Below are 115,343 nucleotides of genomic sequence, written 5' to 3'. Positions count from 1 at the left end.
GTGCTTACTACATCGGCGGCTTGCGCCTGAATTGGAACTTGAGTGCGTGGTACACTGCCAAAAACGACAAGGCTATTTTGCAAAGCAATGCACAAGCTATTGAATTGCAACAATCAACTTTTTTGCTCAATACACAAGTCGTTGCCCAACAGCAATACAACGAAATTGTTAAGTACCAAAACCTCATTAATAGCGACCAAGAAGCCATTGATTTGCGCCAAAAAATAAAACAAACTGCCGCCGCACAATTAGAAAACGGCATCATCACTTCTTTAGATTATATCACCTACCTGAATGCGGAAGAGCAAGTTAAACAAAATTTGCTATTGCATCAAATTCAATTGTTAATGGCAATACAAAACCTTAAGAATACCAAAGGCGAATAACATTTTTTTAAAAAATACATCAATTTTATGAAAACAATATACCTTTTTTTGATGGCGTGCGCGATATTGCTCACCCAAGTTTCGTGTAAAAAAGAAAAAGCACAGTTTGATGCTTCGGGAACTTTTGAGGCAGATGAAATAATGGTAAGTGCCGAGCAAAGCGGTAAAATAATCGCCCTGAATATTGAAGAAGGACAAACGCTGCCTGCCGATACCATTATAGGAGCGATAGATGTGACGGGATTGCAGGTACAAAAAGAGCAAACCAAAGCTGCCGTCAATGCCATTAAAAACAAAACCAACCAAGCTGCCCCGCAAATTGCTGTGTTGGAATCGCAAATAGCTACGCAAAAGGCACAAATTGCTACTTTGAACCAACAATTGGCGGTGTTGGAAAAAGAAATCCGCCGCACCCAAAATTTGGTCAATGCCGATGCCGTGCCGCGCAAACAATTAGACGACCTCAACGGGCAGCAAGCGGTATTGCAAAAACAAATTGCGGCGGCGCAGGAGCAAATAAAAGTACTCAATACCCAAATTTCTGCCGCCAAAGACAATGTATCCTTACAAAATAGGGGAATTTTGAGCGAAATAGAGCCCACCGAAAAGAAAATCGCCGTCATTGATGAGCAAATCGGCAGAGGACTGATAAAAAATCCGCACGCCGGCACCGTGTTGGCACAATATGCCCGCTCCGGCGAATTTGCCACACTCGGCAAAGCACTCTATAAAATCGCCGACCTGTCCACGATAACCCTGCGGGCATACATCAGCGGCAGCCAGTTACCCACTGTACGCCTCCACCAAAAAGTAGAAGTACTCACAGACGATGGCAACGGCGGCTACAAAAGCACCGAAGGCATCATTACGTGGATAAGCAGCAAAGCCGAATTTACCCCAAAAACCATACAAACCAAAGAAGAACGCGCCAATTTGGTATATGCCGTGAAAATAGCCGTAAAAAATGACGGCTACTATAAAATAGGAATGTATGGCGAAATAAAACTGAAACAGGAATAAGAATGGCAAGCGATGTATTGTTGGAAAATATTTCCAAAACTTACCCCAAAAACCAAACGGCAGCCGTGCGCAACATCTCTTTTTCGGTAGAAAAAGGAGAATTGTTTGGGCTGATAGGACCTGACGGAGCAGGCAAAAGCACTTTGTTTCGCATACTCACCACTTTGCTGCTGCCGGATAGCGGTAAAGCCATCGTGAACGGCTCCGATGTGGTGAAAGATTATAAAGCCATACGCAAAAAAGTAGGGTATATGCCGGGCAAATTTTCTTTGTACCAAGATTTGACCGTGGAAGAAAATTTAAACTTCTTTGCCACTGTTTTCAATACGAGTGTAGAAAAAAACTACGACCTTATCCGCGATATTTATGTGCAGATAGAGCCTTTTAAAAAAAGAAAAGCTGGTAAATTGTCGGGCGGTATGAAACAAAAACTTGCCTTGTGTTGCGCCTTGATTCATCGCCCCGAAGTGCTGTTTTTAGACGAACCCACCACCGGTGTAGATACTGTAAGCCGCAAGGAATTTTGGGAAATGCTGCAACACATTCGGCAAGAGGGAATTACAACTTTGGTTTCTACACCTTATATGGACGAGGCGAGCTTGTGCGAGCGCATCGCTCTAATTCAAAGCGGCGATATTTTGAAAGTAAATACACCTGCCGCTATCGTAGCTGGTTTTTCTCGTCCTTTATTTGCTATCAAAAGCAAGGATATGAGTGCTTTGCTGAAGTATTTAAAAAGCAATCCCTCTATTTACAGTGCTTTTTCTTTCGGCGAACACCACCATATCACTTTTGCCGACTCTACCACGCCTCATCAACTATTGCAACTGTTAGAAAATGAAGGAATCCGAGAGGCTGAAATACAAGCCATATCTGCCGGCATTGAGGATTGTTTTATTGAGTTAATGCTCCATTCGCAAACATCTGATTTATAAATAATTATGAACACAGCATCTATCGTTATTCAAACGGAAAAACTCACCAAACAATTCGGTGATTTTATTGCCACCAACGAAATCACTTTTGAAGTATATGCGGGCGAAATTTTTGGTTTTTTGGGAGCGAATGGTGCAGGCAAAACCACCGCGATGAAGATGCTCTGCGGCTTGTCGAAGCCCACGCGCGGCAATGCCACTATTGCGGGCTTTGACATTTATACCCAAACCGAGCAGATTAAAAAAAATATTGGCTATATGAGTCAGAAGTTTTCTTTGTACGAAGATTTGACGGTATTAGAAAATATACAATTTTTCGGCGGCATTTACGGATTATCTGATGCGCAAATCAAAAGCAAAAGCCAAATGCTGATTGAAAAACTCAACTTGCAGCCGCACGCCAAAAAATTGGTGGGTTCGCTGCCCCTGGGCTGGAAACAAAAAATGGCTTTTTCGGTGGCTGTTTTGCACGACCCCGCCATTGTTTTTTTAGACGAACCTACCGGCGGTGTAGATCCCATCACACGCCGTCAGTTTTGGGATTTGATTTACGAAGCCGCCGACAATGGCATCACTATTTTTGTCACCACGCACTATATGGACGAAGCCGAATATTGTCATCGTATTTCTATGATGGTAGATGGTGAAATAAAAGCGTTGGATACACCCACACAACTCAAAAAACAGTTCAACGCCGCCACTATGGACGATGTGTTTTATCAGTTGGCACGCGGCGCAAAACGGGGAGAGTAGTATTTTTTTTCGCTAAAATACACCACCTGCATATTTTATTATTCATCATCAGCAAAAAAAACAACCACTTTTATGGCTGCTTCATCTTGGCTCAATCACCCTTTTTTCGCTTTTATCCGAAAAGAATTTTATCATGTATTTCGGGATAATAAAACGCTTTTGATGCTGTTTGGTATTCCGATAGTACAAATTGTGTTGTTCGGATTTGCTCTGACCAATGAAATAAAAAATTCAAAAATTGCCGTTTTTGATGCAGCAAAAGATGCCGCTTCTCAAAAAATTATCCATCGCTTGGAGGTGAACAAGAGTTTTGAGGTAGCGAGCTATTTGCACAGTGCCGCCGATATTGAACCTGCTTTCAAAACAGGAAAAATAAAAGTAGTGGTGGTTTTTCCAGACAATTTTAATAATGATCTTTTGTACCGGAATAAAGCACAAGTGCAGATTATCAGCGATGCTTCTGACCCCAACACCGCCAATACCTTGACCAATTACATCAACAATATCATTGCCGACTATCAGCGCGAATTGCAGGGGGCTGCTGTCGTTCCTTATCAAATACAGCCCGAAATCCGTATGCTCTACAATCCCGAACTCAAAGGGGCTACCAACTTTGTACCCGGTGTGATGACATTGGTGCTGCTGCTGATATGTGTGCTGATGACATCTGTTTCTATTGTACGCGAAAAAGAGTTGGGTACGATGGAAGTATTGTTAGTGTCGCCGATGCCTCCTTTGCTCATCATTATCGCCAAAGCTATTCCGTATTTTTTTCTGTCGCTTATCAACCTCACCGTTATTGTTTTGATGAGTATTTTTTTATTGGATATGCCATTCAACGGCTCTATGCCGCTTTTATATGCGGTGAGCAGCGTGTTGATTTTGTGTGCTTTGTCTTTGGGTTTGCTGATTTCCAACTCCACCGGCTCGCAGCAGGCAGCTATGCTCTTGTCGCTGATGGGTATGTTGTTGCCGGTTTTGTTGTTTACAGGCTTTTTGTTTCCTTTGGAAAATATGCCTTTGCCTTTGCAAATTGCGGCTAATATAGTTCCATCAAAATGGTATTATATCATCGTAAAATCGGTTATGATAAAAGGCTTGGGCATTGCTGCTATCTGGAAAGAAGTGGCAGTGTTGATAATAATGACTTTCTTTTTTTTAGCCTTGAGTTTGAAAAAATTTAATATCAGATTGCAATAATGAGAACTTTAAAGTTTATACTGATAAAAGAGTTTAAACAAATATTTCGCAATAAATCGCTGTTGCCGATGATATTTGTAATGCCCATAGTGCAGTTGTTGGTAATGCCGATGGCGGCAGATTTTGAGATAAAAAACATCAATATTTCGGTGGTAGATAAAGACCATTCCACTTATTCGCAGCAGTTGGTGTCCAATATTACGGCTTCGGGCTATTTTCGTTTGGTGAGTTTTGGCAACAGCTACGATGCTGCTTTGCAGGAGATAGAGTGCGATGCCGCTGATTTGATTATAGAAATACCTCCTGACTTCGAGGAGCATTTTATCAAAGAGCAAAAGTCGCAGTTGTTTGTAGCCGTAAATGCCATCAACGGCACCAAAGCCACCGTAGGGAGCAACTACTTAATGAGCATCATCGCCAACTTCAATGCCGACCTGCGCATCAAACTCCTGCCTACCGCCGTCAGCAGTTCTGTGTCCGTCATCACGCCGGTTTCCAACTTTTGGTACAATCTGTATCTCAACTACAAATTATTTATGGTGCAGGGAATTTTGGTTTCTTTGGTAACTATGGTGGGCGTGTATATGTGCTCGTTGAATATTGTAAAAGAAAAAGAAATAGGAACGATAGAGCAAATTAATGTAACTCCCATCAAAAACATCAATTTATCATCGGCAAACTGCTTCCTTTTTGGCTGATTGGTGTTTTTGTTTTTTCGGTGGGATTATTCGGGGTGGCTCGCTGGGTATATGGTATTGTGCCACAGGGCAATGTTGCGTTGTTGTACGGATTTTTGAGTATATTCCTGATAGCCTTGTTGGGTTTGGGGCTGCTCATTTCCACCATTTCTGCCACTCAGCAGCAAGCCATGAGCGTAGCTTTCTTTTTTATGATGATATTTATGCTGATGAGCGGATTATTTACGCCCTTAGACAGTATGCCCGATTGGGCAAAAACAATGGCGCAGTTCAATCCGGTTACACATTTTATACAGGTGATGCGTATGGTGGTGCTCAAAGGAAGCGGCTTTGCCGACATACAGCAACATTATATGGTAGTGACACTTATGGCAATATGCACCAATACGCTGGCAATCTGGAACTACAGAAAAACAAATTGATGCAAAAATCAATTCTTGTATTTTAATTGCAGATTCAACAGGACTGCGGTTTTCTATGTTGGTATCATAGAAAGAATATGTACTTTTGAGGCTCTTTTTATAAAAAAAACATTTCTTTTTTTTCAGTGCATATACATTTTCATCGTCATGTTTTATCCAATGGCTTGCGCCTGCTCATTCACGCCGATGCTACTACTCAAATGGTGGCTTTCAATGTATTGTACGATGTAGGCTCAAAAGACGAAAACCACGAGCGCACCGGCTTGGCGCACCTTTTGGAGCATCTGATGTTTGAAGGCAGCCGCCACATTCCCGATTTTGATACGCCACTCCAGCAAGCCGGCGGCGAAAACAATGCTTTTACCAACAGCGACTATACCAACTACTACGAAGTATTGCCCGCCAACAACCTCGAAACCGCCTTTTGGCTTGAAAGCGACCGCATGACGCAGTTGCACCTCAACGAAGAAGGTTTGGAAGTACAGAAAAAGGTAATATTGGAAGAATTTAACGAAGAATGTTTGCAAAAGCCCTATGGCGATGTATGGCATCATCTCAAAGCATTGGCATATCAGCAGCATCCTTACCGTTTTCCGGTCATTGGCAAAGAACCCGCTCACATTACCGCCATTCAGCTGCCCGAAGTGGAGGAATTTTATCGCCGCTATTATCAGCCTGCCAACGCCATTATTGTAGTGGCGGGCAATGTGCAACACGATGATGTGTTGCAGTTGGCAGAAAAATGGTTTGGCGATATACCTTCTGTGCCGCGCCCGCCGCGCACCTACCTGCCCGAGCCGCCCCAAAATGAATATCGCCTCAAAATATTGCCCGCGCCCACGCCCGTAGAAGTGATTTTTATGGCTTTTAAAACGCCGCCGCACCAGCACCCCGACTTTTTGGTATGCGACCTCCTCGCCGATATGCTCTGTGCTGGCAAATCTTCGCCTTTGCAGCAGCAGTTGGTGGAGCAGCAAGCCATTTTCAGCAGTTTGGATATTTATTTAAGCGATGAAGTAGAAGAGGGCTTGTGGATAATAGAAGGAAAAGTGCTGCCGCACCATACGGCGGTGGCAGCAGAGCAGGCGATATGGCGGGCTTTGGAGCAATGGAAACAACAAGGAATGAATGCTGCCGCCCTCGAAAAGACACTCAACCGAACCGAAGCACAAATTCATTTCACTGATGTCAGTATTTTGAGCCGTGCTACCAATTTAGCCTTTTACGAACTCTGTGGCGATGCCGCCGCCATCAACGAAGAAGTGGCACGCTACCGCAATATCAGCAGCGATGACCTTTTGCGCGTAGCTGCTGCCCTGTTGCAACCCACTCAATGCTCGGTGCTGCGCTATGAGCATACTCCGGCGGCGAACCAACCAAAGCGAAAAAAAATATCGGAAATATAGTATGAAAAAATATACACTTTATGGATAATTATACTATTTGCACGGAATGTTGTTGAGAAAATAAAATACCAAAAACTATTTTTTAAAATCAATTTTGATTGCTATCATACCTATGATGTATTAAATAGTCTCTTTTTAGCAAACTTGGCATAAATATTGGCAGATACAAGTGCAGCAAGTGAAAATAATGCAATATAAGGAGATACACTTTTAATGGATTAGTTTATAGAGTATGATTGGCAGGTAAGAGTAATCCCCTCATAGCTTTTTCTGACAGCCTTTCTACAAACATTTTTACTAAAGTACGAGTCGCTTCGCCGGAAGGTGTAGCGACTTTTTATTTTTTTGCGCTTAAAAAAATATAATTTTACCATTCATATAAAAACACAGCATGATGAAGATTGCTATTATCGCACACGACGGCAAAAAAGCACAAATGGTTTCTTTTTTAATGGAGCATCGCGAGTTGCTGCGCAATATAGAATTAGTGGCTACCGGCACTACGGGCGGCTATGTAGAGCGCGCCGGACTGAAAGTAGAAAAAATGTTGTCGGGTCCCTTGGGCGGCGATGCACAAATAGCGGCACTCACCGCCGAAAAGAAAATAGATATGGTTATTTTTTTTAGAGACCCCCTTGACCGCCACCCCCACGAGCCAGATGTACAAATGCTGATGCGCCTTTGTGATGTACACAATATCCCTTTGGCAACCAACCCCGCTACTGCCGAGTTGCTCATCAAAGGAAAATTATTTGAAACCCTCCACGAGAAGAAATAAAACCCCACCCAACTATACGACAGTTTTTTGAGGATAAGAAAAACAACACGACAACCTAAAAAAGCGCGAAAGTGCAAAGCTATTTCAGGATTTGGCTGTTTTTACCTGTTTTGTACCTAATTTTTGGGTCGGTAGTGTTTTTTGGGGTGAGGTGCGCTGCTCCGCCCAAAAACAGGCAGCTGCGAGTAGCTATTTTTTCAAAAATTCCTTATATATAAGGGCAATATAAATAACTCTAACTATATACATTTATTGTCTGAGGGGGTAGGCGAGGGGTAGGGGGGGGTACTTCCGAAGTACCCCCTACCTATAAGTACCCCCCCCTACCTATATAAGTACCCCCCCCTACCTCTGAACTCGGCTAACTCACCTCCGAACTCGGCTAACTGACCTCTGAACTCGGTTAACTTACCTCTGAACTCCGCTAACTTACTTCTGAACTCGGTTAACTTACTTCTGAACTCGGCTAACTCACCTCTGAACTCGGCTAACTCACCTCTGAACTCGGCTAACTTACTTCTGAACTCGGCTAACTTACTTCTGAACTCGGCTAACTTACTTCTGAACTCGGCTAACTTACTTCTGAACTCGGCTAACTTACTTCTGAACTCGGCTAACTTACTTCTGAACTCGGCTAACTTACTTCTGAACTCGGCTAACTTACTTCTGAACTCGGCTAACTTACTTCTGAACTCGGCTAACTTACTTCTGAACTCGGCTAACTTACTTCTGAACTCGGCTAACTGACCTCTGAACTCGGCTAACTGACCTCTGAACTCGGTTAACTTACTTCTGAACTCGGTTAACTTACTTCTGAACTCGGTTAGCTTATACCAAATATATGTACTAAATAGTCCAATCGAAATATTGAAAAACATAGTCAAAACTGCATATATTCTTAACCTCATTTGAAGTTAGATTTTGACAAGTTTTTGTAATAAAATCACTGACTTGATTTAAAGAACTGCATAAAATATTTGTAAATGATCGTTTAAATTTCCACCATACTTTTTCTGCAGGATTAAGTTCCGGCGAGTATGGAGGAAGAAAAATCATTCCTATATTTTCTGGAATATTTAGTTTTTTAGCCTTGTGAAAGGCAGCATTATCCAAGACTAAAATTTTATATTCCGATGGTCTATGTTTTGATAATTCATTCAGATAAACTTGAAAAGTTTGTGCATTGCATAAAGACATTTCCATCAAGAAATTATCCCCATCCAAAGGGGAAAATGAGCCAAAAAGATAGGTAGATTTAAAAACTTGATGGTAAGGACAGATAGGTTTTATTCCTTTTGAAGTAAGTATTTTCCCATTTCTTGTAAACATTCCAAATCTTGATTCATCTTGAAAATATAGATTCACTGTTTTGTATGGGAAACTTACTGAAAGTAAAAGGTTTATACACTTTTGATGGAAGTTTTTTTAAAAGCCTCCACTGCCTTTTCTTCTTTTTTGACATGACTTTTTCGGGCAACTTTTATTTTGGTATTAAAGTTTCGTTGTACATATTTTACCAAAGTAATATACTTCATATCTTTGTGTAATTCAGTATTTACCCAGTTTAGTAGTTCTGTATAACCTACAATTCCATTGCTGGGGTTGGTCAATAATTTTTCTAATTGCTCTCGTTCATTGTCCTTTATAATGGAAGGTTTAAAACCAATTCTTCCATGCTTTAAAAACGCATCTAAGCCTTCTTTTGCATAGATATTTCTCCATTTTAATACGGTGTTATGATTTATTCCTGTTAAATCAGAAACTTCTCTTTTTGAAATTCCGGTATGCTCATGCTTTTTTAACACAATAAGAATATTTATTCTTTTTGCAATAAGTGGAATACTACGCCTTTGTAAAGATTTAAGTTCTTTGATTTGAATAATTTTAGGAAAAGACATATATAAATATTTTATAGTTCAAAATTAATAAAAAATCCATTTCGCAAATATTGGACTATATCTGTTTTATAGATGGTATTACTTCTGAACTCGGTTAGCTTACTTCTGAACTCGGTTAGCTTACTTCTTTTAAACTTTGTCAAAGTGGTGGGCAACAAAAAAATCCTGCCCATCTTTTAATCCTAAAAATCAGGGTTCAGACAAAATAGAAGAGTAGTAAAAATTTTGATTTTTTGATGTTCGGATAAAAACTGTCGTATGATTTGAACCCCCAACTTAATGGCAATATAAATGATTTTTTTTAAAAACTATTTATAAAACCCCTATTGCCAAAAGCAGCGAAAAAAGTATCAACAATACTGCCTCAAGCGGTTGCAATAGATGAAGGCTCATCTTTTTTAAATAGTGATTTCCACAATAAGCACCGCCAAATGCTGCTATACGCGCCGTGAACAAATACATATAAGGTATATGATGATGATTGTCGAATACCCAACCGCTGTACGAAAGGAGGCGAGCCATATCAATACAGCAGGCAATGGCTACTCCGGTGGCAATAAAAGTTTCTTTGGAAAGTTGTAATTGCATCAGAAAAGCACTGCGCAAAGCCCCCTGCATACCCGATAAGCCGCCGAAAAAACCACTCAACAAACCGCCTGCGGGTAAGTAGCGAGCATTGAACTGCGGCGTATTGGGCAACATTTCCCACCATACAAAAAACAGCAGCACCGCCGCCACTACCAATTTTAAAAGAGTGACCGAAAAACGGCATCGCCCCAGTGGTAGCTATAAATCGGCGGCACAAACGACAATTTGCCCAGCAACCAAGCCCCTGCAAAAGAACCCACCACTGCCGTTATCCCAAAACGGCGCAACACTCCTGTATCAATGGCTTTGCCAACGAGAAAGAGTTTGAAAATATTGTTGAGAAAATGCACAATTGCAGTGACGGCGATGGCAATTTCGGCAGGAAAAAACAGTGTAAAAACAGGCAATAGCAGCGTACCCAAGCCAAACCCCGAAAAAAACGTAAGAGCTGAACCCGCAAACGCTGCTATTGCCAATATCAGATAAGAAGAGTAATCTGCCACTGCTTTGAGTGTTAGAAACCGATATAAAAACCTTTGTTTTGTTTAGCTAAATCTTTCATAAACTGCACCTCCGGTTTGGTGCTGCTCAAATTGCGGTAAGCTGCACCTACACCGATAGTATTGATTTTGCAGCGTCCGTTGTTCATCTTTTTTACGTCCATCAGGAGCGCATCGGTGGGGTCGGTGGGGCAATCTGTGCCTTTGCGGTAAGTGGGCAAACCATCGGATAGGAAAATGATGGTGTTGGCATTTTTGTAAGCATCGTGATTAAATACATGCTCGAATACAGCGCGCGGGGGCGTACAGTTGCGGGCGTAGAGCTTACTCACCTCATTATAAATGAGGTATTTATTTTCTTTATTAACCGATACCAATTTATTAAAGAAAGCTTGATAATCCTGTCCTTCGCCGGCTCCCTGCGGAAAAATCACAATATCCACATTAAAACTTTCGTCCATCGTAGCAATGAGCATTTTCAGTCCGGCTTTTACATTATCCAATTTTTCCGGCTCCGGCTCGTCGTCCATACTGCCTGATACATCAAGCATAATCACCAAATTTTTATCCAAGCTCAAACCCGCTGTTTTTTTCTTTTCCAATTGATTGATTTGGTCTTTCAAATCTAATATTTCTTCTTCCAAAGCAGAGGTGCTGGTAGGTGCGGGACTTGCCTGAATTTGATCCACTTTCTTTTTGAGGTCTTCGTTTTCTTTTTGGAGAATAGCGATGAGGTCGGTGGCAGATTTGTCGCCACTCACGCACTTTTTGAGTTGCTCCTCCAATTGTTTCACTTTTTCTTCGAGTTCTACGATTTGTTGGCGGAGGGGTTCGGTTTCGCGCCGCAGCTTTTCGCGCTCGGTTTCGCATTGGGCGAGTTGTTTTTGGTTTCCTCCATGTTTTATTCGTATCCTCCAACAACCTCAGCAAGCGCGAGCGTTCTTCTTCGCTTCGCTGCAATTGTATCTGCAACTCTTTGAGGCGTTTTTCCAATTCTTCCACCGCCAAATTGAGCGTTTGGGTGGTTTGGTCAAAATTATTAAATTTCTGCTTCAACTCTTCGTAGTCGTCTTTTGCTACGGTATTTTCTATTTTTTTTAAAGTTTCGTTCAGTTGCTTTTTTAATACATCAATATTCACCATTTGTGCTTTGAGGTTTTCCAATTCTTTCATCTTCAACAATTCATCGCGCAATTTGGTGTCTAATTTCGGAACGATAACAAACAATAAAATCATAGAACCCAACGTGCACGACAAAAAATCGAGCCACGAGATACTAAAAACTTGAATTTCACCTCTTCCCATGTGTTTCTTTACGATGTGTGTGTTTAATAAATTTTGGCTTCAAAAATCATGATTATTTTCAAATAAAAATAGCAAAGCGACTTTTATTTTACCAAAACGACAGAAAAACCCAAAAATTATAAAATGAAATAGCAGTTATCAGGTGTTTTTAGTACTTTCAGCCACACATAAAATACATACTATCCTGAGTGAGAATGTCCCAAAAACATTATTGCCTATCAATTGGTATTGGCTTGGTCTATTTCTTCTTCTTTAAAAGGGTGTCGCATCACCCAATCGTTGTTTTTAAGACGCTTAAATATGGCGGGCAAAAATGATAAATGAGCGGATTGACATACCAGGCGTAATTATTCATTGCTATCCCGTGCGCCCCCACCGAACTCTTCGGTTCCAATGCCGTTCTGCCAAAACCAATATGTTGCACTTGTCGTTCAATGGCTACGCGCACCACATCATACAATATATTTTGGTACAAAGCGTGGCTTTGGTTCATGCGCTCTTCAAAACCGATATAATGCGTTTCCAAAATGGTATCCGTAAAAAACATCGTGATAAAGCCCACTAATTGATTATCCAAAAAATAACCCCTTACTCCAAACACCGACCCCATTGCCCGCTTGAGTGTATAAAAATAGTGAGGCGGTACTGTTGCCAAATTAAACTCCGCTTTTTGGCTCACACTGTTGTACAAATCATATATTGCCTGCGCTTGCGCTTGCAGAAAGTCGGCATCTAAATCCCTGATTTCCAACGTTGCCCCTTTTTTAAGCAATTTTTTGGCACGCACCCTATACTTCGAACTCATCGCCCCCAAATAATCCTCAAACCGCTTCCAGCGTATATCCAACACCATAGAAGGGTCGGTTTCTACTTCTTTCAACTGAAAACGCTTCAATACCCGCGCATTTTCTTGGCTATGAGCATAAAAATCCTTCACCAAAATACCACTAAATGGCTGCTGTCGTTGAGCTTCTTGCCGTTGAATATGCCGAATTGCCTTGCCCAAAGCCTCATATCCCTGCTGCTCCAAAAGTTGTTCTCCGAAATAAAAACCATGCTCGCCCGTTGTCAAAGCATTACCGGCAATTAAAAAACGACCCGCATTTGCATTGAAATATTGTTTCATACGGCGTTTCCACACACAGTCCTGCTCATCTGTACGCAACGAATTGCGCAACATCAATATCTGAAAATAAGCCGCACCCGCAATTTTGCCGTTTTTATAAAAAATAACATACCGAAATTCCATGTCTTCGGCAGCAGCCCGCTCTATCGCCTCCAAATAAGTACCGCACAGCAACAATTGTCGTTGCCCCAACAAAGAATCCCATTGTTCTTTCACAGCCTCCAAACGCTCCGCCACTACCAAATCTATTTCTTTACATTTAACCCTTTCTGCTTTGGCTATATTTAAAGAACAACCTGATACAAAACCATTAATCAACATGTAAGTATATAATAGATAATCAACAAAACTCAATACTTCTTTATCTCACATCAACAGCCTATTGGCTTTTTGTTGCTGCACAAAAGTAAAAGTAATATAAAATCTGTGGAATATCAAATCACTGCTACCTGCCCTTCACTAATAAAAGTCCATTCCTCCGGCAATCAAAGCTATTGGAGATGATTATTGTAGAAAAAGAAAGTAAAAAAAGGAGTACATAAAACATTGAAAATCAGTCAAAAAAAAGTCATTTTAAAAAAACAATAAAAATAATTGCAAAAAAATTTGGAGAATAGAAAATAAGGTCATTATCTTTGCACTCGCTTTCAAGGAAAACAACGTTTCACAAAAAGGGCGTTGATAATAAAAAGGAAGCGAAAAGAGACCCCCTTCAGCGGAGCGGCGATGCGAGTTGCCCACCTCAGCGAGGAAGCGAAAAGAAGAATTGGGCTGCGAGATAAACAAGAGCAGTCGGGGTTGTGAAAAGTTCATTGACATACTGATAAAGGAAAACAAAGCAAAGGTTTTTAACTAGCGTAATTGTACGAATAACAAAAAGATTTTCGGTCAATTTTTTAATTATAAAAAGTAAAAAAAATATAAGAGCCACAGGACAGACGGAGAGGGTGCGAGAAGCACAACACCATTGCATTAAGATCTGAAAAATCAAAAGATGTAATGGACTTTTTTAGAATATTAAAATAGAAAAAGAAACATAAACAATGGAGAGTTTGATCCTGGCTCAGGATGAACGCTAGCGGCAGGCTTAATACATGCAAGTCAAGGGGGCAGCAATGCAACCGGCGTACGGGTGCGTAACGCGTACATAACCTACCTTTCAATGGGGGGATAGCGTTGGGAAACGACGGTAATACCGCATACGATTTTTCGGGCGAGTGCTTGGGAAATGAAAGACGAAAGTTGTTGAAAGATGGATGTGCGTCTGATTAGGTAGTTGGTGTGGTAACGGCACACCCAACCGACGATCAGTAGCGGGCGTGAGAGCGCGAACCGCCACACGGGCACTGAGACACGGGTCCGACTCCTACGGGAGGCAGCAGTAAGGAATATTGGTCAATGGAGGGAACTCTGAACCAGCCATGCCGCGTGAATGAAGAAGGCGCTATGCGTTGTAAAGTTCTTTTCTCAAAGAAGAAAAGTTTGGATTTATCCGAATCTGACGGTATCTGAGGAATAAGCACCGGGCTAACTCCGTGCCAGCAAGCCGCGGTAATACGGAGGGTGCAAGCGTTATCCGGAATTACTGGGTTTTAAAGGGTGCGCAGGCGGATAGATAAGTTAGTGGTGAAAACTTCGGGCTAAACCCGAGACCTGCCATTGATACTGTCTATCTTGAATGAAGTTGAAGCTGGCGGAATGTGTGGTGTAGCGGTGAAATGCATAGATATCACACAGAACACCGATTGCGAAGGCAGCTGGCTAAGCTTAAATTGACGCTCAGGCACGAAAGCGTGGGGATCAAACAGGATTAGATACCCTGGTAGTCCACGCCCTAAACGATGTTCACTCGCTGTTGGTAGCAGGCTTATCAGCGGCTAAGGGAAACCGATAAGTGAACCACCTGGGGAGTACGCGCAACGGTGAAACTCAAAGGAATTGACGGGGGTCCGCACAAGCGGAGGAACATGTGGTTTAATTCGATGATACGCGAGGAACCTTACCAGGAGAATGTGAGCGCAAGCATCTGAAAGGGTGCCCTCTCGCAAGAGACGCGAAACAAGGTGCTGCATGGTTGTCGTCAGCTCGTGCCGTGAGGTGTTGGGTTAAGTCCCGCAACGAGCGCAACCCCTATTTTCAGTTGCCAACAGGTAAAGCTGGGGACTCTGGAAAGACTGCCTATGTAAGTAGAGAGGAAGGAGGGGATGACGTCAAATCATCATAGCGCTATATCCGGGGCTACACACGTGCTACAATGACAACGACAGAGGGCTGCGAGACAGCGATGTGGAGCGAATCCCAAAACCGTTATCTCAGTTCGGATTGCAGGCTGCAACTCGCCTGCATGAAGCCGGAATCGCTGGTAATCGTAGATCAGCAATGCTACGGTGAATACGTTCCCCGGACCTTGTACACACCGCCCGTCAAGCCATGGAAGTCGGGTGCGCCTGAAGCCGATAACCGCAAGGAGTCGTCAAGGGTGAAACCGCAGCTGGGGCTAAGTCGTAACAAGGTAGCGGTACCTGGAAGGTGCCGCTGGAATACCTCCTTTTAGAGAGATGCAGGGCTATAGCGGTCTTGTATCAATAAAAAAAGAAATGAGGGAAAAACTTGTGGCGAATATGTTCGACAGGAGAAAAAAAGGTTAGCAGTACGATTAATACAAGTTAGCTTAAAGACATTTGACTTTGTTTCCTTATATCAGGAAAAAGATAAAGAAAGAAAAAGACGACAAAGCGAGGCGAGAGAGAAGCGGCGCAAGAGAAAAGGAGTCTCGTAGCTCAGTTGGTTAGAGCACTACACTGATAATGTAGGGGTCGGCGGTTCAAGTCCGCCCGAGACTACTACAAAAGAGGTGATAAACCGCTCGAAGACTTGCAAGGTCGAAAAAGACAAGATGCGAGAAAACGGAGAGAGGGGGATTAGCTCAGCTGGACAGAGCACCTGCTTTGCAAAGCAGGGGTCATCGGTTCGACTCCGATATCCTCCACAAAAAATAAGTTTTGCTGAAGCGGAAGGCGTGGCGCAAAACGAAAGAGTTGATTGACATATTGGCATTAAGTTGAAGAAGTACCAAAATAAAAAAGTAATTCGGCTCAACTTCAAGTTTCAGAAAAGTGGATTGTATTGTAAGATACAATTTATTAGAACGGAGCAAAAGGAAAGAGCAGAATACCGATAGTGGGAAACAACAACTACAATTTCTAAAAGAAAGCAAGTAGAGCAATTAGGAAATAGAAATAAAGAATATAGAAAGCGAACAAAGGGCGCAAGGGGATGCCTTGGCTCTCAGAGGCGAAGAAGGACGTGGCAAGCTGCGAAAAGTTACGGGGAGCTGCAAGCGAGCGAAGAACCGTAAATGTCCGAATGGGGCAACCCACCCGCAAGGGTATCCAGCAATGGAGGCAAACGTGGGGAACTGAAACATCTAAGTACCTACAGGAAAAGAAAACAAAAGTGATTCTGCGAGTAGTGGCGAGCGAAAGCGGAATAGCCCAAACCGTACAACAAAGTTATACGGGGTTGAAGGACTGCGAGATCAGGCGTTAATCGGAAGTAGAAAGGTCTGGGAAGGCTACGAAACAGGGGTGAGAGTCCCGTAGACGTAACGATGACAACTGTAGCAGTATCCTGAGTAAGGCGGGACCGGAGAAATCCTGTCTGAATCAGCCGGCACCATCCGGCAAGGCTAAATACTACTGAGAGACCGATAGTGAACCAGTACTGTGAAGGAAAGGTGAAAAGCACCGTGAGTAACGGAGTGAAATAGACCTGAAACCTTGCGCTTACAAGCGGTCGGAGCTGCCGAAAGGCAGTGACGGCGTGCCTTTTGCATAATGAGCCTACGAGTTGCAACTTACTAGCGAGGTTAAGTGTAAAGATACACGTAGCCGTAGCGAAAGCGAGTCTTAACAGGGCGCGATAGTTAGTAGGTGCAGACGCGAAACCTAAGTGATCTACCCTTGAGCAGGTTGAAGGTTGGGTAAAACCAACTGGAGGACCGAACTGGTAAACGTTGAAAAGTTTTCGGATGACTTGAGGGTAGGGGTGAAAGGCTAATCAAACTGGGAGATAGCTCGTACTCCCCGAAATGCATTTAGGTGCAGCCTTGCTTTACAAACTACTGCGGAGGTAGAGCTACTGATAGGGCTAGGGGCTTCACAGCCTACCAACCCCTGACAAACTCCGAATGCCGTAGTAGAAGAAGCAGGAGTGAGGGTGGGTGCTAAGGTCCGTATCCGAGAGGGAATAAACCCAGACTATCTGCTAAGGTCCCCAAGTGTGTGCTAAGTTGAAAAAACGTGGTGTGGTTGCATTGACAGCTAGGATGTTTGCTTGGAAGCAGCAATTCATTTAAAGAGTGCGTAACAGCTCACTAGTCGAGTGACGATGCGCGGAAAATAATCGGGCATAAAGCATAGTACCGAAGCTATGGATTCATAGAAATATGAGTGGTAGGGGAGCATTATAATCGCGGCGAATGTCATCTGTGAGGATGGCTGGAGCAATTATAAAAGCAAATGTAGGCATAAGTAACGATAATCCCAATGAGAATATGGGACACCGAAAGACTAAGGGTTCCTGATCAACGTTCGTCGGATCAGGGTTAGTCGGGACCTAAGGCGCACCCGCGAGGGGAAGCCGATGGAAAATCTGTTAATATTCAGATACCTGTTGTAACTGCGAAGGGGCGACGGAGAGGTAGAACGACTGCGCACTGACGGAATAGTGCGTTAAAGCTGGTAGGCGATGAATCAAGTAGGCAAATCCGCTTGAGGAGCAGAAAGGCGAAAGTACCGCAAATCTACGGAGGCGCGGATAATGTCGGGAAACGGACTTCCAAGAAAACCCTCTAAGCTATAGGTTACGACAGCTCGTACCGCAAACCGACACAGGTAGTCGAGGAGAGAATCCTAAGGTGCTCGAGTGAATCGTGGCTAAGGAACTAGGCAAAAAGGTCTCGTAACTTCGGGAGAAGAGACGCTTGCTGCAAGGCAAGCCGCAGTGAATAGACTTGGCGACTGTTTAACAAAAACACAGGACACTGCCAAGTTGAGAAATGAAGTATAGTGTCTGACACCTGCCCGGTGCTGGAAGGTTAAGGAAGGTGCTTAGCGCAAGCGAAGGCATTGACTGAAGCCCCAGTAAACGGCGCCGTAACTATAACGGTCCTAAGGTAGCGAAATTCCTTGTCGGGTAAGTTCCGACCTGCACGAATGGTGTAACGATCTGGGCACTGTCTCGGCCACGAGCTCGGTGAAATTGTAGTAGCGGTGAAGATGCCGCTTACCCGCATCGGGACGGAAAGACCCCGTGAACCTTCACTATAACTTAACATAGATTTTGAATTAACGATGTGTAGGATAGGTGGGACGCTATGAGATATGTACGCTAGTATGTATGGAGCGGCCCGTTGAAATACCACCCTTTGTTGATTTAGAATCTAACTCTCTGGAATAGAGAGGACGGTGTTTGGTGGGTAGTTTGACTGGGGTGGTCGCCTCCTAAAAAGTAACGGAGGCTCGCAAAGGTTCCCTCAGCGCGCTTGGCAACCGCGCAAAGAGCGTATTAGTACAAGGGAGCTTGACTGTGAGACAGACAAGTCGAGCAGGTGCGAAAGCAGGCTAAAGTGATCCGGTGGTTCCGCATGGAAGGGCCATCGCTCAAAGGATAAAAGGTACTCCGGGGATAACAGGCTGATCGCACCCAAGAGCTCATATCGACGGTGCGGTTTGGCACCTCGATGTCGGCTCGTCACATCCTGGGGCTGGAGAAGGTCCCAAGGGTTGGGCTGTTCGCCCATTAAAGTGGCACGCGAGCTGGGTTCAGAACGTCGCAAGACAGTTCGGTCCCTATCTGATGCGGGCGTAAGAGATTTGAGAAGGGCTATCATTAGTACGAGAGGACCGTGATGGACGCACCGCTAGTGAACCTGTTGTCACGCCAGTGGCACGGCAGGGTAGCTATGTGCGGAAGAGATAAGCGCTGAAAGCATCTAAGCGCGAAACTCGCTTCAAGATGAGATCTCTGATTAAGGGTCGTGGAAGAATACCACGTTGATAGGTAGTAGGTGTAAAGGTGGTGACATCAAAGCCGAGCTATACTAATAACCCGTAAGCTTTCAATAATTATTAAGGTATGTGGAAACTGAAGAGGCAGAAGCATACATTATAAATTTATGACTGAAAGCAACCTGAATAGCGAATTTGTAAGTTAATAATGAGCAGTATTTTAGAAATGAGAGCTGCGTTAGGAGTTAATAATTAATCAGATTCAACAGGAAATACTTGCCGAAATAGATTATCTAGTATAGAACACAGCTGAAAGGCTTAGGGATATATAGGTATAATTATAAGGATATAGTAGTTGTGAAAGACGCCAAATTAGAAGTGTTCTGCAAGCAAACTGAATGCGAAGAGCAGGAAGTGAGAAGTGAAGACGAAGAGCAGAAGAATATTTAGGTATAACAGAAAACTTAATGCCGATATAGTCAATAATTAACAAAAGAAATTATTTTGTGTTGCGGCATGTGTAAGAAACAGTTACACGACTGAACACAAGAGAAAAGAGCAACGGTGGCTATAGCGGAGGGGATCACCTCTTCCCATTCCGAACAGAGCAGTTAAGCCCTCCTGCGCCAATGGTACTGTACTAAACATACGGGAGAGTAGGTCGCCGCCGAAATATTTAAAATATAGAAGACACACCCCTTGTTTGCACAAGTATTGCGAGCAGGGGGTGTGTTACTTTTGCACAATACACATAGATACTCTTATCTTTATCTTCAAGGCATATCCTATTTATATTTGATTGCTGTATTTTACTATGCTAACTCCATCTTTGCTACATTTTACTCATTTATACGGACTTATTGGCTATCCATTATCTCATTCTTTTTCTAAACAATTTTTTAATACAAAATTTAAACAATTATCACTTTCTGCCACTCACCACTACGATGTTTTTCCTTTACACCAAATAGAGCATTTTGAAAAGATACATCAATATTACCCTAATTTGAAAGGCGTAAATGTTACTATTCCTTATAAACAAAGTATTTTTTCTTTTTTAACTGATATTGACTCCGTTGCACAAGCAGTGGGCGCAGTTAATTGTATTTATCTGTCGGATAACAATATCCGAAAAGGCTATAATACAGATGTATATGGATTCGAACAATCGCTTTTGCCTTTGTTGCCTTCGGTGCCTGTGCAGGCGTTGGTGTTGGGAAACGGCGGTTCTGCCAAAGCGGTAGTATATGTATTGAAAAAACTAAATATACCTTATCGAATTGTGTCGCGACAAGGGGCTGATGGCGGTGTTTTGAGTTATAATGATATAAATGAGGATATATTACAGGAATATCATTTGATTATTAATACTACGCCTTTGGGAATGTATCCGAATATTGTTGCTTGCCCGCCTTTGCCTTACGATGCGTTGGGGAAGCAGCATATTTTGTATGACCTTATTTATAATCCTTCCGAAACCTTATTTTTACAAAAAGGGGCTGAACAAGGGGCACGCATCAAATCGGGTTTGGATATGTTGTATTTACAAGCAGAAAAATCGTGGGAAATATGGCAAGGAAATGATACATTTGTTTAACTTTGCTTATACTTAAATATAGTAGCTTTGTCAGAATCATTACCTATTAAACAGCAAATTAAATTAGAACCCTCGTGGCTGAAAGTGTTGCAGGCGGAATTTGAGCAACCTTATTTTTTCGCTATCAAGCAGTTTTTGTTGCAAGAAAAACAAGCAGAACACACGGTATATCCACAAGGGAAGCTGATTTTTAATGCATTTGAGCAAACATCTTTTGAAAAAGTAAAAGTGGTGATTTTGGGGCAAGACCCCTATCACGGAGCCGGACAAGCACACGGTTTGTCGTTTTCTGTGCCGCTTGGCGTACCGCCGCCGCCTTCTTTGGTAAATATTTTTAAAGAAATCAAACAGGATACGGGTATTGAACCACCTACAAACGGCAATTTGGAGGCTTGGGCGCGACAGGGAGTGTTTTTACTGAATGCTATCCTGACAGTGCGTGCCAATACTGCGGCTTCGCATCAGCATATCGGGTGGCAAGATTTTACAGATGCCGTTATCCGCCGTTTGTCGGAGCAGCGCGAAGGGATAGTTTTTATGTTGTGGGGAAAATTTGCACAAAATAAAAAAAGCCTCATAGATGCTTCCAAACACTATATTTTGCAGGCGGCGCACCCTTCGCCATTGTCGGCGTTGAGTGGATTTTTTGGTTGCAAACATTTTTCAAAATGCAACGAATTGCTACAAGCCGCCGGAAAAAATCCGATAGACTGGCATTTATAATTCGTAAAAAAATGTTTTTTATTCCGATAAATCATCATTGAGGCGGTCAATTTGTCGGCGGTCGCGCTTGGTGGGTCGCCCTTCGCCGCGCTTGCGGTAAGCGTTGGGGAGTGCTACAAAAGCAGAATCCAACACAGGTGGCGGCGGTGGCGAAATATCTTCGTAATGAGGAGCAGCCAACTCCGCCGATACTCTTTTTTCAATCAGCCCGACTACTTTATAAATGAGCATCATTTGCGGCGACCTACGAATATGAACCGTTTCTCCTATTTTTAACTGATAAGAAGGCTTTACACTATTGCCGTTGATTTTTATTTTTCCGGCATCGCAGGCTTCAGTGGCGAGGGTACGAGTTTTAAAAACACGCACCGCCCACAACCATTTATCAATTCGTATTTTATTCGCTTCTGCCATTATATTTTTTTTAAAAGTTTATTTTTTTTGTGATTAATCTTATCAATAAAAAAAAAGTCCAAAGGTTCAAAAATACTCGTTCAACAAAAATCTTTAATTATATCACATCTTATGCAAGTTTTATTTCAAAAAATTGTTTTTACCTTTTTGTTTATATGCTTGGCGCAGGTAGCAGTAAATGCTCAGGCTACTTTGCCCGATTTTAAATTTCAGGATTTGAAAGGAAAGGTAATAGGAAAATCACAAGTGCCGTATCAGCAATATTTAACGGTGGTATATTTTGACCCTACCTGTGAGCATTGCATTGAACTGACGGAGCAAATTGTGAAAAATATTGCCAAATTCAAAAAAACGCACCTGCTGTGGGTATCCATCGCCGATGCCGAACCAATTGCGGAGTTTCAACGCACTTATTTTCCAAATGTAAAAAATATGACTTTTGTGCGCGATGCTAAAATGAAGGTATATGATTATTTTGAAAATTTAGATGATACGCCCACTTTCGTAGTGTTTGATAAAAACGGAAAACGTATTTCTACATTGACTTTACCTAAAGTGGAACAATTATATACTTTGTATAAATAAAGCAATTTAATTTTATTTTTTTTTAAAAAAAGAATGATAACCTCCTGTAAAGAATCTGAACTTTGCAGGGAGGTTGTTTTTTTTGCTGTAAAATTTTTATCATTTTGTGTAAAAAAAGTAGTGTAGAACAGAATGTTGCAAAAAATATAATTGTTATTGCTACACACAATTGTTTGTAGCTTTGGGTTTTAAAAAAAATGATATATTCTCGTGTGCCGCTTGCATTTTTGGCATCGTTTTCAAAAAAGTAAATTATTTGCTTTTTTATTTCCGCCTTCGTTTCGCTATTTATGGTATGGTATGGGAATAGCGGCGGTGTTTTTTTTGCTGCTCCATATTTTATTCCCGTTGCGTCCTCATATTTCACATTCTGTGAGTGTGGCTGCCGCTGATGGTGTTCCTTTGTACGCTTTTTTGTCTGATGACGACAAATGGCGGCTGAAAACCGAACTTTCGGAAATCAGCACTACGCTGCGCAAAGCTCTTATCCACAAAGAAGACAAATATTTTTATTATCATTTCGGCATCAATCCGGTGGCGATACTGCGTGCCGCTTTTAATAATATGCTTTTGGGCAAACGAAGTTCGGGAGCTTCCACGATTACTATGCAGGTGGCGCGTTTGCTCGAACCCAAACAGCGCACTTATACCAACAAATTGCGCGAGGTGTTTCGGGCTTTACAATTAGAAATTCTTTATTCCAAAGACGAAATTTTACAATTTTATATCAATTTAGTGCCTTACGGTTCAAATATTGAAGGTATAAAATCGGCGGCGGCTTTGTATTTTGGCAAATCTCCTGCTTTGCTGAGTATTGCAGAAATTACTACACTTGCCATCATTCCCAACCGACCGAGTTCCTTGCGGTTAGGCGACAACAATGCTTATATCGTACAGGAGCGGAATCGCTGGCTGCGCCGTTTTGCCGCCGAAGGCGTATTTACTGCTGCCGCCATTGAAACGGCACTCGCCGAACCCCTCAACGCCCGCCGCCAAAGTATGCCGCGCCAAGCACCGCACTACAGCCGCCGTATGAAAGAGGCTTTTCCGCAAATGGTGAATATACACGGCTCGCTGCGGGCAGAGCAGCAGCGCAAAGCCGAGCAAATTGTACAAAATTTTGTGCGCCGCACCAAGCGTATGCACATCAATAATGCCGCCGCTATCGTTATTAACAACCGCAACAAAGCCGTAGAAGTATATGTGGGTTCGGGCGATTTTTTTGATACCATTGACGGCGGTCAGGTAGATGGCGTAAAAGCGGTGCGCTCGCCGGGCAGCACACTCAAACCGTTTTTGTACGGCTTGGCTTTTGATAAGGGCATCATCACACCAAAAACCATTATCAGCGATGTGCCCGTCAATTATAGTGGTTATATGCCTGCCAATTTTGATAAACAATACAATGGCTATGTGAGTGTGGAAAAAGCTTTGGCTTTGTCTTTAAATATTCCGGCGGTAAAAGTGCTGAATGAAGTGCAATTAAATGATTTTATAGATTTGTTAGTCAATGGTCAGTGCCGTCAGATTGAGCGCGACCGCAAAAAAATGGGTTTGTCTTTGGCTTTGGGCGGCTGTGGTGTGCGCTTGGAAGAATTGAGCAATTTGTACGCCGCCTTAGCGCGTGGGGGACAGTTTAGCCGCTTGAAGTGGTTGCAGGGCGACAGCATCAGCCGCGAAGTGCCTTTGTTGTCGGCATCGGCTACTTATATGCTCACGCGCATTATGACACAGCTCCAACGCCCCGACCTTCCGGCGGCTTTGGCGAGTAGCAGCACTGTGCCGCGTATTGCCTGGAAAACGGGTACTTCTTATGGGCGGCGCGATGCGTGGAGTATCGGCTACAACAAAAACTATACTATCGGCGTGTGGGCGGGTAACTTTTCGGGCGAAGGTGTTGCCGAACTCACAGGAGCAGATATAGCTACGCCTTTGCTGTTTGAATTATTTAATGCGATAGATAAAGCCTCTTTGGATAATAAATGGTTGGCGGCTCCGCTGGAGTTGGACGAAAGGTGGGTGTGCGCGCAAAGCGGCGATATACCGAATGATTTTTGCGAACAGCGCGTGTTGGATTATTATATTCCGGCAGTGAGCCATGTGCGCACTTGCAGGCATCGTGAGTATGTGTGGGTATCTGCTGACGAAAAAATAACCTACTGCACCTCCTGTATGCCCGCCGAAGGAGCAAAACGCATACTCTACGACCGGCATACCCCCGAAATGATTCGTTATTTTGAAGAAAATCATATCAATTATCAGCAATTACCGCCACACAACCCCGATTGTGGCAGATTACTCGCCAATCAACTTCCTTCTATCACCTCCTTACAAAATCATTCAGAATATTTATTAGATAGCAACGACCTGCAAGATTTGATGCTTTCGTGTACGGTTGCCAATGATGTAGAGCGTATTTTTTGGTTCATAGATGATAAATTTTATAAAGCCGTTGCGCCGCAGGTTTCTGTTTCTTTTACGCCTCATGCAGGCAATATCAAAATATCGTGTGCCGATGATAAAGGCAGAAACAGCGATATTGTAATTAAGGTGCAGTTTTTTTAATATAAAATAGACTATTTTTGCACTTGTTTTTTATGAATCATACAAAAGTTGCTTTATATACGTTGGGTTGCAAGCTCAATTATGCGGAAACATCAGCCATTGGCAGACGTTTGGAAGCGGAAGGGTACGAAACGGTTGATTTTGAAGATACAGCCGATGTGTATGTAATTAATACCTGCTCCGTGACCGAAAATGCCGACAAAAAATGCCGTGATATTATCAGACGCGCTTTGCGCCGTAGTCCTGCCGCAAAAGTAGCAGTGGTGGGTTGTTATGCGCAGTTGCAGCCCCGCGAAATTGCCGCTATTGAGGGTGTGGATTTGGTGTTGGGAGCAGCAGAAAAATTTAAGTTGGCACAGCATTTACAACCCATTTTACACAGTCCCAAAGCAGCTGTCGGCGAGTGGGTGTCTTGTGCCATTGATGAAGTAGATACTTTTGAAAGTTCCTATTCGGCAGGAGAGCGCACGCGAGCCTTTTTGAAGGTGCAGGACGGCTGCGATTATTCCTGTTCTTTTTGTACTATACCCTTGGCGCGGGGCAGCAGCCGCAGCGACCGTATTGCAAATATTGTGCAGTCGGCGGAAGAAATAGCAACTTTGGGTATCAAAGAAATTGTGCTGACAGGCGTGAATATCGGCGATTTTGGTAAGTCGGCAGCCATAGGTGGGCGCGAAGAGCGTTTTTTGGAGCTGATACAAACCTTGGACAAAGTGGAGGGCATTGAACGTTTCCGAATTTCGTCTATTGAGCCGAATTTGTTGAGCAACGATATTATTCAGTTTGTTGCCGCTTCGCAGCGATTTGTTCCGCATTTTCATATACCACTCCAATCGGGTAACAACCGCCTCTTGGGGCTGATGCGCCGCCGCTATCGCCGCGAGTTGTATGCCGAGCGCGTAGCGGCTATCAAAAATGCCCTTCCGCAAGCCTGTATCGGTGTAGATGTAATTGTGGGATTCCCGAGCGAAAGCGAAGATGATTTTTTGGATACTTACCATTTTCTTCACCATTTGGATATTTCGTATTTGCATGTGTTCACCTACTCCGAGCGCGAGCAAACCAAAGCCTTAGACCTCAGCCCCGTTGTGCCGATGCAGGAACGCTACCGCCGCAATAAAATGCTGCGGATTTTGTCGGAGAAAAAACGCCACTTTTTTTATGAGCAACACATTGGCAAGAGCTATACTGTATTGTGGGAACACGAAATGCAGGAAGACGGCACGATGCAGGGATTTACGGAAAATTATATAAAAGTGAGTGCGCCCTATCAGGCGGCTTGTGTCAATACTTTGCAGCGCGTACAACTCGCGCATTGGCAAGATGACGGCACAATAGCGGCAATTTTGGTGTAGCAGATATAGAAATAAAAAGTGTTTTTCAGAAAGCGAAAAAAACACAACAGTATTTTTTTTCAAAAAAAAATCTATATTTTCGGCTGCCGCAACAATAAAATTGAAACGGCTGCTGAATTTTTTTTGTTATCCTCATTTTAATTTTCTCTGCTACCTTATGATTATTGTAAGTGCTTGGTTTTTGAATTTCTTTACGCGTCGTTTTGCGCACGCCATCACTTTATATCCTTTCATTATCCTCAAACAACAGCAACTGCGACAGCATAAAGTATTACTCAATCATGAGCGTATCCATCTGCGGCAGCAGCTCGAATTGCTCATTATAGGTTTTTATATTTGGTATGTAGCGGAGTATTTGGTGGGGCGCTTGCGGGGAAAAAGCCATTTTATTGCTTATCGCGGCATTTCTTTTGAGCGCGAAGCCTATGCCTGTGAGGAGGATTTGAAATATCTGCAACGCCGAAAATTCTGGGGCTTTTTGAAATATTTTTGAACGGAGTAGTTTAGGTGGTTCGTTTCAGTAAAAACAGATTTTATAGATAAAAAAATACACCATCATTCACAAAATCCACCGCTCCATATTGCCGTTTTTAGCTATCTTTCAAGCGAAAATATTTTTTATACGCTTGCATCTCTTTGTTATATGAATCGGCAACCCCTCAACCAAAGTAGCGTGCTCAATGCTTGGGCGATGTACGACTGGGCAAACTCTGTATTTGCGCTCACCATTCGCACCGCCATTTTTCCTATCTATTATCAGGCTGTCACCAAAGCCGCTGCCCTTGCCAAAGGAGCAACACAAGCTCCCTATTATGTAGAAATCGCCGGTATGCGCTTTGATAATTCGGTGGTTTTTTCGTACAACACTTCATTGGCGTTTTTGATAGTGGTATTGCTTGCTCCGGTGTTGTCGGGTATTGCCGATTACGGCGGCTTAAAAAAACGTCTGCTCCAACTGCATTGCTGGGTAGGAGCTTTGGCGTGTATGGGATTGTATTTTTTTACGCAGAATACTATTCATTTAGGGCTGCTTTTGTTGCTTATTTCCACAGTGGCTTGGAATGGGAGTTTAGTGTTTTATAATGCTTTTTTGCCCGAAATTGCCACACCCGACCGCTACGACGAACTCAGTGCCAAAGGTTTTGCACTCGGCTATGTGGGTAGTGTGTTGTTGTTGATTATCAATTTGGCAGTAATTCAAATGCCGGAGGTGTTTTTTGATGTAGCCGCCAAAGCACAGGCATTGCTGCACGAAAATCCCGCCTTGACCGCCGATTCTGCTGCACAGGCGGCAACAGCTTACTACCAAAGCTACGCTTCGCGGCTGGCATTTTTGACGGTGGGGGTGTGGTGGCTTGTTTTTTCCCTCATACCTTTTTATTATTTGCCCAAAGAACACAAAAAAGGAAAAATTGAGTCGCATATTTTGTGGAATGGTTTTCGGGAGCTGAAAAAGGTTTGGAACGAAGTGCGCCACAATACAATTTTATACCGCTATTTGTGGGCGTTTTTTTGGTCGAGCGTGGGTTTGCAAACTACGATGAATCTGGCGAGTTTGTTTGGAGCCAAAGAGCTGCACCTGCCCGATGCACAATTGATTATGGTGTTGCTCATTATTCAGTTGGTGGCAATAGCAGGGGCTTATATTTTTGCCAAAGCCGCTCAACACTGGGGTAATGTGGGGGTGCTGCTGCCGGCACTTTTTTTGTGGATAGTGGTATGCTGGTCGGCGTATTTTGTTACCACAGCCGCACAATTTTATGTATTGGCGATGGTAGTGGGGCTTATTATGGGCGGCACACAATCGTTGATGCGTTCCACTTATGCCAAACTCATTCCGCAGCATACCCACAACTACGCTTCTTATTTTTCCTTTTATGATGTAGCCGAAAAACTGTCGGTAGTGATTGGAGCTTTTGTATTCGGTTTTTTTGACCAAATTACCGGCTCGATGCGCAATTCGGCATTGGCACTTTCTGTTTTTTTTATTGCAGGCTGTTGGATAATGTTTACTTTGCCCAAACGCTTACAAACACATTAGATTTAGTTTTTTCGTTTTGTAAAACAGGCTAATTTTTTTTGAAAAGAAGTATGCCCTCTACACCATTTTTACTAAATATGGAAATACTTCAAGGAAAAAAATTTATGCACAAGAAATATGGCTTGTGTGGATAAAAAATACCCTTCGGATGGGTAAAGTTGTGTGCAGAATGGCTAAACTTGCACCGTGCATTTACAGCTATCGGCAATACAGGTATATTGTGTTTTAATTACAATGATATATTCAATTATTTAGCTGTTGTGTATAAAAATTTTTTCGCCCGATTCTTTTAATAAAAGATTTTATTATCCTGTATTGCTGCAATTATATTTTTATAATATATTGATATTTAATTATTTAAATAAAAACATAACATATATTGACCATATTGGTACAACGCTATAACAACTTGTATTTATCTTGTAAAATACTGATTAAAAAGTTGAAAAATCGCTTTTAAATCCCTTTGCAAGGCTCATACAAGTGTGGTTAGGTGTGTGCTATTTTTATCACCTCTCTTATCCCCAAAACCTCATGTACGTTATCAAAAGAAACGGTAGCCGCGAAGCCGTCAAATTCGACAAAATTACTGCTCGTATTGTAAAACTCTGCTATGGCTTAGATACAAAATACATAGAGCCTTTCGACATCGCCAAGCGCGTTATTCAGGGCTTGTACGATGGCGTAAGTACGACAGAACTCGACAATCTGGCTGCGGAAACTGCTGCTTCGCTGGCTACTCAGCACCCCGACTACTCTATTTTGGCGGCGCGTATTGCGGTGAGCAATTTGCACAAAAACACGCTTAAATCATTTAGTGCTACCATACGCGAGCTTTATGAATATCGCGATCCCAAAACCGATGAAAGAGCCGGCTTGATTTCTGAAAAAACCTACCAGATTATACGCCGCCACGCCGCCGAATTGGATTCTGCCATTATTTACGACCGCGATTATCATTTTGATTATTTCGGTTTTAAAACCTTGGAACGCTCTTATTTGCTGCGCCTGCACGGTAAAACGGTAGAGCGTCCGCAGCACTTGTTTATGCGTGTGGCAGTAGGTATTCATGGTGAAGATATCGCCGCCGCTTTGGAAACCTACGAACTGATGAGCGAGCGTTGGTTTATTCATGCCACTCCTACGCTTTTCAATGCAGGCACGCCGAAGCCGCAATTATCTTCGTGTTTTTTGCTCAGTATGCAAGATGATTCTATCGAAGGTATTTTTAATACTTTATCACAATGTGCCAAAATATCGCAAAGTGCGGGCGGTATCGGCGTGAGCGTGCATAATATACGCGCAAAAGGTAGCTATATCAAAGGTACGGGTGGTCATTCTAACGGCTTAGTGCCGATGTTGCGCGTATTTAACGATACTGCCCGCTATGTGGATCAGGGCGGCAACAAACGCAAAGGTGCTTTTGCCATTTATGTAGAGCCTTGGCACAGCGATATTTTTGATTTTTTGGAAATGAAAAAAAATCACGGTAAAGAAGAAATGCGTGCCCGCGATTTGTTTTATGCCCTTTGGATTCCCGACCTGTTTATGAAGCGTGTAGAAGCCAACGCCGACTGGTCTTTGTTTTGTCCGAATGAAGCTCCCAATTTATACGATTGCTACGGCGAAGCATTTGAACGCCTCTACGAACAATATGAAGCCGAAGGCAAAGCCCGAAAAGTGGTAAAAGCACAGGAATTATGGTTTAAAATATTGGATTCGCAGATAGAAACAGGCACACCTTATATGTTGTATAAAGATGCTGCTAACCAAAAATCCAACCAAAAGAATTTGGGTACTATCCGAAGTTCCAATTTATGCACGGAAATTATTGAATACACTTCGCCCGAAGAAGTTGCTGTGTGTAATTTGGGTTCTATTGCATTGCCGCGCTTTGTGAACGAGGGTGTGTTTGATCATCAAAAATTATTTGAAATTACAAAAGTTCTCACGCGCAACCTCAATCGTATCATCGATATCAATTACTATCCGGTTGCCGAAGCCAAACATTCCAACTTACGCCACCGCCCTATTGGTATTGGTGTGCAGGGTTTGGCTGATGCTTTTATTTTGCTGCGTTTGCCTTTTGAAAGTGCCGAAGCCCAGCAGCTCAACCGCGAAATTTTTGAAACGATTTATTTTGCTGCGCTCACCGCCTCCAACGAACTGGCGCAACAGCACGGAGCTTATGAGTCTTTTGCAGGCTCACCCGCCAGCGAGGGCATTTTGCAATATGATATGTGGGGCGCAGAGCCTTCGGCGCGTTGGGATTGGACTACACTCAAAGCCAATATCAAAGCAAGCGGTTTGTACAACAGCCTTTTGTTGGCACCGATGCCCACAGCATCTACTTCTCAGATTTTAGGCAACAACGAATGTTTTGAACCTTATACCTCCAATATTTACACGCGCCGCGTATTGTCGGGCGAATTTATTGTGGTGAATAAACACTTACTCAAAGACCTCATTGCTTTGGGTATGTGGAATGATGATTTGCGCACGGCACTCATCGCCAACAACGGCTCGGTACAATCCATAGAAGGGCTGCCGCAATCTATCAAAGATTTGTACAAAACAGCTTGGGAAATCAGCCAAAAAACAATTTTGGATATGGCTGCGGAGCGCGGTGTTTTTATTTGCCAAAGCCAAAGTATGAATGTGTTTATGCAAGATGTGAATTATAAAAAATTGACTTCTATGCACTTTCATGCGTGGAAAATCGGCTTGAAAACGGGCATGTATTATTTGCGCACGCGCCCCAGTGCCGAGCCTATCAAATTTACTTTAGATGCTGAATATTTGAAAAAACAACGCGATTTGACGAAGAACAACGGTGTGAAAGTAGCAGCTGTATCAAAAGTGATGGCAGAGGAAGAAACAATAACTGCTTTTGCAAATAAAGAATCTTCTTTTTATGAAATTTCGGAAGATGAGCGTGAGCAAGTAAAAGCCTGTTCTTTAGACGATCCCGATTGTTTGAGTTGCAGTGCTTAAAATTTTTAAAAAATAAATACCAACGCCTCCTTTGTCTGTCATCAACGAAGGAGGCGTTTTTTTTATATTTCAGAGGTGCCGTATCTTTCTTTTTTTAAAAAAACTAAGCATCTACTTCGCGCTCTAATTGGGTGCGTTTCAATGAGTTAGCGTGCATGGCATCGTAGCTGCGGCGGTTGTTTACAATGTCAATGGCTTCAAAAACAGCCTGCCGGAAAGAGTCGTGTTTGGCAATGCCTTTGCCTGCAATATCGTAGGCAGTGCCGTGGTCGGGTGAGGTGCGTACAAAAGGCAATCCTGCCGTATAATTTACGCCAAATCCGAAAGAAAGCAATTTAAAAGGAATAAGCCCCTGGTCGTGGTACATCGCCAACACTGCATCAAATTCTTTGTAAATGCCCGTGCCGAAAAACCCATCGGCGGCATAAGGACCAAACGCCAGCATACCCGCTTGTTTTGCCTGCTCCAATGCCGGACGCAGCACAGTGTCGTCTTCTTTGCCAATCAGCCCGTCGTCGCCGGCGTGCGGATTGAGTGCCAATACCGCAATTTTGGGGCGTTCTATCAAAAAGTCGCGGCGCAGAGCTTCATTGATGAGGTTTATTTTTTGAATTACTTTTTCTTTGCTTATCTGAGCCGCTATTTCGCTGACAGGCACATGGTTGGTTACTAATCCCACCTTCATGCGCTCGCTCACCAAAAACATCAGATTTTGGGTGTGGTTGCATTTTTTTGCAAAAAACTCCGTTTGTCCCAAAAACGGCTCTTGCGGCGTATCCAGCACACTTTTGTTCACCGGAGCAGTAATAACGGCATCAATATGTTGTTGTATTGCATCGTCGGCTACGGCGTGCAGGGCTTTTAGCACATAGCTGCCACTATTTTTGTCGGCAGTGCCGATATTAATATTTATCGTTTCCTGCCAGCAGTTGATGATATTGAGCGTTTTTTCCTGCGCTTGGTCGGCGGAGGTAATGAGGTTAAATTTAAAATCTGGTTCTTTAAGAATATTTTTATGATAAGAAATAGCCTTTGATGAGCCATAGATAATAGGCGTACAAATATCATACATACGCTCATCGCGAAATGTTTTTAATATTACTTCTATACTGATACCGTTGAGATCGCCAATACTGATACCAATGAGGGGTTTATTCATAAAGTTTAATTATTCCTTGAATATGAAATTGTTTTTTTAAAACGAAATCGCTGAATTTTAATTTTTTATTTGTAAAAATGTCTTTTTTTTGAAAAATCAAGATAAAAAGTTCATTTTTTTAATAAAATAAAGCTAATATCCTTATTTTCAATACGATATAGCCTATATCGTTCACTTTTTTTGAAATCAGACTACAACCCGCTGTACCGCACATCTAAGCTAAACAATTCGGGGTGCTTGCCTTTGCCATGGGTGCGATAGAAATCCATAATTTTGCGCATATCGGCATCAATGTCTCCGGTAGGCATAACAAATTGTTTAATGCCGCACAGTTTTTTTTCATAATCAATATACGATAATGCGATAGGAACTTGTGCGCCCAATGCCACATAATAAAATCCTGTTTTCCATTCGGTGCGGAGGCTGCGTGTGCCTTCGGCAGTTACAATCATCGCCAGACGGTCGTGTTTTTTAAATAAATCAATCATCGCCTCCGTCATACTCGGTCTTTCTTCTCCTGCCTGACGCGGGCGGCGGTTGATACCCAAAGCACCCAAAGGGCGGATAAACATTCCCAAAGGAAAGCGCAATATCTCATCTTTGATAGTAAAACGCAAAGGCACTTTCATTATATCCATTGCCGCCATAGCTATTACAAAATCCCAATTGCTTGTATGCGGTGCTGCCACCAACACACAACGCTGATATTCGGGCTGCAATACGCCGTCTATTTTCCAGCCGGGCGAGTTTAAAATAAAATCTGAAAAGGGCTTTGAGCATGATAATCAGAAGAAAACGCTTATTTGGTTTCGCTGCCTTTTGCTCTTGTAGCCAAAAAATCGTAGAGCAGACGCACGCCTACACCCGAGGCGTTTTTGCCGCGATAGCCATAAGGACTGTGCAAATAAGCTACGCCGGCAATATCCAAATGAATCCAAGGATAAGCGGTGAAATGCTCCAAAAATTTGGCGGCGGTAATATGCCCCGCTAAGGGACCTCCGATATTTTTCATATCTGCTATATCCGACTTCATCATATCGCCGTATTCTTTCCAGAGCGGAAATTCAATCATACGCTCATATACTTCAAAGCCGCTGTTGATAAAATCTTTATTTACTTGCGTATCGGCATTGCTCAACATTGCAATAGCATAAATGCCTAGCGCGCGTGCGGCGGCACCAGTGAGCGTAGCCAAATCTATTACTAATTCGGGATTGTATTGTTTGGCGTAGGCGAGGGCATCTGCCAAAATCAAACGCCCTTCGGCATCGGTATTGAGCACTTCTATCGTAGTACCGTCATATTGTGTAATTACATCGCCGGGGACATAAGCGTCTTCGCCCGGGCGGTTGTCGGTAGCCGGAATTAAGCCTATAATATGCAAGGGCAACTGATTGTCGGCGGCGGCACACAAAGTACCCAAAACGGCGGCAGCACCTGCCATATCGCATTTCATATAGTCCATACTGTCGGGGGTGGGTTTGAGGCTCAAGCCGCCTGTATCAAATACCACTCCTTTGCCTACCAACACGATAGGTGCTGTATTGACGGCTTTGGCGGGTTTCCACTCCAAGATATTAAAGCGGGGCGGCACGTTGCTACCTTTGTTTACTGACAGCAAGCCGCCCATTCCCATTTCTTCTATTTGTTTTTTCTTAAAAACCGTCACCTCAAAGCCTTTCTTTTTACCCAAATGCTCTATTTCTTCGCTAAACTGCGGGGCGGTGAGGTAGCTGAGGGGTTCGTTTACCAAATTGCGGCAGATGTAAACAGCTTCTGTTAGTTTCTCCAATTCTTCCACTTTTTCGCGCGAAACGTCATATATTTGAATGTTTTCGAGGCTGTTGCGTTCTTTTTCGGCATTTTTTCTGTATTTCAGAAACTGATAATTTCCCAGAGCAGCACCTTCAGCGGCGTATAGGGCAGCATTTGAAATTTCGGAGGAGATATTGACAAAACTCAGACTTTTGAATTTGTGTGTGTTGGCGTATTCGGCGGTTTTATGCCCCAAATTGCGAAGGGTTTCGCAGCGTATATAGGTTGGGTCTTTTTCTTCGTTGTTGCATACCGCTAATACAATGCTGTATTCGGAGCGATGGAAAGTAATGAGCGTTTGAGTACTGTCTTTGAGCAAACGCTGTGCTGCTGCAAGCTCGTCGGCAGTAAGTGATTTTGCTGTAAAATTATTGGCTTTTAAATCTGTATTTTTATCAATGATATAAACAATGCTCTCGTTGGCAGGAATTTTTTTTATGGCTTTGAGGGAAAGTGTATTCATATTTTTTATTTGATGATTTTTTTTTACAAAACAATATCAAAGGCGAAATTAAGCTAAAATACTGATTTTTCTTTGTATAAGTTTGAATTTACGGCAAAAGCACATTTTTAATTATGCTTTTTTAATAAATTTGGAAATATAACAGATATAACCTGATTAATTTTAAAAAACGAAAATTACCTTTGCACCGTTATATTTATATTTTAGTATGAAACGAATGTTTTTCTTTTTGGTGATAGTGGCGGCTCTTGCTTGGGCTTATATGAAATATCGCAGTGCCGCAGTTCCTCAATTCCAAAGGGTTGAGAATATGTCGCTGTCGGGAGTATCGCTCAGTAAAATTACGCTCAAAGGTGATGCTATTTTTAAAAACGACAACAATGTAGGTTGCACGATGAGTGGTATAGATTTGGACGTATTTGCCAACGGCGTAAAAGTAGGTAAAATAGAAAATAAAGATGCGGTTACTATTAGCGGTAACAGTGAGTTTGATATTCCCTTGTATGTATCTTTTAGTCCGGCTTCTTTTTTGAAAGAAAAAAATATTTTGAGCAATATACTTTCTGCTTATGAAAACAAAAAAGTAGAGGTATATTTAAAAGGCAATATCAACGTGTTGCTGGCGGGTGTCAGTGTGCCGATACCTATGGCATACAAAGATTCGGTTGCGATAGGCGGCTTATAAAAAATGGTACTGTTTTTTCTTAAAATTAGGCAGTTGGATTTAAAATCTCTTTCATCGCAATTTTGATTTGTTCCGTTAGGCGTTTGGCACTCACTTCTGAGTGGCTTTCGGCGTAGATTCGGATAATGGGTTCGGTATTGGATTGGCGCAGATGTACCCAATCTTGGTCAAACTCCAATTTTAAGCCGTCTTCGGTATTGGCGGGATATTTGGCAAAACGCTGCCGCACTTTTTCCAACAGCAAGTTCATATCCAATTGTGGTGGCAGCACTATTTTGTCTTTTACCATATAATAATTAGGATAAGCAGCACGCAACAAAGAGCAGTATTTGTTGGAGCTTGCCAAATGCGACAAAAACAAGGCGATACCCACCAAAGCATCGCGTCCATAATGCAAAGGCGGATAAATAATGCCGCCGTTGCCTTCGCCGCCGATAACGGCATCAACGGCTTTCATTTTTTCTACTACATGCACTTCACCTACGGCGGCGGCGAAATAATTGCAGCCCGCTTTTTCGGTGACATCGCGCAGGGCACGGCTCGACGACAAATTGGATACCGTGCTGCCTTTGTGGTGCTTGAGTATGTAGTCCGCTACAGCTACCAAAGTATATTCTTCGCCAAACATATCGCCGTCTTCGCACACCACGGCAAGGCGGTCGGCATCGGGATCTACCGCAAAACCCAAATGCGCCTTTAAAGAGCGCACTCGCTCGGCAAGATTGGTGAGGTGCTCGGGCAAGGGTTCGGGGTTGTGAGCAAATTTTCCGTCTGGTGTAGCATTTAAAACGATGGTTTCCTGAACACCCAAAGCCTGCAACAAAGCGGGTACGGCAATAGCTCCCACCGAATTAATACCATCTATTACTATCTTATAGTTTTTGGAACGAATGGCTTCCACATTTACCAAAGGCAATGCCACAATCTGGTCAATATGATATTGTAAAAAGCTGTCGTTGCGCTCGTAGTTGCCCAATTTGTCCACTTCGGTAAAAACAAATGCTTCGTTCTGTGCAATTTGGAGCAGCTGGGCACCGGCGGTGGCACTGATAAATTCGCCTTTATGGTTGAGGAGTTTGAGGGCGTTCCATTCTTTGGGATTGTGGCTGGCACTCAAAATAATGCCGCCCGCCGCTTGTGTGGCTATCACTGCCATTTCTACGGTGGGTGTAGTAGCTAATCCGGTATCAACAACATGAATACCCAGAGCCTGTAAAGTAGCCGCCACCAAGCGGCGCACTATATCGCCGGATATACGGGCATCTCTACCAACCACCACTGTGAGTGGCGAGAGGTTGGCAACTTCTTGCTGTTGCTGTTGGAGCAACATCGTGCCGTATGCGGCGGTGTATTTCACAATGTCTATTGGTGTTAAGTTGCTACCAACAGAACCGCCGATAGTGCCGCGTATGCCTGATACAGATGTAATGAGTGTCAAGGTTGAATTTTATTTTGGGCGAAGTTAAGCAAGATACTTCAATTACATAGAACGGCAACGATGTTTATTTTTTTGGATAGCGTAAATAAACAGGTAGATATGGAGTATTTGGATTTCCGTTATATGGAATTTTGCTGCTTAAAAAACTTCAATAAAACAAATATGTATTCATTCCAATTTTATTTTATTGCTTAATTTTTAACGGAGAGTAAATATTAAAAGTGTAGCTTTTTTTGTACAATTATTTTTTAATATTTACATAAGTATAGTTTGTTTTTTTATTTTGATTAAATTTTTTTTAGTATGCTGAAGGCGAGTAAATAAAATTTTGACCCACAAAAAGATTTGTTTTTCTAATAGGAATATTGTTTTTTTTAAATAGAAAAAATTTTTAAAAAAAATTATACAGATTAAAATTTTATACATAACTTTTCGCCGCTTTTGGATTGTTAAATTAATTTATAAAAATTGGCATATTTTTTGACACCGCCTTGAATTGATTTTATCATCTTTCTTATTTAATCGTGATATAATTTTTATTTATATAATAACTTAACTTCCCCAAACAAATTTAAAAAAAATGAAAAGAATCTCTGCCCTTCTTCTTGCAATTTTGGCTGCTTCTACTGCTATGTTTGCGCAACAACAACGCAACTGCGGCTCTATGGACGTATTAGACCGTTTGAAACAGGAAGACCCTGCTTTGGAGCAAAAAATGCAAAACATTGAAACATTTACACAAAATTATGTGGCAAAGCACGAACACGAAAATGAGCGTGTGGTTTATACCATTCCGGTAGTATTCCATGTAGTTTATAAAACGACTACCGAAAACATCAGCGATGCGCAGATAATGTCGCAATTGACTGTATTGAACAACGACTTTCGTAAATTGAACAGTGACGCAGGCAGCGTGCCTTCAGCTTTTGCCGGACTTGCTGCCGATGCCGAAATTAATTTCTGTTTGGCGCAAACCACACCGACCGGTGCAGCTACTACGGGTATCACGCGCACTTATGCCAATGTGAGTTCTTGGGGTACAAACGACAACGTAAAAAAAGCAACACAGGGCGGTGTAAATCCTTGGGACGCTACTAAATATTTAAACATTTGGATATGTAATATCGGCGGCGGCATTTTGGGTTATGCCCAATTCCCTGGCGGCTCTACCGCTACTGATGGCGTAGTGATTGACTATCGCTATTTGGGTACAACAGGTACAGCTACTGCTCCTTTCAATAAAGGACGTACTGCCACACACGAAGTAGGACACTACCTCAATTTGCGCCATATCTGGGGCGATGCCACTTGCGGCAGCGACTTGGTAAGTGATACACCTACACACAATACTTCTAACTATGGTTGTCCTTCGCAGCCGCATTACAGCACTTGCAGCGGCAGCCCGCGAGAAATGACAATGAACTATATGGATTATACCGATGATGCTTGTATGTATATGTTCAGCAGTGGTCAAAAAACCCGTATGCAAGCTGTATTGGCTTCGGGCGGTACACGCGCCAGTTTGGCTACTTCTACTGCCTGCAATGCTCCTTCGGGCGGCGGCGGTACCACCACTTGCGGCACACCTTCTTCTTTGTCGGCATCTGCTGTTACTTCAAGCAGTGCTACTTTGAGTTGGGCGGCAGTAAGCGGTGCTACTTCTTACAATGTTCAGTACAAAACTTCAAGTGCCACTACCTGGACTACCACCACATCTACTACCAACTCAAAAAGTTTGAGTGGTTTGGCGGCATCTACTACTTATAATTTCCAAGTACAAGCCGTATGTTCTACTACCGGTTCTTATTCTGCTGCTGCCAGCTTTACTACCTCTGCTGCTACCAGCACTTCCTGCACAGATAATTACGAAAGCAACAACTCTTTTTCATCTGCTAAAACTATTGCGGTGAACAGTGCCATTACTGCAAAAATCGGCAGCAGCACTGATGTGGACTGGTTCAAATTCTCTAATACCAGCACCAAAAAGAATATTTTGGTAGAATTATATAATTTGCCGCTTGACTATGATTTACAATTATATAAGTCTAATGGTACTTTATTGGCTACTTCTGAAAATGCCAATACCGATGCCGAAAGTATCATTTATAATAATGCTACTACAGCTACTTATTATGTAAAAGTATATGGCTACGGCGGTGCTTACAGTAGTTCATCTTGCTACAACCTCAAAGCGAGCATCAGTTCTACTGCTTTTCGTAATGACGGCAGCAACAATTTGGAGGCGTTGGAAAGCGCACCTGCTTTTGAAAGCTTGAGCATTTTCCCTAATCCGGTACAAGATGTATTGACTATTGATTTCAACACTTTTGAAATCAGCGATGCCAATGTAACTGTATATGATATGTACGGAAAAGAAATGTTGCGTTTGCCGGTTTCTGTCAATAAAGGCTCTAACCGTGTTGAGTTGAATATGGGCGGTATTGCCAATGGCGTATATATCGTAAATGTTCAGCAAGGCAAAGAAATACGCACACAAAAAGTAGTGGTAAATCACTAATATATTGTTATTCATTCGGATAAAAAAAGAGAAAGGACTGCTCACAAGCAGTCCTTTCTCTTTTTATTTTTTGATAATCGCAGGTGAATATTGTAGCTTTGCACGCCAAACTGATTTTTAAATATTAGTGTATATCTGAATATTTTCCTGAAATGAAAGTTACCGAACATTTAGCCAATTCCCAAAAAACACTTATTTCCTTTGAAATATTACCACCTCTGAAAGGAAAAAGTATCGAGTCGCTTTATAATGTATTAGACCCTTTGATGGAGTTTCAGCCGCCATTTATTAATGTTACTTATCATCGTTCGGAGTATATTTTCAAACGCCGCCCCGATGGTAGTTTTGAGCAGGTGGTATTGAGCAAACGCCCCGGCACGGTGGGTATTTGCTCGGCAATTCGTTATCGCTACAAAGTAGATACCATACCGCATTTGGTATGTGGCGGCTTCAATAAAGATGCTACCGAAGATGCTTTGATTGATTTGCATTATTTGGGAATTAATAATGTGCTGGCGTTGCGCGGCGATGCTATGAAATCAGAAAGTGAGTTTATCGCCTCCGAAAACGGCCACCGCTATGCAGTAGATTTGGTGCGGCAAATCAACAACATGAACAAAGGCGTTTATTTGGAAGATGATTTGGAGAATGCCGTATGTACCGACTTTTGCATTGGCATTGCCGGCTATCCCGAAAAACATTTTGAAGCCCCCAACTTTAAAACCGACCTCAAACACTTAAAACAAAAAGTAGAGGCGGGGGCAGATTATATTATGACGCAGATGTTTTTTGACAATCAGAAATTCTTTGATTTCGTGAAGCAATGCCGCGAAGAGGGTATCAATATTCCGATTATTCCCGGCATCAAGCCCATCGTCAATCGCAAGCAAATTGCCAGTATTCCGCGACATTTTTATATTGAAATTCCACACGACTTGGCAGAAGCCGTAGAAAAATGTAAGGACGACAAAGAAGTGGCACGGGTGGGCACGGAGTGGTGTATTCAACAGTCCAAAGAACTCATAGAATTTGGAGTACCCTGCCTGCATTATTATACGATGGGGCGAGTAGCAACTTTTGTGGAGATAGCAAGGGCGGTTTTTTAATGTTTTTACATATAAAAACAAACAGGAGTGACTTCTAACAGTTATATGCGTCCTATCTCTCAAAACTCGCAATTAAATACACAAAAAGAATAACACAAATGAAAAAAATATTAAGTTTTTTATTCGCATTGCTGTTAATGTGTAGCAGTGATATTATTGCTCAATCAACAGATAGATTTATAAGAAGGTACTGATTAAGAATGTATGCTGGTGATTTTTGCAAAAAGTTGTCATATTGACAACCCAAAAGGGCAAAACCAACTTAAATTAGTATGTCTGAAATACTGGTTCAAGTGGTTTGCCCTCATTGTGAGGATACAAATGTAAAAAAAAATGGCAAAAAGCCAATGGTACTCAAAATTTCTATTGTTATAAGTGCAAAAACAATTTCAATTTGCCTACAAATACAAAGGAGCAGATCCTCGTATTAAACGGCAGGTTCGCTGTATGACCTTCAATGGCAGTGGTATCAGAGATATTCAAAGGGTCTGTGGAATAAGCATCGCGGGCATCTTATTGATCTTGCGCAAGTGGTTCAGACAAATACAAGAGCCTATTGTTCAAGGACATTTTAAGAAGGTCCAAATTGATGAAATGTGGACTTTTGTCAAACATCGCAAACAAGGCAAACGCTGGCTTTGGTATGCTTATGACGCAGATTCTGGTCAAATTTTAGCTTTTTACATCGGAAAACGCAATAATTCGGCTTGCAAAGCTCTGATGAGAAAACTCGCTCATTTACAAATTGATTCCTACCGAACCGATGATTGGAAGTCTTATAAAAAGTACATTGCTCCTCAAAAGCATATTATCGCAAAGGCTAAAACTACCCATATTGAAAGGCGCAACCGAGATTTCAGAACACATTTAAAAAGGCTCTGTCGCCAAACCGTTTGTTTTTCTAAGAAAGATGATATGCACTACGGTATCATTAAAACTTATATCTTTCTTAGAAACAAGTTCCGTACCCCTCTTAATATTCAGCATACATTTTAAATCACTACCTATAATTTATGGGTATGCTATAAAATTAAACCACTGTAGAGAGCAGAAATTACTTCCATGAATATTTTCGGCAAAATACCTTCGGTTCGTCAAACAAAAGATAAGACGATAAAAATCCTTATCGCTTGCTGTCGGTAAATCCTCACAAATTAAATGCGCATCTGATAAATTGCTGCAAAGTGTTTTTTTTATCAATAATCATTGTCAATAATTCCCAGCAAAACGGAATTCAAAATTGATAATAATACGGCAAAAACAATCGCCCACAGCCAACTGCTCACCACAAAACCATCTACCAAATAATCCACCAGCATCACCATGGCGGCATTAACCACCAAAGCAAACAAGCCCATCGTTAAAATGGTTATCGGAAAAGTGATAAAAGAAAGAATGGGTTTTAAAAAGCTGTTTACAAATGCCAGCAATGCCGCTACCAACACAGAATTTCCAAAACTATCCACACTGATATTCGGCAGGTAATTTGCCAATATATATACACAAACCGCATTGATTAAGAGTCGTATCAGAAAATTCATATACAAAATATTGTAAAATTGATAAAAAAATAACCGGATATTTTCAACGACAAATATAAAACATTTTGTTATGTTGTAGTTGCAGGGCATTTAAAAATATGTGCCGCCAATAATACAGCTATTGCTAAGTTTTATAAGATATTTGTGTACTTATCCGTATTTTTACCAAAAATTATTTTAACGCTCTATTTTTTGATATTTTTTTATGAATTTTGATTTGATTGTTATCGGCAGTATTTGGCTATGTGGCGGCTATCCGCGCTTCGCAATTGGGCTTAAAAACTGCTATTGTAGAAAAGAATCGCTCGGCGGTGTTTGTTTAAATTGGGGCTGTATTCCTACCAAAGCCCTGCTCAAAAGTGCTCAGGTATTTGAATACTTAAAGCACGCCGCCGACTACGGCATTGAAGCCGCCGCCCCCAAAGCCGACTTCGGAAAAGTAGTGAACCGCAGCCGCGAAGTAGCCGCCAAAATGAGCAAAGGTGTAAGTTTTTTGATGCGTAAAAATAAAATAGAGGTGCTCAACGGCTTCGGAAAATTGGTGACGGCTTCCAAAGTAGAAGTAACAGACGCTGCCGGTGCCAAAAAAGAATATACCGCCAAATATATATTGCTCGCTACGGGCGGGCGGTCGCGCCTGTTGCCCAATTTGCCGCAAGACGGTAAAAAAATCATCGGCTACCGCGAAGCGATGAGCTTGCCGCAACAGCCCCAATCAATGGTGGTGGTAGGAGCCGGTGCTATCGGTATGGAGTTTTCGTATTTTTATCATACGCTCGGCACACAAATAACGGTGGTGGAGTATATGCCTAATATTTTGCCCGTAGAAGACAGCGATGTTTCCAAAGAATTGGAAAAAATATACAAAAAAGCGGGAATGAACATCATCACCAATGCTTCGGTGGAAAAAGTAGATACTTCGGGCGAAAAATGTAAAGTGCTGATACAGCCCAAAGAAGGCGAAGCGCAAACCATTGAGTGCGATGTAGTGTTGAGTGCCGTAGGCGTGAGCACCAACATAGAAGGCATCGGCTTGGAGGCACTCGGCATCAAAACCGACAAAGGCAAGGTACTCACTGATGCGATGTACCAAACCAATGTGAAAGGGTGTATGCCATCGGCGACATCACCGCCGGACAAGCCCTCGCCCACGTAGCCTCTGCCGAAGGTATCATTGCCGTAGAGCACATGGCTGGTTTGCAGCCCGAAGCCCTTGACTACAACAATATCCCCGGCTGCACTTATTGTGTGCCCGAAGTGGCGAGTGTGGGCTACACCGAAGCCGCCGCCACCGCCGCCGGTTATAGTGTAAAAATCGGAAAATTTCCGTTTTCGGCATCGGGCAAAGCCAGTGCCTCCGGACACAACGAAGGCTTTGTAAAACTGATTTATGACGAAAAATACGGCGAACTTCTCGGCGCACATTTTATCGGAGCCAACGTAACCGAAATGATAGCCGAAATAGTAACAGCCCGCAAACTCGAAACCACCGGACACGAAATCCTCAAAGCAGTGCACCCACACCCCACTATGAGCGAAGCCGTGATGGAAGCCACCGCCGCCGCCTACGGCGAAGTGATACATTTGTAAAACATCGGAATAGCTTTTGAATTTTATATAAGCAGAATATCAACCAAAAGCGATTAATCCCATATTTACTTTTTTTAAAAAGAAAATCCGCCGCACAGGTTTTTACAACTTCGTGCGGCGGATTTTTATATCATAGCTCGTTTTCTTTTATTTTACTTCCTGCATCAGGCGGCGTACTATGGGCGAAATCACCAACAATACCACGCCCACTATCAGAGCGTATATCGCCAATTGGTAGTAGCCATCTGTGTAAGAAATCAGCTTGTCCATTGCCGAAGCATCTGCTTTGGGGCTTACCATATTCGCTCCTAAAATGCCCGCCACATATTGCCCGTAGGCACTCGCCAAAAACCACATTCCCATCATCACGCCCTGCAAGCGGTGCGGCGACAGTTTCGTCATAATAGAAAGTCCGATAGGCGATAGGCACAACTCGCCGAAAGTAATCACCAAATATGCCAAAGTAAATACATCTAAAGAAGTGATGCCTTGCGCATCGGCGAAAAAGCGGGTGGCATAAAACACATAAAAAGCGGCTGCCAGAAACAAAAAGCCCAAACCGAATTTTACTACCGTGTTGGGTTCTATTTTGTTTTTTGCCAATGCCAACCAAATAATACCCAAAATCGGCGCAAAAATGATAACAAACAAGGAGTTGGCGGCATTGTTTACGCCGTTGGGGTCGGCTTTGATAAAGCCCAGCAAATTGCTGCTGAGGTTGTTGGCGGCAAAAAGGCTCAAAGAACCGCCGCTTTGCTCAAAAATGCCCAAAATATCACCGAAAAAACAATAAATACCAAAGCCGCTATGAGTTTTTTGCGCTCGGCGGCAGTCACTTTTGTCATTTCATAAAAAATATACAACAAAGCCGCCGGTCCGATGGTGTACATAAATAAATCGGTATAGTCGGTATTGGATACCATCATCATAATTATCGGAATAAAAAACAATGAGCCGATATATACCGCATATTCGTACCATTTTTTGGAGCTTGCCGTAGTAGCAGTGCCATCGGCATTTTTAATAGCCAAAGGCGACAAGCCGATAGGTCCCAAACTTCTTTGGGTAAAAATAAAAGTAAGCAAACTAATCGTCATCACAATAGCCGCCAAGCCAAAAGCCAGATTCCACGAATAACTTTTGCCAATGGCAATACAGGCATAGCCGCCCAGCAAAGCACCGATATTGATACCCGAATAAAACAGCGAAAAGCCCGCATCGCGGCGCGGGTCGCCTTCTTTATACAAAGAGCCTACCATTGTGGATATGTTGGGCTTGAAAAAACCCGTTCCGATAATGGTAAAACTAATGCCGATGAAGAAAAGTGTTTTAGGGTCAAAAGCCAAAATAAGGCTGCCGATAATCATTAAAATGCCGCCCCAAAAGAGCGATTTGCGAAAACCCAGAATTTTATCCGCAAACAAACCGCCGATAAAAGTGAAAGCATATACAAATGCCTGTGTAGCTCCGTATTGCAGGTTGGCTACATCTTCTTTCATCATCAGTTGATTTACCATAAAATAAGTGAGCATACCGCGCATGCCATAAAAACAGAAGCGTTCCCACATTTCAGAGAAAAACAAATACCACAGTTGCTTGGGATATTTGCCTTCAAAGTTCTGAATGTCGGCGAGTTGTTGAGCGTGTGTTGTTGTCATTGATGAAACAAAAAATTATAATTGTGCTGTGATGTATAAGGGATAAAAAATAATATTTGCTCTAAAATTCTAAAATATTTTTTACTTGACAAATATTTTCTAAACAAATATATCGGTGAAAGAAAAGTATCGCCGTCAAAAAAGACCTTTATCGCTGAGTTTGAGTGAAGGAATCACCAATAAAGCCATAAAAGAGAGCGTCATATAGGGTGCATATAAAGTGCTGCCCAGGGCTTTGGCTGCTGCATCTACCTGTGTGTAGTGCGCTGCCAGTTCGTAGCCGTTGGCGGCACTCATAATGCCGGCAAGCGGCAAAGGTAATGTGTATTCGCTTTTGTCGCCGCCCACCGCCGATAAGCCGCCGCCACATTGTATCAAGGTATTTACTGCCCGACATAGCGACTCATCATCGCAGCCTACGGCAATGATATTGTGCGAGTCGTGGGCAACCGACGAAGCGATAGCTCCGTGCTGCAAGCCGAAATTTTTGATAAAAGCCACTGCCGGAGTCGTTTCTTGTTGGTAGCGATTGACGACGGCAATTTTCAGCATATCGCGCGAAGGGTCGGCGAGGGCAGCTTGGTTTTCGTTGCAGCGCACGTCCATTTCTACCGATTTTGTAATCAACTGACCTTCTAAGGCTTCTATCACACGCGCTCGTTTGGTGTAGGCGTGTAGGGCAAAATCTTCGGGCTTTTTGGGGCTGCAATTAAAATGATTAGGTGTAGCTGCTGGTATATAAGGCAACTGTATATCTCCGTTTTCTGCCAATACTTCGCCTTTAATATACGATTGCAACACCGTAAAATGCTGTAAATCGGATACTACAATAAAATCTGCGCTGTCGCCCGCTTGCAACAAACCCAAAGGCAGGCTATAATGCCGCACCGGATTGATACAAGCTGCTTGCAACACATCGAATAAATCGTAACCCTGTGCTACGGCTCTTGCCACCAACTCGTTGATGTGTCCGCGCACCAAATCGTTGGGGTGTTTGTCATCGCTGCAAAACATCAGGCGGTCGGGGTGGTGGCGCATCAGCGGAATGAGGGCTTCAAAATTTTTGGCTGCCGAGCCTTCTCGGATTAAAATGTGCATACCCAGCGTTATTTTTTCCAAGGCTTCGTCTGCCGTAAAACACTCGTGGTCGGTGCTGATACCCGCCGCCACATATTGGCGCAGGGCTTCGCCGCGCAGGGCAGGTGCGTGACCGTCCACCGGTTTGCCGCTGCGGTGCGCTGCCGCTATTTTATCCATACAAAGCGGGTCGCGGGCAATGACACCGGGAAAATTCATCATTTCGCTCAGATAGCCGATTTCGGGCAATTGCAGTAATTGTTCCACTTGTGCGGCATCAAGGGTAGCTCCGGCGGTTTCGAAGGCGGTGGCGGGCACACAGGAGGGCGCACCGAAGCAAATATGCAAAGGGCTGTTGCGGGCATTATCCAACATAAAACGCACCCCCTCCATACCCAGTACATTGGCAATTTCGTGCGGGTCGGATACCGTAGCCAAAGTGCCGTGCGGAATTGCCAAGCGTCCGAACTCATAAGGCGTGAGCATGGAACTTTCTATGTGAACGTGTGCATCAACAAAGCCGGGCAAAATATAGGTATCCAAAACAGTATCGGGCGGCAGTATTTCTATGGATTGTATGCGCCCCGCATCAATAATAAGAGTAGCCGGAAAAATACGGCGTTGCAGCACATCTACCACATTGCCACTGATTTGATTGATAAAAATAGCCATTGAAGAAGCAGTAAGTGATTGAAATAATTAATGAAGTGTAAAAAATGACGTGTTATGATGGGTGAATAAAGTGTTTAAAGGTAATCTTTTATTTTAAATTTAATTGCATCGCCCATACGGAAAGGCGCAGAAGCAGTAAAACGTGCTGGTAAAGGCGGTAAATGGGGGTAAATAAAAAAAGGAAAGCAAAATGCTTTCCTTTTTTGGTGAATACACTACTTTTTAACCTTCGGGCGTGAGTGGGGGAGTGTCGTTGCCGCCACTGATACCAGTGCGACTAAAAAACTGCTTAATTTCTTCTAATTTGGTTTCGTAACCCAATGCTTGCGTACCCACTTTGTACTTGGCATAATCGTAGTCGGTGAGGGCTGCCTGATAATTATCCCAATCGTGCAAAATTTTTGCATTTTCCAAACTTTGCAACAAACCGTCAAGGCGCATCATCAGGTTTTGAATAAAAACGCGCGAATCAAAATCGTTCAAAAACTCTGTCCAATCTACATCGGGACTGGAGAGCGTAGGCTGCGACAGGCGATAGTCGCGTACTTTGTTTACAATCAGTTTGTTTTGCTCGTTGATGCTCCCCAACCTGCCGCGCTCTTCGGCATTGAGGTTTGCGAGTTTGTCGGTAAGGGCGGTTTCCAAAGCTGCCACGGCGTTGTTGATGGTGGTTTTTTCGGCAGCGGAAAAATGGCGGCTTTCAAAATTGTTAAAAGGCATAATTAAAGATAGTTTAGTGAGTTAAAAAAAAATATAATAACGTCCCTACAAACGAAATACAGACGCAAAAAATTGTTGCCCGTATAAAATTTATTTTAATGTTTTTTTTGAAGAGGGTTCTCAATAGGCACAAAAACGTAAACGTTCACGGTAGGGGACGTAAAATTTCACGTTCTAAACGTAAAATTTCACGGTGGAGGGCGTAAAATTTCACGTTTAGAACGTAAACGTTCACGGTGGCAGACGTAAAATTTCACGTTCTAAACGTAAACGTTCACGGTGGCAGACGTAAAATTTCACGTTCTAAACGTAAACGTTCACGGTAGGGGGCGTAAAATTTCACGTTCTAAACGTAAACGTTCACGGTAGGGGGCGTAAAGTTTCACGTTCTAAACGTAAACGTTCACGGTAGGGGGCGTAAAATTTCACGTTCCAAACGTAAACGTTCACGGTAGGGGCGTAAACGTTTGCGTTCAGAGGTGCATTTTTACGTTCTTTACGCCAAATTTCACGTTCCCGCCGCCAAATTTCACGGTAGCAGGCGTAAAAATTCACGGTAGGGGGCGTAAAATTTCACGTTGCGGACGCAAAATTTCACGTTCCAGACGCAAACGTTCACGGTAGGGGGCGCAAACGATGCACCTTTGAGCCTAAAATATAGCATATACGCAATGGAGTGAAAATTTATTGGCGGCTTTATTTTGCTAAAAACTGTATTTTTGAATTTCAAAAAAAGAGAAGATTAAGATAATGAAAGAGAAAAAAGAACAATCCATAGAACCCAATATTGCTGAATTGGGCAACGGCTGGCTTAAAGCCTATAAACTACCCTATAAATTAGAACAAGAGTCTTTAAGTGCTGAAATAGACAAAGCACTTGAAAATTATTATTCTAAAAATGGGGGAGTAGGTGGAAATCGCCCTGATGCAAAAATTCTTTTACAAGATAAGACCCAAAACTGGTATCCAATTTTGATTGAGTATAAAGGCTATAAAGGCAAACTTGTAAAAGTTGATAATGATGGACAAATTGAAAACAGAACCGCTAAAAACGAACCCAACCTTAAAAATATTAATGCTTTTGCGGTAAATGGTGCGGTACACTACGCCAATGCACTACTTCATCATACAAGTTATACGGATATTATTGCTATTGGTATGACAGGCTACAAAGATGAAAGTGGCAACATACAACACCAAATAGGCGTTTATTATGTGTCTAAAACCAATCTCGGCGCAGGGCAAAAAGTAGGTGACTTCACAGATTTTTCTTTTCTTGCTCCTCAGAATTTTGATACTTTTATTCAAAAAGTAAAAACATTAGAACTCACACCAGAAGAACTTGATAAACTAAAAGAACAAAGGGAAAGAGAAATTGACATCAGTTTAGTAAAACTCAACAACGACATTTACGAAAACGAAAAAGGATTAGGCGAAAGCGACCGTGTTTATTTGGTGGCAGCTTCTATCATTGCAACGCTTGGCATATCGGGCAAAGTGCCTCCTTTGGAAAAAGGAGAACTAAAATCTCAAACTTATCAAGGCGGAAGAGACGGAGATATTTTAATTAATAGAATTACCGCTTTTTTAAGTGAGAAAAATTTGCCGCAAGACAAGAAAGATTTGATTATTAGAACATTATCCAATACCTTATTAACTGAAAATATTAATAAAGTTGAAAATGGAGAGAGCCAACTCAAAAGGGTATTTACAAAAATTGTAGATGACTTAGGTATTTACTATAAAATAGGACTTACAACCGATTTTACAGGCAAATTATTCAATGAAATGTACGGTTGGTTAGGCTTTTCGCAAGATAAGCTAAACGATGTTGTGCTTACACCCTCCTATATTGCAACGCTTTTAGTAAAACTTGCACGAGTAAATAAAGATTCTTATGTATGGGATTTTGCAACAGGCTCGGCAGGTTTATTGGTAGCTGCTATGAATGAAATGCTGATTGATGCCAAAAATACCCTTAACTCACCCGAAGAATTGAAGCAAAAAGAAATTAAAATAAAAGCTGAACAATTATTGGGCTTAGAGTTGCTTTCAAGTGTATATATGTTGGCTATCCTCAATATGATTTTGATGGGTGACGGTAGCTCTAATATTTTAAATAAAGACTCCATTAAAGATTTTGACGGTAAATACGGATTTGGTAAAACTGAAGATAAATTCCCTGCTGATGCTTTTGTACTCAATCCGCCTTACTCCGCTTCGGGCAATGGCATGAACTTTGTAGAAAAGGCACTCGGTATGATGAGTAAAGGCTATGCCGCTATCATTATTCAAAACTCCGCAGGTAGCGGAAAAGCCACATATTATACCACAAAAATATTGGAAAAACATACCCTGCTGGCAAGTATCAAAATGCCTGTGGATATTTTTATTGGCAAAAGTAGTGTGCAAACCAATATCTATATTTTTAAAGTAAACGAAAAACACGAAAAGGACGAAATAGTAAAGTTTATTGACTTCTCAAATGACGGCTACACCCGCACCAACCGCAAAAAAGCAAGCAACAACCTCAAAGACACCGACCGAGCCAAAGAACGCTACGAAGAACTCGTAAATTTGGTGCGGTTTGGAAAAAAGAAACTTCATATTTTTACTGAAAGAGAATACTATGAAGGCACCATAGACCCCAAAAACGGTGCCGACTGGAACCAAACCGCACCCATAGACACTAAACCCACCTTGCAGGATTTCAAAAAAACCGTAAGCGACTACTTAGCGTGGGAAATAAGCACCCTCTTAAAACAACAAAACAACACAGACGACCAACTGGGAAAGTAGATACCCCACTGAACGAAAAATTAAAAAATGTTGAGTGGGGGGAGTTTAAAATTGGGGATTTGTTTGAGGTTAATTCGTCTGAAAAAAGATTTGATGCGAATAAAGTTAATGTATTAAGAAATGGAAGGTTTCCTTATGTAGTAAGGACAGCCTCAAACAATGGTCAAAAGGGATTCATTGATGAAGATACACAATACTTAAATGAGGGTAATACAATTTCATTTGGACAAGACACCGCTACAATGTTTTACCAAGAAATACCATATTTTACTGGTGATAAAATAAAAATTGTAAAAGCAAAGAATAAAAGGTTTAACAAAAAAAATGCTCAGTTTTTTATTTTGGCAATATCAAAAGCATTTGGTTCATTTTCGTGGGGTGGTTCAAGTTTTGAAGTAAAAATTATTAAAAATCAAAAAATCCAACTCCCCACCCGCAATGGCGAGATAGATTATGAGTTTATGGAAAGCGTGATAGCGGAGCTGGAAGCAGAACGAATAGCACGATTAGATGCCTATTTGCAAGAAAATAACCTAACAGACTATACCCTAACAGATAAAGAACAACAAGCGTTAGTGGATTTTGAGAAGTTAGAATGGGGTATTTTTAATCTTGAAACATTATTTGGAACAGCTACTCGTGGCAAAAGGCTTAAAAGTGATGATAGAATTGCAGGAACTTTGCCATTTGTGACCGCAGGCGAAGCTGAGGAAGGGGTTTCTGCTTTTATAGGAAATGATGTAGAAATTTTTTCAGAAAATACTACAACTATTGATATGTTCGGTTCAGCAAAATATCGTAATTATAAGTATGGTGGTGATGACCATATTGCTGTTGTTCATACTGAAAATCTGCCAAAATTCGCATCAATATTTATAACATCTGCCATTCACAAATCATCTTATAATGGACAATTTCATTATGGCAGAAATTTTTATGCAAAAGACGCAGACGAATTGGATATTTCTCTCCCTGTAAAAGACAGCAAACCCGATTATGAGATAATGGAAACTTTAATGCGTGCGATACATAAATTGGTTATAAAAAAGGTAGTATTATATGTAGCAAAGAAAAAAGCAAGTGTATAAAAAAAACACACCACTTTTCTTTGTTATTCCACCACTGCTATTTTGCCGCTTGCCACCACCGAAGTCCCTTTTTTGAGTTGCACGATATACACACCACTTAGCCAGTTTTCGGTGTGCAGCAGCATTTCCGAAGTGTCGGGCGGTAGCGTTTGCTCGCTTACCAAAGTGCCGAGCGCGGTATAAACGCTCAAACGCAATAAGCCGTCCTTGTTGTCGGGGTGCATTGGCTGCCATTGCAAACGACAAGCACCCTGCGCCACCGGATTGGGGACAGCTTGCAACAACTGCAACTTCGCGGGTGCCGCCGCCTCAAAAATTGCACTGTAAGTAGTGGCACTGTAAAGGCTCAAACCGCCGCGATAGTTGCCCACTGCCAATTCGGTTGCTCAACTTTGTAAAAGTTCAAACTTTGACAAAGTTTGAATAGAAAAATCCGCAGTACAAAATTTTTTAATTCTGAACTGCGGATAAAAAACAAACTATCTGTTTGTTGCAACAGATAGCGGCTCTTTTAAATAAAACAGCCGCTAAAATCTTGGACAATTAACAGGAGACCCTGCGCGGCGTGGCGGGCGAAACCCTGCCAAATAAGCCACCGAAACCTCCATTGCCCCGCGTCCGTTGCTCGCTATATTCAAAGGTGATATATTAAAATCGTAGCTCAAACCCACCGTAAACCGATTGACATCAACGGCAGCACTTGCCCAAATAGCATCGCTGCCCGCGCCGCCGCCGTTCACCCGCGCCCCCGCACCTATACTCACCGCATTGAAAGTACCCGTTTGCGAAAAAGTTTGTAAAATATAGCGCACTTGTGTGCCCACATCTACCATGCGCTCCGGCGACTGATAAAAGAAATACACATTGGGTACTATATCAATATAGCGGGCTACGGGTATGCTCCCTCCCACCTGAAACACTAATTTCTGAGCAATTTTTTCACGGCTTTCTTCAAAGAAATTGGCAGAAGGGCTATTGGCATGATACACCGCCATACCGCCGTACCAATAATTGCGGGCAGCAGGTGCATAATAATACATCAAACCGGCTCCTACATTCATATACCAAACGGCGGTGCGGTCAAAAACTTCGCCCGAAGCCATATTGCCGTTAAAAGAGCCGTCGTATTGGCTGCCAAACTGTGCCGCTTGCTCATCAAAAGATTGTTGCGCTGCGCCGCCGCTCAAGCCCACCGACACATGATGCCCCTCGCCGAGCATCAGATTATAAGCCAGCGAAGCATCTAAAAGATAGGTACTCAAAGATACAGCACCGGCGCGGTCGGAAAAAAAAGACAAGCCGCCACTCAGCCAGTTGTCGCCGCCACTGCCCGAAGGCAACAACTTGGCATCGCCCGAAACGGCAACCGTTTTGTAAGGACTCTGCATCACACTGCTCCACTGATTGCGATAAATAGCATTGAAGCGGGCATCGCCGTTGAATAAGCCCGTCATAGCAGGATTAACAGCAAGGGGTGTGGAATAATTTTGGGTAAAATGAATATCTTGAGCCGAGGCAGTTATCGCCCAACAGCCTATCAAAAGAAAACGATATAAATAATGCAGCATAGTCATTTATTTTTTTGGGGTACCTGTATGCTTGAACTTAAAAAATTAACGAATGAGTGTAATATTGCCTTGCAGCAATTGTTGAGTGCCATCGCCGAAATGCACATCAAGCGTATAAGTAAATACGGCGGCATTTAAAGGTTTTCCGCGATAAGTGCCGTCCCATACGGCATCGGTATTTTTGCTTTCAAATACCAACTGCCCCCAACGGTCAAAAATTTGGAGATGCATATCGGCGATATTGCTACCGAATACCTGCAATTCGTCATTCAGATTGTCGCCGTTGGGCGTAAAGGCATTGGGTACAAAAATATCTTTGCTGAGGTTGAGAACAATGCTGATTTGGTCGCTGTCGGCGCAGCCGCCCAAGTTGTCGTACACCGTGAGCATATAAGTTTGCGAAGCCTCCACCGTAGCAGTCGGCGTGAGGCAATCCGTGCAGCTCAATCCGGTGGCGGGTTGCCACTCATACACCCAGTTTGCCGAATTATTGCCCGTAACAACAGGGTCTAAAACAATATCCTGCATTTGCGAAAGCACCATATTTTCGCCTGCATCCACCGACAAATCATTTTTGACGATAAACTGAGCAGTGGTCAATCCTTCGTAGCAGGGGTGTTGTGTCAAATTCAGTTGTACTTCGTAATTACCCGCTTCGCTCCACGATACAATAGCGATGCTGTCGGTTTGGCTGATGATAGTGCCTTGCGGGGGCAATATCCACTCCAATTCCAAACCTTCGGGAATGATGCCGCCCGTAAAAAATAAAGTATCTGCAAGCGATACATCACAGTCTTCGCCGTGTCTTTCAAAATCGGCAGTAATAAAAGTAGCCGCCGGCTCAAATATTTCTATTTGCAAAGTATCATCTGCAACGCAGCCGTTGCTCGGCTCCAAATAAAAAAGCGTAACTATATGCTCGCCGCTGTTGAGCAAGAGGGGGTCTAATACACCGCCCACCTGCACCTGATTGTCAATGAGCCAAGTGGCGTTGGGGTTGCCGTCGAGATTGCCACTTAAAGCCAGTGGCGGGTCGCTGCTGCAAAAAAGGCTGTCGGTAGCTGTAATTTCAGGCATAATACTCACGGCATCTACATAAATAGTTTGTGTGTCGGTGCATACATCACCGTTGTCGTTGATAACGGTATAAGTGATGGCATTTGCCCCCACCTGTGCCAAAGCCGGATAAAAAATATTGCCCTGCATGCCGTTTCCCGAAAAAGTGCCACCACTGATATTAACGGCACTGATCAGGTTGAAATTAGGGCTGTTGGGATTGACTACATCGGTTTGGCAATGAAACATCTGTGCTCCGGTGAGCTGAAAATTCAAATCATTGCAAACAAATTGTGCAGCCAATTGAGGGCTATGCCATAATAAAGTAATATAGCATAACAATGGTAGCAGGGAGTTAAAACGGAAATACATATATTTATATAACTTGGCGGTTTTTTATCAGCAGCATACATGTAATACATCTCTGTGTTATTGAAGTAACACTTTATGTGTTTTTTGTACAATGCAGCATTGTTTTTGTACAACAATTTATACAAGCAAAATGTGTGCCTTTTTATGACAAAACGAAAAAAATACAGCAAAGGCGATGCAAAAATTAAAAAATATAATTGAACGACAGATGATTAAAAAACAAGCCGCCTTATTTTATTGTTACCATTATTTGCCGCGTGTATTTGTTTTTATTATACATTATTATACACAGACAAAAATAATTTTTACAAAAAAGCCTTTCATTATATCATAAAGGCTGTAAATTTGAATTTAATTTTTTGGTTTATGATGATCAATCGCCGCACTTTCGTTCAACAATCCGCTTGGGGGCTTGCTACGCTCAGTATGGCGGGTTTGCCTTGGGAGGAGGTTTTGGGCAATGCCAAAACTTCGGTACAGATTACCATTTTGCATACCAACGATGTGCACAGCCGTATTGAGCCGTTTCCGGCAGATGGCGGCAAATATGCGGGCTTGGGTGGTGTGGCACGTCGCATGACGCTGCTGCGCCAAATTCGCCACGAAACGCCCAATGTGCTCCTTTTTGATTCGGGCGATATTTTGCAGGGCACGCCTTATTTCAATATCTATGGCGGCGAGTTGGAGTTTAAGCTGATGAACGAAATGAACTACATCGCCTCCACTATCGGCAACCACGATTTTGACGGCGGCTTTGAGCAGTTGGCAAAATTGACCGATTTGGCAAAATTTCCGATGCTCAACTGCAACTACGACCTGCGCCAAACACCTTTGCACGAAAAAGCGCAACCTTTTATGATATTTGAACAAAGCGGTATCAAAATCGGTGTTTTGGGCGTGGGGGTGCGTTTGGAAGGATTGATACCCACCGAACTGAGCAAATCCGTTGTATATGAAGACCCCATCGAAAAAGCCAATACAGTGGCGCGCTACCTGCGCGAAAAGCAACGTTGCGATTTGGTGGTGTGCTTGTCGCATTTGGGCTACGAAAGCAGAGATAATAATGACGTAAACGATAAAATTCTCGCATGGAAAAGCCGGAATATAGATGTGATTTTGGGTGGGCACACCCATACTTTGCTCCCTGCACCCGTTATTGAGCGCAATCTTGACGGCGAAGAGGTCATCATCAATCAAGTGGGGTATGCAGGTATTGCTTTGGGGCGTTTGGATTTTTACTTACACAAAGGCAAGAAAAAAAGTATTTTTTCAAAAAACATCTTTTTGAAATAGCTTCTTCTTATCGCTAAAAAAATTAAAAAACCCATTCCACTCCTACACATTTGATTTATTTTGCCTCCGATTTGCATTTGGGTACGCCTGATTTTGCCGCCAGTTTGGAAAGAGAAAAAAAATTTGTGCGTTGGTTAGATGCGATAGCCGCCGATGCACAGGCGATTTATTTAGTGGGCGATTTGTTTGATTATTGGTTTGAATACAAAACCGTAGTGCCGCGCGGCTTTATTCGTTTGTTGGGAAAATTGGCTCAACTCCGCGATGCGGGCATAGAGATTTACGCATTCACCGGCAACCACGACCTTTGGATGCGCGACTATTTTGAGCAGGAGCTCCAAATTCCGGTGTATCGCCAGCCCATCGTGCGCGAAATTGGCGGAAAAACCTTTTTCATCGGTCACGGCGATGGTTTGGGTCCCGGCGATTACGGCTACAAAACAATGAAAAAACTCTTCATCAACCCCCTTTGCCAATGGAGTTTCAGGCAGCTGCACCCCGACCTTTCTATGCGAGTAGCTTCTTATTTTTCGCGCCGCAGCCGTGCCGCTCAGGAAAAGCGCGAACCCGATAAATTTGAAGCAAAAGAAAAAGAATGGTTATTTTTGTACGCACAACGCAAATTACAACAACAACACATTGATTATTTTATTTTCGGACATCGGCATCTGCCGCTAAACTTACAACTCACTCCACAGTCTCAATACATCAATCTTGGAGATTGGATAAAATATTACACCTATGCAACATTTAATGGCGAAACCGCTCAACTGCTTACTTTTAATCATTAGTGCCTTCACTTTATTGTTGGGCACTGCCTTTGCTCCTGCTTTTACCGAATTTACATTTTTGCGCTCGGTAGATATTCAGGGCAAATTTCTCGGCAGCGACCTGCTGCGTCAGGCTTATGTCATTGACAACACTAACAAATTGTATCGTTTCGATTCCACAGGTATTGCCAAAGGCACATTTTATGATGCTCAATATGGTAAATTATCTTTTGTAGATGCCGGCAGCCCTTTCAATATATTATTGTTTTATCCCGACAAATCCACTGTTTTGATGTTGGATAATCAATTGAACCCCAAGCATCTGTATAAATTTCCGACTATGGACATCAACGATGTGAGTGCGGCTTGCCTGTCGAGCGATAATTATGTTTGGTTTTATGATACAAAAGCCGGCAAGCTCAAAAAAATCAACACGCAATACGAAATTATTCAGGAAAGCCTCGACCTCAACCAACTTTTCGGCGAAAACATACGCCCCAATTTTTTAACCGAATACGACCGCCGTGTGTATATGAATATTCCCGATATGGGCATTATTGTATTTGATATGTACGGCAACTATTACACTTCTATTCCGGTGGCGGGTTTGGAGCATTTTCAGGTAATAAAAGACAATATCGTTTATTTTTCGGAAGGAAAACTGCAATTACTCTCGTGGGATAGTGATTTTAAGGTAAAATCTATGGCAATACCCAATACCGAAGCTATCAAAAATGTGCGCTTGGAGTCGGGCAGGCTTTATATTTTAGACCAAAAAAGTTTGCAGGTGTATGCCTCTGCCGATGTTAAGAAATAATTTATAGTTGCCGTTTTTTTATATGCGCCGCCCTTTCTCGTATTCGTGGCTCACCCTACTGTTGCGCTATTGGATAGCTTGGTTGCTGCTGTTTCAGGTAGCACGTTTGCTTTTTTTGGTGTACGAAGTGGACAAGGTGCAGCCCATCGCAACGTTTCAAAATATTTTTCATACTTTTTCTTTCGGTTGGCGGCAGGATATGTCGGCGGCGGTATATATATCGGCGTTGCCTTTGTTGCTATTGTGGGCAGAGGCAACATTCGGCTTGTCCCTGTTTCGCTATGCACGCGCTTTGGTGCATTTGATATTGGTGGCGATAGTGAGCAGCTTGGTTATCAGCGATTTGGAATTATTTCGGGCTTGGGGCAGCAAAATAAATGCGATGGCTTTAGATTTAGCTCCGAGTTGGCGCGAAACTACGGCAACGGCTCTTTCGTCTCCTTTGTTGTTGTTGGGTGGGTGCTGGTTACTGATGGCGGCTTTGGGTTATGCCGTTTGGAAATATACACATTTCGCCCGTCGCGCCGTTTTTATACCCCATAAACGTTACAAAGTCATCGTTAATATTGCTGCTGTGGTGGCGGTACTCGCTTTGCTCGTCATCGGTGCGCGCGGCGGTATTCAGTTGGCTCCGCTAAATCCAAGTGCAGCATATTTTTCTGAGCACGGTGTACTCAATCAGGCGGCACTCAATACTGCGTGGAATTTTTTTTACAGCATATCCAAAAGAAAAAAAGACGATGCGCCGCATTTTATGGATAATGCCACAGCGCAGCGTATCGTAGATGAATTATACGATAGTGCCGCCAACGACAGTATTATTCCGGTACTCAACACCAAGCAGCCCAATATTATTTTGGTAGTGATGGAAAGCTGGACGGCTGATATTGTGGAGTCTTTGGGCGGCGATGCAGGCGTAAGCCCTCAATTCGAACAACTCATCGCCGAAGGTTTATTGTTTGATAATATTTATTCCAGTGGCGACCGCACCTACAAAGGAATTGTTTCGGTGTTGGCGGCATATCCAGCGCAGCCCAATACTGCCATTGTCAATTATCCCGAAAAAACCGTACACCTTGCTTCTATCACGCAATCGCTGAAAAAAATAGGTTACGGCTCAAGTTTTTATTATGGCGGCGAAAGCGAATTTGCCAATATTAAATCTTTTCTACTCAATTGTGGATTTGAACATATCACCGACCGCCGCGATTTTGGCAGCGAAGCGCAGGGCATCAAATGGGGAGCACACGATCATTTTGTGTTGCAGCGTGCCTTAGATGATTTGAAGCGGCAGCCGCAGGAAAAGCCTTTTTTCTGTACTATTTTAACACTCAGCAGCCACGAACCCTTTGATGTGCCGATGGAAACTGCCATTGCCGGCAGCGATGCGGCGAGTATGTTTAAAAACAGTGTTTTTTATACCGACAAAAGCATCGGCGAATGGATAGCAAAAGCCAAAGAACAGCCTTGGTTTGATAATACCTTGTTTGTATTCGTCGCCGACCACGGACACCAACTGCCGCGCGGCTACGATAACAACTATACGCCTTTGCGTTTTCGGATTCCTTTGTTGTGGTATGGCGGTGCACTGCAAACACAATGGCGCGGCAAACGCTGGCATATATTGGGCAGCCAAACTGATATTGCTACTACTTTGTTGCAGCAAATTAATCCTAATATGCAACCTTTGAAGTGGAGTAAGAATCTTTTAAGTGCGCAAGCCAAGGAATTTGCATTTTATTCGTTCTATAATGGCTTTGCATGGCTACGTCCCAAACAATATTTTGTGCTCAATAATGACGGTAAAAAAATGCTGATGACAGAGCCTTCGGATAGTGTGGCAGCTTCGGTTTTGGAAGAGGGCAAGGCTTATATGCAAATGTTGCAAGATGATTTTATGCATCGCTGATGAACATTTTTCGTTTTGAATGGGGCGAATAAAATGTTGATTTTTTGAATGTGTCAATAAAAATCAACTTTCAAAATTTCTATTTTTTTAAAAAATTCATTCTCTTTCTTTTATATGAAATGGTTTCGTTGGGCTTCTATCAGCTATTTATATGAGCAGGCGCGCACTGTGTTGCAGCGTTTTCCTTTGCCTTTATTGGTGGCATTGTTGGGCACGGTGGCGGCTCTGTATCTCACCGACAACAGCGATGCACCCGAACCCAAAAATATTTATTTTAAATTGCTTTTAACAGCCTTGCTGGGTTTGCCTCTGACGGTGGCATCTACATTAGTGGGCGAAAATCGCAATTTGAGTGTTTCCGTAAAATGGGGCTTGCAACTGCTGAGTTTGTTGCTGTTGGGCGCATACTTTTGGCATCTGCCATATTTAGAAAAATCGCCCGAAGTGTATGCCTATGAATTTATGCTTTTGTGGGTAGCGACGCATTTATTGGTATCTTTTGCACCCTTCATTACCCAAATGAGCCGCGAAGGATTTTGGACATATAACCTCGCTTTGTTTATCCGTATTCTGACGGCTGTGTTGTATTCGGCGGTACTGTTTGCTGGTTTGAGTGTGGCATTACTTTCTATCGACAATTTGTTGGATATAAAGGTATCTGTTGATTCCTATCGCTACCTTTTTATCTGGATAGCGGGAATTTTTAATACCTGGTTTTTTCTGGCGGGTATTCCTGAAGACACCGAATCGCTCAAGTACAGCAGCACTTATCCTTTGGGTGTAAAAATATTTACGCAATATGTGCTAATTCCTTTGGTGGTGGTGTATTTAGTTATTTTATATGCTTATTCGATAAAAATTATGCTCATAGGCGAATTGCCGAAAGGTTGGGTTTCTTATCTTATTTTGGGTTTTTCTATTTTAGGAATTTTCGCATTGTTGTTGGTATATCCCTTGCGCAACAGTCAGGAACATCGCTGGATAGCTATTTTTTCGAGGCTCTATTACTGGGCTTTGTTGCCTTTGTTGGTGTTGCTGTATGTTGCCATCTTTACTCGCTTGCTGGATTACGGCTTTACCGAAAAACGCTATTTTGTACTACTGATTGCACTGTGGCTCACGGGAATTTGCTTGTACTTTGTTTTTTCAACCGCCAAAAATATTCGGCTTATTCCGATTTCTTTATTTGTGGTGGTGCTACTGGCAACTTTTGGTCCTTGGAGTGCCGCCAATGTATCTATACGCAGCCAAATGAACCGCTTTGACCATATTTTAAATCAGCACAATTGCCTCAAAGACGGCATATTTAGCGGCTGCACCGCTGCCCTGCCCGACAGCAGCCATCAAGAAATGGTTTCTATTATACAATATATCACAACCACACACGGTTATCAGCATTTCCAACCCTATTTCAAAGATGATTTGAATACACTCTCCGATAAGTATAAATATGAAGCCGCCGAAGAATTGCGACAAATGTTTCAGGTGCAGGGTGAGGGAATGGTGACAGAAGCACAAGACAACTTTTTTACGGTTCGCTACCCGCGTGCCGTGCAGGTAAGCGGCTACGACCAACTCATAGAGTGCTCTTTATCCATAGGAAGCGAATATGTATATAATAATAAAGCAAAAAACTTAGAAGTAAAATCCTTATTACAAGCCGACAATACGCTTCAGTTATCTATTTATAAAAATGGCGCACTTGCGAGCAAATGCGATATTTCTTTGCAGGAATTTACGGATACGCTACACCAACGCTATAAAGGCGGCAAAGCAGAAATAGAACCCGCCGAATTGCAAATGGAAGGAGTGTGCGGCTCTGTGCGTTATCAACTTCAATGGAGCGAATTTTTTATTCACAAAGAAAAAGAAGATACTCTTTGGAAAAGTACCGGTGGGCAAGCGTGGTTGTTGTGGAGCGATACGGCACCGCCACAGGAATAATATATTTTTTTATTCGTTTTAAAAATTACCGCCCCAAAGTATTTGCTCATCAAAGGCTTTTGCGTTATTTTTGATTTTTTATTTTTCTTAAAAACGCACCTTTGTTCCCAACTTATGTCCATTCAAAATGTAGTACCTGCTTTGGCTACTTTGCCGGAATATTTTAAAAAATGGGAAAAAGAAACGCCCGATGCCGTTTTTTTAAAACAAGCGCAAGGCGCATTTTGGCAGGATATTTCGTGGACAGAAGCGGGCAATATCGCACGGCAATTGGCAAGCAGCTTGCGGCAAATGGACCTACAAGTGGGCGACCACGTGGCTATTTTATCCAAAAACTGTTGTCATTGGATATTGTCGGATATAGCACTGATGCTCGGCGGCTTTGTGTCGGTGCCTTTTTTTCCGAATACTTCGCCCTCTCAACTGCGCGAGTTGCTCATCAAAGGCGATGTAAAAGCGATGTTAGTAGGAAAGTTGGACGAGTGGGAATCACTAAAATCTGAAATACCGCCCAATGTGCAGTTAATTTCATTTCCGCACTATGCGGGCAATGCGCAGGTGGGCGCAGAAGCACGCCCTTGGGAACAAGTGCTGGCACAGGGCAGCAAAGTTCCTTTTTCGGATTATGCCGCACAAGCCGATGATATATGGACTATTTTGTTCACATCGGGTACTACGGGCAGCCCCAAAGGTGTGGTGCATCGTTATCGTGCTCCGCTTGCTTTGATGAACAATGAACTCACCCATCAAAACCTACAGATTTTCAACGGCAAGGAGTTTCGCTTTTTTTCGTATTTGCCCCTCAATCACATTGCCGAGCGCATGATTATTGAATGTGCTGCCCTGATGACCGGAGGCACTGTGTATTTCGCCGAATCTATTGATACTTTCGCCAAAAATCTGCAAAGTGCGCAACCGAATATATTTTTAGGTGTGCCGCGCATCTGGACAAAGTTTCAAATGGCGGTTTTAGAGCGTTTGCCGGACAAGCGATTGAATTTTTTATTAAAAATTCCTTTGCTCAATCGTATTTTGAAACAAAAAATCCGAAAAGGAATGGGGTTGTCGGCGGCGCGTATTATTCTGACGGGTGCTGCTACCTGTCCGCAAAGTTTGAAACAGTGGTATCAGAAGTTGGATATTCATTTGCAGGAAGTATATGCGATGACCGAAAATTGTGGCGGTTGTACTTTGATGCCGCCGCACGACACCCGACATCAAAATTCGGTGGGCAAACCTTTGCCTTCGGTGGAGTTGCGCATTGATGTCGCCACCGGTGAAATTCTCATGCGTGCCCCCTGGCTGATGAACGGTTACTACAAAGACCCCGAAAAAACGGCGGAAGTGTTGCAGGGCGGCTGGCTGCATACCGGCGATATGGGCGAAATCAGTACAGAAGGATTTTTGACGATAACAGGGCGCGTGGCAGATACTTTTAAAACCTCCAAAGGGAAATTTATTGTGCCTACACCGATAGAACAGGCATTGGCTAAAAACTTTTTGATAGAACAAATTTGTCTCATTGGTGCTACGCTCGCACAGCCTTTGGCTTTGGTGCAACTATCGGAAAATGCCCGCCTACTGCCCTGCGAAGTGCTACGCGACACCTTGCAGGATACGTTGCAACACGTCAATGCAGAATTGCAGAGTTTTGAAAAAATAAAAGCTATTGTTGTTATTGACGAACTTTGGACGGTAGAAAACGGCGCACTTACTCCCACGCTTAAAATCAAACGTCCGGTCATTCATCAGCGTTATAGCTCCCAAGCCGAAGCATGGTTTATGAAAAAAGAGGCGGTGCTGTGGGAAAATGAATAAAAAAAACTGCTCCCGCCTTTTTGAAAAGGACAGGAGCAGTTGCAATTTTTTTTCTAAAAAAAAAGAATTAATCATTCAATTTCAACACCGCCAAAAACGCCTGCTGCGGCACTTCTATATTGCCCACCTGACGCATTCGTTTTTTTCCTTTTTTCTGTTTTTCGAGCAATTTTCTTTTGCGCGAAATATCTCCTCCATAACATTTGGCGGTTACATCTTTGCGGAAAGCACTGATGGTTTCGCGGGCAATGATTTTAGCACCCACAGCTGCCTGAATCGCAATCATAAATTGCTGACGGTCAATGAGTTCTTTTAATTTTTCGCACATTTTTTTACCAAAATTATACACTTTGCTGCGATGGATAATAGCCGACAAAGCATCTACTTTTTCGCTGTTGAGCAATATATCCATTTTTACCAAATCGCCCGCTTTGTAATCCGTCATATAATAATCAAACGAAGCATAGCCTTTTGAAATAGATTTGAGTTTGTCGTAAAAATCAAATACAATTTCAGCCAAAGGCATATCAAAAGTAAGCTCCACACGAGTTTCGGTGAGGTAGTGTTGATTTTGGAGTTGTCCGCGTTTTTCAATACAAAGCGTCATAATTGCACCGATATAGTCGGGTTTTGTAATGATTTGCGCGCGGATATAAGGCTCTTCAATCCGGTCAATGAGGGTCGGGTCGGGGAGGTCGGAGGGTGTACGCACTAAGAGTTCTTCGCCTTTGTTGGTGTAGCAATAGTAGGGTACTTGTGGCACGGTCATAATCACCGACATATCAAATTCGCGCTCTAAGCGTTCTTGTACAATCTCCAAGTGCAGCATACCCAAAAATCCGCAGCGAAATCCAAATCCCAATGCCAAAGAGGTTTCCGGCTCGTAGGTAAGCGAGGCATCATTGAGTTGGAGCTTTGCCAGCGAGTCGCGCAGGTCTTCGAAATCGTCCGAATCCACCGGATAAATGCCGGCAAAAACCATCGGTTTCACATCTTCAAAACCTCTGATGGCTTCGGAGCAAGGGTTTTCGGTTAATGTAACCGTATCACCTACCTTCACTTCGCGCGAGTCTTTGATACCTGTAATCAGATACCCCACATTGCCCGCCTGCAATTGGGATCGTTCTTCGAGGTTGAGCCGCAAAATGCCAATTTCATCGGCAAAATACTCGCGTTTGGTATTTACGAATTTTACTTTATCGTTTTTCTTGATAGAGCCGTTGAACAAGCGGAAATACACAATTACACCGCGATACGAATTGAACACCGAATCAAAAATCAACGCTTGAAAAGGCGCATCGGTATTGCCTTTGGGCGGCGAAATACGATGAATAATGGCGGATAAAATTCTGTCAACACCCAATCCTGTTTTTCCCGAAGCCTCAATAATCGTGTCGCGCTTGCAGCCTGTGAGTTCCATAATCTGGTCGGCAACTTCTTCAATCATAGCCCCCTCCATATCAATTTTGTTGATGATGGGGATAATTTCTAAGTTGCTCTCCAATGCCAGATACAAGTTGGAAATGGTTTGAGCCTGAATACCCTGTGTGGCATCTACGAGCAGCAAAGCCCCTTCGCAGGCGGCAATGGAGCGCGAAACCTCGTAAGAAAAATCCACGTGTCCGGGAGTATCAATTAAATTGAGTTTGGTCTTTCATGTCGCGCTCGGTGATGGTTTTGGTAGTTTCCAATAAGCGGTCAGCTAGGTGCTCTTTCCGTGGTCAATATGAGCGATAATACAAAAATTACGGATATTTTTCATGTTTTACTTGCAATACCTTTTTGCCTCTTAGATATAGAATGAGTGAATAATAATGATATGTTATAAAAAATGCCTGTGTCGGAAGAAAAATATAAACAAATAGTTGTACAGATGATGATTTTGATTATTTTTGTTGTATATTGATGACTATTTGTTTTAATAATAAAAATCACTATAAAAAAGCATCGGTTTTATTTTTTAGGAGCTCTTCTATTCGTGTGCAGCTGTATAATTTCCGCAAAGGTATTAATTTTAGTCTATGTTTGAATGTTGTTTTTTTAGAAGCGAGACAAACGAATAATCTTACAATTAAAAATATACCGAAAAAATTTATTGTCGTTTTTTTTCTGAAACATATCTGTATAATACGAGGCAGGTAAAAATATCAATAATTGTAAGAGTTATGTTTTAAAATGTATTTTTAGACATTGTATTTCCGAAAATACAACAAGAAAATGTTACCTTCTCAAGTATTGTATGTCTTAACAATCTCTAAAGTTTTAAATAATAAAATATATTTTACTTTAAAATAAAGGATATATTTGTAAGAAATAACACGCCAAGTATTCAAAAAAACTAACCACTAAATTATATACATCTTATGAAAATCTATCTTATTCTTGCGGCTTTTGTATTAGCATTAATATCGCCTTTTTATACAACGGCTCAAACTACTTCTGAGTATTTGTTTTACATTGACCCCGCCAACGAAGGCGACCCGCTTGCAGATGGTTCTTTGGAGCACCCTTGGTCGGATTTAAAAATTGCGAATCAAACCGATTTTCCTGCTGAGTCCAAGATATTCTTCAAGTCGGGTAGCACAGTATATGGCGGTTTAAAACTTACGCCCAAAGACACCGTGCGCCTCATTGATACTTACGGCGGCACGGCACGTGCTACGCTCATCACCGACAACGACCCCGAAATAAACGGCATAGAAGATGTGCGCGGCTCTATTGATGCCCGCGACATTGGCAACATCACCGTTCAAAATTTAATTGTAAAAGGAAAAATAGCACCTTTGTTGTTTGGCGAAGGTGTGTATTATGTAAATCCTGCCACACCCAACGATACTATTTTTCCGTATGTATATGGCGATACGGTGATGCTCAATCCGGCTGCTCCCATTATGGCGGGCATTTCTTTTCTTACCACACCTGCTTCGCCCGACCCCGACACCGAAGCCGAATGTGACTGGAAATTTGAAAATATCAATATCTATAATATAGATGCTTCTAACTTTGTAGTGGCGGGTATCCGCTTGGAAGCCGCCCCTTGGAAATGCGAATTAGGAGGTTATAAAAACATAAATATTTTCTTTTGTGATTTGCACGATAATCTCGAAGGCGGTATCACAGGTTATGCTCGCTGGGACGAACCCACCGACCGTATGGGTATAGAAGACGTGACGATTAAATATTGCAACGCCTACAACAATACCGGTAATCCGGCTATTTTGTGGCAGCCTACAGGTAGCGGTATTGCTTTTGGCGGCTTCGACGGCGTATTAGTAGAATATTGCAACGCTTACGAAAATGGTGTTTTTAATCGCGGACCTTCGGGTCCTGTAGGAATCTGGACATATTATTCCAATAATGTTACTTTTCGTCATTGCGAGTCGCATCACAACGAAGCCTATCCTTTAGATGGCGGTGGCTTTGACTTTGACAATGGTGTTACCAACTCTGTTATGGAATATAATTATTCCCACGATAATGCCGGTCCCGGTTATCTCACATCACAATTTTGTAACCAACGCCGTTTTGCCAACAACACCATTCGCTACAATATCAGCCAAGACGATGCCTACCACGACAATAATCTTTTCTTGTACGGCAGCATGTCATTTTGGACTTGTAACGGTGCTATGTCGGAAAATTTGACTTTGCACAATAATACTATTTATAAATCGGTGGGCAGCGGTGGTGCTTTGCGTATTGATGAAAAGAATTTCAGCAATATGAAAGTGTTTAATAACATTTTTGTTACCAAAAACACCGATTATGTGATGTTGGTGCATCCGGGTGCTGATGTGCAATTAATGGGCAATAATTACTGGACACCGGACGATACGCTCGAAATTCGCTGGGGAAATCCATATTGGTTGGAGGGAATGAAATATTTTCATTCGGTAGCCGAATGGAGCGACAGCAGCGGACAAGAAAAACTAAACGGCGAAAATATATGGCAAAGCGCCGACCCTTTGTTGTACAATATGGGCGGCGGCACTACTATTGAAAATCCTTTTTATTTAGATACTCTATCGGCGTATCATTTGCAGTTGGAGTCGTCTATGCGCGATGCCGGCATTAATCCCGAAGAAGTTTTCGGTATCAATCCGGGCAATCACGATTACTACGGCAATTTGGTAGCGCAGGGTTGCAACTACGACATCGGTGCGCACGAAGTATTGCTTGATGAGCCGGGTACGGTACAAATCAACAACATGACGGTACAAAGCGGACAAGATATAACCATTGATACGCCGCGCCGTGTTTTTGGAAAAATTGTTGTAAAATCAGGAGCAAAACTGCATATTACAAATACCTATTTGCGTTTTATGACCGAAACCTCCGGTATTATAGTTAAAAAAGGCGGGCAATTATGGGTAGAAGACGCTAAACTCACCAATGTATGTGATGCTTGGGCTGGTATTCGTGTAGAGGGCGACCGCAATATTTGCCACCCCGTTTGTGTGCCCAATTGCGACTCATACCCTAATCACGGTTTTGTATATTTGGATAATGCCCGCATTGAAAATGCCATCAACGGCGTATCTGCTCCGGGCACAGTGAGTAGCGGCACATTTCCGCCTATTAATCCTTTACTCAATGGTACACTGATGAATCAGTTAGGCGGCGGTATTGTACATGCCACCGACAGCTATTTTTATAATTGTGCCATTGGTATTTCTTTGGGAGCTTATAATGGCTGTAGTGGCAACAATACCAACCGCAGTGTCATTAAAGGTTGCACTTTTGAATTTGTTAATCCTTGGGAAAATCAGTATTTTCAGCGTCAAGATGATGATTTTATCGGCATTTCACTCAATCAGTCCGGTAGCGGCATTTTTCTCGAAGATAATACTTTTATCGGCTCACCTGTTTTGAACCCATATCACGGCACAGGTATTTTAATAAAAAAATCAAGCGTCTCTGTCGGCTCTCAGAATTTGCCTAATCATTTTTCAAATTTATATCAGGGTATTTATATCAACAATACGGGCAGCACTGCAACATATCCCATTCATTGCTCCTACAATATCTTAAATCAATGCGACAGAGGAATTACACTTTATAATGCCCCGCTTGCTGTTCTTGATTTTAACCAAATAAATGTTCACGCAGGTACTTCTGCTCTTTGTTGCACTTATGGTATTTATACCTATAAAGGCGGCGGTTTTGATATATTAAACAACGAAATATTGACGAATGCAACACAGAACAATCAATGGACGAAAGGAATGGTGGTGGTACAGAGCAATGCTGTGAACACATCTAAAAAATTGTATATCAACAACAATCGTTTTGAAGGAGCATTTACGGCAGCTTTGGAATTATTGGGCGACAACAGAAACAGCGACCTTTCGTGTAACGGATTTTTTGGAACACCACAAACAGACTGGAATATTGATAAATGGACAGAAATCAATGGCAGCAGCAATGCAGATTTAGACGATCAGGGCTTGTGCGGCAGCGATGCTACTGCTTTGTTCAGCACCGTATGGCACACCAACGCCAATAACACTTATCCGAATATCCGCGTGAAGAATTTGGATAATGCCGTTTTCTTGCGCCACGATGCTGCTTCAGCTCCGCTTTCGGTGGTTACTTCGGGCAGCTATACTATTACGCCTCTGAGCTGTGCCGGAACTGCCGTAAATCCTTGCTACAATGAGCTTACCAATGGCGAAAACGCACCCAAACAAACAGAATTATCCGTAAATCATTCTATGGAGTCAATGGCACAAATCAGCCCCAATCCTAATCGCGGACAATTCAATATTGTATTGCCAAGCACCGCCGAGCAGCAGTCTGACGCAGCGGTGCATACTGTTCAGGTATTTTCGGCTCAGGGTGTGCTGCTAATGACCCGAACAGCTGCTACGGGACAAACGCTGTCGTTAGACCTCAGCGATATTTTGCCGGCAGGTGTATATTATTGCACCATTCCCGAAATCGCTTTTAAAGAAAAAATGGTTGTTATTCCTTAATTTTTATAACTCAATCATTCAAATCCGCCGTTTGAATCGCGTTTCAAACGGCGGATTTTTTTGTTAAAAAATATTTTGTTCATTTTATAAACACCGAATATTCGTATAATGGCGTATCATATCGTATATTTACACTCCGATTTTGTAATATTATAGCTCCAATATTATTTTTTTGTTGTGATACATGATAATGAATCTCGCCGCCTGCTGAAAGCCTACACCTTACCTACTTCGCGTTTTATGGTGATGGACGGCGGTTTGGTGCATTATTGCGATGAAGGGGCGGGTTTTCCTTTATTGTTATTGCACGGCACTTTTTCTTCCTTACATACCTTTGATGCGTGGTCTAAAATACTGAGCAAGCGTTTTCGGGTGCTGCGCGTAGATTTACCGGGTTTCGGACTCTCATCGCCGCGCGAAAACATCAAAGAGCCTTTGGAAGAATTTATGAGTTTTATCGCTCGCTTTCTGAATGCTTTGGGTATTTATCAGTGCCATGTGGCGGGCAACTCTTTGGGAGGGTGGATTGCTTGGGAATTTGCACGTTTGTATCCCGAACGTATCAAAAAAATGATACTCATTGATGCAGCAGGTTATTTATTGCACAACGATATGCCCTTGCCTTTTAAGATGGCAAAAGCACCTTTGGCTTCCAAAATTGTACGTTATGCTATTAAACGCAATATTTTAGAGGTTTTTTTGAAGCAGGTATATGGCAATCCCAATAAAGTAACACCCGAATTAGTGGACAGATACTACGAACTCTTTATGCACGGCGGCAATGCGGAGGCTTTTGTATCAATGGTGAATGGCACTTATAAAGATAATTCTCATTTTTTGCCCAATATTTTTCAACCCACTTTGATTTTGTGGGGCGAAGAAGATAAATGGATTTCGCTACAAGATGCACATCGTTTCCGGCGCGATATTCCCAATTCCCAAGTAATTATTTATAAAGGAGTAGGGCATGTGCCGATGGAAGAAATTCCGCAGCAGTCGGCACAAGATGCTTTGGAATTTTTATTGGCAAAAAAAACGCCCACACAGGTAGAAACAGTGGTGAAAACCTTTGCTTAATTTTGTCTGTTGTTCTCAACAACGTATGCTCTTTTTATTTTTTTTCTACGCATGAATGTTTTAAAAATAACAGGCTTGGCGATTTTTATCAAAATGATGATGATGTCGGCAGCCTGCGAATCGTCTATAGGTTCTTCTTCCAAAGATGCTACAGCTCCTCCTTTGTATTTTGATGTACCCGCCTATATGCGTGCGCAAACCCGCGAGTGGCAACAACAAAATGCGGTGCTGGAAAAAACGGTGCATATAGACACGACCCAGGAAATACAAATTTTCGAACAGCCCGACTGGGAACGAGAATTGGAGTTGTGGTTGCGCTGCGACCTCAATAAAGCGGCGTGGCGTGGGCTTTTCAGTACCGACAGCAGCAGCAGTAGCGGCGGCACAACAGTAGTAACTTACAGCAACAGCAATATTGCCGAAATTCCACACAAAAAAGTACAAATCGTGTTTGATGCCCAACATCGCCCCTTGTCTTTGAAGATAGAAAACAGCCACGAAAGTTTTTTAGCGAGCGGCAGCGAAAAATTACAGTATGATGCGCTGCAAAAATATTACACTTACGAAGTGATACAGCAATTGAAAGGGATTGAACAAAGCAGCTTTTTGATAGAGGGAAAAATTAAAACGCCCTAAAAAAGGAAACTGCCGAGCCCCATTTCTGAAACTCGACAGCTTTTTCAAACCTTTAAAACCTTTATGCTAATAAGTTTAGCACGACACAAATTTACTATTAAAAATTTAAAATACAAATTTTTTTTAAAAAAATTAACATTTTTTTTTATTTTATTCAAAAAAATGACAAAATAATGATTAAAAATTAACTATTTAGTTAAAAAATATATCACTATATATGCAATTATATTATTAAGTATCGTTTTACTTAGCGCATTTTATACATTTTACCCAAGCCGTATTTATTGAACATTCCGTCCATGGTAGTCGTAGAAGAAATATTGTACTTGGGAGTAGTGCTTTCTTTTTTATAGCTGAATAATTCAAAATCTTCTCCGTTGGCTTTTTTTGCAATTACTCTGTAAAAATATACACCATTTGCCAATTCATTTCCGTAAGTATCTTTGCCGTCCCACGCATACTCGGTAAGGTTTCTGCCGATGCGCAGGTCTCCGATTTCGCTTCTGCCGATTTCGCGTACTACTGTCCCTGCTATGGTCATCACCTGAATTTTAAATTGCGTGGGCAACTCGCCACCGGTGAGTACAAAAGCAAAGCGTGTAGAGGTAGTAAAAGGATTGGGATAATTGAGCAAATGCGAAATTGATGATTGTGTGATTACTTCAAAGGAAATGGAATAAGTAGTGCCATTGCCGGCGGTGTTACCGCTACGGTCGGTGGCGGTTATTTGCAGTTGATAGGTGCCGTCTTGGGCGAGTTGCGGCGAAAAAGTAACCATCGCTTCATTGGTGTCGTTGCCTGCATTTGCCGGTGTGAATATAACAGAAGGGTCGGCAAAAGACACAGGATGCAGCGTACCGTCAGGATAAATCAGTACAATATCAAAAGCGGCGGTATCATTGAGGGGCAATACCGTATTTTCATCATACAAAGTAATTTGTACTTCGGGCTGTGTAGATACAATGTCGCCGTCTAAAATATGCTGACCGTCAAAAGTTACATCTGCCACCGGATTTATATTATCACCCAACACCCAAAAAGGGATTTGTAACTGATTATTAAAATCAAATTTATCAGGTTTTATTTTATTCGGATTGAGCTGCACTGTTAAAGTACTCGCTCCCAACACTTCGCCCGCCGGAAAATCGATGTTTAATACACGGGTTTCGCCGCCTGCAAAAGGAGCTTGCGGGGCATAGGCGTGCTGCTGCGTGACATTATTGGCGTTGGTGGTGCTTACCTGCACATATACGCTGTCGCTTGCCACCGGTGAGGCATTGGTAACGGCGATTTCCAATTTTCCGGTTTGGGTGATGTACAAAGTGTCGGTAACAGAAAAATGCGCACTGCTGTTGAATGCCAATTCGGGATATTTTTTGTGATACACGCGCCAATGTTCAAGTTGCGAAGGGGTGAGGTACGATACATCTTTGTTGTTGGCTCGCAGGCGCAAAAAAGGATACACCGAGGCATCAACAAAACTTAAATCCCAATTATTGATAGTGTTGGTATTGAATAAAGTGTTTTCTACTCCATCGGCTCTTACGCCGATTACGTCCACATTAAATAGTTCCCCTACTACACCGGCTTCCAAAGGGGTGGCTTGCCACTGCAAACTCTGCCACAAAGCCGAAGGTCCGATGAGCGTGCTGGTATAAGTGCCCTCATCTGTTTTTCCGAATACATTTTCGTTGTATTCGAGTACTTCATCAGATACGCCGCCGATTAAAATTTTTGGCGTATAATTTACTACGCCTTTGCGTAGCAGTGCAAAAAACGGAATTTCGGACTCGATAGATGCCAGCTGCGGAAATCCTAAATCGCTGAAACGTGTGTAGAGCGGTTGCAAAGCGGCGGCAGAAGCTGCACTGCTCTCCAAGCGGTGGTTTCCTACCGAATATGCTACAACATAATAGCCCTGCGGCACCCAATCCAAAAAGTTTTTGATTTGTGTATAAACATCTTCATCTCCGGTATAAAATTCGTAGATGTTGCCTCCTCCGCATTGTACATTTCCAAACATACCTTTGCGATTGCAGCCGCTCATTCCTTGCGTGGAGGGGTCTAATTCACTTTCTACTACGGATAATATTTTTTCGGGTTTAAAAACAGCAAAAGCAATACCTCCCAAACAATTTGTATTGCTGCCTATCAAACAACTGCCTGCACTAATCAATACATCATTCAAATAAAGGCTGTAAATCTGCGGGGTTTCGGTATTATTTACAAAGCCGCGCAAATTATTAAATTCATCATCAAATTCAAATTGATGTTGTGCATTTAAAAAAGTGCCATTGTAGCTGTTGCGTGTATATTGTCCATAATGCGATTGATTCCAACCGTCGGGCTGATTGGGAATGTAAATAAAAGACGAACTCTGCCAATTATAATTACCTCCTGTTTCCGGCACAATGCTGATACGCCAATAATATACTTTTTGAGCCTCGTAAGACAGAGCGGGCTGCCATTCTATAATACCGCCGCTACTGCTCAAAGTGGTATATTGTAAAAATGTGGTGTTAAATTCAGGTACGGTGTCGATTTCTAAACGATAGGTGCGCGGCTGCGTGAGTACGGGCAATGCCGTAGATGCCTGCAACTTGACGGGAGTAGTGCCTACAATAGAAAATTCGCAAGGGTGAATAGGCAAAGCCGAGCCGGGTAAAATGAAAATATTGGTGTTTAAAATGTTGTTGTCTTCACAATCTTCGGGCAATTCATTGTCAGAATCTATGCTCAAAGAAAATCCGTTGCTGCCCAATGCCGCTTCGCCGATAGGCAACCGCAAAGAGAGCGTATCGCGGTAATAGACACCTTTGAAACGTTTTTTTACAATATTCTGTGTGCCATCGGGCAAGGTATGTATTACCTGCACCGAAAAAGAATCGGCTACTGCTTTTCCTAAATTGGTTACTACAACATTTACATCAAAAGAATCAATAGCAGTAGTGAGTACCGAAGGATTAAAATATAAATCATTTTCTTCTGTCACATATTCTGGTTTTTGCCATTGATTGAGGCGAATGGCGGGGTCGCCTGCAAGCGTAAATTCCTGACAAGTGAGGCGTATCCCGTAATAATGACTGGCTCCCACCGAAGGAATATAAATATTTTCAATGGTCTTTTGCATAAATTGCCCCAAAGTGCCGCCGTAATTTTCATAAGCCATCTGGCGATACATTTCTTCGCCGTAGATATCCAAATAATAAGGAAAACCAAAGCCCACCGTTGCCAAAAATGCAATAGCTCCGCGCTGCTCCGCCAAGCTATATACCAACGCCATAATATCATTGTCTGGGGAGTGTACATCGCCTACAAAGCAGGAGTTGGAATAAAAGAACGGATACTTTCCGGCATTGTCGTAATCATCAGGGCTTTGAATATCAAATTCCCACAAAGCACCGCCGGAATGACCGATATAAGTCACCATAGAAAGTCCGTTGTTCATCAGGTTTTTAAACTGCTGCGGTGCTGCAATAATACCACCTTCTGCTTTTGAGAAAGTTGCCTGTACTTTTGCGCCCCAGAGTGTATCTTCTATTACTTGTTTGTAGCCGTTGAGATTATTAGTATAATTAGTGGCTTCCGAAGCATTTTTTCCGCCGGCAACATGCACAATATCCTTCATCCAAAGGCGGTCGGTTTTGGTGCAGGGCGTATTTTGAATATTCATATTTGCTTCATATTCTATCACTTTATCCAAATAACGCTTTATATGTTCCGGAGTTTCGGCACTGATACGCCCCACCGCCAATTGGTTTTTGTAGGCATATACCGTAGGTACGGTGAGCATCATATCGGAGCCGGTTTCGCCGAAAGTGGGTACTAAATTCCGTGCAAATAAATCGGGCAAATTGGTTTTGCTGTAACGAATAGAACGCCCCATCAACAACAAATATTCGGGCTGCGTTGCCCAAATGCCCGCTTCGTAATTGTCTATGATATAATTCACAAAATTCATAATAGAAAGCGGGTGCTGCAATACACCCCACGCAAACTGGTCGTACAACTCATCAATATCTGCCACCAGCACCTGATATCCGCCACCCTGCGCCGAACTGCGATAAGTCTGATAGCGTTGTACTTGGTCTTCTTCGCCCCCTCGCAATTTTGAGTGGGTGATGATGATATAGTCGGCGGCTTTGGAGGGATCGGCAAAATTGGTGAATTGCTGCGGCACTAAATTGCTCACTATATTGACGGCATCGGTGGTGGTTTCGGTCGTGTTGCTGATGTATAAATCGCGCTTAGATAAAGTGCCGCCATTGCCGGGCAAAAATATTTTGTAAGTAGTACCGTCTAAGGTAGGTACTAAGCGCACATTGTTGGTTAAATCGTACAATACCGGAGCAGTACCGCCATTAAAATTGTTGATTTCCAAGTAGCGGTTTTGAATATTATCAATGCTGAAAAAGAAAGAACGCTGGTTTTCAAAATTAAATAAACGCGGGTAAGTAATAAATACATAGCACAAAGAATTGCGATCAATGCTTACACCCGCTATATCGCCGATGCTGGCTAACCCCACTTCATTGTTGTCGGCAAGTACATTCAAATCTACATTAAAGCTATACGATTCCAAAGAGTAGCCTTCGTAGGTCTCATCTACTACAATCTGGTCGTTTATTTTGAGCTGAATATGATGGTCGGGCAGTACTTGTATTTCATTGGAGCGTCCTGTTATTTTGCTTTCCACAAAAGCCGTTCCGCCGTTTTGATAAATATAAGGAGTTACTACATCGGTGCTTTGCTCTGTGCCTTCTACAATAATCGGTCCTACCCAACCTTCGCCTTTGCCGAAGTCGGCGTAGTTGTTGTTCACACCCGACAAATTGCTGAAAGGCTCGCCGGCGGAGTGGGCAGTATTGAGGATTTTTTTTGAAGTATAAAGAAAAAACGGTTCGGCGGCAGGGGCATTTGCCAAATTGTTGGAGATGGTTTGATAGCGCAAATTGTTGCTGCTGTTGTCCGAAGCTAAGAAATAAGTCGCTTTTTTGGTATAGAGGCTGCGGTCTTTGCTGATTTGCCAAGTAGGATTTTGGAATAAAAAAGCATCTAATTCGCCGTCATTGGCTTTGCCTACAAACTCAATATAATCGCCCGCACCAAAAGTGCCGTTGGTAGATACATAAATCGGAACTTCTTTGCCTTTATTATACAATTTGTAGCCGCTGCCTTCTAGGGGCAACCCCGCCTGCAATAAAGTTTCGTAGCCGATACGATATAAACCGTCTTTTTCTAATTGAAATTTATCGTAAGTTTTTGACAAATCTATCCATTTGTTTTGATATATCTGTGCTTGCAGTTCGATACCTGCAAATAATGACAGCAGCAGAATCAGTAATTTTTTCATATTTATAAAAATTTATGAATTTTAATTTGTTAATTAATTGAAAATCAATTTTTTATAACAAAATAATTTGAGTCGGTAATAATAAAAAAAAGATACTTTATATGGTGTATTATGAGAAGTATTTTTTAGGAAAAATATTTTAAAAACAATAATAACTTTAATATAAAGGAGCAGCATCGTTGGTGGCAACTTTGCTATTAAAAGCGAGAGCCAGAGATATAACGTGCGAAAAAATGCCCACATCGCGGCGGTTCAAGCCCACAAAGGCATAATCCAAAGTTACTTTGTCTATTTTAAAACCTATGCCTACATTGGGCTGCACGGATAATATTTCTTTGCTTGCGTCATTATCGTCAGTAAAACGCTGTATTTTGTTCACACCGCCGCGCAAAAAAACTGTATTGTTGTAGCTCAATTCAGCACCGGCGTGCGGGTCTATGCTCACAAAGTCGCTGCCCAACAGCACATTGCGCTTGCCATCAAAAGTGCAATCTATATCCAAAGCTGTGGTTAGTGCCAATTTTTCACCGAAATTCAGGCGGTGCGCTATGCCCAACACGAGGCGTTGTCCGGTCAGCTCCACCGATTTCACCGGAATCAGGTTGTTGGTGGCTTGCAGTTGCAGTTTTTCTTCTTCTGTAAAATTAAACGACCAAGCGTTGTAAGTAGTGGTGAGGTCTTTTACGGCAACCGCCAAAGTTAGGTTTTCGGTAGCGGCAAAACGGGCACCCACATCAATACCCAAGCCCCAGGCATTGGCAAATTTTCCTACTTTGCGATAAATCACCTTTGCGCTGCCGCCCACCTGCCATCGCGACCACGCCTGCGCATAGTGCAGCAAAGCCGCATAATCGGCAGCCGAAAAAACACTGAGGTTATCATAATTAAAACTGCCGTCCGGCTCTACGAGTGTGAGGGTATTCGGAATATCATCAACGCCGAAACGTATCAGCGACAAGCCTACGGCACGTTGTTTATTTGCCAAAGGAGCTATAAAACCGGCATAGTCGTATTTGGCAACACCTGCAAACCATTCGGCGTGCATCAGTCCCAATTGTGCGGCATCGGTATTGGCGATGGCGGCGGTATTCCAATAGGCGGCATACACACCATTGGCGGCGGCACATTGTGCATTGCCCATAGCAAAGGCGCGAGCACCTACGCCCAAAGCCAGAAATTCGTTGCTGTAAGTGCGTACTTGTGCCTGCAAAGCATTGAACCATACCACACCCACAAGCAAGCATATTGTACTAATAATATTACGATTGAACATACAAATTTTTGTAAAAATAAACAGGGTCTTAGTTTTCAATATTGATAATTTCGGTACAAAGCTATGATAGCTTTACGGAATCATGAAAAAAAGAAATACACTTAAGATTTTTTTATGCAATACAATTATTATTTTTTTCAAAATAGAGGCTGTTTATAAGTCATATTTTTGATAAAAAAAGTTGCAAAGCATAAAAAAATAATCATTCTTGAAAGGTTTTCAAAGCAGTGCGGTTGATTTTGCCACTATCTGTTTTAGGAAGTTCTTTTAACACGGTAAAATATTTCGGTATCTTAAATTTTGCCAATCGTTGTATTAAAAATTGCTTCAAATCGCTGCTGTCAAAAGTTGTGTGATGCTGATTTTTTAATACCAAAAAAGCTCTGCCCACTTCGCCCCATTGCGCATCGGCTGTGCCCACGACTACCGCTTCCGCAATAGCGGCGTATTGCAGCAAAGCACGCTCCACTTCCGCCGGATACACATTTTCGCCGCCCGAAATAAACATATTTTTTTTTCTGTCCACAATATACAAATCACCTTCCGCATCTTGTATGGCAATATCTCCGCTTTTGAACCACTCTCCTTCAAAAGCAGCGGCGGTAGCGGCGGCATCGTTCCAATAACGCGAAAACACCGCAGCACCGCTAAACCACAGTTCGCCGCGCTCGCCGATGGCAGCATCAGTGCCGTCTTCTTTCACCAAACGATACGACACATAAAAATTGGCTTTACCGATAGAACCGCTTTTGCGCACCGCCTGCGTATGATGCAAAGAAGTAAGATTGGGTCCCACTTCCGTCATTCCATAGCCTTGTCGCAGATAAATTTTTTTGCTGTGCCATTTTTCTATCACCGATAGCGGCAATGCCTCGCCGCCTACAATGATATACTTTAGATTCGGGGCTTGCAGGGTGTCAAAGTGCAGTGTGTCGCTCATAGCTTTGAGCATAGTCGGTACTGTCATTAGTATTGTAATTCGTTCTTTTTCAATAATTTGCAACATTGCTGCAGCATCAAATTTTTTCATCAGCAATACAAAAGCACCTTTGTGCAAAAAAGGGGTGAGCAACACGTTCCAGCCGCCCGTATGAAAAGGCGGCATGCAAGATACAGTGCGGCTGTCGCTGCCAATATCCAACGCCAACAAAGTATTGACGCTATTATAAAAAAGCATTTTTTGAGTATAAACCACTCCTTTCGGCTTGCCTGTGGTGCCAGACGTGTAAAGCAAAAAAAGTGGAGCGTTGATGTCGCTGTTGTGTGCTGTATGGCTGTGGTGTACAGGCGGATTTTTGCAAAAAGCGGCGAAATTTTGTAATGATAATACAGAAAAAGAAGGAGCAGCCGCGATTAAATCGTGAAATTTTCGTTCAATGATGACAAGTGCGGGGGCAGCGTGTGCCAAAAGTTCGGCGATTTCGGCGGCACTGAGGCGATAATTAAGCGGCACGAGTATGCAGCCAAAACGCTGTGCAATGGCAAACAAAACGATATATTCCAAACAATTTTCGGCAATGACAGCAATGCGCTCACCCGCTTTCAAATGGTATTTCCGAAAAAGATGCTGCGCCGCATTTTCGGCTTGCTCATAAATTTGGGCATAAGTGAGGCTATTGCCACTTTCGTATTCCTGTATGGCGGTGGCGTGGGGCTGATAGCGGTTTTGTTGCGCTATCCAATCCAAAGCAGTGTGACTATTTAGAGATATATTCATCATAAAAGCGATGCAGGCAGTACTCTGTAAATTATTTTTCGTTTAACTTTGTAGCTAAGATGAATATTTTTTTTTCCTTTGAAAAATTTAAAACGTTTGGAGCCGGTTTTTTAGCGGCTGCTTTTGCTATCACGGGCATTATGAGTTTGATGGGCAGCAGTTTTGCCATGAAAAACAAAGTAAACTGGAAAGAAGCCGGACTTGACCCGAATTTATTTTTGCAGCCCAATCGCGCCAATGTAGAATATTTATTATCGCGCCGCCATGTGGATATTCCGAAATTACCCGCCGACCTCACTTTTGCGGGCGAGCGAGTGCCTATGGAGCAGTACGATGTGCGCGAACGCTTGGAGCGCGAGCTGTTGGTAACTTCTTTGTGGCACTCCAAAACCATACAAGTACTCAAATTAGCACCGCGCTATTTGCCTTTTATAGAACCTATTTTAGCAAAATACGGCATTCCCGATGATTTCAAATTTATGGTGATGGCAGAAAGCGGCTTTTTGAACGTGTCGTCGCCGGCGGGCGCAAAAGGTATCTGGCAACTGATGGAGGGTACTGCCAAAGAAAATGGCTTGGAAATAAACGATTATGTAGATGAACGGCTGCATTTAGAAAAATCCACCGAAGTGGCTTGTCAGTACATCAAATCGGCATACAACGACTTGGGGTCGTGGTCGTTGGCGGCAGCTTCGTACAATATGGGGCGCGCTGGTGTGCGCAACGACCTCAACCGACAGGGAGTTTCCAACTTTTTTGATTTATATCTCAACACCGAAACTTCGCGCTATGTATTTGTCATTTTATCCTTTAAAGAAATTTATAATAACCCTGAAAAATACGGTTTTGCGATGAGCACTGCCGAGCGTTATCAGCCGATTGCTTTTAATGTAGTGGCGGTGAACAGTATTCCGAGCCTTGCTGATTTTGCCAAACAGTACAATACTACCTACAAAAATATCAAACTCCTCAACCCTTGGCTGCGCGATGCGATGCTGCCAGCGCGGGCGGGCAAGGTATATGAAATAAAAATTCCTTTGTTGTAGGGAAAATAAGGCGAATTTGTTGCTGTTCAGTTTTAAATCGTTGTTTCTTGCTAAATATTTTCCCGTTTGCGGATATTATCTGCTTCGGCAGGGCGATATTCTTCCAAACTTTTGTGCAGCAAAGGATATAAAATATGTATGAGCTTGTTGCACATATCTTGTGTCAAACCAAACATGGCAGCATGCATTTCTTGCAAGGTGTTGTTTTTGTGATACACCAAAATAAAAAACAGTAAATTTTCGGCACTCATATCAAAATCTGTTCGCGGGCTGTATTTGCGAGTGCGCTGTTTTCCGTTCAATGTATATTGTTTCAGGTATTTTTCTAATTTCGGACGAAACAGCAGCAATAATTTATCAAATTCTGCAACACTCAATGAGGTCACTGCTTTAAACTGTCGTTCTTGTTCCCTTACTTTTTCGTATTTCATACCGCTAAATTAGCGCACGAAAGCATAATTGCACCACTTTGTGGCTATGTTTTTTTGTATATAAAAACAATTAGATATATATTTAATTGTTTATCTGTATCTTTTGTTTGTAGTAAAAAAACAATAATTTTTAAAAAGTGGTTTTATTTGTTTTGCAAATAAGCAATGAACTTTCCAGTTTTCTTTGTTCAAAAAGAAAAACAGAATAGGTTTATTTATATATGTAAAAAAGACAAATATATTACCCTCTTTTGCGATAATAGTCGCCCTTGTGCGAGCGGATTTTGAGCACACCGTAGAGTGCTTCTTTAAAAATACCTTTCGACATTTTGGACTGCCCCTCAATGCGGTCGGTGAATATAATGGGGACTTCCACAATTTTAAACCCCAATTTCCAGATGGCGTATTTCATTTCTATTTGAAAAGCATAGCCGATAAAGGAAATTTTGCTTAAATCCAATGCCTCCAATGCTTCGCGGCGATAGCACACAAAGCCGGCTGTGGTATCTTTGGAGGGCAACCAAGTGACAAAACGCACATACACCGAAGCAAAATACGACAACAACACCCGATTATAAGGCCAGTTGAGTACCTTGCCACCGCGCACATAACGCGAACCCACCGACATACCCGCACCCGTTCGCTCGCAAGCCTCGTACAAGCGTGGCAAATCCTGCGGGTTATGCGAAAAATCGGCATCCATCTCAAAAAAATAGCGATAGTTCCGCGCCAAACCCCACTGAAATCCATGAATATACGCTGTTCCCAAACCCAATTTTCCACTGCGCTGCTCCAAAAACAAACGACCCTCATATTGGGTTTGCAGTGATTTTACAATATCTGCCGTGCCATCGGGCGAATTATCATCTATAATCAGCACATGAAACTTTTGCTCCAAAGAAAATACGGTCGCTATCATTTTAGCGATATTTTCTTTTTCTTTATAAGTAGGAATAATTACTAATAAGTCAGACAAAGGGTAAAGATAAATAAGTGTTGTATGGAAAAATAAATCTAAATGATGTAATACCTAAAACAGCAGGCGGTATTGTTTTTTTACGGCACAAATCTAAGTAAATATTTACGCATTGTGTTGCTTTTTGTAAGCCTTTTGTATAATACACTACAGGAATATGCCATTCTTTAATATCCTGTATGGAGAAAAACAAGATATATGCCAAGCTGATATAGAGCATAGAAAGAAACAGCCTAAAAATGATACAGTTTTTTTTTAGATGTTAATAAATGATAAATACAAGCTCTGTCTTTAAAATAATATCATTTAATTACAGAACTTTGCGCCACAAATTATATTCCCCTTGTTTGTATGATGTTTTTTGTTCGGAATTTCACACTCTTTTTATGTTTGTTATTTGTCTGTACGGTAGCTGTGCAGGCACAACCCGCCGCCGCACGCCTCAATGGAGTTCTTATCGATTCTTTGACGAAAGAGCCGGTCGCCTTTGCCGGCATTGCCGTATTTGCCAACAGCAACGATAAATTGGTAGGCGGTGGTATCAGTGACGACAACGGCAAATTTGAAGTTACTCTGCAAGGCTCTTTCGGTGCTGCCGAAACCTTCCGTGTGAAAATAGATTTTGTGGGGTATCGCAGCAAAATCATCAACTCCGTAAAACTTACCGCCAATCCGCAGCCTTTGGGTACTTTGTATCTGTCGGCATCTTCCGTAGAGTTGCAGTCGGTGGAGGTACGCGGCGACAAAACTTATCTCGCCAACAGCATTGACCGCAAAGTATATAGTGCTTCGCAGTTGTTGAGCAATCCGGCGGGGCAAGCCGTAGATTTGCTCAACAATATTCCTTCTGTTACCGTTGATAGCGATGGAAAAGTGAATTTCAGAGGCAGCGAACAGGTCAATATTATGATAGACGGTAAGCCTATTGAATTGACAGGTATGAATTTAGAGCAAATTCCGGCAGGTGCCATAGAATCTTTGGAAGTTATCAGCAATCCTTCTGCCAAATACAACCCCGAAGGTTCGGCAGGCATTATCAATTTGATTTTGAAAAAAAATACAAAAAAAGGAAATAATGCCTCGCTGATGTTGGGCGTAGGCACTAATAATAAATATAACGCTGCCGCTACTTGGGGTATTATGCGTAAAAAATTCAATTTTTTCGGCAATTACGGTTTTCGCTATGATGAACGTTACAATCGTTCTACCTTAGACCGCGAAATTTTTCACGATAATTATTTTAAATATACCCAACACAGCAATGGCAACAATACCAACCAGTCGCATTTGCTCAAAATAGGCATTGATTACAACTTATTTAAACAAACTACACTTTCTGCTTCTGCTATTTACAACGGCTCAAAAGGAAATAATCAAAGCAGCGCATATTATACCCTTTTGAATGAGGAGCAAATAAAACAAGATGAATTTGTGCGTGACAATACCTCTACCGACCCCTACAATGCCGCCCATATTACGGCTTTAGGACTGCGCCACCAAGGTAAAGATAAAAAAAACAGCCTTACTATTGACCTCACCCGCTCTGTGACCCCTTCAAAAAATAATACGCAATTCTCTATTTATCACACTCTTGTAAAAACAGACGATTACATACAGCGCAATTATACCAACAATAACAATATCGCCAATATTGCACAAATAGATTATATGCAACATATCGGAGAAAGCAATACACTCGAAAGTGGTTTTCGTTTTTCGCAGCGCGATTTCAGCAGTATGTTTCGCTCCGAAATTGCCGATTATACAGAAAACATTTATGTGGAGAATGATGCCCTGACGAATGATTTTTCTTATAATGAATATGTGTATGCCGCTTATGCCAATTATGCTTTTTCGCTGAAAAAACTTTTGATAAAAGCCGGAGTACGCGGCGAACAAACCGACATCAGTGTTGATAAAAAAACTGTCGACACCCTGCTCACCACTACCGACGATTATTTTAGTTTGTTTCCTACACTCAATGTCAGCTATCCATTAGATGCGCAAAAAAACATACAAATCAATTACAGCCGCCGCATCAACCGCCCTTCGGTGGGTACGCTCAATCCTATTATTGATGTCAATGACCCTTATTCGCAGCGTTTGGGAAATCCCTCTTTGAAACCCGAATACATCAATTCTTTTGATGCGGGCTTACAAATGTATTTGGGCGATTTTTCGTGGAACAACAGCTTTTATTGGCGAAATACCGAACAAGCCGTAGCGCGTATTATAGAAATAGATACCAATGGAGTATTGAAAGTATTGCCCATTAATGTAAATAATGCCAACAGCTACGGTATAGAGAGCATTGTGAACGGCAGCGTTAAAAAATGGTTCAATTTTATGCTCAGTGCCAATGCTTTTCGCAACGAATTGGACGTGTCTAATATTAATGACACGCTTTCCAATGCCGCTTGGAACTTATCCACTAAATTAATGACCACCTTCCGCCTGCCCAAAGATTACGATGTGCAACTCACAGGCAGCTACTCTACACCCCGCAACACTCCGCAAGGCAAATTTTACGGATTTAATTCCTTCGATATTACCGTGCGCAAAAATTGTGGCGCGGTAAAGCAAATATTGCTATGGGAGTGAGCGATATATTTGATAAACAACAGTTTAGAGTAAAAATGGACGATTCTTATTTTACGAGTTATGTTGTTCGTAAGCGTGAAACGCGCATCTTTACGGTCAATTTTACTTATTATTTCGGCAAACCTCAAGAAGGCGGCAGCAAAAAAGACAAACCCCAACAACGCCCCGAAGGCGGCGAAGGAATGGATATGTTTTAATGTTTTTTATACCCGTCCGTTTCAGAATATACGCTAATAAAATAAGCGTAATTTGTATAAATGGCACGCTTTTAGTTAGACGAAAGGAAAGAATATAATTAATTATCATGAAAAAGATTTTCTTTTCTTTCTTGCTTTGCCTTGCAATTATATCCGCACAACAAGTAGCTGCTCAAACAGCTTATTTGAACCAAGCCACGCAAGGACTTCGCGAAGTGTTGGTGAATAAAAATAATGGTATTGTAGAAAAAAACTATTATGATACACAAGGCAATCTTCGTTGGTTAATCAATATTGACATCAACCAACAACTTATTGCCAACCAATTGGGTATGGCTGTTCAGGAGTTTCGCTATGATGATAGCGGCAAACAAACCGAGCAGCGTTTTTATAATACCAATATGCAACTCTATGAACCGATATTTTCGGGACCTTCGGTAATTAAGTACGGCTATGACGAAAAAGACAGGCGTACCGAAACCGCCTATTATGACAGCCGCGAACAATTGCTCAACAATGATGCGGCAGTGGTAATAATGAAATATGACGATAAAGACAGAATCGTGGAAGAACGCTACTTAGACAGCAAACGACAATTGCTCAAAGGGCGGGCTGCTATTATTCGCTATCAGTATGATGAAAATGGAAGAGTATTACAGGAAAGCTACTTTGACCACAACAACCAAGCCTGCAAACGCCTCAACGACGGTAGCAGCAGCGATTTTTCCATCAAGGAATACAAATACAACGAAAAAGGGAATATTATAGAAAAAACTCATTTAGACCCCAAAGGTACACCGATTACTACGGGCGTTTACAAAACCGTATATTTGTATAATCCACAGGGACGTTTGTATGAAAAAGTATTGTATGATGCCCAAAATACCGTTATATCCAAAGTACCTACAAATCGTCCGAATTAAAAAAACGGCAACTTTTATCTTCTGTAACGATATATACCTTTTTTAGGGCTAATTCAAAAAAATATGAATAAAAATATATGTTGGCATACTATTTGATAATATATAGTTTGTAATAAAGTTTTTCTCTCAAATTTTTGTAAAAATGTTTGTAGAAGGGTTGAAGGCGAGACGCTATCAACCCTTTTTTATTGTAGCTGATATCACAAAAGCATCTCAAAGAAAAAATCTTTGAGAGGCTTTTGTTTCTGAAGCTAAAATAGCAACTTTAGAATCGGCGACCACTCGCCACTCACAAGATTTTTTTAGGATATTTTTTTGAATAAAATCTGTGCAGATACACAAAAAAAGACTATTTTAGTTTTGGGCTTTATGATTATTATTTTATGAGCAAATGGAATAAAAATAAATATGTGTAAAATTTTTACAATCAAATATTTAGCTTAAAAAACATAATCTTGATTGTTTTAGATACTTGTGCTAAAGTAAAAAAATAGCAATACTAATGCTGTGTTTATATAACCCCTAAAATGGAGTGGTGTTTTATTTTTTATCAATATCTTTTTCTAACAGTCTTCTTTAGCTCCTCATTTCCATAAAGCTTAAATAATTCTAAAATTATTGCCTAAAAATATAAAAAAGATGAAGTTTACTTACCATGTCAAACCCACTTTTTGAGTTAATTCAGTCGCTTACGCCTACAGAAAAAGCGTATTTTAAGAAATTTTATCAAAAATATGCCAAAAAAGAAAACAACAAGTATATAGATTTTTTTGATGTATTGGCAAAAATGAGTACTTATGAAAAAGAAAAAGTGCAGTACTTATTGAAAAAAATAAATATACTGAAAATTTTTCCGCCATACAAAACTATTTGTATAAAGCTATTTTGGATACTTTTCAACCCATCATTGACAAACAAGATGAGGAAAATAGGTTGATACAAGAAATGATGACGTTGCGATTTTTAATTGACAAAAAATTATACGAACATTGTAGAAAACGGATAAAACGACTGAAAAAGACGGCATACGAGCTACAGGAATATGAATTTTTGCTGAAGATTGTAAGAATAGAGATAAACCTCACCTATTATAGCGGCAGAGAAGTAACTGAAAGGCGCGAATTACTCAAAGAATGTGAAATTATACAACAGTACTTAGCCAATGAAATACAGGCTTTTTTGTGGTCGTGTCAAACTGAAGAGATGTTATTTGATGTAGGGCTGGCTGCACAAAAAGACTATCAGAATCTTTTAGATGACTTGCAGAGTAATTTAGAAGGTATTGCATCGGCGGAATATGTATCGGTGCAGGCTGTTTATTATATAGAACATGGACTTAGCAATGTATTTGTTGCCAAAAAAGAATATAAAAATGCTTTCTATCCCATAGCCCGCGTTTTAAAAACATTTGAAAAATATCCTAAGCTGCAAATTTCCCGCAGTAAGATTTATTTACAAGCAATTATAAATTATTGCAACCGAATGGTAAGTGCAGAGATTTGTCAAAATATAGACGACCTGGCTTATATATCTTCTGTTATCAAAAAATTAATCCAAAAAACTAGGATTCCTGACACAGAAAAACAGTATATTGATATAACGATCAGCCATGTGAAATACGCCATCTATCTCGAACAAAACAATATTCTGGAAGCCTTGAAAATGGCAAAAATAATGGAACAATGCACCATTCCCATGCAACGCAATAAGGCTTTGTATATCATTTTTAACTATGAATTTGCCCAAGTGCATTTTTATGCCAAAAAATGGAGCGAATGTACTACTTATATTTATAATGTCCTAAATGACGAAAACCGGCAACTGTTTCCCGATATGTATTTATTTGCCCGTATTTTGTATTTGTTTGTACTGACCGAAACACAGGAAACAGCCCTTTTTTATACACAATACGATAGTTTGAGAAAAGCCGTAGCCAAAGCCCCACATACCGCAATTTTGGAAACCTCCCTCATGAAAATGTTGTATCGGTACAACAAAATAATAGATAAAAAAGAAAGGACAGCATTTTTGAAATTGTACAAGCAGGAATTAGACAAAATAAAGCGTCAGGCACCGTCATCGTTTATGTTTTTTAAAATATATACTTGGATTGAGGAGAAAATTTAAAGGAAAACACTAACAATAGCAAGGTCTGAAGATAAAAATATTTTTTCATAAAAAACTAATAATCAATTTATTATAGTTTAAATTTTATCTTCTAAAACTCAAATTTTTTAAAATTTTTCCTAAAAATATATTTTATGTTGGTTTAAATTCGCTCTATTAAAAATTCTTATTTCAAACTGTAGAAATTATGAAAACATTAATAAAAAATCTGTTTATATTTTTTACCCTATTTTGCTGCCAAAACATTTTCGCCCAATCGGGTGGAGTCTGTGGTTATTATTACACTTGCAATAACCCGCCTTTTGTAGGTCCGTGTTATTGCACGGGCGACCCCAGTGCATCGGGCACCATTACCGCCAGCCAGTATGGCACTATGACCTTCCACCTGACGGCTACGGCACTGACCTATAATTGTTGTGGCAATCCCTATTATGGCGGTGCCAGCGTTTCCGTTTCAACAAGCGGCGGCGGCTCTTTGGGCAGTGCAAGTTCCAGTATTGGTACGAACACAAATGACGTTGTTGTTGCTTGTGTTCAGCCCGGTGATGTGTTTAATTGGCATGCAAGTGCTGGAACTGGGGGATATGGCTCTTACAATATTTCGGTATCATATAGCGATGTGCCAGCCTACAATGATGTAGAGCCAAACAACAGCATCGCCACGGCAACTTTCTTGGCTGAAAATACCACAGCAAATGGAAACATCGGCCACGGCTACTACGCCAATGATAGTTACGATTACTACAAAATAGTGGCAGTAGAGGAAGGGAAGGTGACGGCCACGGCGAATTTTGCGACAGCAGGATATTTGTATTTAAAGACAAAGAGCGGATCTTCCTTATCTTCGGCATATACGTCCGTGGGCGGCAGTATTTCGGTGTCCTATGATTGTGTGGGAAAAAACGACACCCTGCTGTTACAAATTAATGATTATGGTTCCACTTGCAGCGGCTATAGTTTGAGCTATGATTTGTTGCCGCCGCCTTATGTGAATGACACAGAGCCGAACAACACCGTGTCCACGGCAATTTCCTTGGCGGAGAACGACACGGTGCAGGGCAGGATCGGCCACGGCTACTACGCCAATGATAGTTACGATTACTACAAAATAGTGGCAGTAGAGGAAGGGAAGGTGACGGCCACGGCGAATTTTGCGACAGCAGGATATTTGTATTTAAAGACAAAGAGCGGTACTACTTTATCTTCGAATTCTACGTCCGTGGGCGGCAGTATTTCGGTGTCCTACGATTGCATTGGCAAAAACGATACCCTGCTGTTGCGAATTATTGAATCCGGTTCCACTTGCAGCGGCTATAGTTTGAGCTATGATTTGTTGCCGCCGCCTTATGTGAATGACACAGAGCCGAACAACAGCATCGCCACGGCAATTTCCTTGGCGGAGAACGACACGGTGCAGGGCAGGATCGGCCACGGCTACTACGCCAATGATAGTTACGATTACTACAAAATAGTGGCAGTAGAGGAAGGGACGGTGACGGCCACGGCGAATTTTGCGACAGCAGGATATTTGTATTTAAAGACAAAGAGCGGTACTACTTTATCTTCGAATTCTACGTCCGTGGGCGGCAGTATTTCGGTGTCCTATGATTGCATCGGGAAAAACGACACCCTGCTGTTGCAAATTAATGATTATGGTTCCACTTGCAGCGGCTATAGTTTGAGCTATGATTTGTTGCTGCCACCTTATGTGAATGACACAGAGCCGAACAACAGCATCACCACGGCAATGCCCTTGGCGGAGAACGACACGGTGGAGGGCAGGATCGGTCACGGCTACTACGCAGATGATAATTACGATTATTACCGTATAATAGCAGATGGTGGTGCCATTGTGGTAACGGCATCTTTTGATAAGGCAGGTTATTTGTATTTATACAACAAAAATGGAACTTCTCTTAGCGGTATTTATACTGCCACTTCCGGAACGGTTTCTTTGCTCAGAACTTGCCTTGCCGCCAACGACACACTTTATGCGCGTATTAGTGAATATTCCTCCACTTGCAGTGGCTACGACATTTCCTATGAACACATTTCCTACGTATATGCAAATGACATAGAACCCAATGGGGGCACTTCTACGGCAACCACGTTGAGTTCCGGACTGGCAAAACAGGGGCAACTCTACAGTTCCGATACTTATGATTATTACAAAATCATCGCTGGTGCTTCCGGTTTTTTGGCGGTAGAATGTAATTTTGATGTAGCAGGAACTATAAAACTGTACAATTCGAGTGGCAATGCCGTTGCCGTAGCGTCAGGCGTATTGCCGGAGGCTACAACAAACGGTAGCGGTACAGCGTATATTTACAAAGATTGTATAAACAATGGCGAAACATATTATGTGCGTGTGAGTAAGTTGAGTTCCGCTTGTACGGGTTATAAAATCATCTATCATATCAACGAAGAAAGCACCTTTGTTTCAGGCAACCCTATACCCGAAAATGTGTATTATGCCTCCGTCAATTTAAGCTCTAACGGCAAAGTATTCGCCGATAGTACCGTTACTTTCATAGCAGGAGAGTCCATTGTTTTGCAAACGGGTTTTTGGGCGAAAGGGGGGTGTGACTTTCACGCCTACATAAGCGACTGCGCCCCTGCCGTTGCAAAAACAGATGAAAGCACTTCCGCAAAACAGTCCGATATTTCTTATACAAAACAACAAGCAAAAATTGCGGATATTGAAGTATATCCCAATCCCAACAAGGGCACATTTGTCATCAATAACCCTTCGGGTGCGGTGGGCGAACTGAGGGTTCTGAATAGTGCAGGTCAAGTAGTATATGTCGGTACGTTACCCGAAACCATCAATAATATTCATTTATCCAATATAGAAAGTGGTTTTTATTTTATTCACATACAGATACAAGGTCAAGCGGCTATCATAAAAAAGATGGTTATTGTACAAAACTAAACTCACAGCACATTTTTTAAACGCTTGTATTGATATATAAAAAAGGGTTCAACAATTATTTTTGTTGAAACCCTTTTTTATGAAGTCGGAATGACTGGATTCGAATCGGCGATCACTCGCTCCTGTAAGATTGGTTAGATATTTTTGACTAATACTAAAAGTAGATGAACTATGCTTATAGTTTATTCGAAAAAAACATTAAAATATATCTTTTTCATACAATGAATACATATAGTAAGTAATGCAGAAGATGTAAAACGTGTTGGCAAAAAAAGCGGAAAGGGGGGTATAAATAAAAAAGGAAAGCATTTTGCTTTCCTTTTTTGTCGAATACACTACTTTTTAATCTTCGGGTGTAAGTGGGGTCATTTCGTTGCCGCCACTGATATCGGTGCGACTAAAAGACTGCTTATTCTTTTCTAAGTTGGTTTCGTAACCCAATGCCTGCGTACCCGCTTTGTACTTGGCATGATCGTAGTCGATGAGGGCTGCCTGATAATTGTCCCAATCGTACAAAATTTTTGCATTTTCCAAACTTTGCAACAAACCGTCGAGGCGCATCATCAGGTTTTGAATAAAAGTGCGCGAATCAAAATCGTTCAAAAACTCTGTCCAATCTATATCGGGGCTGGATAGTGTAGGTTGCGACAGGCGATAGTCGCGTACTTTGTTTACAATCAATTTGTTTTGATTGTTGATACTCCCCAATCTGCCGCGCTCTCGGCATTGAGGTTTGCGAGTTTGTCGGCAAGGGCGGTTTCCAAATCTGCTATGGCGTTGTTGATGGTGATTTTTTCGGCGGCGGAAAATGGCGGCTTTCAAAATTGTTAAAAGGCATAATTTAAAGATATTTTAGTGAGTTGAAAAAAGATAATAACGTCACTACAAACAAAATAGGTACACAAAAAATTGTTGCCCGTATAAAATTTATTTTATTCCTTTTATGATGATATTTTGTATTGCAAATAATTAAAAATCAATATTTTATAACTAATAAATTGTGCGATTTTATCAACCAAAAGGGAATAAGTAATAAAACGAGAGTATAAATTAAACTGTGCTAAAGCCAAATTTTGATATTGATAATCAGAAAGTTATAAAAAATTGACACAGTTTATTTTACAGACCCCAATAAAAATCAGCTGATTATCATCAGTTTGGCAAAGCGCAGCATAATGCGTTTTTCGCCGCTGCCTTCAAAATCTATCACTGCCAAGCGATTGCCAGCCGCGCCTTCTACTTGTCGTACTACTCCGATACCGAAGCGTTGGTGCAGCACACGGTTGCCGGCTTTAAGTTGGGTGGTGTCGTCTTCTCTGAAATCGGCGGGCGGCACAAAATCACTGCCGGCGGCGGCAGGGGTGTTGCTGGATTTTATGATTTTCGGCGGCGGCGGTGTTTGGCTGATATTGCGTGCATCGCCGTAGCTGCCTTTTTCGCTCAAAAAACTCGGTTTTGTACCGCCGCTAAACGAAGCAGGGTTTTTGAGCAAAGCCCCCCCTTTGGTTTCTACGATATTGGCGGAAATTTCCTGCAAAAAACGGCTCGGCTCGCAATAGTTGAGCGTACCGAAACGATAGCGCGAAGTGGCATAAGAGAGCATGAGTTTCTTTTCGGCGCGTGTGACGGCGACATAAAAAAGACGGCGTTCTTCTTCCAATTCCTCGCGCGTAGCCATTGCCATACGCGAAGGAAATAATTCTTCTTCCATACCGCCCAAAAATACCATCGCAAATTCCAAACCTTTTGCGGCATGAATGGTCATCAGCTTCACACTTTCGCGGTTTTCTTTGGTATCGTCTTGGTCGGTGAGGAGCATCACCTGTTGTAAATAACTGCCCAAAGATTTATCGGTGGTGCTATCTAAAATGCTGTCTTCGGTATCTCCTTCCGAAAATTCTTTAATAGAGTTGAGCAACTCCTGTAAGTTTTCGTAACGGCTCACGCCTTCTACCGTTTTATCATCATACAATGTGCTTTGCAACTGGGTAGTTTTGGCAATATACGCTGCCACTTCGTAGGCATTTTTTTTGTCTAACATCGCCGCAAAACTTTTAATCATCATCACAAAATCATAAACGGCATTTTTGGCGCGAGCGGGTAAGTCGCTGTTTTGCACTTGCTCCATTGCCTCCCACAGCCTTTGGTTTTGTTCGTGTGCCCATACCGACAAGCGATTGAGCGAGGTGTCGCCGATGCCGCGTGTGGGGTAATTGACGACACGGCGCAGGGCTTCTTCGTCAAAATGATTGACGGTGAGCTTTAAATATGCCATTATATCTTTAATTTCTTTGCGCTGATAAAACGACAAACCGCCATACACAATATAGGGAATATTGGCGCGGCGCAGGGCTTCTTCAAAAGCCCGCGACTGGGCATTGGTGCGATACAAAATAGCAAAATCGCGGTGGCTATAATGGTTGCGCAGGGTTTCTTCCAAAATGGTGTCGGCAACGATGCGGGCTTCTTCGTTGTCGGAGGTATTGCGGGTAATTTTTATTTTTACGCCCTCTTCGTTATCCGTCCATATCGTTTTTTGCAGTTGGTTTTTGTTGCGTGCGATGATGTCGTTGGCGGCTTGCACAATATGGCGCGTAGAGCGGTAATTTTGTTCTAATTTGAATACAGCACGGTCGGGAAATTCTTTTTCAAAATTGAGGATATTGGCAATCGTAGCACCACGAAAAGCGTAAATGCTTTGCGCATCATCGCCCACTACACAAATATTGCCGTGGCGGGCGGCAAGGCGGCGCACAATTTCGTATTGCAATTGGTTGGTATCCTGAAACTCGTCCACCATCACAAACTGAAATTTGGTTTGGTATTTATAAAGTTCGTCAGGAAACCGTTGCAAAAGTTCGTACATTTTTACGAGCAAATCATCAAAATCCATCGCTCCGGCTTTAAAGCAACGGTCGGTATAGAGGTGGTAGAGTTCCAACATTTTGGAGCGTCCGGCGGCTTGGTCTTCGGCGAGCATCTCAGCATTGGCGGCATAATCGGCAGGGGTGATGAGGCTGTTTTTGGCGGAAGAGATGCGATTATATACATAGTTGGGTTTATAGAGTTCGGGGTTGAGACCCTGCTCCTTCACGATGGCGGTGATGAGGCTTTTGCTGTCTTGTGTGTCGTAAATGGTGAAGTTGGCGGGATAGCCGAGTCGGGCGTGCTCTACGCGCAAAATTTTGGCAAATACCGAGTGAAAAGTCCCCATCCACAAACTGCGGGCTTCGTTGCCTGCTATCCGCTCGATGCGCTCTTTCATTTCGCGGGCGGCTTTGTTGGTAAAAGTAAGTGCCAGAATATGATAGGCTTCTACGCCGTGTTGGAGCAGGTGAGCAATGCGGTAAGTGAGTACGCGCGTTTTTCCCGAACCGGGACCTGCTATAATAATCGCCGGACCTTCGCGGTGCAATACGGCAGCACGCTGGGCTTCGTTGAGTTCTTGTAAATAACTTGACATGAGAAGATGATAAATAAAAAGAATAAAAGGGCAAAGCAAAAATGCCATTTTTTATCAACGGCAAAGATAAGCGTATGTTTAAATATTACAGATAGCTTTGAAAATAGCGGGCAATGTAAAACATAAAAATATTGTCCCTTACTTTGGTACGCTTGTTCCGTTGATGTCAGTTTTTTGCCCAAATATCCAACAGGTCATTTATCATACAACACAAATAACCCTTTATCCGAAAAACCTAAATTCTTTTTCGTTTGTACAAAGTAATAAAAAAGCCGAACTCTGCATTATTATACTAAAATAAATTAATCTATGCATATTCATTATGAGAAACGAACATACATTTTAAAGTTCTTTTAAATAAAAACATACGCATATTTTAGCAGCTTTTAGTATAAATGACTTTTGAAAGAACTCTATTTATAAAAAAACATCTCTTTTATCCCCCGCAATATTCTACATAATTTCGGGGTGTTTCGTAGAGGCGCACCGCAAGCTCCAAGCGGGCGGGCAAATGAGCGCGCAATAAGTTCCAGATGACTACAGCGATATTTTCAGCGGTGGGGTTGAGGTATTGAAAAGGCTCTACTTCCAAATTGAGGTTTTTATGGTCAAAATGAACAATTACTTTCTCGCGAATCAGGGTTTTAAGGGCTTTTAAATCCCACAAAAAACCGGTTTTGGGGTCAATATCTCCGGTGAGCTTTACTTCCAACTCGTAGTTGTGTCCGTGATAATTCGGATTATTACACAAACCAAACACCTGTTTATTTTCCTCATCGCTCCATTGCGGATTGTGCAACCGATGGGCAGCGTTGAAATGCTCTACACGAAATACCGAAATTTTTGCCACTTTTTTTTAAAAAAATCTTTATTTTTCTTGTAAAATAGTGCGATAGCGCGGCATATCGCCAAAAAGCGTCAGTGCCTCCTGAACGTAGGGGTCGTCTTTCAAAGTAGCTTCTATATAACCTTGCTGAAAATAATAACGTCTGATGAGTTCGTGTTGTAGCCACTGCTGAATATCGGCTTTGCTGTCGCTCATTTCCTGCAAACGCAGTTGATACAGTTTTTCTTCCAATTTTTTCAAATCATTTTGCACGGTAGCGTCATAATGTTCGGTTTCGGTACTGGCATACAGGCGTGTAATGAGGCTGTCGCTGCTGCTTTGAAAACCCAATTTTTTGTTTTTTACAAATGACAAAAAGTCATTAAAATCTTTATCAGTTACTTTAAACTGATGAACGGGCGCAATGCTGTCGTGCTGCAAAGTATATTGATTGGCAAATTCAAACAGAAGCATTTCTTTTTCCAAAAAAACCAACACTTCGCTTTGGTGGGGTTTTTCTAAAATAATATCCGGCAATACACCGCTATTGTCTAATACTTTGCGTTTGTTGGTGGTATAAAACACATTGCATAGCGAGTCAGGAATAGACTTTGCTCCGGCATCGCTGTATCTGCCCGAATAATCCACCGCCTGAATACAGCGACCACTCGGCAAATAATATTTGGCAACGGTTACTTTGAGTTTTGCTTTGTAGCCGGTATCACCGATATCTCTGGTTTGCTGCACCAATCCTTTGCCGTAGCTGCGCTGCCCGATGAGCACGCCCCTGTCAAAATCCTGTATAGCACCCGACACAATCTCCGAAGCTGAAGCCGACTTTCCGTTGATGAGTACCGCCACCGGAACATCGCCGTCAATGGGATTGTTAGGTGCTGCATATTGTTTGTCCCACTCTTCTATTTTTCCTTTGGTGCTCACGACCATGGAACCTTTGGGCAAAAATATATTGCCTGTGAGTATAGCCTCTGCGAGCAAGCCGCCGCCATTGTCGCGCAAATCAAAGATGAGGTATTTGAAATTTTTTTCGTCATCTTTAAATTTTTGCAAAGCCGCCGCCACTTCGCTGCCGCACTTTTGCGTAAAACTCGTCAGGCGGATATAGCCCACGCTGTCGTTTACCATTTTGGAAAATACTACGCTTTTGGGTTCTAATTCTTTACGCAGGAGTTCGTAGTTTTGGGTTTTATTCCCCGACAGAGGCTGTATTTCAAGTTTCAGCACTGTATTGGGCTGCCCGATGAGTGCCAGATTGAGTTCCTGAAGCGTTTTTCCTTGCAATGCTTTTCCTTCGATGCTCAATATTTCATCACCGGCGCGGATACCCGCTTTGGCGGCGGCGGCATCGGCTAATACCTGCTCCACAAAAACGCGCTCACCTTTTTTTACGAGTGTCATACCCACATCACCCACGCCGCCTGCCATTTCGAGGCGGGCACTTTCTATTTGCGCTTCGCTGATGTAGTTGGTGTAGGGATCGAGGTTTTTGAGCATACCTTTCAAAGCACTTGCCATCAGTTCGGCGGGCTGCACCTCATCTACATAAGAACGATTTACCTCTTCATACACATTAGCAAAGAGGTTCATGTTTTTACTGATTTTGAAATAAGTGCTTTCGCCGGCGGCAATGCCTATCATTGCCAAAAATGCAGTGCCAAGGGCAGCGAGCGTATATTTTTTGGGTCGGATTGTCATGTATATACTATGTATGATGCGGAAAGGTAAAGATAAATATAATTACAGGGTGTAAAAAAAATACACACAATTACTTTTTTTAAACGATACAAAAGCATTTTTGTTTGACATCACGCAAAAATAAACAGTTCGGAGCATAATTTTTCAACGCTTTTTATGACAAAGCGCAAAACAAACACTTATTATCGCTGCTTGCTGCAATTTTGGCAGTTTCTTGTGTTGCTTACTGACACACAGCCTTGTCATTTGCTGTAATTTTGGCACAAAACACCACTTGGCACATATTATGACGAAGGTTTAATATAGAAAAGAAAAATTTTATTCATCAAGTGTCTTATGAAATAAGATATACGACTCTTGATGATGATATTACATTGAATTTTGCTTATTTCAGTATTTATATTATATAAACTAAACCTATATACAAACGTTTTAATTTTATGGCAAAAACAACAAAGTTAAGTATTACACCTTTGGCTGACCGCGTAGTCGTAGAAGCCGCAGAAGCACAAACCACCACTGCCGGCGGTATCATTATTCCCGATACTGCCAAAGAAAAACCCTCCAAAGGCACCGTAGTAGCCGCCGGTAAAGGCAAAAAAGATGAGCCGATGACCGTAAAAGTAGGCGACACCGTGTTGTATGGCAAATACGCCGGCACTGAAATTCAAATCGATGGCAAAGATTATCTCATCATGCGCGAAAGCGACATTTTAGCCATTGTTTAAATTTTATTCATTTTTCCTTTTTTAAAGCCTTTGCAATAGGCGGATGGCTCTTTTTTTTTTGAGAGCAGTGCTTTCGCTTATTTTTTTCTTTTTTTTATTTAATCATTTCAAAAAATATTGAACGACACATTTTATTATGGCAAAAATCATTAAATACGAGGTAGAAGCGCGTGAGAAATTGAAAAAAGGCGTTGATGCCTTAGCTGATGCCGTGAAAGTGACCTTGGGTCCTAAAGGCAGAAATGTAGTGATTGAGAAAAAATTCGGCGCACCCGCCATCACCAAAGACGGTGTGACCGTAGCCAAAGAAATAGAACTCGAAGACCCTATAGAAAACTTAGGGGCACAAATGGTGAAAGAAGTAGCCAGCAAAACCAACGATGCCGCTGGTGACGGTACTACTACTGCCACCGTATTGTCGCAAGCCATTATCAGTGCCGGTTTGAAATCATTGGCTGCCGGTGCTAATCCGATGGATTTGAAACGCGGTATAGATAAAGCGGTAAGAGCGGTAGTGGAAAACCTCAAAAGCATCAGCGTGAAGGTAGATACCGACAATACCAAAATTGAACAAGTAGCAACTGTATCTGCCAACAACGATGCCGCTGTGGGCAAATTAATCGCCGATGCCATGGCAAGAGTGGGCAAAGAAGGCGTAATTACCGTAGAAGAATCCAAAAGCACCGATACTTATGTAGAAGTGGTGGAAGGTATGCAATTCGACAGGGGCTATTTGTCGCCTTATTTTGTAACCAACCCCGACACGATGGAAGCCGAGTTGGAAAGTCCGCTTATTTTGATTTACGACAAAAAAATCAGCAACATGAAAGAATTGTTGCCGGTGTTGGAGCAGTCGGTACAAACGGGTCGTCCCTTGTTGATTATTGCAGAAGATGTGGACGGCGAAGCCTTAGCTACTTTGGTAGTGAACAAATTGCGCGGCACTTTGCGCATTGCTGCCGTAAAAGCTCCGGGCTTTGGCGACCGCCGCAAAGCGATGCTCGAAGATATTGCCATTTTGACAGGCGGACAACTCATTTCCGAAGAGCGCGGCTTCAAATTAGACCAAGCTCGTGTAGATATGCTCGGTCAGGCTGAAAAAGTGAGCATTGACAAAGACAACACCACCATCGTAAATGGTAAAGGCAGCAAAAACGACATCAAAGCGCGTGTAAATCAAATCAAAGCGCAAATAGAGAATACGACCAGCGACTACGACCGCGAAAAACTACAGGAGCGTTTGGCAAAATTGGCAGGCGGTGTAGCTGTGTTGTATGTAGGTGCGCCCAGCGAAGTAGAAATGAAAGAGAAAAAAGACCGCGTAGATGATGCTTTGCACGCTACCCGCGCCGCCGTAGAAGAAGGCATTGTGCCGGGCGGAGGTGTAGCTCTTATCCGTGCGCAAGAAGCATTATTGACATTAAAAGGCGACAATGATGACGAACAAACCGGAGTTGAAATCGTAAAACGCGCCATCGAAGAGCCGTTGCGCGTAATTACTGCCAATGCAGGTTTGGAAGGTTCGGTGATAGTGAATAAAGTAAAAGAAGGCAAAAAGAACTTCGGTTTCAATGCCCGCACCGAACAATACGAAGACTTACTAAAAGCTGGTGTTATTGACCCCACCAAAGTAACACGCATCGCTTTGGAAAATGCCGCTTCTATTGCCAGTATGTTGCTTACCACCGAAGCTGTTATTGTAGAAAAACCGAAAGAAGAAAAAGGTATGCCACCGATGCCCGGCGGCGGAATGGATATGATGTAATTTTTTAAAATCAGGCGGGACATTTTTCATTTTTTTTGTAAAAAAATAAAATGAATACTGCTCGTGTTTGATGAAGTCAAGCATCTGAAATCTTGTATTTCAGATGCTTGACTTTTTTGTTTCATAATACATCAAAATAGATTTTTGCTGATTCCTTTTATGACGATATTTCGTATTGTTTTTTATTACAAATAATTAAAAATCAATATTTTATAACTAATAAATTGTGCGATTTTATCAATCAAAAGGGAATAATATATTTGATACAGAGAATATAAATAATACCATTAAAATATCTATTTGGCATAGTTATTTTACTAATTCAATTCCATTTAAAGTGGCTTATATTAGCAATAATATCAGCCACATCATTACAAAACAGAAGATTTTACACACTGTGTCATTTAGATATTTATTTGGTATAAATTCTTCTGTAACGGATAAAACGAAAAAAACCCACACTACTTTTTAGGGCAGTATGGGTTTGCTCTTTTCTTATGTATTTGAATAGCGTTTAAAAATCATCATCTAAAGTAAATACTTGCTCTTCGGGTTTAGAGCCTACTTTAGCTTTTTTGTATTCGCTTACGCGTTTTTCAAAGAAATTTGTCTTTCCTGTCAAATTAATCATATCCATAAACGGAAAGGGATTAGCGGTATGATATACTTTTTGGTGTCCCAAAGCTATGAGCAGACGGTCGGCAATAAACTCAATGTATTGGCACATCAGGTCGGCGTTCATACCTATCAACGACACCGGCAGGGCATCGCTTACAAATTCTTTTTCAAACAAAACCGCTTCTTTGATAATCGCCTCTACTTCGGAAGTAGGCAGTTTTTCCTGCAACATAGAATACAGCAAACAGGCAAAATCGCAGTGCAGCCCCTCATCGCGGCTAATAAATTCATTGCTTGTAGCCAAACCGGGCATTAAGCCTTTGCTTTTGAGCCAAAAAATAGAACAAAAACTACCCGAAAAGAAAATGCCTTCTACGGCAGCAAATGCCACCAAACGATGCGCAAAACTCGGTGCTTCCTCTATCCAGTGCAACGCCCATTTTCCTTTTTTAGCTACACAGGGCAAATTTTGCAGGGCATTGAATAAATAATCTTTTTCTTGCGGATTTTTGATGTAGGTATCTATGAGCAGGCTGTACATTTCGGCGTGAATGTTTTCGATGGCAATTTGAAAACCGTAAAAACAACGCGCTTCGGGAATTTTTACGTCTTGCATAAAATTCACCACCAAATTCTCATTCACGATACCATCGCTGGCTGCAAAAAAAGCGAGTACATGTTTGATAAAATGCCGTTCATCTTCCGATAGCTTTTCCCAGTCGCTGAGGTCTTGATTGAGGTCAATTTCTTCGGCTACCCAAAATACCTCCACCGCTTGTTTGTACATTTTCCAAATGGCATCGTATTGTATAGGAAACAGCACAAAACGGCTTTTTTCTTCCGACAGAATGGCTTCTGTTTGTTGTGAGTGTAACATAATTAGTGTTTCATATATTCAATGGCTAAGATAAGCACGTTCAGCTTATTGCCTGTGAATAATTATCCACATAATGTGCATAACGCAATATTTGCAAGCAACACAATATCAAGTATTTAAATGATTTTGATACCTGAAAATACGTTAATCTGACAATAAAAGACCTGATTATAAAAGGAAAAAATGTAAAACTTTTTTATACCTCAAAAGATTTTTTTAAGGCTTCCCACAAGAGGGCTTTTTGTAAAGCGGGCAAAGCATCGGTAATGATAATGCCGCTGTTGGCTATGGCATAAAAATGATAAGGTATCAATTCGGCGGCAATATTGAATTGTTGCGGCGCAGCCCCCATACTTACCAAGCACTGGAATTTGCTCTGTTGTTGTAAAGCATAAAAAGAAATGCTTTGTGCATCGGTTTTGTATAAAATGGCGGTGTCGTGTGCCTCTATTTTAAGGGCTGAACTCATCTTTTTCAACATTTCTGTTTGCGCCACAGTGGTATCTTCTTTGCTTTGCGCCAACACTATCAGCAAACGGCACTGCTGCACCGCTTCGTGGTTCAAGTTGTACAGGGCGGGGGCTTCGTCATTGAACCAAGAGAGGGTATCGGGCAAAAAATATTTATAATATTGTGGCGAAAAAGCATAAATATCATTCATCACGACAGGGCTGTTTTTTTTAAAAAAAATCCTACAACACTACAAATTTAGTTTGAATAATGCTAAAATCACCTTCTAATTGTACGATATACAAACCACTTGCTAAAGCGGCAGCAGTAAATTGGTGTACATAAGGAGCATCAGGAGCTATATGCGACAGCGTCTCCGACTGCAATACAGCACCATTTACATTAAAAATACTCAACACCGCCTGCCGCACATATTGCCGGCTTTCGATGCGAATGGGGATAGTGCCTGCTGTTATGAGCGTGGGCAACTCCAAATGCACACCGCCCGCACTCAAGTCGGGCAGTGCCGAAATACAATCAATTATGCCCACATCGGCGTAGTTGGTGCAGGGCGGGGTCATATTATCGTTGTCAAATATATCAAATTCGTAATCGGTTACGCCATCGGCTAAAAAAGGACCCAAAGAAACCGGCAAATCGGCGTAGTTGTAAGTGCCGTAATTGTTGCCGTTTCCTACCACCACAAACGATGCTCCGTTGTTTTGGGCTTCTATGTCAATAATCACATTAAAAAACCCCTGCTCCGTACAAGGTGTAGCTTCTGCACTCACGCTGCTGATGGTGCAGGCTGTTTCTTCGCACAATACCGTTTCCAAACTAATATAACTGAAACAACTGCTGCTGCCAATATCCTGCACCTGAAAACCATATACCGTAGTGCCGTCGCCCTGCAAACCGCTAATGGTGAGCGGCAAATCGTTGTAGGAGTGTACGGTGCTGGTTTGGGTAACTCCATTGAGCAACTGAAATGTATCGCCCGCCGGATTGACGGCTGTAAAATTGAGCACTGCCGAAAATGTTCCGTCAGGAGCGCAAGGCTGCGGCGTAACAGACATATTTTGTATGAGGCAGTTTCCGCAATTGACGGCTTCGAGTGTAAGAGTTTCGTTGCAGTCGGGTTTGTCGGTATCCTGTACCAAAAATTCGTAGTCGGTGATACCGTCCCCTATCAAATTATTAATGGTAATCGGCAAATCGGCGTAGAAGAAAGTGCCTTTGGAAACACCGTTGAGCAGCAGTTCAAACTTGCCACTGTTGCCCGGATTTTGTACCGTAAAAAACAGGGTTGCCGAATATTCTCCGAATAAATTACAAGCACTCGCCGTCACGCTCGCGGTGTTGTATTGGCAAGCCGTAATAGGGCAAAATACAACACCTATTTCTGCACTTGCCGTGCAGGTATCATTGGCAAGGTCTTGTGCCGAAAAACTATAAATCGTGACACCGTCGCCTACCAAATCATTAATTTGAACAGGTAAAGTCGCATAAGCGTAAGTTCCATATACAGTGCCGTTGCCGCTCAATACAAAAGAATCACTGACGGCGGCGGCATCGTAGCTCATATCTATATTTACATCAAAAGTACCGTTTTCGCTGCAAGCAGAAGCGATGGCACTGAAATTATCCAAACAATTGGTTTGAGCAGATACACCTGCGGTACTTGCCAAAAATATTGCCCAAAGCAAGAGCGTATTACGAAAAAGGAAATTTATGTTCATGGTATAATAAAGCAGTATAAAAAATTTAATTGTGCAAAACTAAAACGTTTATTCAACAAAAATCTTACCATTTTAAATGAAAAATAAAGAAGTAATGCTGTTGTATAATACAAAAAAACACAAACCATACCTTATAGAACAAAAAGCGAGGTTTGTCGCTGGAATGATGCGGGCTAAATTAGGTCGTCACATTTAAAAACAATACTTTTGCAACATCGGCTGTTTTTGATAAAAAAATATGGTATTTTCACAGTTGCCGCAACCAACCGAATACAAACAATTTATTGCAATTTATTTTACAATTCTTATTAAAGAAAGCGCGAGTTGAACATAAAAGCATTTATCAAAAAAACGGATACCTACCTAAAATACGGTGTTCTGTTGTTCTTTGTGCTGTTTTGGTGCAGCAGCAATACATTGATGGCGCAGGAGCGAGACGGCTCTTTGTGGGCGGGCGGTGAAATTAATTACAACTTTAACAAAAAATGGCGTTTTAATACCGAAATAGAAGCCCGTTTCAGCGATACCGCTACCCATTTTCAGTCGGTGTATATAGAACCCGCCTTTCGCTACAAACTCACCAAAACGTGGCGGTTAGATGCCTCCTATCGCTATGTATATCGCAGCAGCCTCAAGCACAGTCAGCGAGTAGGCGTAGGCATTGGCAAAGGTTGGAAAATCAACAAACACTGGCAAGTGCAGCACCGCTTGCGTTATCAGCGCGATTTTATCAGCGACCCCTCCAAAAACGACATTGAACAAAGTTTGCGGCTCAACACGAATATAGATTATGAACGACACCCCCGACTGACACCGAATATCGGCGGCGAAGTTTTTTATGCTTTAGACCGTAAATTTCAAAAGATATATCGCTATCGCGGCTGGGGCAGCCTTAGCATGAAATTAAGCAAACAATGGGATTGTCGCTTGCGCTATATGTATCAAAATGATTTTAGGAAAGACGACAAAGAAAAATGCGAAATAGACCATATTGTAGAAGCGTTTTTTTCGTTGAATTTATGATTTTTGCAACTTTTCCGCTTCACTCTTTATTGTTAAGAAAAAAAATATCATTTAATCAAAGGTATGGACACTATCAGACAACAGCAGGTAGCAAAATTAGTGCAGCAGGCACTGAGCGAAGTTTTTCAGAAAGAAGGATTTAATCTATACGGCAGAGCTTTGGTGAGCATCAGTGGGGTGCGTGTTACAGCCGATTTGCTCATTGCACGGGTGTATCTGAGCGTTTTCAACAGCGACAACAACAGTGCTATTTTTGTTCATATTAATCGCCAACGCTCTGCTTTGCGGCACGCCGTGGGTATAAAAATACGCAACAAAGTACGCCGTATTCCCGAATTGGAGTTTTTCTCTGACCATTCTTTGGACGAAGTATTTCGTTTGGAAAAATTATTTGAAGACCTTAACAAAACTCCCCATTCGGGCGGCGACAATGCCGATAAGGAATCTTGAAATTAGCATTTAAAATAGCAAAGCGGTATCTTATTGCCAAAAAATCCACCAATGCCATTAATATCATCGCCGGAATTTCGCTGGCGGGTATGTGCATCGGTGCTATGGCATTGATATTGGTATTGTCGGCGTTCAACGGTTTTGAGGATTTGGTGGTGCAATTATACGCCACCTTTAATCCGGGACATCAAAGCGAGCAGCCGCACCGGAAAAGTATTTGTATTGCCGCCGGAGCGCATCAATGCTCTCAAAAACATAGAAGGTGTGGCGGCGGTGTCGCATACGCTGGAGGAGTTGGCGATATTAAAATACGGTGAGCGGCGCAGTGTTGCCACCATCAAAGGAGTTGATGCTCATTTTGAGGCGGTGTCGGGTGTGGATACTTCTATGCGAGCCGGTGATTTTGTTTTGCAATACGACAGCGCGCAATTTGCCGTATTGGGCTGGGGCATTGAGTACGAATTGGGCGTAGAACTCAACAACCCTTTTGAGCGACTGCAAGTGTTTATGCCCAAGCGCGGAGCCAAAGCCGCCGTCAATCCCGACAATGTGTTCAATGTGCGCAGCATTATGCCGGCAGGTGTGTTTAGCGTACAGGAAGAATTTGACCGCAAATATGTATTTGTGCCCATTTCCTTTGCCCGCGATTTGATGCAATATAATGGAGAAGAGACGAGTTTTTTGGAAATAGCTTTGCAGGATAATGCCAACAGCGACCAAGTACAAGCTGCTATTCAGGCGGTGTTGGGCGATGATTTTGTAGTAAAAAACCGCTATCAGCAAGATGAATTTTTGTATAAAGTGATGCAAACCGAAAAATGGGCAGTGTATTTTATTCTCACACTTATTTTGATATTGGCATCTTTTAACATTATCGGCTCGCTGTCTATGCTGGCAATAGAAAAGAAAAAAGATGTAGGTATTTTGCGGGCGATGGGCAGCACTTTAACGCTTATACGCAATATTTTTCTGGCAGAAGGTTTTTTGTTGTGTTTGAGTGGCGGCTTATTGGGTATGCTTATGGCGTGGATATTGTGCGTGGCGCAGCAGCGTTTTGGATTTATCAAAATAGGCGGCGACAATTTTCTCGTAGATGCCTATCCTGTGAGTTTGCGGCTCGGCGATTTTGTGTTGGTATTTGCCACTTTGGTCGTCATTGCGATAGCGGCATCGCTGTATCCTGCACTCAAAGCCGCCCGCCAAAGCAACGCAATTTTGGAGAAGTAGGAGGTTTTTTAGGGAAAATTATATACTATTTTGCCGCTTGCCACCACCGAAGTCCCTTTTTTGAGTTGCACGATATACACACCACTTAGCCAGTTTTCGGTGTGCAGCAGCATTTCCGAAGTGTCGGGCGGTAGCGTTTGCTCGCTTACCAAAGTGCCAACTGCGGTATAAACGCTCAAACGCAATAAGCCGTCCTTGTTGTCGGGGTGCATTGGCTGCCATTGCAAACGACAAGCACCCTGCGCCACCGGATTGGGAACTGCTTGCAACAACTGCAACTTCGCGGGTGCCGCCGCCTCAAAAATTGCACTGTAAGTAGTGGCACTGTAAAGGCTCAAACCGCCGCGATAGTTGCCCACTGCCAATTCGGTTTTTCCGTCTTCGTTGAGGTCGGCAAAGGCAGGAGCAGTGTATAAGCCGTCATATACATCGGTGAGGTTATCGTCTTTTTGGGTAAAAACGGCAGTGGTGGGGTCGCCTTCAATGCCCGTAAACCAAAAAACTTGCCCGTTTTCAGAGCCTACTATCAAATCGGCATAGGTGTCATTATCCAAATCCAACACAGCCGGCATCGCATAGCCCGTACCCGATTCGGCGCGTACATCTACTTGCCCCCAAAAAGTATTTACCACCGTAAATGCAGGCTGCTGGGCAGTGCCACTATTGACGTAATAATTGAGTTTTCCCAATTTTTCGCCTATAATCAAATCTTTCAAACCATCGCCGTTTACATCATAGAGGCAGGGCGCACTGTTTTGCCCTACATCAATGCCCTGATAACCAAATACCGGCGTTTCAAAATAGGGTGCAGTATTGGGGGGGGCGGTATTTTTCATCAGCAGCAACATACCGTTGAGGCTGCTTTGGCTCGGCATATTAGAGCCGCCGCAGCCCAACAATAAATCGGTGTCGCCATCACTGTCTATATCGCCGAAGTGCGGCACCAAGCTAAATAAATTGTATTGTTTCAGGTTGAGCCAATCGTCGCTGATCCATTGAAATTTCGGAGTGCCAAGCGTTCCGGTATTTTCGTATAAAGTGAGCGAAGCACTCATCACCGAAGAAACAGGCGAAGCCGAAGTACCGTAATTACCCATTACCAAATCCTGTAAGCCATCGTTGTTGTAATCCACAAAAGCCGGAAAAGCCCCGCGCCCTACATCAATGCTTTGTTCGCTCAAAAAACGGTCGGTGGAATACTGAAAGACGGCGTTTTGAGGAGTACCCTGATTGAGATAGAGCCACGAACAGCGCAAATGGTCGGCGAGGCTGCGCGAGTTGGGGGCAGCGAGCAAATCCTGCAAACCATCGTTATTGACATCGGCAGCAAAAGCCGCCGGAAAACTCGTTACCTCCATCGGTACAGAATTTGACGGAAAAGTCGTGTCTTGCGATACTATCAGGGCATCGGCGGCAGTGCCGCCATTGAGGGCGAGCAGCAGATTATTAAAACTCACATCGCCCAAAATCAGTTCTTTGTCGCCGTCATTGTCAAAATCTGCCGTCATCAGCGTAGAACCCGGGTGGCGGGTGGCATCGGCGGGCGTATTTTTTTTGCCGCTGCACTCGGCATTGAGTTCCAAAGAAGTGTTGATACCGCTTTCGTAGAATTTTCCCCAGCAGGCATCTGCTTTTATGAGGTTAAATGCGCCGCAGGTGCTTGTTTCGTTGCGCAGCCACCACGCATAGCCGCCCGCCGGATTAAAAGTGAGCACATCTATATACCCGTCTCCGTCAATATCATCAATGGCGGGCAAATCGGTGGGAGCAATGGGCAGCAATACATTTTGATTATATAATAGCTGGTCTTTGTCGAGTTCAAAATGCAGTTGATTATCCACCCACATACCTTTGTAGCAGCCGAGTGTTTCGTAGCGCGAAGTAAAAATATCCGGTACCTCGTCACAATTATAATCACGCAGCAAAGCCCAGTTTTGTAATGCCGGAAAATATGCGGCATATTGCGGCGAATAGGTATAGCTGATGGTATTGGGAATATTGTCGTTGATAAAAGTAAAAATACGATGGTCGTAGCGGTCGAAGATGCACAAATCCGTGATGTTGTCGTGGTTGAGGTCGGCGGCAGAAAATTGGGGATTGTTCAGCCCGCCGAGCCACGCATAGCGCAGGGGCTGTCCGTCTTTTTCAACACTGATATTGGTATCCGCTACAAATTGAATTTGTGCTTGTGCGGCGGCGGCAGCCATCGTCAAATATATAAATAAATAAAAATATTTCATTTGAAAAAAATAAGACAAAAACCTGATGATAATGTGGTGAAATTTTAATGATATACTCCTGCTTTTTTTATTCAATATAGCTTTGTCCTTTTTTGTATGATACAATAAAGTTCCTGTTTCTATTTTTTTGGGTTTGTGTTTTCCGGCAAAAATGTATAATAGCCATTCTATATCTCAAAGATAGTATTTTCAGGTTTTATTTTTTCCTGTACTCCTTTCAGTGCGGCATTATTTTGATAAAAAAACACATTTTTAGGGCGATTTTATTTTTTTTCACTGCGATAAAAACTCAAAAATATCCTTTTGCTTCCTATCTATGCTTCGGTGTAAATTTCGTACTTTTGCATTCAAATTTTTATTTAGCATAAAATATGGCAGCAACCGAACAATTATTGGACAAATTCAAAAATAAAAAACCCTTAATTGTATTTGAATGGAACGACAGCGAAACCGAAGCGCAAGGGTGGGTAGTTATTAACTCCTTGCGAGGCGGGGCAGCGGGCGGCGGTACGCGATAGCGGCAGGGTTTAGACCGCCACGAAGTGGAGTCGCTGGCGAAAGTGATGGAAATTAAATTTACCGTATCCGGTCCTTCTATCGGCGGCGCAAAATCGGGTATCAACTTCAATCCCGCCGACCCGCGCCGCGATGGGGTGCTGCGCCGTTGGTATGCTGCCGTATTTCCTTTGCTCAAAAACTACTACGGCACCGGCGGCGACCTCAATATTGACGAACTCAAAGATGTTATTCCTGTTACCGAAGATTTGGGATTGTGGCATCCGCAAGAGGGCATCGTGAACGGTCATTTTCACGCCGTAAAAAGCTCTAAAATTCACCGCATCGGGCAGTTGCGCCTCGGCGTTTCCAAAAAACTGGAAGACCCCACATTTACGCCCGACATCAGCCGAAAATTCACCGTTGCCGATATGATTACAGGCTACGGCGTGGCGGAGTCGGTGCGGCATTATTACGACATTTACCACCAAAGCACCTTGCAAGGCAAACGTGCCATTGTGCAGGGATTTGGTAATGTGGCGGGTGCGGCTGCTTATTATCTCGCTCAGGAGGGCGTGCGCATCGTGGGCATTATTGACCGCGCCGGTGTATTGATAGATACGCAGGGTTTAGATTTTTCCGCTGTTCGTCAGTTGTTGCTCCAACGCGAACACAATAAACTTCAAGCCGACCATTTATTGCCTTTTGAAGAGGGCAACCAACAAATTTGGGATACAGAAAGCGATATTTTTATTCCGGCGGCGGCTTCGCGTTTGGTGCATCGCAGCCACATGGAACGCCTCCTCAACAAAGGATTGCAGTGTGTGGCAGCAGGGGCGAATGTTCCTTTTGCCGACCAAGATTTGTTTTTCGGTGAAACGGCACGCTGGGTAGATGAGCGTTGTAGTTTAATTCCCGATTTTGTTGCTAATTGCGGAATGGCGCGTGTATTTGCTTATCTGATGAGCAACAAAGATGTAGAAATCAGCGATGAGGCTATTTTTGGCGATGTATCGCGCACTATTCGCAATGCTTTATTTGAGGTGTATAAACGCAGCACTTCCAAGCAGCATATCACACTCAACGCACTCACACATTCTTTGTCGCAGTTGGTATAAAAAGCGGCGATGGGTTGCCGACTCAACGATATTTTACCCGCAAATGAAATTTACTTTTTAGTTGGGTTTTGAGTACTTTTTTGATGTTTTTTAAATCTTTGAACGACAAATCGCAGTTGCTGAATTGTCCGGCATCTATTTTTTGCTGAATAATGTTTTCCACCAAATTTTCAATGTCTTGTTCCGAAGGATTGGAGAGGCTCATAGAGGCGGCATCTAAGGAGTCGGCAATCATAACGAGGGCGGTTTCTTTGGAGTAGGGCAGGGGACCCGGATAGCGGAACTCTACTTCATCAATAAAGTCGTTGGGGTGGAGATGTCGGTATTTTTCCATAAATACACCAATGATGGTAGTGCCATGGTGGGTGCGTATAAAATCAATAATAACATTGGGCAGGCGATGTTTTTTGGCTATCTCAATTCCTTTGGTCACATGTTGCACAATAATGCGCACACTTTCCAAAGGGCTTAATTCATCGTGCGGGTTAAAAGAACCGGTTTGGTTTTCGATAAAATATTGGGGTTTTTCCATTTTGCCAATGTCGTGATACAAAGCACCTACTTTTACGAGCAGTGTATTGCTGCCAATAACACCGGCGGCGGCTTCCGCCAAATTTGCCACCTGATACGAATGCCAAAATGTACCCGGAGCTTTTTCGTTGAGTTCTTGGAGCAAGGGATTTTGCAGATGCGTCAGTTCTATCAGGCGCGTATTAGATACAAACCCGAACAATCTCTCTATCAGTGGAATCAGAGGATATGCCAAAAGAGTGAGCAAAGAATTGAGTATCAACGCCAATAAAATTTGCCAATCCAAACTATCAAGTGAGCCGCTTTGGATAAAAGAAAGAGCCACAAAACCGGCTAAGTAGGTTATCATTACCCAAAATACAGACAGAAAAAAATCCGACCAATAAAAGGTACTCACTGTGGCAAAAATAGCCACCAAACCTACCGTGAATTGCAAAAATAGAAATTCAAAGCCTACGGGGATCATAAAATTACTCAATAGCAGCAGAATCACATACACATACAAAGTCATCTGATTGCCGAAAAAAGTGCGCAAAACAATAGGAATAATCGCAAATGGAATAATATACAAATACATATTATTGTCCAAAGCTACTACTGCTTTTATCAACAATAAAAAACCTATTATCAACAAAAAAATAAACCCTAATTGCCGGTAATCATTAAAAGTTTCGTTTCGGAAAAGATTCAAATACACTAAGAATAAAGTTATTAAAATGCTCACCAACAAAAAATATCCGATATTTATTAAATTAAAATTGACATCTTCGTTGAGTTGATTAAAATAGTTTTTGCGCAGCGAATTGAGTTTTGTAAATACTTCATCACTGATGATGGCTCCTTGCCCTACGACCAAATCCCCTTTTTTTACGATGCCCTGTGTGAGCGAAACCCTATCAAGGGCAGCATTTAAAAAACGCTCACTTACATTTTTATCATACATAATATTGGGGTGCAGATGCTCGCGCAACAAGGGTTTTAAAAAATCAGCCTGTCGCGGTTTTAATTTTTCCAATTGTGTTTGCAGCACATCATTCAACTGCTCTAGGGTGTAATAATCGCTTATCACATGGGTTTGTGCCACATTAAAATTAAGTACTTGAATGGAGTCGGTATTGTTGTAGGAATCGCGCAAAAGGGGAACAATGGAAGTATCTTTGCCCGAAAGTAATGTGAGCTTATAGAGAAAATTTTCCTGAAATTCCTGAATATGAACGGATAATAAGTTCCTGTTCAGGCGATAAAATGGAACAAAGTTTTGGCGTATCCGCTCTTGGTCTGCTTCTAAAGTTTCTTTGGTTTTTTCGAGTGCGTAATCAAAAGGTGCGTACAAATTGTTGTATTTCCAGGTTCTGTTGCGTTCATAATCGTAACGAAAATTGCTGCGCGGAAACAACAACGACAGAATAATAACGGTAATTCCTACTAATAAATAGCGAAAAATAGCGACATGTTGGTTCACTGACCAAGTGAACATTCGCTTTATATAAAACTGCACTCCATGCATCGGCATCAAAAATATATACTTATCAGCACAATATTAATACAATTGTACGGATTTATCGGTTCTTGTTTTTTTTTGTAAAATTAATTTTTATGAGTATATCAAAGACTTCAAATTGGTAAATTCCCACAAACCTGCCGCGCCGAGTTCTTTGCCGTAGCCCGATTTTTTTACGCCGCCAAAAGGTATTTCTGGATAGGATTGCACCATACGATTGATGCCCACTGTTCCGGTTTGTATTTTTTTTGCGAATAATTTTCCGCGCTCCATATCGCTCGTCCACACACTTGCGCCCAAGCCATACTCCGAAGTATTTGTAAGTTCCAGTGCGTGTTGCTCATCGCGTGCGCGGCTGCTGCAAAATACCGGCGCAAATACTTCTTCGCAAAATACGGGCATTTTTTCTATTACATCGGTGAGCAATGTGGGCGGATACAGGAGCGAATTTTTTTCAACAACGCCGCTGCTTCGCAGGGTAGCACCCAACTCCAGCGAAGCCTCTACTTGTTTTTGGGCGGTAAGCACCAAATCGCGGCGTGCCAGCGGACCTATTTCTGTGGCTTTGTCCATAGGGTCGCCCATTTTCAATTTTTTCATCTCTGCCCATACCAATTCTTCAAAAGTGTCGGCGATACTTTCGGCAACAATGAAACGTTTGGCGGCAATGCAACTTTGTCCCGAATTAATCATGCGCGAGCGCACGGCAATTTTTGCTGCTTCTTTCAAAGGTGCATCTGCCAGCACCACAAAGGCATCACTGCCGCCGAGTTCCAGCACTGTTTTTTTGATATGTTTGCCGGCTGTTTGTGCCACTTTTGCGCCACCTGCCACGCTGCCCGTAAATGCTACACCCTGCACACGCGCATCACTTATCATTACGGCGGTTTTTTCGTGGTCGGCAAATACATTCTGAAAAATCCCCTCCGCAAAAAATGCTTCTTTGAAAGCCGTCTCTATGGCTAAGGCGCATTGCGGTACATTGGGAGCGTGCTTCAGCACTACGGCATTGCCCACCAATGTAGCACCCACCGCACAACGAAATACCTGCCAGAAAGGAAAATTCCAAGGCATAATGCACAGCACCACGCCCAAAGGCACAGGTTGTAAAACGGCAGTGCCGCCGTCCGGCAGTTGGGTTTCTTCTTTGCTCAATAAGGCTTCGCCTTTTTCGGTATAATAGCGACACAAAGCGGCGCATTTTTCTATTTCTGCTACGGATTGTGTGATGGGCTTTCCCATTTCGGCGGTTATGAGTGCGGCATAGCTATTTTTGTTTTTCTCCAATACTTCTGCTAAATATTGTAGTCGTTTCAATCGTACCGACAGCGTTGCCGTGCGGTTGATATGATAAGCATCTTGGGCTTTTGACAACACATTTTCTATATGGCGCAAGTGGGCGGCAGAGTAGGTTTCGAGCAATTCTCCGGTGTAGGGATTGCGGCTTTCAAAAGTTGGCATACAAGAAAATGTTTAAAGAATATCAGAATAAAAAAAGCAAAGCACAAATTTACAATAAATCAGCCACAAACATTTTGAAAAAAGACAAAACAAATATAATTGCAATGTGTTTGTGTGATAAATGTATAAAATATTGATAATTAATTTTTTATTATAAAAAAATGCTTTGCAATAATTTTATGAATGATATACTCAGGAGTTGTTTTGAAAGCGCGGGTGATATTGCAAAAGGGTTTTGCGCAAATGTTGGTTGCTCACATGCGAATAAATTTCGGTGCTGGTGATAGATTCGTGTCCGAGCATATCCTGTATGGCACGCAAATCGGCTCCGCCTTCGTAGAGGTGGGTAGCAAAAGAGTGGCGCAAGGTGTGCGGGCTGATGTTTTTTTTGATGCCTGCCGCCGCCGCCAAATCTTTGATAATATTGAATACGCTGATGCGGCTGAGTGATTTTCCGAAGCGGTTGAGCAGCACCATATCCTGAAAAGCAGGCTGAATGGGCAAAGCACTGCGCACTTCGGCAATGTAGCAGCGCAGGTGCATAATAGCGGTATCATTGATGGGTACTAATCGCTCTTTGTTGCCTTTGCCCTGTACTTTCAAAAAACCGATGTCTAAGTATAAATTTGACAGGCGTAGCCCGCACAATTCGCTCACGCGCAAGCCGCAGCCGTAGAGCACCTCAATAATAGCGCGGTTGCGTTGCCCTTCGGGGCTGCTGTGGTCAATGGCGGCACACATACGCTCTATTTCTTTGAGGGTGAGATACTCGGGTATGGTTTTGCTCATTTTGGGAGCTTCGAGCAATTCGGTGGGGTTTCCTTTTGGCAGCATATTTTCAATATCTAAATAACGATAAAATGCTTTGATACCCGAAATAACACGCGCTTGCGAGCGCGTACTGATGCCTGATTCTGCCAAATGTGTAATGAACAACTCCAACTCCTCTAATGTAAATTGCACCGCACTCAAAGGAGGCTCTTGCTGTTCGGCATATTGCCGCAATTTGAAAATATCATCAAGATAAGCCTCAACAGAGTGCTTTGACAAGCCTTTTTCTAACTGCAAAAAATTTTTAAAACCATTGATGATATCTTGCCACATGGAGGTGTGTTTTTTTATAATCAAACGTATAAGGTTTGTTTTTTGAATAAACCTTATACGTTTGGTCTTTATAGAGTTGATGAATTATTTATCGCCATAGCTGTGTATTTCGGCGATGATGTCGGCGTATTTTTCCAAAATAACTTTTCGTTTGGCTTTCATCGTAGCTGTGAGTTCGCCGTTGTCTATCGTCCATTCTTTGGGCAAGAGTTTAAAGCGTTTTACCTGCTCCACTTTGTTAAACAAAGGATTGTAGCCGTTGATAATTTCCTGATATTTGGCAAGTACGGCGGGTTGCTGAATCATTTCTTCTATGGATTGTGTGGGGAGTTTGTGCTCTTTGCAGAAGTTGGTGAGTGCATCGCGTCCGGGCACTATGAGCGCACCAACATATTTTTGGTCGTTGCCCGTAATCATCACTTGCTCAATAAAAGGCGATTCGGCTAATTTATTTTCAATGGGTTGCGGAGCTACATATTTGCCGCCCGATGTTTTGAACAACTGCTTGATGCGGTCGGTGATGCGCAAATACTTGCCGTCCACCCATTCGCCTACATCACCGGTATGAAACCACCCTTCGGCATCAATTACTTCGGCGGTGGCATCAGGACGTTTGTAGTAGCCTTTCATAATATTAGCTCCGCGTGCCAGAATTTCATTGTTTTGCGGGTCTAATTTTACTTCCACGCCGGGTACAGGTTGCCCCACACTGCCGATGAGGTAGCTGTCTTCACCAAAGCGGCTGAAAGTGAGTACGGGCGATGTTTCGGTAAGCCCGTAGCCCTGCCGCACCGCAATGCCCGCCGCATTAAACACGCGCTCCAAGCGGCTTTGCAAAGCCGATGCACCGCGTATATATACCTACAATATTGCCGCCTAGGGGCTTCTTTCCATTTGCTGAAAACGAGCTTGCGGGCAATACTTAATTGTAATTGATACAATGCGCTTTTTCCTTTTACATCGTATTCCAAACCGAGTTCTATCGCCCAGTCAAAGAGTTTTTTCTTGATACCGGTGAGTTCGTCTCCTTTTGCTATGATTTTATCATAAACTTTCTCTAGAGACGCGGAACAGTGGTAAAAAGTGCGGTTTTACTTCTTTGAGATTCTCGCCTATGGTTTCCATGCTTTCGGCATAATACACCGAGCAGCCGTTGGCGATATAAGTATAAACTACCATGCGCTCAAAAATGTGACACAGGGGCAAAAAACTCAGCGCACGCACCGAACTGTCAAGCGGCAAAATCGGCGGCATCACCGAGTTCACATTGCTCACAATATTACTGTGGGTGAGCATTACGCCTTTCGGAACGCCCGTAGTGCCTGAAGTATAAATAATAGTTGCCAAATCATCGGGCTGTATAGTTTTTTTGATAGAATCTACATCATGGTAGGGTCAAATTCATTCCCATACTTTGAATTTCTGTCCAATGTTTTACATTGTCAATTTTTTCAAAACTGTAAAATACCACCCAAAGTAGCGACATCATCTTTAACGGATTTACTTTTTGGTACAGTTGTTCATCATTTACAAAAGCTAATTTTACTTCGGCATCGTTGAATATAAAGCGATAT

General features: G+C 42.3%; 80 protein-coding genes, 2 tRNA genes, 3 rRNA genes and 5 pseudogenes (1 of these 90 running past the window's edge). 50 read left to right on the top strand and 40 right to left on the bottom strand.

Annotation, left to right across the window (positions count from 1 at the left end; genetic code table 11):
- The 8 genes and pseudogenes from IPL35_07570 to IPL35_07535 form a co-directional block, all read left to right on the top strand.
- Window positions 1-386, top strand: the final stretch of a protein-coding gene (locus IPL35_07570) for a TolC family protein (protein ID MBK8443266.1). The gene continues 880 nt to the left of window position 1, outside the view; only the last 386 of its 1,266 coding nucleotides appear in the window; its start codon lies off the left edge, out of view; it ends in the stop codon at window positions 384-386.
- 27 nt (window positions 387-413) lie between these two features.
- Complete coding sequence (locus IPL35_07565; GenBank protein ID MBK8443265.1) at window positions 414-1,406, top strand: efflux RND transporter periplasmic adaptor subunit; 993 nt, start codon at window positions 414-416, stop codon at window positions 1,404-1,406.
- 2 nt (window positions 1,407-1,408) lie between these two features.
- Entirely contained in the window at window positions 1,409-2,341 is a 933-nt protein-coding gene (locus IPL35_07560; GenBank protein ID MBK8443264.1) for an ABC transporter ATP-binding protein, read from the top strand.
- A 6-nt stretch (window positions 2,342-2,347) separates the two neighbouring features.
- Entirely contained in the window at window positions 2,348-3,094 is a 747-nt protein-coding gene (locus IPL35_07555) for an ABC transporter ATP-binding protein (GenBank protein MBK8443263.1), read from the top strand.
- Between the two features lie 72 nt (window positions 3,095-3,166).
- Window positions 3,167-4,294, top strand: a complete 1,128-nt coding sequence (locus tag IPL35_07550; GenBank protein ID MBK8443262.1) for an ABC transporter permease — start codon at window positions 3,167-3,169, stop codon at window positions 4,292-4,294.
- Window positions 4,294-5,414, top strand: a pseudogene (locus tag IPL35_07545) (ABC transporter permease). The gene IPL35_07550 and the pseudogene IPL35_07545 overlap by 1 nt, the downstream one beginning before the upstream one ends.
- Before the next feature lie 125 nt (window positions 5,415-5,539).
- Window positions 5,540-6,820, top strand: a complete 1,281-nt coding sequence (locus tag IPL35_07540) for an insulinase family protein (protein MBK8443261.1) — start codon at window positions 5,540-5,542, stop codon at window positions 6,818-6,820.
- Between the two features lie 394 nt (window positions 6,821-7,214).
- The gene (locus IPL35_07535) at window positions 7,215-7,598 is read left to right on the top strand and encodes a methylglyoxal synthase (GenBank protein ID MBK8443260.1); all 384 of its coding nucleotides are present in this window, start codon (window positions 7,215-7,217) and stop codon (window positions 7,596-7,598) included.
- A gap of 323 nt (window positions 7,599-7,921) precedes the next feature.
- Here IPL35_07535 and IPL35_07530 read toward each other — a convergent pair whose 3' ends face one another.
- From IPL35_07530 to IPL35_07495, 8 genes are all read right to left on the bottom strand, one after another.
- Complete coding sequence (locus tag IPL35_07530; protein MBK8443259.1) at window positions 7,922-8,476, bottom strand: hypothetical protein; 555 nt, start codon at window positions 8,474-8,476, stop codon at window positions 7,922-7,924.
- Window positions 8,445-8,963, bottom strand: coding sequence for an IS630 family transposase (locus IPL35_07525; GenBank protein ID MBK8443258.1), 519 nt, complete (start codon window positions 8,961-8,963; stop codon window positions 8,445-8,447). The genes IPL35_07530 and IPL35_07525 overlap by 32 nt, the downstream gene beginning before the upstream one ends.
- A gap of 35 nt (window positions 8,964-8,998) precedes the next feature.
- A complete protein-coding gene (locus tag IPL35_07520; GenBank protein ID MBK8443257.1) occupies window positions 8,999-9,496 on the bottom strand; it encodes a helix-turn-helix domain-containing protein in 498 nt (165 codons plus the stop codon).
- 11 nt (window positions 9,497-9,507) lie between these two features.
- Window positions 9,508-9,669: a hypothetical protein gene (locus tag IPL35_07515; protein MBK8443256.1), complete on the bottom strand. Its 162-nt coding sequence runs from the start codon at window positions 9,667-9,669 to the stop codon at window positions 9,508-9,510.
- A gap of 139 nt (window positions 9,670-9,808) precedes the next feature.
- Entirely contained in the window at window positions 9,809-10,240 is a 432-nt protein-coding gene (locus tag IPL35_07510) for a TSUP family transporter (GenBank protein ID MBK8443255.1), read from the bottom strand.
- Between the two features lie 2 nt (window positions 10,241-10,242).
- Entirely contained in the window at window positions 10,243-10,587 is a 345-nt protein-coding gene (locus tag IPL35_07505; GenBank protein ID MBK8443254.1) for a sulfite exporter TauE/SafE family protein, read from the bottom strand.
- An 11-nt stretch (window positions 10,588-10,598) separates the two neighbouring features.
- Window positions 10,599-11,378, bottom strand: coding sequence for a hypothetical protein (locus IPL35_07500; GenBank protein ID MBK8443253.1), 780 nt, complete (start codon window positions 11,376-11,378; stop codon window positions 10,599-10,601).
- A gap of 779 nt (window positions 11,379-12,157) precedes the next feature.
- Window positions 12,158-13,336 carry a GNAT family N-acetyltransferase gene (locus tag IPL35_07495; GenBank protein ID MBK8443252.1) on the bottom strand — a complete coding sequence of 393 codons (1,179 nt, stop codon included), beginning with the start codon at window positions 13,334-13,336 and terminating at the stop codon, window positions 12,158-12,160.
- Between the two features lie 719 nt (window positions 13,337-14,055).
- On the opposite strand from IPL35_07495, the gene IPL35_07490 reads away from it, so the two are divergent.
- The 7 genes from IPL35_07490 to ung all read left to right on the top strand — a co-directional run bounded on the left by IPL35_07490 (window position 14,056) and on the right by ung (window position 21,346).
- Window positions 14,056-15,566 (top strand): 16S ribosomal RNA (locus tag IPL35_07490).
- A gap of 218 nt (window positions 15,567-15,784) precedes the next feature.
- Window positions 15,785-15,858, top strand: a tRNA-Ile gene (locus IPL35_07485).
- A 72-nt stretch (window positions 15,859-15,930) separates the two neighbouring features.
- A tRNA-OTHER gene (locus IPL35_07480) sits at window positions 15,931-16,004 on the top strand.
- A gap of 260 nt (window positions 16,005-16,264) precedes the next feature.
- Window positions 16,265-19,142: ribosomal RNA gene (locus IPL35_07475) — 23S ribosomal RNA — on the top strand.
- Window positions 19,143-19,586: 444 nt separating this feature from the next.
- A 5S ribosomal RNA gene (rrf, locus tag IPL35_07470) occupies window positions 19,587-19,699 on the top strand.
- The 16S, 23S and 5S rRNA genes sit together here with 2 tRNA genes alongside, the layout of an rRNA operon.
- Before the next feature lie 141 nt (window positions 19,700-19,840).
- Complete coding sequence (locus IPL35_07465; protein MBK8443251.1) at window positions 19,841-20,623, top strand: shikimate dehydrogenase; 783 nt, start codon at window positions 19,841-19,843, stop codon at window positions 20,621-20,623.
- Window positions 20,624-20,668: 45 nt separating this feature from the next.
- Window positions 20,669-21,346, top strand: coding sequence for a uracil-DNA glycosylase (ung, locus tag IPL35_07460; GenBank protein ID MBK8443250.1), 678 nt, complete (start codon window positions 20,669-20,671; stop codon window positions 21,344-21,346).
- Window positions 21,347-21,364: 18 nt separating this feature from the next.
- Here the strand turns inward: ung and IPL35_07455 are convergent, their stop codons facing one another.
- Window positions 21,365-21,760, bottom strand: a complete 396-nt coding sequence (locus tag IPL35_07455; protein MBK8443249.1) for an RNA-binding S4 domain-containing protein — start codon at window positions 21,758-21,760, stop codon at window positions 21,365-21,367.
- A gap of 147 nt (window positions 21,761-21,907) precedes the next feature.
- Here IPL35_07455 and IPL35_07450 point away from each other — a divergent pair, with 147 nt between their 5' ends.
- The 6 genes from IPL35_07450 to IPL35_07425 all read left to right on the top strand — a co-directional run bounded on the left by IPL35_07450 (window position 21,908) and on the right by IPL35_07425 (window position 31,300).
- Entirely contained in the window at window positions 21,908-22,345 is a 438-nt protein-coding gene (locus IPL35_07450) for a redoxin domain-containing protein (GenBank protein MBK8443248.1), read from the top strand.
- A gap of 300 nt (window positions 22,346-22,645) precedes the next feature.
- Window positions 22,646-24,910 carry a penicillin-binding protein 1C gene (gene pbpC / locus IPL35_07445; protein ID MBK8443247.1) on the top strand — a complete coding sequence of 755 codons (2,265 nt, stop codon included), beginning with the start codon at window positions 22,646-22,648 and terminating at the stop codon, window positions 24,908-24,910.
- Window positions 24,911-24,942: 32 nt separating this feature from the next.
- Window positions 24,943-26,265: a tRNA (N(6)-L-threonylcarbamoyladenosine(37)-C(2))-methylthiotransferase MtaB gene (gene mtaB / locus IPL35_07440; protein ID MBK8443246.1), complete on the top strand. Its 1,323-nt coding sequence runs from the start codon at window positions 24,943-24,945 to the stop codon at window positions 26,263-26,265.
- A gap of 157 nt (window positions 26,266-26,422) precedes the next feature.
- Window positions 26,423-26,758, top strand: coding sequence for a hypothetical protein (locus tag IPL35_07435; protein MBK8443245.1), 336 nt, complete (start codon window positions 26,423-26,425; stop codon window positions 26,756-26,758).
- Between the two features lie 150 nt (window positions 26,759-26,908).
- Window positions 26,909-28,306, top strand: a complete 1,398-nt coding sequence (locus IPL35_07430; protein MBK8443244.1) for an MFS transporter — start codon at window positions 26,909-26,911, stop codon at window positions 28,304-28,306.
- A 534-nt stretch (window positions 28,307-28,840) separates the two neighbouring features.
- Window positions 28,841-31,300 (top strand): ribonucleoside-diphosphate reductase subunit alpha, encoded by a 2,460-nt coding sequence (locus IPL35_07425; protein MBK8443243.1) that lies wholly within the window; start codon window positions 28,841-28,843, stop codon window positions 31,298-31,300.
- 103 nt (window positions 31,301-31,403) lie between these two features.
- Here IPL35_07425 and pdxA read toward each other — a convergent pair whose 3' ends face one another.
- The 3 genes from pdxA to IPL35_07410 all read right to left on the bottom strand — a co-directional run bounded on the left by pdxA (window position 31,404) and on the right by IPL35_07410 (window position 34,737).
- Entirely contained in the window at window positions 31,404-32,459 is a 1,056-nt protein-coding gene (pdxA, locus tag IPL35_07420; protein MBK8443242.1) for a 4-hydroxythreonine-4-phosphate dehydrogenase PdxA, read from the bottom strand.
- Between the two features lie 191 nt (window positions 32,460-32,650).
- Window positions 32,651-33,190 carry a 1-acyl-sn-glycerol-3-phosphate acyltransferase gene (locus IPL35_07415; GenBank protein MBK8443241.1) on the bottom strand — a complete coding sequence of 180 codons (540 nt, stop codon included), beginning with the start codon at window positions 33,188-33,190 and terminating at the stop codon, window positions 32,651-32,653.
- 68 nt (window positions 33,191-33,258) lie between these two features.
- Complete coding sequence (locus IPL35_07410) at window positions 33,259-34,737, bottom strand: leucyl aminopeptidase family protein (GenBank protein ID MBK8443240.1); 1,479 nt, start codon at window positions 34,735-34,737, stop codon at window positions 33,259-33,261.
- A gap of 208 nt (window positions 34,738-34,945) precedes the next feature.
- On the opposite strand from IPL35_07410, the gene IPL35_07405 reads away from it, so the two are divergent.
- A complete protein-coding gene (locus IPL35_07405; protein MBK8443239.1) occupies window positions 34,946-35,422 on the top strand; it encodes an LEA type 2 family protein in 477 nt (158 codons plus the stop codon).
- A 25-nt stretch (window positions 35,423-35,447) separates the two neighbouring features.
- On the opposite strand, the gene glmM is transcribed toward IPL35_07405, so the two are convergent.
- Window positions 35,448-36,860, bottom strand: coding sequence for a phosphoglucosamine mutase (gene glmM / locus IPL35_07400; protein MBK8443238.1), 1,413 nt, complete (start codon window positions 36,858-36,860; stop codon window positions 35,448-35,450).
- Between the two features lie 580 nt (window positions 36,861-37,440).
- Here glmM and IPL35_07395 point away from each other — a divergent pair.
- The 3 genes from IPL35_07395 (at window position 37,441) to IPL35_07385 (ending at window position 41,480) form a co-directional block, all read left to right on the top strand.
- The gene (locus tag IPL35_07395) at window positions 37,441-39,378 is read left to right on the top strand and encodes a T9SS type A sorting domain-containing protein (GenBank protein MBK8443237.1); all 1,938 of its coding nucleotides are present in this window, start codon (window positions 37,441-37,443) and stop codon (window positions 39,376-39,378) included.
- A gap of 152 nt (window positions 39,379-39,530) precedes the next feature.
- Entirely contained in the window at window positions 39,531-40,484 is a 954-nt protein-coding gene (gene metF / locus IPL35_07390; protein ID MBK8443236.1) for a methylenetetrahydrofolate reductase [NAD(P)H], read from the top strand.
- A gap of 375 nt (window positions 40,485-40,859) precedes the next feature.
- Window positions 40,860-41,480: an IS1 family transposase gene (locus tag IPL35_07385; GenBank protein ID MBK8443235.1), complete on the top strand. Its 621-nt coding sequence runs from the start codon at window positions 40,860-40,862 to the stop codon at window positions 41,478-41,480.
- A 200-nt stretch (window positions 41,481-41,680) separates the two neighbouring features.
- On the opposite strand, the gene IPL35_07380 is transcribed toward IPL35_07385, so the two are convergent.
- On the bottom strand, window positions 41,681-42,025 hold the full coding sequence (locus IPL35_07380; protein ID MBK8443234.1) for a phage holin family protein: 345 nt from the start codon (window positions 42,023-42,025) through the stop codon (window positions 41,681-41,683).
- Between the two features lie 205 nt (window positions 42,026-42,230).
- On the opposite strand from IPL35_07380, the pseudogene lpdA reads away from it, so the two are divergent.
- Window positions 42,231-43,615 (top strand): annotated as a pseudogene (lpdA, locus tag IPL35_07375) (dihydrolipoyl dehydrogenase).
- A gap of 147 nt (window positions 43,616-43,762) precedes the next feature.
- On the opposite strand, the pseudogene IPL35_07370 reads toward lpdA, so the two are convergent.
- From IPL35_07370 to IPL35_07360, 3 genes and pseudogenes are all read right to left on the bottom strand, one after another.
- Window positions 43,763-45,273: pseudogene (locus IPL35_07370) on the bottom strand (peptide MFS transporter).
- A 135-nt stretch (window positions 45,274-45,408) separates the two neighbouring features.
- The gene (gene ade, locus IPL35_07365; protein ID MBK8443233.1) at window positions 45,409-47,022 is read right to left on the bottom strand and encodes an adenine deaminase; all 1,614 of its coding nucleotides are present in this window, start codon (window positions 47,020-47,022) and stop codon (window positions 45,409-45,411) included.
- Window positions 47,023-47,244: 222 nt separating this feature from the next.
- Window positions 47,245-47,742, bottom strand: a complete 498-nt coding sequence (locus tag IPL35_07360; GenBank protein MBK8443232.1) for a hypothetical protein — start codon at window positions 47,740-47,742, stop codon at window positions 47,245-47,247.
- A 750-nt stretch (window positions 47,743-48,492) separates the two neighbouring features.
- Here IPL35_07360 and IPL35_07355 point away from each other — a divergent pair.
- Together IPL35_07355 and IPL35_07350 are read left to right on the top strand one after the other, a co-directional pair.
- Window positions 48,493-50,541, top strand: a complete 2,049-nt coding sequence (locus IPL35_07355) for an N-6 DNA methylase (protein MBK8443231.1) — start codon at window positions 48,493-48,495, stop codon at window positions 50,539-50,541.
- A gap of 8 nt (window positions 50,542-50,549) precedes the next feature.
- Window positions 50,550-51,629: a restriction endonuclease subunit S gene (locus tag IPL35_07350; protein MBK8443230.1), complete on the top strand. Its 1,080-nt coding sequence runs from the start codon at window positions 50,550-50,552 to the stop codon at window positions 51,627-51,629.
- Window positions 51,630-51,652: 23 nt separating this feature from the next.
- On the opposite strand, the gene IPL35_07345 is transcribed toward IPL35_07350, so the two are convergent.
- The 3 genes from IPL35_07345 to IPL35_07335 all read right to left on the bottom strand — a co-directional run bounded on the left by IPL35_07345 (window position 51,653) and on the right by IPL35_07335 (window position 54,625).
- Window positions 51,653-52,006 (bottom strand): T9SS type A sorting domain-containing protein, encoded by a 354-nt coding sequence (locus IPL35_07345; protein MBK8443229.1) that lies wholly within the window; start codon window positions 52,004-52,006, stop codon window positions 51,653-51,655.
- A 150-nt stretch (window positions 52,007-52,156) separates the two neighbouring features.
- Complete coding sequence (locus tag IPL35_07340) at window positions 52,157-53,197, bottom strand: PorP/SprF family type IX secretion system membrane protein (protein ID MBK8443228.1); 1,041 nt, start codon at window positions 53,195-53,197, stop codon at window positions 52,157-52,159.
- Between the two features lie 45 nt (window positions 53,198-53,242).
- On the bottom strand, window positions 53,243-54,625 hold the full coding sequence (locus IPL35_07335) for a gliding motility-associated C-terminal domain-containing protein (protein MBK8443227.1): 1,383 nt from the start codon (window positions 54,623-54,625) through the stop codon (window positions 53,243-53,245).
- Window positions 54,626-54,991: 366 nt separating this feature from the next.
- Here IPL35_07335 and IPL35_07330 point away from each other — a divergent pair, with 366 nt between their 5' ends.
- From IPL35_07330 to IPL35_07305, 6 genes are all read left to right on the top strand, one after another.
- Complete coding sequence (locus IPL35_07330) at window positions 54,992-55,918, top strand: metallophosphatase (GenBank protein ID MBK8443226.1); 927 nt, start codon at window positions 54,992-54,994, stop codon at window positions 55,916-55,918.
- 50 nt (window positions 55,919-55,968) lie between these two features.
- Window positions 55,969-56,709 (top strand): UDP-2,3-diacylglucosamine diphosphatase, encoded by a 741-nt coding sequence (locus IPL35_07325; protein MBK8443225.1) that lies wholly within the window; start codon window positions 55,969-55,971, stop codon window positions 56,707-56,709.
- Window positions 56,672-57,505, top strand: coding sequence for a hypothetical protein (locus IPL35_07320; protein ID MBK8443224.1), 834 nt, complete (start codon window positions 56,672-56,674; stop codon window positions 57,503-57,505). The genes IPL35_07325 and IPL35_07320 overlap by 38 nt, the downstream gene beginning before the upstream one ends.
- Window positions 57,506-57,527: 22 nt before the next feature.
- Entirely contained in the window at window positions 57,528-59,414 is a 1,887-nt protein-coding gene (locus IPL35_07315) for an LTA synthase family protein (protein ID MBK8443223.1), read from the top strand.
- A 114-nt stretch (window positions 59,415-59,528) separates the two neighbouring features.
- Window positions 59,529-61,358: a DUF4153 domain-containing protein gene (locus tag IPL35_07310; protein ID MBK8443222.1), complete on the top strand. Its 1,830-nt coding sequence runs from the start codon at window positions 59,529-59,531 to the stop codon at window positions 61,356-61,358.
- A 114-nt stretch (window positions 61,359-61,472) separates the two neighbouring features.
- Window positions 61,473-63,176 carry an AMP-binding protein gene (locus IPL35_07305; protein ID MBK8443221.1) on the top strand — a complete coding sequence of 568 codons (1,704 nt, stop codon included), beginning with the start codon at window positions 61,473-61,475 and terminating at the stop codon, window positions 63,174-63,176.
- Between the two features lie 67 nt (window positions 63,177-63,243).
- Here the strand turns inward: IPL35_07305 and lepA are convergent.
- Window positions 63,244-64,938: pseudogene (gene lepA, locus IPL35_07300) on the bottom strand (elongation factor 4).
- A gap of 601 nt (window positions 64,939-65,539) precedes the next feature.
- On the opposite strand from lepA, the gene IPL35_07295 reads away from it, so the two are divergent.
- From IPL35_07295 to IPL35_07285, 3 genes are all read left to right on the top strand, one after another.
- Entirely contained in the window at window positions 65,540-69,151 is a 3,612-nt protein-coding gene (locus tag IPL35_07295; protein ID MBK8443220.1) for a T9SS type A sorting domain-containing protein, read from the top strand.
- Between the two features lie 240 nt (window positions 69,152-69,391).
- The gene (locus tag IPL35_07290; protein MBK8443219.1) at window positions 69,392-70,228 is read left to right on the top strand and encodes an alpha/beta hydrolase; all 837 of its coding nucleotides are present in this window, start codon (window positions 69,392-69,394) and stop codon (window positions 70,226-70,228) included.
- Between the two features lie 51 nt (window positions 70,229-70,279).
- On the top strand, window positions 70,280-70,864 hold the full coding sequence (locus IPL35_07285; protein MBK8443218.1) for a hypothetical protein: 585 nt from the start codon (window positions 70,280-70,282) through the stop codon (window positions 70,862-70,864).
- Window positions 70,865-71,111: 247 nt separating this feature from the next.
- Here the strand turns inward: IPL35_07285 and IPL35_07280 are convergent, their stop codons facing one another.
- From IPL35_07280 to IPL35_07270, 3 genes are all read right to left on the bottom strand, one after another.
- Window positions 71,112-76,217 (bottom strand): hypothetical protein, encoded by a 5,106-nt coding sequence (locus IPL35_07280; GenBank protein ID MBK8443217.1) that lies wholly within the window; start codon window positions 76,215-76,217, stop codon window positions 71,112-71,114.
- A 157-nt stretch (window positions 76,218-76,374) separates the two neighbouring features.
- On the bottom strand, window positions 76,375-77,490 hold the full coding sequence (locus IPL35_07275) for a PorV/PorQ family protein (protein MBK8443216.1): 1,116 nt from the start codon (window positions 77,488-77,490) through the stop codon (window positions 76,375-76,377).
- Between the two features lie 202 nt (window positions 77,491-77,692).
- Complete coding sequence (locus IPL35_07270) at window positions 77,693-79,207, bottom strand: AMP-binding protein (GenBank protein ID MBK8443215.1); 1,515 nt, start codon at window positions 79,205-79,207, stop codon at window positions 77,693-77,695.
- Window positions 79,208-79,266: 59 nt separating this feature from the next.
- Here IPL35_07270 and IPL35_07265 point away from each other — a divergent pair, with 59 nt between their 5' ends.
- Window positions 79,267-80,253: a lytic transglycosylase domain-containing protein gene (locus IPL35_07265; protein MBK8443214.1), complete on the top strand. Its 987-nt coding sequence runs from the start codon at window positions 79,267-79,269 to the stop codon at window positions 80,251-80,253.
- A gap of 50 nt (window positions 80,254-80,303) precedes the next feature.
- Here IPL35_07265 and IPL35_07260 read toward each other — a convergent pair whose 3' ends face one another.
- Together IPL35_07260 and IPL35_07255 are read right to left on the bottom strand one after the other, a co-directional pair.
- A complete protein-coding gene (locus IPL35_07260; protein MBK8443213.1) occupies window positions 80,304-80,684 on the bottom strand; it encodes a hypothetical protein in 381 nt (126 codons plus the stop codon).
- 241 nt (window positions 80,685-80,925) lie between these two features.
- Window positions 80,926-81,660 (bottom strand): polyprenol monophosphomannose synthase, encoded by a 735-nt coding sequence (locus tag IPL35_07255; GenBank protein MBK8443212.1) that lies wholly within the window; start codon window positions 81,658-81,660, stop codon window positions 80,926-80,928.
- Window positions 81,661-82,074: 414 nt separating this feature from the next.
- On the opposite strand from IPL35_07255, the gene IPL35_07250 reads away from it, so the two are divergent.
- The 5 genes from IPL35_07250 to IPL35_07230 all read left to right on the top strand — a co-directional run bounded on the left by IPL35_07250 (window position 82,075) and on the right by IPL35_07230 (window position 90,440).
- Window positions 82,075-84,261, top strand: coding sequence for a TonB-dependent receptor (locus tag IPL35_07250; protein MBK8443211.1), 2,187 nt, complete (start codon window positions 82,075-82,077; stop codon window positions 84,259-84,261).
- On the top strand, window positions 84,252-84,458 hold the full coding sequence (locus tag IPL35_07245) for a hypothetical protein (GenBank protein MBK8443210.1): 207 nt from the start codon (window positions 84,252-84,254) through the stop codon (window positions 84,456-84,458). Before IPL35_07250 ends, IPL35_07245 begins: the two co-directional genes overlap by 10 nt.
- Before the next feature lie 107 nt (window positions 84,459-84,565).
- Window positions 84,566-85,381, top strand: a complete 816-nt coding sequence (locus IPL35_07240) for a hypothetical protein (GenBank protein MBK8443209.1) — start codon at window positions 84,566-84,568, stop codon at window positions 85,379-85,381.
- Window positions 85,382-86,251: 870 nt separating this feature from the next.
- Window positions 86,252-87,508 (top strand): hypothetical protein, encoded by a 1,257-nt coding sequence (locus tag IPL35_07235; GenBank protein MBK8443208.1) that lies wholly within the window; start codon window positions 86,252-86,254, stop codon window positions 87,506-87,508.
- A gap of 187 nt (window positions 87,509-87,695) precedes the next feature.
- Window positions 87,696-90,440: a T9SS type A sorting domain-containing protein gene (locus IPL35_07230; protein MBK8443207.1), complete on the top strand. Its 2,745-nt coding sequence runs from the start codon at window positions 87,696-87,698 to the stop codon at window positions 90,438-90,440.
- A 342-nt stretch (window positions 90,441-90,782) separates the two neighbouring features.
- Here IPL35_07230 and IPL35_07225 read toward each other — a convergent pair whose 3' ends face one another.
- From IPL35_07225 to IPL35_07210, 4 genes are all read right to left on the bottom strand, one after another.
- Window positions 90,783-91,262, bottom strand: a complete 480-nt coding sequence (locus IPL35_07225; protein MBK8443206.1) for a hypothetical protein — start codon at window positions 91,260-91,262, stop codon at window positions 90,783-90,785.
- 316 nt (window positions 91,263-91,578) lie between these two features.
- Entirely contained in the window at window positions 91,579-93,903 is a 2,325-nt protein-coding gene (locus IPL35_07220; protein ID MBK8443205.1) for a UvrD-helicase domain-containing protein, read from the bottom strand.
- Between the two features lie 436 nt (window positions 93,904-94,339).
- Window positions 94,340-94,753 carry a 6-carboxytetrahydropterin synthase gene (locus tag IPL35_07215; protein ID MBK8443204.1) on the bottom strand — a complete coding sequence of 138 codons (414 nt, stop codon included), beginning with the start codon at window positions 94,751-94,753 and terminating at the stop codon, window positions 94,340-94,342.
- 18 nt (window positions 94,754-94,771) lie between these two features.
- On the bottom strand, window positions 94,772-96,442 hold the full coding sequence (locus IPL35_07210; protein ID MBK8443203.1) for a S41 family peptidase: 1,671 nt from the start codon (window positions 96,440-96,442) through the stop codon (window positions 94,772-94,774).
- A 440-nt stretch (window positions 96,443-96,882) separates the two neighbouring features.
- On the opposite strand from IPL35_07210, the gene IPL35_07205 reads away from it, so the two are divergent.
- Together IPL35_07205 and groL are read left to right on the top strand one after the other, a co-directional pair.
- Window positions 96,883-97,170, top strand: a complete 288-nt coding sequence (locus tag IPL35_07205; protein ID MBK8443202.1) for a co-chaperone GroES — start codon at window positions 96,883-96,885, stop codon at window positions 97,168-97,170.
- A gap of 136 nt (window positions 97,171-97,306) precedes the next feature.
- Window positions 97,307-98,935 (top strand): chaperonin GroEL, encoded by a 1,629-nt coding sequence (gene groL / locus IPL35_07200; protein MBK8443201.1) that lies wholly within the window; start codon window positions 97,307-97,309, stop codon window positions 98,933-98,935.
- A 514-nt stretch (window positions 98,936-99,449) separates the two neighbouring features.
- Here the strand turns inward: groL and IPL35_07195 are convergent.
- From IPL35_07195 to IPL35_07185, 3 genes are all read right to left on the bottom strand, one after another.
- Window positions 99,450-100,430 carry a ribonucleotide-diphosphate reductase subunit beta gene (locus IPL35_07195; GenBank protein MBK8443200.1) on the bottom strand — a complete coding sequence of 327 codons (981 nt, stop codon included), beginning with the start codon at window positions 100,428-100,430 and terminating at the stop codon, window positions 99,450-99,452.
- Between the two features lie 196 nt (window positions 100,431-100,626).
- The gene (locus tag IPL35_07190) at window positions 100,627-101,091 is read right to left on the bottom strand and encodes a hypothetical protein (protein ID MBK8443199.1); all 465 of its coding nucleotides are present in this window, start codon (window positions 101,089-101,091) and stop codon (window positions 100,627-100,629) included.
- Between the two features lie 31 nt (window positions 101,092-101,122).
- Complete coding sequence (locus IPL35_07185; protein MBK8443198.1) at window positions 101,123-102,619, bottom strand: T9SS type A sorting domain-containing protein; 1,497 nt, start codon at window positions 102,617-102,619, stop codon at window positions 101,123-101,125.
- A gap of 324 nt (window positions 102,620-102,943) precedes the next feature.
- Here IPL35_07185 and IPL35_07180 point away from each other — a divergent pair, with 324 nt between their 5' ends.
- From IPL35_07180 to IPL35_07165, 4 genes are all read left to right on the top strand, one after another.
- Entirely contained in the window at window positions 102,944-103,642 is a 699-nt protein-coding gene (locus IPL35_07180; protein MBK8443197.1) for a DUF2490 domain-containing protein, read from the top strand.
- Window positions 103,643-103,705: 63 nt separating this feature from the next.
- The gene (gene rbfA / locus IPL35_07175) at window positions 103,706-104,092 is read left to right on the top strand and encodes a 30S ribosome-binding factor RbfA (GenBank protein MBK8443196.1); all 387 of its coding nucleotides are present in this window, start codon (window positions 103,706-103,708) and stop codon (window positions 104,090-104,092) included.
- Complete coding sequence (locus IPL35_07170) at window positions 104,089-104,409, top strand: hypothetical protein (protein MBK8443195.1); 321 nt, start codon at window positions 104,089-104,091, stop codon at window positions 104,407-104,409. The genes rbfA and IPL35_07170 overlap by 4 nt, the downstream gene beginning before the upstream one ends.
- Window positions 104,315-105,319 (top strand): ABC transporter permease, encoded by a 1,005-nt coding sequence (locus IPL35_07165; protein ID MBK8443194.1) that lies wholly within the window; start codon window positions 104,315-104,317, stop codon window positions 105,317-105,319. Before IPL35_07170 ends, IPL35_07165 begins: the two co-directional genes overlap by 95 nt.
- Window positions 105,320-105,327: 8 nt before the next feature.
- Here the strand turns inward: IPL35_07165 and IPL35_07160 are convergent, their stop codons facing one another.
- Window positions 105,328-107,577, bottom strand: coding sequence for a VCBS repeat-containing protein (locus IPL35_07160; protein MBK8443193.1), 2,250 nt, complete (start codon window positions 107,575-107,577; stop codon window positions 105,328-105,330).
- 353 nt (window positions 107,578-107,930) lie between these two features.
- Between IPL35_07160 and IPL35_07155 the strand changes: the two are divergent.
- A pseudogene (locus IPL35_07155) lies at window positions 107,931-109,172 on the top strand (amino acid dehydrogenase).
- Window positions 109,173-109,194: 22 nt separating this feature from the next.
- On the opposite strand, the gene IPL35_07150 reads toward IPL35_07155, so the two are convergent.
- The 6 genes from IPL35_07150 to IPL35_07125 all read right to left on the bottom strand — a co-directional run.
- Window positions 109,195-111,180: an HDIG domain-containing protein gene (locus IPL35_07150; GenBank protein MBK8443192.1), complete on the bottom strand. Its 1,986-nt coding sequence runs from the start codon at window positions 111,178-111,180 to the stop codon at window positions 109,195-109,197.
- A gap of 117 nt (window positions 111,181-111,297) precedes the next feature.
- Complete coding sequence (locus IPL35_07145; GenBank protein ID MBK8443191.1) at window positions 111,298-112,665, bottom strand: NAD-dependent succinate-semialdehyde dehydrogenase; 1,368 nt, start codon at window positions 112,663-112,665, stop codon at window positions 111,298-111,300.
- A gap of 192 nt (window positions 112,666-112,857) precedes the next feature.
- On the bottom strand, window positions 112,858-113,769 hold the full coding sequence (locus IPL35_07140) for a tyrosine recombinase XerD (protein MBK8443190.1): 912 nt from the start codon (window positions 113,767-113,769) through the stop codon (window positions 112,858-112,860).
- An 84-nt stretch (window positions 113,770-113,853) separates the two neighbouring features.
- The gene (locus IPL35_07135; GenBank protein ID MBK8443189.1) at window positions 113,854-114,606 is read right to left on the bottom strand and encodes an AMP-binding protein; all 753 of its coding nucleotides are present in this window, start codon (window positions 114,604-114,606) and stop codon (window positions 113,854-113,856) included.
- A 207-nt stretch (window positions 114,607-114,813) separates the two neighbouring features.
- Entirely contained in the window at window positions 114,814-115,116 is a 303-nt protein-coding gene (locus IPL35_07130; GenBank protein ID MBK8443188.1) for an AMP-binding protein, read from the bottom strand.
- A gap of 37 nt (window positions 115,117-115,153) precedes the next feature.
- Window positions 115,154-115,343: hypothetical protein (locus IPL35_07125; GenBank protein ID MBK8443187.1), on the bottom strand; the 190-nt coding region annotated here is incomplete at its 5' end.

The organism is Sphingobacteriales bacterium (assembly GCA_016711285.1).
In the GTDB taxonomy this organism is placed as follows: domain Bacteria; phylum Bacteroidota; class Bacteroidia; order Chitinophagales; family UBA2359; genus JADJTG01.
This window is presented reverse-complemented; position numbering and strand designations above follow the sequence as displayed.

What these genes read in the sequence shown, in the direction of transcription:
- IPL35_07310 (MBK8443222.1), top strand. Translation starts at nt 59,529, where the DNA reads ATGAAATGGTTTCGTTGGGCTTCTATCAGCTATTTATATGAGCAGGCG.
- IPL35_07150 (MBK8443192.1), bottom strand. Translation starts at nt 111,180, where the DNA reads ATGTTCACTTGGTCAGTGAACCAACATGTCGCTATTTTTCGCTATTTA.
- IPL35_07405 (MBK8443239.1), top strand. Translation starts at nt 34,946, where the DNA reads ATGAAACGAATGTTTTTCTTTTTGGTGATAGTGGCGGCTCTTGCTTGG.
- IPL35_07240 (MBK8443209.1), top strand. Translation starts at nt 84,566, where the DNA reads ATGAAAAAGATTTTCTTTTCTTTCTTGCTTTGCCTTGCAATTATATCC.
- IPL35_07410 (MBK8443240.1), bottom strand. Translation starts at nt 34,737, where the DNA reads ATGAATACACTTTCCCTCAAAGCCATAAAAAAAATTCCTGCCAACGAG.
- IPL35_07230 (MBK8443207.1), top strand. Translation starts at nt 87,696, where the DNA reads ATGAAAACATTAATAAAAAATCTGTTTATATTTTTTACCCTATTTTGC.
- IPL35_07270 (MBK8443215.1), bottom strand. Translation starts at nt 79,207, where the DNA reads ATGAATATATCTCTAAATAGTCACACTGCTTTGGATTGGATAGCGCAA.
- IPL35_07280 (MBK8443217.1), bottom strand. Translation starts at nt 76,217, where the DNA reads ATGAAAAAATTACTGATTCTGCTGCTGTCATTATTTGCAGGTATCGAA.
- IPL35_07290 (MBK8443219.1), top strand. Translation starts at nt 69,392, where the DNA reads ATGGTGATGGACGGCGGTTTGGTGCATTATTGCGATGAAGGGGCGGGT.
- IPL35_07560 (MBK8443264.1), top strand. Translation starts at nt 1,409, where the DNA reads ATGGCAAGCGATGTATTGTTGGAAAATATTTCCAAAACTTACCCCAAA.
- IPL35_07295 (MBK8443220.1), top strand. Translation starts at nt 65,540, where the DNA reads ATGAAAATCTATCTTATTCTTGCGGCTTTTGTATTAGCATTAATATCG.
- IPL35_07550 (MBK8443262.1), top strand. Translation starts at nt 3,167, where the DNA reads ATGGCTGCTTCATCTTGGCTCAATCACCCTTTTTTCGCTTTTATCCGA.
- IPL35_07190 (MBK8443199.1), bottom strand. Translation starts at nt 101,091, where the DNA reads ATGAATGATATTTATGCTTTTTCGCCACAATATTATAAATATTTTTTG.
- IPL35_07335 (MBK8443227.1), bottom strand. Translation starts at nt 54,625, where the DNA reads ATGTATTTCCGTTTTAACTCCCTGCTACCATTGTTATGCTATATTACT.
- IPL35_07435 (MBK8443245.1), top strand. Translation starts at nt 26,423, where the DNA reads ATGATTATTGTAAGTGCTTGGTTTTTGAATTTCTTTACGCGTCGTTTT.
- IPL35_07195 (MBK8443200.1), bottom strand. Translation starts at nt 100,430, where the DNA reads ATGTTACACTCACAACAAACAGAAGCCATTCTGTCGGAAGAAAAAAGC.
- IPL35_07265 (MBK8443214.1), top strand. Translation starts at nt 79,267, where the DNA reads ATGAATATTTTTTTTTCCTTTGAAAAATTTAAAACGTTTGGAGCCGGT.
- IPL35_07140 (MBK8443190.1), bottom strand. Translation starts at nt 113,769, where the DNA reads ATGTGGCAAGATATCATCAATGGTTTTAAAAATTTTTTGCAGTTAGAA.
- IPL35_07355 (MBK8443231.1), top strand. Translation starts at nt 48,493, where the DNA reads ATGAAAGAGAAAAAAGAACAATCCATAGAACCCAATATTGCTGAATTG.
- metF (MBK8443236.1), top strand. Translation starts at nt 39,531, where the DNA reads ATGAAAGTTACCGAACATTTAGCCAATTCCCAAAAAACACTTATTTCC.
- IPL35_07305 (MBK8443221.1), top strand. Translation starts at nt 61,473, where the DNA reads ATGTCCATTCAAAATGTAGTACCTGCTTTGGCTACTTTGCCGGAATAT.
- IPL35_07275 (MBK8443216.1), bottom strand. Translation starts at nt 77,490, where the DNA reads ATGTTCAATCGTAATATTATTAGTACAATATGCTTGCTTGTGGGTGTG.
- IPL35_07210 (MBK8443203.1), bottom strand. Translation starts at nt 96,442, where the DNA reads ATGACAATCCGACCCAAAAAATATACGCTCGCTGCCCTTGGCACTGCA.
- IPL35_07205 (MBK8443202.1), top strand. Translation starts at nt 96,883, where the DNA reads ATGGCAAAAACAACAAAGTTAAGTATTACACCTTTGGCTGACCGCGTA.
- groL (MBK8443201.1), top strand. Translation starts at nt 97,307, where the DNA reads ATGGCAAAAATCATTAAATACGAGGTAGAAGCGCGTGAGAAATTGAAA.
- IPL35_07285 (MBK8443218.1), top strand. Translation starts at nt 70,280, where the DNA reads ATGAATGTTTTAAAAATAACAGGCTTGGCGATTTTTATCAAAATGATG.
- IPL35_07395 (MBK8443237.1), top strand. Translation starts at nt 37,441, where the DNA reads ATGAAAAGAATCTCTGCCCTTCTTCTTGCAATTTTGGCTGCTTCTACT.
- IPL35_07520 (MBK8443257.1), bottom strand. Translation starts at nt 9,496, where the DNA reads ATGTCTTTTCCTAAAATTATTCAAATCAAAGAACTTAAATCTTTACAA.
- IPL35_07455 (MBK8443249.1), bottom strand. Translation starts at nt 21,760, where the DNA reads ATGGCAGAAGCGAATAAAATACGAATTGATAAATGGTTGTGGGCGGTG.
- IPL35_07495 (MBK8443252.1), bottom strand. Translation starts at nt 13,336, where the DNA reads ATGTTGATTAATGGTTTTGTATCAGGTTGTTCTTTAAATATAGCCAAA.
- IPL35_07245 (MBK8443210.1), top strand. Translation starts at nt 84,252, where the DNA reads ATGGGAGTGAGCGATATATTTGATAAACAACAGTTTAGAGTAAAAATG.
- pbpC (MBK8443247.1), top strand. Translation starts at nt 22,646, where the DNA reads ATGGGAATAGCGGCGGTGTTTTTTTTGCTGCTCCATATTTTATTCCCG.
- IPL35_07425 (MBK8443243.1), top strand. Translation starts at nt 28,841, where the DNA reads ATGTACGTTATCAAAAGAAACGGTAGCCGCGAAGCCGTCAAATTCGAC.
- IPL35_07260 (MBK8443213.1), bottom strand. Translation starts at nt 80,684, where the DNA reads ATGAAATACGAAAAAGTAAGGGAACAAGAACGACAGTTTAAAGCAGTG.
- IPL35_07465 (MBK8443251.1), top strand. Translation starts at nt 19,841, where the DNA reads ATGCTAACTCCATCTTTGCTACATTTTACTCATTTATACGGACTTATT.
- IPL35_07555 (MBK8443263.1), top strand. Translation starts at nt 2,348, where the DNA reads ATGAACACAGCATCTATCGTTATTCAAACGGAAAAACTCACCAAACAA.
- IPL35_07515 (MBK8443256.1), bottom strand. Translation starts at nt 9,669, where the DNA reads ATGGGCAGGATTTTTTTGTTGCCCACCACTTTGACAAAGTTTAAAAGA.
- IPL35_07340 (MBK8443228.1), bottom strand. Translation starts at nt 53,197, where the DNA reads ATGCTGCATTATTTATATCGTTTTCTTTTGATAGGCTGTTGGGCGATA.
- IPL35_07565 (MBK8443265.1), top strand. Translation starts at nt 414, where the DNA reads ATGAAAACAATATACCTTTTTTTGATGGCGTGCGCGATATTGCTCACC.
- IPL35_07360 (MBK8443232.1), bottom strand. Translation starts at nt 47,742, where the DNA reads ATGCCTTTTAACAATTTTGAAAGCCGCCATTTTTCCGCTGCCGAAAAA.
- ade (MBK8443233.1), bottom strand. Translation starts at nt 47,022, where the DNA reads ATGGCTATTTTTATCAATCAAATCAGTGGCAATGTGGTAGATGTGCTG.
- IPL35_07315 (MBK8443223.1), top strand. Translation starts at nt 57,528, where the DNA reads ATGCGCCGCCCTTTCTCGTATTCGTGGCTCACCCTACTGTTGCGCTAT.
- pdxA (MBK8443242.1), bottom strand. Translation starts at nt 32,459, where the DNA reads ATGAATAAACCCCTCATTGGTATCAGTATTGGCGATCTCAACGGTATC.
- IPL35_07145 (MBK8443191.1), bottom strand. Translation starts at nt 112,665, where the DNA reads ATGCCAACTTTTGAAAGCCGCAATCCCTACACCGGAGAATTGCTCGAA.
- IPL35_07220 (MBK8443205.1), bottom strand. Translation starts at nt 93,903, where the DNA reads ATGTCAAGTTATTTACAAGAACTCAACGAAGCCCAGCGTGCTGCCGTA.
- IPL35_07185 (MBK8443198.1), bottom strand. Translation starts at nt 102,619, where the DNA reads ATGAACATAAATTTCCTTTTTCGTAATACGCTCTTGCTTTGGGCAATA.
- IPL35_07430 (MBK8443244.1), top strand. Translation starts at nt 26,909, where the DNA reads ATGAATCGGCAACCCCTCAACCAAAGTAGCGTGCTCAATGCTTGGGCG.
- IPL35_07535 (MBK8443260.1), top strand. Translation starts at nt 7,215, where the DNA reads ATGAAGATTGCTATTATCGCACACGACGGCAAAAAAGCACAAATGGTT.
- rbfA (MBK8443196.1), top strand. Translation starts at nt 103,706, where the DNA reads ATGGACACTATCAGACAACAGCAGGTAGCAAAATTAGTGCAGCAGGCA.
- IPL35_07320 (MBK8443224.1), top strand. Translation starts at nt 56,672, where the DNA reads ATGGCGAAACCGCTCAACTGCTTACTTTTAATCATTAGTGCCTTCACT.
- mtaB (MBK8443246.1), top strand. Translation starts at nt 24,943, where the DNA reads ATGAATCATACAAAAGTTGCTTTATATACGTTGGGTTGCAAGCTCAAT.
- IPL35_07380 (MBK8443234.1), bottom strand. Translation starts at nt 42,025, where the DNA reads ATGAATTTTCTGATACGACTCTTAATCAATGCGGTTTGTGTATATATA.
- IPL35_07330 (MBK8443226.1), top strand. Translation starts at nt 54,992, where the DNA reads ATGATGATCAATCGCCGCACTTTCGTTCAACAATCCGCTTGGGGGCTT.
- IPL35_07530 (MBK8443259.1), bottom strand. Translation starts at nt 8,476, where the DNA reads ATGTTTTTCAATATTTCGATTGGACTATTTAGTACATATATTTGGTAT.